This is a genomic window from Methylotenera sp. (assembly GCF_013141425.1).
In the GTDB taxonomy this organism is placed as follows: domain Bacteria; phylum Pseudomonadota; class Gammaproteobacteria; order Burkholderiales; family Methylophilaceae; genus Methylotenera.
In genome coordinates, this window is record NZ_JABFRA010000077.1 from 1 (window position 1) to 83,689 (window position 83,689).

The 83,689-nt window shown below is 42.8% G+C and carries 79 protein-coding genes and 1 tRNA gene; 20 read left to right on the forward strand and 60 right to left on the reverse strand.

The genetic code is table 11. The annotated features are described in order from the left end of the window. From HOO90_RS06595 to epsL, 20 genes are all read right to left on the reverse strand, one after another. The coding region (locus HOO90_RS06595) for a glycosyltransferase family 2 protein (protein WP_292841147.1) at nt 1-1,018 on the reverse strand (1,018 nt) is incomplete at its 3' end. After that, the gene (locus HOO90_RS06600; protein WP_292841150.1) at nt 1,018-2,268 is read right to left on the reverse strand and encodes a glycosyltransferase; all 1,251 of its coding nucleotides are present in this window, start codon (nt 2,266-2,268) and stop codon (nt 1,018-1,020) included. The genes HOO90_RS06595 and HOO90_RS06600, both read right to left, overlap by 1 nt. 36 nt (nt 2,269-2,304) lie before the next feature. Further along, nucleotides 2,305-3,171: a beta-1,6-N-acetylglucosaminyltransferase gene (locus tag HOO90_RS06605; protein WP_292841153.1), complete on the reverse strand. Its 867-nt coding sequence runs from the start codon at nt 3,169-3,171 to the stop codon at nt 2,305-2,307. Between the two features lie 120 nt (nt 3,172-3,291). Further along, nucleotides 3,292-4,260 carry a DUF4124 domain-containing protein gene (locus HOO90_RS06610; protein ID WP_292841156.1) on the reverse strand — a complete coding sequence of 323 codons (969 nt, stop codon included), beginning with the start codon at nt 4,258-4,260 and terminating at the stop codon, nt 3,292-3,294. 38 nt (nt 4,261-4,298) lie between these two features. Next, nucleotides 4,299-5,282 (reverse strand): acyltransferase, encoded by a 984-nt coding sequence (locus tag HOO90_RS06615; protein ID WP_292841159.1) that lies wholly within the window; start codon nt 5,280-5,282, stop codon nt 4,299-4,301. A gap of 111 nt (nt 5,283-5,393) precedes the next feature. After that, nucleotides 5,394-5,903, reverse strand: coding sequence for a serine O-acetyltransferase (locus HOO90_RS06620; protein WP_292841162.1), 510 nt, complete (start codon nt 5,901-5,903; stop codon nt 5,394-5,396). Between the two features lie 39 nt (nt 5,904-5,942). Beyond that, nucleotides 5,943-7,043 carry an O-antigen ligase gene (locus HOO90_RS06625; RefSeq protein WP_292841165.1) on the reverse strand — a complete coding sequence of 367 codons (1,101 nt, stop codon included), beginning with the start codon at nt 7,041-7,043 and terminating at the stop codon, nt 5,943-5,945. A gap of 343 nt (nt 7,044-7,386) precedes the next feature. Then, entirely contained in the window at nt 7,387-8,562 is a 1,176-nt protein-coding gene (locus tag HOO90_RS06630) for a nucleotide sugar dehydrogenase (protein WP_292841168.1), read from the reverse strand. A 70-nt stretch (nt 8,563-8,632) separates the two neighbouring features. After that, nucleotides 8,633-9,481 (reverse strand): glycosyltransferase, encoded by an 849-nt coding sequence (locus HOO90_RS06635; RefSeq protein WP_292841171.1) that lies wholly within the window; start codon nt 9,479-9,481, stop codon nt 8,633-8,635. A 53-nt stretch (nt 9,482-9,534) separates the two neighbouring features. Next, complete coding sequence (locus HOO90_RS06640; protein WP_292841174.1) at nt 9,535-10,521, reverse strand: glycosyltransferase family 2 protein; 987 nt, start codon at nt 10,519-10,521, stop codon at nt 9,535-9,537. 30 nt (nt 10,522-10,551) lie between these two features. Next, on the reverse strand, nt 10,552-12,099 hold the full coding sequence (locus HOO90_RS06645) for a lipopolysaccharide biosynthesis protein (RefSeq protein WP_292841177.1): 1,548 nt from the start codon (nt 12,097-12,099) through the stop codon (nt 10,552-10,554). Nucleotides 12,100-12,108: 9 nt separating this feature from the next. Beyond that, nucleotides 12,109-13,008, reverse strand: a complete 900-nt coding sequence (locus HOO90_RS06650; protein ID WP_292841179.1) for a polysaccharide pyruvyl transferase family protein — start codon at nt 13,006-13,008, stop codon at nt 12,109-12,111. Between the two features lie 48 nt (nt 13,009-13,056). Continuing rightward, on the reverse strand, nt 13,057-13,770 hold the full coding sequence (epsI, locus tag HOO90_RS06655) for an exosortase-associated protein EpsI, B-type (RefSeq protein WP_292841182.1): 714 nt from the start codon (nt 13,768-13,770) through the stop codon (nt 13,057-13,059). Further along, the gene (xrtB, locus tag HOO90_RS06660) at nt 13,760-14,656 is read right to left on the reverse strand and encodes an exosortase B (protein WP_366928750.1); all 897 of its coding nucleotides are present in this window, start codon (nt 14,654-14,656) and stop codon (nt 13,760-13,762) included. Before xrtB ends, epsI begins: the two co-directional genes overlap by 11 nt. 112 nt (nt 14,657-14,768) lie before the next feature. Continuing rightward, a complete protein-coding gene (epsG, locus tag HOO90_RS06665; protein ID WP_292841185.1) occupies nt 14,769-15,650 on the reverse strand; it encodes a chain length determinant protein tyrosine kinase EpsG in 882 nt (293 codons plus the stop codon). 12 nt (nt 15,651-15,662) lie between these two features. After that, nucleotides 15,663-17,066 (reverse strand): chain length determinant protein EpsF, encoded by a 1,404-nt coding sequence (gene epsF, locus HOO90_RS06670; RefSeq protein WP_292841187.1) that lies wholly within the window; start codon nt 17,064-17,066, stop codon nt 15,663-15,665. Nucleotides 17,067-17,074: 8 nt separating this feature from the next. Further along, a complete protein-coding gene (locus tag HOO90_RS06675) occupies nt 17,075-18,109 on the reverse strand; it encodes an SLBB domain-containing protein (protein WP_292841189.1) in 1,035 nt (344 codons plus the stop codon). A 71-nt stretch (nt 18,110-18,180) separates the two neighbouring features. Further along, nucleotides 18,181-19,116, reverse strand: a complete 936-nt coding sequence (locus HOO90_RS06680) for an EpsD family peptidyl-prolyl cis-trans isomerase (protein ID WP_292841191.1) — start codon at nt 19,114-19,116, stop codon at nt 18,181-18,183. Nucleotides 19,117-19,396: 280 nt separating this feature from the next. Next, nucleotides 19,397-20,038 carry a PEP-CTERM sorting domain-containing protein gene (locus HOO90_RS06685; RefSeq protein ID WP_292841193.1) on the reverse strand — a complete coding sequence of 214 codons (642 nt, stop codon included), beginning with the start codon at nt 20,036-20,038 and terminating at the stop codon, nt 19,397-19,399. A gap of 82 nt (nt 20,039-20,120) precedes the next feature. Next, complete coding sequence (gene epsL, locus HOO90_RS06690) at nt 20,121-21,323, reverse strand: XrtB/PEP-CTERM-associated polysaccharide biosynthesis outer membrane protein EpsL (protein ID WP_292841195.1); 1,203 nt, start codon at nt 21,321-21,323, stop codon at nt 20,121-20,123. Nucleotides 21,324-22,017: 694 nt separating this feature from the next. Between epsL and HOO90_RS06695 the strand changes: the two genes are divergently transcribed. Then, on the forward strand, nt 22,018-23,355 hold the full coding sequence (locus HOO90_RS06695; protein WP_292841351.1) for an undecaprenyl-phosphate glucose phosphotransferase: 1,338 nt from the start codon (nt 22,018-22,020) through the stop codon (nt 23,353-23,355). Further along, complete coding sequence (locus HOO90_RS06700) at nt 23,342-23,710, forward strand: VanZ family protein (protein ID WP_292841198.1); 369 nt, start codon at nt 23,342-23,344, stop codon at nt 23,708-23,710. The genes HOO90_RS06695 and HOO90_RS06700 overlap by 14 nt, the downstream gene beginning before the upstream one ends. A gap of 114 nt (nt 23,711-23,824) precedes the next feature. On the opposite strand, the gene HOO90_RS06705 is transcribed toward HOO90_RS06700, so the two are convergent. From HOO90_RS06705 to tpiA, 4 genes are all read right to left on the reverse strand, one after another. Then, entirely contained in the window at nt 23,825-24,304 is a 480-nt protein-coding gene (locus HOO90_RS06705; protein WP_292841200.1) for an FxDxF family PEP-CTERM protein, read from the reverse strand. Nucleotides 24,305-24,790: 486 nt separating this feature from the next. Beyond that, nucleotides 24,791-24,876 (reverse strand) — tRNA-Leu (locus HOO90_RS06710). 29 nt (nt 24,877-24,905) lie between these two features. Then, nucleotides 24,906-25,274: a preprotein translocase subunit SecG gene (gene secG / locus HOO90_RS06715; RefSeq protein WP_292841202.1), complete on the reverse strand. Its 369-nt coding sequence runs from the start codon at nt 25,272-25,274 to the stop codon at nt 24,906-24,908. A gap of 80 nt (nt 25,275-25,354) precedes the next feature. Further along, nucleotides 25,355-26,107 carry a triose-phosphate isomerase gene (tpiA, locus tag HOO90_RS06720; RefSeq protein ID WP_292841204.1) on the reverse strand — a complete coding sequence of 251 codons (753 nt, stop codon included), beginning with the start codon at nt 26,105-26,107 and terminating at the stop codon, nt 25,355-25,357. 203 nt (nt 26,108-26,310) lie between these two features. On the opposite strand from tpiA, the gene HOO90_RS06725 reads away from it, so the two are divergent. Further along, the gene (locus tag HOO90_RS06725) at nt 26,311-28,614 is read left to right on the forward strand and encodes an EAL domain-containing protein (RefSeq protein ID WP_292841206.1); all 2,304 of its coding nucleotides are present in this window, start codon (nt 26,311-26,313) and stop codon (nt 28,612-28,614) included. A gap of 7 nt (nt 28,615-28,621) precedes the next feature. Here the strand turns inward: HOO90_RS06725 and HOO90_RS06730 are convergent, their stop codons facing one another. The 4 genes from HOO90_RS06730 to HOO90_RS06745 all read right to left on the reverse strand — a co-directional run bounded on the left by HOO90_RS06730 (nt 28,622) and on the right by HOO90_RS06745 (nt 33,026). Continuing rightward, nucleotides 28,622-29,485, reverse strand: a complete 864-nt coding sequence (locus HOO90_RS06730) for an NAD(P)H-hydrate dehydratase (RefSeq protein ID WP_292841208.1) — start codon at nt 29,483-29,485, stop codon at nt 28,622-28,624. 27 nt (nt 29,486-29,512) lie between these two features. Further along, nucleotides 29,513-31,207, reverse strand: coding sequence for a single-stranded-DNA-specific exonuclease RecJ (gene recJ / locus HOO90_RS06735; RefSeq protein WP_292841210.1), 1,695 nt, complete (start codon nt 31,205-31,207; stop codon nt 29,513-29,515). Between the two features lie 38 nt (nt 31,208-31,245). Beyond that, entirely contained in the window at nt 31,246-32,202 is a 957-nt protein-coding gene (locus HOO90_RS06740) for a hypothetical protein (RefSeq protein WP_292841212.1), read from the reverse strand. 152 nt (nt 32,203-32,354) lie between these two features. Further along, on the reverse strand, nt 32,355-33,026 hold the full coding sequence (locus HOO90_RS06745; protein WP_292841215.1) for a glycine zipper 2TM domain-containing protein: 672 nt from the start codon (nt 33,024-33,026) through the stop codon (nt 32,355-32,357). Between the two features lie 510 nt (nt 33,027-33,536). Here HOO90_RS06745 and HOO90_RS06750 point away from each other — a divergent pair. Further along, on the forward strand, nt 33,537-34,244 hold the full coding sequence (locus HOO90_RS06750; protein ID WP_292841218.1) for a prepilin-type N-terminal cleavage/methylation domain-containing protein: 708 nt from the start codon (nt 33,537-33,539) through the stop codon (nt 34,242-34,244). 25 nt (nt 34,245-34,269) lie between these two features. Here HOO90_RS06750 and HOO90_RS06755 read toward each other — a convergent pair whose 3' ends face one another. The 3 genes from HOO90_RS06755 to HOO90_RS06765 form a co-directional block, all read right to left on the reverse strand. After that, nucleotides 34,270-35,502, reverse strand: coding sequence for a DNA polymerase (locus tag HOO90_RS06755; RefSeq protein WP_292841221.1), 1,233 nt, complete (start codon nt 35,500-35,502; stop codon nt 34,270-34,272). A gap of 129 nt (nt 35,503-35,631) precedes the next feature. Beyond that, nucleotides 35,632-36,636, reverse strand: a complete 1,005-nt coding sequence (locus tag HOO90_RS06760) for an FHA domain-containing protein (RefSeq protein WP_292841224.1) — start codon at nt 36,634-36,636, stop codon at nt 35,632-35,634. Continuing rightward, nucleotides 36,633-38,033: a serine protease gene (locus HOO90_RS06765; RefSeq protein WP_292841227.1), complete on the reverse strand. Its 1,401-nt coding sequence runs from the start codon at nt 38,031-38,033 to the stop codon at nt 36,633-36,635. The genes HOO90_RS06760 and HOO90_RS06765 overlap by 4 nt, the downstream gene beginning before the upstream one ends. Nucleotides 38,034-38,202: 169 nt before the next feature. Between HOO90_RS06765 and msrA the strand changes: the two genes are divergently transcribed. Further along, nucleotides 38,203-38,739, forward strand: a complete 537-nt coding sequence (msrA, locus tag HOO90_RS06770) for a peptide-methionine (S)-S-oxide reductase MsrA (protein WP_292841230.1) — start codon at nt 38,203-38,205, stop codon at nt 38,737-38,739. 62 nt (nt 38,740-38,801) lie between these two features. Here the strand turns inward: msrA and corA are convergent, their stop codons facing one another. From corA to HOO90_RS06815, 9 genes are all read right to left on the reverse strand, one after another. Next, nucleotides 38,802-39,887: a magnesium/cobalt transporter CorA gene (gene corA, locus HOO90_RS06775; protein ID WP_292841232.1), complete on the reverse strand. Its 1,086-nt coding sequence runs from the start codon at nt 39,885-39,887 to the stop codon at nt 38,802-38,804. 14 nt (nt 39,888-39,901) lie between these two features. Next, on the reverse strand, nt 39,902-41,104 hold the full coding sequence (locus HOO90_RS06780; protein ID WP_292841235.1) for an ABC transporter permease: 1,203 nt from the start codon (nt 41,102-41,104) through the stop codon (nt 39,902-39,904). 2 nt (nt 41,105-41,106) lie between these two features. Next, nucleotides 41,107-42,315 (reverse strand): ABC transporter permease, encoded by a 1,209-nt coding sequence (locus HOO90_RS06785; RefSeq protein ID WP_292841238.1) that lies wholly within the window; start codon nt 42,313-42,315, stop codon nt 41,107-41,109. A gap of 18 nt (nt 42,316-42,333) precedes the next feature. Further along, nucleotides 42,334-43,065: an ABC transporter ATP-binding protein gene (locus HOO90_RS06790; protein WP_292841241.1), complete on the reverse strand. Its 732-nt coding sequence runs from the start codon at nt 43,063-43,065 to the stop codon at nt 42,334-42,336. 6 nt (nt 43,066-43,071) lie between these two features. Then, on the reverse strand, nt 43,072-44,238 hold the full coding sequence (locus tag HOO90_RS06795; protein WP_292841243.1) for an efflux RND transporter periplasmic adaptor subunit: 1,167 nt from the start codon (nt 44,236-44,238) through the stop codon (nt 43,072-43,074). A gap of 148 nt (nt 44,239-44,386) precedes the next feature. After that, nucleotides 44,387-44,956, reverse strand: coding sequence for a flavin reductase family protein (locus HOO90_RS06800; RefSeq protein ID WP_292841246.1), 570 nt, complete (start codon nt 44,954-44,956; stop codon nt 44,387-44,389). A 355-nt stretch (nt 44,957-45,311) separates the two neighbouring features. Next, nucleotides 45,312-45,488, reverse strand: a complete 177-nt coding sequence (locus tag HOO90_RS06805) for a hypothetical protein (RefSeq protein ID WP_292841248.1) — start codon at nt 45,486-45,488, stop codon at nt 45,312-45,314. Continuing rightward, on the reverse strand, nt 45,488-46,003 hold the full coding sequence (locus HOO90_RS06810; RefSeq protein WP_292841250.1) for a zeta toxin family protein: 516 nt from the start codon (nt 46,001-46,003) through the stop codon (nt 45,488-45,490). The genes HOO90_RS06805 and HOO90_RS06810 overlap by 1 nt, the downstream gene beginning before the upstream one ends. Further along, nucleotides 46,003-47,787, reverse strand: a complete 1,785-nt coding sequence (locus HOO90_RS06815) for a glutamine--tRNA ligase/YqeY domain fusion protein (RefSeq protein WP_292841253.1) — start codon at nt 47,785-47,787, stop codon at nt 46,003-46,005. The genes HOO90_RS06810 and HOO90_RS06815 overlap by 1 nt, the downstream gene beginning before the upstream one ends. A 343-nt stretch (nt 47,788-48,130) precedes the next feature. Here HOO90_RS06815 and birA point away from each other — a divergent pair, with 343 nt between their 5' ends. Then, nucleotides 48,131-49,105, forward strand: coding sequence for a bifunctional biotin--[acetyl-CoA-carboxylase] ligase/biotin operon repressor BirA (gene birA / locus HOO90_RS06820; protein WP_292841256.1), 975 nt, complete (start codon nt 48,131-48,133; stop codon nt 49,103-49,105). A 52-nt stretch (nt 49,106-49,157) separates the two neighbouring features. Here the strand turns inward: birA and HOO90_RS06825 are convergent, their stop codons facing one another. Then, nucleotides 49,158-51,227 carry a TonB-dependent siderophore receptor gene (locus tag HOO90_RS06825; protein WP_292841259.1) on the reverse strand — a complete coding sequence of 690 codons (2,070 nt, stop codon included), beginning with the start codon at nt 51,225-51,227 and terminating at the stop codon, nt 49,158-49,160. 185 nt (nt 51,228-51,412) lie between these two features. Between HOO90_RS06825 and HOO90_RS06830 the strand changes: the two genes are divergently transcribed. The 6 genes from HOO90_RS06830 to HOO90_RS06855 all read left to right on the forward strand — a co-directional run bounded on the left by HOO90_RS06830 (nt 51,413) and on the right by HOO90_RS06855 (nt 55,943). After that, entirely contained in the window at nt 51,413-52,219 is an 807-nt protein-coding gene (locus HOO90_RS06830; protein WP_292841262.1) for a type III pantothenate kinase, read from the forward strand. After that, nucleotides 52,216-52,944, forward strand: coding sequence for a sporulation protein (locus HOO90_RS06835; protein WP_292841265.1), 729 nt, complete (start codon nt 52,216-52,218; stop codon nt 52,942-52,944). The genes HOO90_RS06830 and HOO90_RS06835 overlap by 4 nt, the downstream gene beginning before the upstream one ends. A 105-nt stretch (nt 52,945-53,049) precedes the next feature. Next, nucleotides 53,050-53,832, forward strand: a complete 783-nt coding sequence (gene surE / locus HOO90_RS06840) for a 5'/3'-nucleotidase SurE (protein WP_292841268.1) — start codon at nt 53,050-53,052, stop codon at nt 53,830-53,832. 38 nt (nt 53,833-53,870) lie between these two features. After that, nucleotides 53,871-54,503, forward strand: coding sequence for a protein-L-isoaspartate(D-aspartate) O-methyltransferase (locus HOO90_RS06845; RefSeq protein ID WP_292841354.1), 633 nt, complete (start codon nt 53,871-53,873; stop codon nt 54,501-54,503). Between the two features lie 2 nt (nt 54,504-54,505). Then, nucleotides 54,506-55,534 (forward strand): peptidoglycan DD-metalloendopeptidase family protein, encoded by a 1,029-nt coding sequence (locus HOO90_RS06850; RefSeq protein ID WP_292841271.1) that lies wholly within the window; start codon nt 54,506-54,508, stop codon nt 55,532-55,534. Nucleotides 55,535-55,568: 34 nt separating this feature from the next. Next, nucleotides 55,569-55,943, forward strand: coding sequence for a hypothetical protein (locus tag HOO90_RS06855; RefSeq protein WP_292841274.1), 375 nt, complete (start codon nt 55,569-55,571; stop codon nt 55,941-55,943). Nucleotides 55,944-56,014: 71 nt separating this feature from the next. Here the strand turns inward: HOO90_RS06855 and HOO90_RS06860 are convergent, their stop codons facing one another. From HOO90_RS06860 to HOO90_RS06880, 5 genes are all read right to left on the reverse strand, one after another. Continuing rightward, nucleotides 56,015-56,386: a thioredoxin family protein gene (locus tag HOO90_RS06860; RefSeq protein ID WP_292841277.1), complete on the reverse strand. Its 372-nt coding sequence runs from the start codon at nt 56,384-56,386 to the stop codon at nt 56,015-56,017. Nucleotides 56,387-56,521: 135 nt separating this feature from the next. Next, the gene (locus HOO90_RS06865; protein WP_292841280.1) at nt 56,522-57,121 is read right to left on the reverse strand and encodes a nitroreductase family protein; all 600 of its coding nucleotides are present in this window, start codon (nt 57,119-57,121) and stop codon (nt 56,522-56,524) included. Between the two features lie 18 nt (nt 57,122-57,139). Further along, complete coding sequence (locus tag HOO90_RS06870; protein ID WP_292841283.1) at nt 57,140-58,219, reverse strand: alkene reductase; 1,080 nt, start codon at nt 58,217-58,219, stop codon at nt 57,140-57,142. Between the two features lie 127 nt (nt 58,220-58,346). Beyond that, complete coding sequence (locus HOO90_RS06875) at nt 58,347-58,952, reverse strand: YceI family protein (RefSeq protein WP_292841286.1); 606 nt, start codon at nt 58,950-58,952, stop codon at nt 58,347-58,349. Between the two features lie 107 nt (nt 58,953-59,059). After that, on the reverse strand, nt 59,060-59,785 hold the full coding sequence (locus tag HOO90_RS06880) for a pirin family protein (RefSeq protein ID WP_292841357.1): 726 nt from the start codon (nt 59,783-59,785) through the stop codon (nt 59,060-59,062). 297 nt (nt 59,786-60,082) lie between these two features. Here HOO90_RS06880 and HOO90_RS06885 point away from each other — a divergent pair, with 297 nt between their 5' ends. From HOO90_RS06885 to tadA, 5 genes are all read left to right on the forward strand, one after another. Then, a complete protein-coding gene (locus HOO90_RS06885; RefSeq protein WP_292841289.1) occupies nt 60,083-60,985 on the forward strand; it encodes a LysR substrate-binding domain-containing protein in 903 nt (300 codons plus the stop codon). Between the two features lie 301 nt (nt 60,986-61,286). Beyond that, nucleotides 61,287-62,195, forward strand: a complete 909-nt coding sequence (locus tag HOO90_RS06890; protein WP_292841292.1) for an AAA family ATPase — start codon at nt 61,287-61,289, stop codon at nt 62,193-62,195. A gap of 41 nt (nt 62,196-62,236) precedes the next feature. Further along, on the forward strand, nt 62,237-63,202 hold the full coding sequence (locus HOO90_RS06895; RefSeq protein WP_292841294.1) for a DUF58 domain-containing protein: 966 nt from the start codon (nt 62,237-62,239) through the stop codon (nt 63,200-63,202). Continuing rightward, a complete protein-coding gene (locus tag HOO90_RS06900; RefSeq protein WP_292841296.1) occupies nt 63,202-65,223 on the forward strand; it encodes a DUF3488 and transglutaminase-like domain-containing protein in 2,022 nt (673 codons plus the stop codon). Before HOO90_RS06895 ends, HOO90_RS06900 begins: the two co-directional genes overlap by 1 nt. After that, nucleotides 65,220-65,729: a tRNA adenosine(34) deaminase TadA gene (tadA, locus tag HOO90_RS06905; protein ID WP_292841298.1), complete on the forward strand. Its 510-nt coding sequence runs from the start codon at nt 65,220-65,222 to the stop codon at nt 65,727-65,729. Before HOO90_RS06900 ends, tadA begins: the two co-directional genes overlap by 4 nt. A gap of 51 nt (nt 65,730-65,780) precedes the next feature. Here tadA and HOO90_RS06910 read toward each other — a convergent pair whose 3' ends face one another. From HOO90_RS06910 to HOO90_RS06975, 14 genes are all read right to left on the reverse strand, one after another. Next, complete coding sequence (locus HOO90_RS06910; protein WP_292841300.1) at nt 65,781-66,473, reverse strand: Bax inhibitor-1 family protein; 693 nt, start codon at nt 66,471-66,473, stop codon at nt 65,781-65,783. 101 nt (nt 66,474-66,574) lie between these two features. Then, nucleotides 66,575-67,981, reverse strand: coding sequence for a hypothetical protein (locus HOO90_RS06915; RefSeq protein ID WP_292841303.1), 1,407 nt, complete (start codon nt 67,979-67,981; stop codon nt 66,575-66,577). 27 nt (nt 67,982-68,008) lie between these two features. Next, nucleotides 68,009-69,055 (reverse strand): beta-N-acetylhexosaminidase, encoded by a 1,047-nt coding sequence (nagZ, locus tag HOO90_RS06920; protein WP_292841306.1) that lies wholly within the window; start codon nt 69,053-69,055, stop codon nt 68,009-68,011. Nucleotides 69,056-69,103: 48 nt separating this feature from the next. Beyond that, nucleotides 69,104-69,895, reverse strand: coding sequence for an ABC transporter permease (locus HOO90_RS06925; protein ID WP_292841309.1), 792 nt, complete (start codon nt 69,893-69,895; stop codon nt 69,104-69,106). 2 nt (nt 69,896-69,897) lie between these two features. Further along, nucleotides 69,898-70,812, reverse strand: a complete 915-nt coding sequence (nikB, locus tag HOO90_RS06930; protein WP_292841312.1) for a nickel ABC transporter permease — start codon at nt 70,810-70,812, stop codon at nt 69,898-69,900. Between the two features lie 17 nt (nt 70,813-70,829). Then, a complete protein-coding gene (locus HOO90_RS06935; protein WP_292841360.1) occupies nt 70,830-71,309 on the reverse strand; it encodes a L,D-transpeptidase in 480 nt (159 codons plus the stop codon). Further along, nucleotides 71,299-72,765, reverse strand: a complete 1,467-nt coding sequence (locus HOO90_RS06940) for an ABC transporter substrate-binding protein (RefSeq protein ID WP_292841315.1) — start codon at nt 72,763-72,765, stop codon at nt 71,299-71,301. The genes HOO90_RS06935 and HOO90_RS06940 overlap by 11 nt, the downstream gene beginning before the upstream one ends. A 237-nt stretch (nt 72,766-73,002) precedes the next feature. Next, nucleotides 73,003-73,644: a tetratricopeptide repeat protein gene (locus tag HOO90_RS06945; RefSeq protein ID WP_292841318.1), complete on the reverse strand. Its 642-nt coding sequence runs from the start codon at nt 73,642-73,644 to the stop codon at nt 73,003-73,005. Nucleotides 73,645-73,694: 50 nt separating this feature from the next. Further along, the gene (locus HOO90_RS06950; protein ID WP_292841321.1) at nt 73,695-74,528 is read right to left on the reverse strand and encodes an SDR family oxidoreductase; all 834 of its coding nucleotides are present in this window, start codon (nt 74,526-74,528) and stop codon (nt 73,695-73,697) included. Further along, nucleotides 74,525-75,220 carry an iron-containing redox enzyme family protein gene (locus tag HOO90_RS06955; RefSeq protein WP_292841324.1) on the reverse strand — a complete coding sequence of 232 codons (696 nt, stop codon included), beginning with the start codon at nt 75,218-75,220 and terminating at the stop codon, nt 74,525-74,527. The genes HOO90_RS06950 and HOO90_RS06955 overlap by 4 nt, the downstream gene beginning before the upstream one ends. After that, entirely contained in the window at nt 75,192-76,745 is a 1,554-nt protein-coding gene (locus tag HOO90_RS06960; RefSeq protein WP_292841327.1) for an AMP-binding protein, read from the reverse strand. The genes HOO90_RS06955 and HOO90_RS06960 overlap by 29 nt, the downstream gene beginning before the upstream one ends. Nucleotides 76,746-76,759: 14 nt before the next feature. Beyond that, nucleotides 76,760-77,413, reverse strand: coding sequence for a thermostable hemolysin (locus HOO90_RS06965; protein ID WP_292841330.1), 654 nt, complete (start codon nt 77,411-77,413; stop codon nt 76,760-76,762). Nucleotides 77,414-77,659: 246 nt separating this feature from the next. Then, on the reverse strand, nt 77,660-78,088 hold the full coding sequence (locus HOO90_RS06970; RefSeq protein WP_292841333.1) for a hypothetical protein: 429 nt from the start codon (nt 78,086-78,088) through the stop codon (nt 77,660-77,662). A 64-nt stretch (nt 78,089-78,152) separates the two neighbouring features. Next, complete coding sequence (locus HOO90_RS06975) at nt 78,153-79,142, reverse strand: hypothetical protein (protein ID WP_292841336.1); 990 nt, start codon at nt 79,140-79,142, stop codon at nt 78,153-78,155. A gap of 145 nt (nt 79,143-79,287) precedes the next feature. On the opposite strand from HOO90_RS06975, the gene HOO90_RS06980 reads away from it, so the two are divergent. The 3 genes from HOO90_RS06980 to HOO90_RS06990 all read left to right on the forward strand — a co-directional run. Continuing rightward, nucleotides 79,288-80,988 carry a sensor histidine kinase gene (locus HOO90_RS06980; RefSeq protein WP_292841339.1) on the forward strand — a complete coding sequence of 567 codons (1,701 nt, stop codon included), beginning with the start codon at nt 79,288-79,290 and terminating at the stop codon, nt 80,986-80,988. Nucleotides 80,989-81,029: 41 nt separating this feature from the next. Continuing rightward, nucleotides 81,030-82,403 (forward strand): sigma-54 dependent transcriptional regulator, encoded by a 1,374-nt coding sequence (locus HOO90_RS06985; protein WP_292841342.1) that lies wholly within the window; start codon nt 81,030-81,032, stop codon nt 82,401-82,403. A gap of 285 nt (nt 82,404-82,688) precedes the next feature. Further along, nucleotides 82,689-83,689, forward strand: a 1,001-nt coding sequence (locus tag HOO90_RS06990) for a cbb3-type cytochrome c oxidase subunit I (protein WP_292841345.1), incomplete at its 3' end; no start/stop codon positions are given.

Here is an 83,689-nt window from a genome sequence, read left to right on the forward strand (position 1 = left end):
GTAATAAAAAGACAACTGGCAACAACCATGGAAATAGTTGCTGGGTGAATACGCTAAAAGTAACGCCCAAGCCACTCAAGCCCACAATAATTAATATAAGAAGTGCCAGTGGTGGCACACACATATCTAAAGCAATGGCTAACTTTTTTAAATTGAGATGTTTAATACTTTGCCCTATTAAAAAAGGCCCTTCTTTCACTATCATGCCAATATGCCCATGTTCCCAACGTGTACGTTGCGTTTTAATGCCCTCTTCACTCGTTGGAAATTGACTTCTAACTAACGCCTCCGGACAAAATCTAGGGGCGAGATTCAACTTTGCCAGATCAACCCCTAATTTCATATCTTCAACAATATGCCCACTGGCAAGATTCACCTGTTTAATCACATGCCAAGGAAAAGCCATACCCGACCCCATTAACTGACAAGGCAAGCCTAAGCGATGTAGGCCAAGTGGCCTAACCCAATTTTTTACAAGCCACGCAAATTCGGCTATTTTAATTTTAAGCGAAGCATGTGATTGAGATTGCATAAGGTAAAGCGCCTGTATTGGTCGCTGATGGCAAATCGCATCACTCACCAAAATAGATATCGTATCTTTTTCAAGTACGCAATCAGCATCAAGCACAATTAATACGTCTGGTGGATTTTTAGTGAGGTGCTGAATTCCAAAATCCAGTGCATAACCTTTTCCTCGATTTGTAGCATGGGTTCGCTCAATAACTTCCATGCCCTGACTCTTTACAATTTCGGCGGTGTCATCACTACAATTATCTGCCACAACTAACACGCTTGTATTAGCACCCAACTGCTCGTTAATCGACATCAACGTTGGTAAAATACTACTCGATTCATTATGTGCTGGAATCAAAATAGCCACTGAAGGTTGAGCTGTGGCTTTACGTGACTCATGCTTGTAAGGCAACATTGCAAAGCATACCTGCAAACAGAACGTGAAAACTGGAACAGATAAAACAGCAATGGCCACATAAAAAATCACTTCGATAAAACTCAACATCACGCAGTTACCTCTAACTCTTTAGATACTGAGTTTTTTGAGATTTCATCCCTAAATAACTGTGCAAGTTTTCTGGCTTCGACGTCTACAGAATGCCGCTCAATAACTCTAGCATAGGCAGCGTCACCCATCTGTTGCAATTGTTGAATAGGTAATAGTAAAAACTTCTTAAGTGTTTCTGCTAAGGCATCAACATCCCCCGCAGGGAACAAAAAGCCATGCTGTCCATTAACTACTAACTCAGGAATAGCTGCAATGTACGTACTGATAACAGGCCGCCTTAACGCCATGGCCTCCATAATCACCACAGGCAAACCTTCTGCAAAGCTCGGCAACACCAAGGCTTTTGCATTTAGAATCTCTTCACGAACTTGGTCACTCGATATCCAACCCGTAATTCTTACATTTTGTTCTAAGCCATAGCGTTTAATCTGCGACTCAATTTCAGCGCGCATTTCACCATCGCCACCCAGAACCAATTCAAAAGGGATACCTTTTTTGGCTAGAATATTCGCTGCATCGATCAACAAAAGCTGACCTTTTTGCTCACATAAGCGTCCGACACAAACCAACCTTGACCTAGTAGGCATGGAGACTGGCGAAATAGTGTGAAAAGCCTGCTCAATACCACAATGCACTTCTTTCACCTTGGACCACTGTGAATATTTAATCCAACGAAAAATCTGACTACGGCAATAAGATGAAATCGCCACTACGAATGCAGATGCCTCTATCTTCTCAGCCAACTTAATAAACTCAGGCTTATCAAACTCTTCTGGCCCATGCACTGTAAAACTATAAGTTGGCCCACCTAAAGAGCGCGTAAGTAAGGCAACCTCTGTAGCATTAGCACCAAAATGCACATGCATATGCTGTGCCTTGCTATCTTTCAGCCAAAGTAAAACCTGACAAGCCTCGGCCACATAAACCAGATGATAGGGCCACGCCCTATCCGCCCGAATGCCCATTTTGATTGCTATCCAAAGTGTTTTAAAAAACAAGGATGGATGCTCTCTTAACACTTGTACCACTGCAGGCAACAGCCCAGAAACACCCTTTTTTAATACATATCGTGTCTTCTCGCGCTCTTGAATATCGATAGCATCAACCAGTTCGCCATCCCAGCCTCGAACTGAAATGCGCTCTATCGCAAGACCTTCATTTTCTAACGCAAGTATTTCTCTGCGAATAAAGCTATGACTCACCTTAGGATATTGGCTAACAAGGTAGGCTATTTTAATTTTGTTCAAAGTTTTATCCAGTAGATGGTATTAAATACTAAAATATTAAGTCTCGTTATCTAAAATATTCATTAGTGGTATACCTTTTGAAGCATCAATTTTTCTTGCAAACAATTTAATTCTGGATTTACCTCCCCTAATAGAAGGCTCAGAGCCTGCCTTTTTTATTTCATTTGCATCAGAAGCATCTAGATAATCAGGGTGGGGTGACCCAAGAATACTCCAACGAATGTAAATTAAATTTTCATTAATACAAGTTGATTTAAACGGTGAATTCATAACTACTGTTGGAATAAAGATTTCATCTGGAATCCATACATTTTTGAAAAAAGAGACCTCTTTCTGAAATTTATCAACGTAATTTATAACGTACCTAACCACTTCTCTATTCAAACACCAAAACATTGAACCACCATACGGAGTTAAATTTCCCGGAAACTTTCTAGGTACTGGAATGAAAAATCGACGTTTGCAAATTGGTTTATGCCAATATTTTAGACGGTACATACCGCCATCTTTACCCCAAATTTTATGAGGTAGCTCCCAATTTGGGATGAAGGAGGAATCTTTGTATTTAGACAAAAAATCACTAATTTTTGTTGAATTAACAATTGAATAGTCTTCACCGCTGATGACCATAGCATGAGTCCAGTCACAGTCAGTCAACTCCAAGGCACTTCTCAAACCCTCAAGCGATGCCTCTACGATACCCCACGATGCCCATGCAGAACGGAATCGCTTCAGCAATTTCACATTCGATTCATCCGCAAGACAATTTTCAAATTTTTGATAATTACTGGGGCTTACTTTTGAATCAATGTGAACTAGGACTTTGTGAGGTGAAAGCCTCTTTGCAAGCCTAGCAACTTGTTCTGGCTCTTTATGAGCAAGTATGATGAATATGACTGTCATTTTTTCAATATTTTATAAGGAATCGGGATTACGAATTATTTTAGTAAAACTTTAGCACTTACTTTGTTTGTTGAATATTTAATATGGAGATTTATTATAATTTGAAGTTAGTACCTTATTTTAAAATAAATTCAATGGCTTACCATAGTTCATAGGCAAAAATTGCAATCGGTCCCAAGGCATGCCCTTCAAAATCGCATATTGAGGAGTGCCATCAAATAGTTCAACATATGGATTCACTTGCCCCTGTAATGTGTAAGATAGTGGATTTTGCACACGCAAGGTTATGGCACCAGCCTTATCCCAAACAACAAATCCATACTTTTGTGCTGCTTTTGCAATAGTCTTACCCACTGGATGCATTTTCAACGCATCTACATTTACTGACGGATCAAGCCTAAATAGAATACCTTCAGGAATACGATTAGGCAGGTTTTTTGGGTTATGCCCATCTGAACGATGCGCAGGCCATGAATAAATGTTGAACTTTTCAAGGTCCACCAGGGCAATGCCTATCACATGCTTAATCTCACCGCGTTGTAATTCTTCAGCAGTAATCTGCCCGCCAATAAACGGTAAACTAGTTGCAGTTGTCCCAAAATATTCAGGGAAAATCCCGTCACTCTTTGATGCATTTAATAACTTACCACCCCAGCATGCTTGCCACTGTCCATCTATTTTTCGAGCTTTCCAAAACTCCCAAAGAGTATCAGTTGACGCTTGGTAAATTGTCATCTCTTCATCAGTACCTTTAGCCGCTTGGGCATAATCTGGCACAGGCACTGCAGACCATTGTTTGGCTAACTGCTGGTCTTTATAGCCTTTATTTTGGCAGTCCCACTGATTAACTTGTACAGTTGGTGCATTAGCCTCGGCATAATAAACTGGGCTAGAATAGGCGGTAGTGTTGATCCCCACAGTGCCATAATAAGTCGATTTCTGCCTTAAAAATTCGGCTACAAATGCGGCAGAATTTTCATGTAACTTCACATCTACTGGTATGGGCTTATACCAAAAACTATTCGCAGCAAATATATGATCTGTAGCTAATGTTTCTGCATATGCAGGCTTTCCCACAAAATTCATCATTAACATTAGTGTTAAAAAATTCAACGCACATTTCTTCATCATCTCACCTTTGTCAATTTTATTCGTTTAGACAAGCGCTTACCCCAGGCCATAACTTTTTGCTCATAATAAAATGTTGAAACATGTGCGCATGCAAATAACACTAGAAATAACAGTGGTCGTTTACTGTATTTATCGATTAGATCACCACTACCTAACCACGTTGACAATAATAAGGGGTGGATGACATAAAGTGCATAAGAGATTGAGGCTATATAAAAAAGCCACTTATGTTCTAGCAATTTAGCAAAGTTTGTATTTTGGTTAAATAAGGTTGCGCCAACTAAAGTCGCGGCAAAGTACGGTCGCAAATAGTTCATAAACCCTGCGGCTGGATGGCATGATATTAAAAGTAGCACTAAAACGTAAGCATAATTAATCTGGCTCATAAACTGATGAAGCTTATCGCCCAATTTACGATTATAATTCAAAGCCAGTATCCCGCCTGCCAAGATTTCATCGACCCTAAAATGCGTGATAACTGAAACATGTTGATTATTCAGAACCCTCAATGCGGTAATTCCCAGGCATATCAATGGTATTAATAACAATCCATTTTTCTTTAGACTCGCTACTAACAACGCCAAACCAATATAAAAATGCATTTCTACACACAAACTCCATAAGTGGTCCGTCACTGGTATTAAAGGTTTTGGTGGGTAATTTGCGTAAAAGAATAGATGGGCTAACCATGCATCTCTACTTACTGGGTTGAGCAATAGTGCAATTAAAATATAAAGCCAAGCTAAAGGTAAGATTCTAAAAAATCTTCGAATTAAAAAATCAATCACCTGCGGGCGACCCATTAAAAAATGCGTCACTAAAAAGCCAGACAACGTAAAAAATAAGGACATGCCAAGCACGCCAGCCGCAAAATTTAATTGCAATGTCTTTGGACCTAACGGTAACAGGTGACAGGCCAGTACTGACAATATGCTAAGGCCACGCCATCCGTCTAATACACTAAATCTCGCACCTTGCATCACATTCCTTTATGGAATAACAGCAAACTCAGTCTCGTAGCAGTTTAAAAAATAAACTACATCAGTCATAAAATTTAACTTGCTTACATTTTCTACAACAGTAAATTACGGCTAGTGAATGATAATCCGAGCAGGAGCACCAACAGCAGTTGCCCCATCAGGAACATCACACAAAACCACTGACATTGCACCAATTTTGCAATTATTACCAATGCGTATACCTCCAAGCAATTGAGCATAAGCACCAATTTCCACATTGTCACCGATAGTTGGCACAGGGCCACCTTCTACTCGATTGCCAATTGTAACGCCTTGCCTTAAAGTAAAATTTTTGCCAATAACAGCTTGAGGATGTATAAAAATACCTCCAAAGTGCCAAATACGCAGACCTGGGCCAATATCTGCATCTTTTGGCAAACTAATACCAGTAATGGTTTCTACTATTCGAAATAGAAGCCAATACACCGCTGTATAAACTTGTCTAACGGTTCCAAACGGCTTAACATCGACCCGCCTACCGAATCGATATACCCAAACAGCCCAAATCGACTGCTCTTTAAAAAATGGGCGCTTAATTGCATAGCGCTTTAAATCTTCAATCCAAGATGCGTCAGAGTTCATCACTAATTACTACAGTAGTTATTCATTTGTTAAACATCCTTAGTCTGATTTAGCACTATCCAATATTAATTTTTCGTGTTTTGAAAGATTGACGGCATATACCGCCCCCAATACAAACCAAAGATACCAATTAAAACTTAAATAACTCAGCATGTTGTCCGCATATGAATAAAAGGCAAATTCAAGTAAAAACATCCAGCCTGAAAAAATCATCAACTTATTGGTTTTATAGAATGGTATTAATAGCATGGCAACTCTCAAGTGAAGCCATATAAAAGCGGAAAGGCCAAATACTCCTGTTTCAAAAAAGAGCTGCACAAATACGCTATGTGCACCACTTTGGGTTCCGCCTGCCATGGAAAAAAAGTTAACCGAGTAAAGTCTGAATGACTCTAATCCATACCCAAAAAAATAATGGCTGGGTGACATCCAATTTAACCCGTCTTCCCAGATCAATTTCCGCCAGGCATAGGAGTTCAATTTACTATAGTTAACCACCTCGTTACCTTGACTAAGATCTAAAACACGGTCGCGTATTTCTGGAATCATCAGTGCGCCAACAAGCGACAAGCCGATAAATACTAAGTATTTCCGCTCATAAATAATGGCATACACACTAAAAAAGACAAAACAAGCAACCCATGCACTACGAGTTTTGGTCATGAGTAACAAAGAAAACATGATTAAAATATAAATTGGTAATGACTTGCGCAACCATGCTGGAATAAAACTGACCTTAGCCTTATAAAAATAAAACCCGACTGAAATCATGAGTACCAGATAAAATGCCAGTATATTAGGGTGATTGAAAGTACTATTTATTCGAAAACCATTTGAACTGGCGAAACCACCTAAAGCAGCATCATAAAAACCAAAAAAAACAGGTATCAGCGAAGATAAGAATACCGCTGAGATCCAACGTCCGTAGTCCTCCTCATTTCTTATTAATGTTATAGCCAAGGCAAATACAGAGGCATAAGAAAGTAGCGCCAAATAGGTTTTAAGTGCGTTTATAAAACTCGGTGCAATCACTAATGCCACTAGTGAAATCACAAAAAATGGCAGCCACGTTTCGTTAAGTACTTTACGCACTGGGTTAGGTTTATCAAATATCGCAATTAATGCAATAGCAATAACCAAGGCATTTATGACGGCACCTAAACCAAAACTACCGAGTTTAGTCGCATCCAAAATGGGGTCCATAACTGAACGAAACAAAATAATTAAGTAAAAAAGTGTGTTCCGAGCAAAGGCGAATAAAAAAACCAATATAAAAAAGCCAGGCAAAGCCAGTAAAACACCGTATCGTTCACCAACAAGATTTGCAAAATAGACCGCAAAAGCACCCACAATCATTGCCAATATAATGCCAAATATGGCAAGAGGGGATGAGTTCAGAAAAGAGTCATGTACTTGTTTTTTCAATTTAGAAACACTTCACTTAAATTTATATTTGTTGCTGAAAAATAGATCAAAATAATCACTAATCCTTTGCAAATAAATCACGCGTGTAAATTTTATCCAGCACATCGTTCAAATCATCGGTCACACGATTGGCAATAATCACATCCGCGCGACGTTTAAACTCATCAAGATTATTAACCACTGGCGATCTAAAAAAATCACCTTCGGTAATAACAGGCTCATAAACAATCACATCAATACCTTTAGCCTTAATCCGCTTCATAATGCCTTGTATGCTAGAGGCTCTAAAATTATCTGAGCCTGCTTTCATGATTAACCGATAAATACCAACCACCTTCGGGTTGCGTTTTAACACGTCCTGTGCAATAAAATCTTTTCTGGTCGCATTTGCATCCACAATCGCCTGAATAAGCGTTTGCGGCACATTCTGATAATTGGCTAACAATTGCTTGGTATCTTTCGGCAAGCAATAGCCGCCATATCCAAACGAAGGGTTGTTATAGTGCTGCCCAATGCGAGGGTCTAAGCACACACCATCAATAATTTGGCGAGTATCAAGGCCATGCGTAGCTGCATAGGTATCTAGCTCATTAAAGTAAGCAACGCGCATTGCTAGATAAGTATTTGAGAACAATTTAATTGCCTCGGCTTCAGTACTATCTGTAAATAATAAGGGTACGTTCTCTTTTAGTGCGCCCTGCTGCAGTAAACTTGCAAAAACCTCTGCACGCGCTGATTTCTCACCCACCACAATACGAGAAGGGTATAAATTATCGTAAAGTGCTTTACCTTCACGCAAAAATTCGGGGGAGAAAATAATATTTTCGCACTGATATTTTTGTTTAACTTTAGCCACAAAACCAACTGGAATCGTAGACTTAATCACCATTACCGCCTTGGGATTAATGGCAATTACATCCTGAATCACTTGTTCAACAGAACTTGTATTAAATGAATTTGTATCAGAATCGTAATCGGTAGGTGTGGCAATTACCACAAAATCAGCACCTTCATAGGCTTCTTGCTTATTTAGCGTAGCTCTAAAGTTTAAAGTTTTATTTTTTAGATACGCTTCAATTTCATCATCTGCTATTGTCGACTGCTTATTATTAAGCATCGCAACTTTTTCGGGCACAATATCCAGCGCCACAACTTCATGATGTTGCGCCAGTAAAATGGAGATTGAAAGGCCAACATAGCCTGTGCCTGCAATACTTATTTTGTAAGATTTCATACCAATAAACCAATCATCAAAGAACTAAAAGTAACTAAAATTAAAAATAACACACAGCATTACAATCTGTTTACGGTCTAAATGTAGCAAGTGCTAATCTAAGCATGCCTTTTGGCCAAAAGCCCAGTTTGCCGAAAGCAATCCAGTCTGTAACTCCTGGCCGCACCCCATAAAACTTTGAGTACATTTGCAACATTAGGACTTGAGCATTTCTAGGTGAGCCTTCAGCGTGCAATTTAGCAAACTTTTTATATGCATCCCGAACCTTGCTTTCTGCCTTCACCGATATACGGTCTTGCTTTGGAGAATCATCATAAATTTGTGTGGCACAATCCAACAAATGGGCCGTTCCAAACTTTTTCAATATACGCATAAACATTTCCATATCTTGCCAAGCAGGCATGCTCTGATTAAACATACCCGCCTCAACAAAATGGAATTTCGGTGCAAAAACCTGATTTCCAATATAATTAAACTCAAACAAATCATCGGCTTTCACCATACCTTTTTTTTGGCTAATCATATGAACTTCACCATAGCGAGTAAAAATATCTTGAGCGTAAATGCAGGAAGGCTTTAAGCCAAATCGACTCAAAAATTCCCAGAACTCAACAAACGATTGTATTCTTTCTGGTACAAACTCATCATCGTCATCTAAACCTGTTAAAAAATGCCCAGTTGCACTTGATATTGCAAGATTTCTTGCTGCCGGCGCACCTTCTGAAACTGTCTTATTAAAAAACTTGAGGCGGTTATCTTCTTTTGCTTTTTGCTCAAGGTATTCCGCAGTTCCATCCGTAGAGCCATCATTCACCACAATCATTTCAACATTTTCATAGGTTTGATTCAAAACAGAATCAACTGCCCTTGATAGTGCTTCTTTTCTATTTTTTGTTGGTGTATATATTGAAACTTTCACAGTAGACCTTTAGACAAAATTTTGTTAGATGGTTATTGCTTTTTTTTAAAAAGTTAAAGATAGCTTTCCTTAAATTTCTTCCAATAACTAAAGCTACTAGGCATCATAAATTTTATAAACAGCTTCAATTTAAAGGGAGACAACCCATACTTAAAATAAGTAGTTAGAATTTTTAATCTAAGCTTAAGAGGAATATGCCACCCATACACAGGGTTTAATAAATGCAACATATCAAAAAGCAGATTTGTGATTAATTGTTTTAAGGCTATTCTTTCGAGCGTGTCATTTTGAGGAATCATTTTTATTAGCTCATCAATCACAATCAAGTGCCCGTCAATATGGCGCTGCTGTTTGTTTTGCGTCATTGTAGACTGTGGCCGAAACCGACGATGGAAAAGTATATCCGGCAAGCACATTGCAACTGCATCACTATGTTGTAAAAGCAATTGAGTCGTAAACAAATTGTCCTCGTAAATAATTCCCGAATAAAACCTTAATTCCTGAAATCTAACCCGATTAAACATATACATACACGGTTGCACTATATATTTATTAAATCGAAGTTCTTCAGTGAATACATTTTTTGACAACAAAACCTTATTTAACTGAGCTGTTCTTGAATATAATTTACTTGAATTAATTTTATTGTCGGTTTCCCCATCAAAAAAGGCTTGACCACTAAATAAAACCATATCAAGGCTGTGGTTAATAATCGTTTTGAGACACAAAGACACGGTATATTTTTCAAACCAATCATCACTATCTAAAAATAAAACATAATCGCCCACGGCCATTTCAAGCCCTAAATTTCTAGCAGATGACTGCCCTTGATTTTTAGTTTTTACTGACTGAATAAATGGATATTGGCTCTTAAACTCATCAATAATTTTTCCTGACAAATCAGTCGAACCATCATCAATAATAATGATTTCTTTATTGTCGTAATCTTGATTTACAGCCGATTGCAAGCACTGTTCAAGATAATCTTCAACATTAAAAACGGGAATGATGATTGAAACTTTAAAATTAGAATTAATCATTTAATAAAAATTTCTGATTTGAATTATTCATTACTTGTTTCTCTGACGAAAGATACTTACAAGTATTAATAATTTTTTTTTCGATAGAATCGATGCTGATGTAGTGTAGACCAACCCCCCAATAATAATCTCAACAATTAGACGATAACTGGTAGAAGTGTCATGGAGCAAATATCCCAACATTTGAATTACAGCAAGCATTATTAAAGAAGAAAGGAATGGTCCTATAAATTGCTGGAAATAAGTAGTAATCTTAATATTCACAATTTTTGAAATCATTACTAATGTAATTGGCCATAGAATTAATGTCTGGAGTGCTAAGGCTAAAACAATGATGCTTATTCCCTTTTTAAAAAAAATTAGAATAATTCCAATGGTTGTTAGCTGTTTTAACAACTGGTAGTAAAACCACCAATTGCTTTTACCCTGACTTTTAATTAACGAGGACTGTATTACGCCGATACATGTCATTAAACCAATTAAACAAAACCAACGTGTGGGGGTTATTGCCTCTACCCAATGATTGCCAAAAACTAACGGAATTGCGTCACCCACAATAGCGGCCAGCCCAACGAAGGCTGGGAATGAAACTAAGGATGATCCATAAGTAGCTAGAAGAAAGGCTTCGCGTACCTTTTCTTTTTCATTTTGCAGTGAAGATAGGAGCACATGACTTACTGAGTTAAGCGCACCTGCAATAACATCATTTAACATCTGAAATAATCGTCGTGAGAAATTGTAAATGCCTAATGGTGCGGCCCCAATCATTGAACCAATGATGAGTTGGTCAAGATTCATTGCTTGCAAAAATCTATTCCCTGATGCAAATAAGCCATATTCAAATAAATCACGTAATGACTTAACACTGAAGTCAAGGCCTGGTAGCCATTTAGCGCCAAGAAATGCAGCAAGACAACTGACCATTGACACTGTTAATTGTGAAATTGCCAAAGCCCATATTCCATAACCATACATTAGCAAACCAATACAAATTACACTCGAAAAAACTGTTGCAACTATAGTGCGCATTGCAATGAGATGAAATGACATTGCACGGGCAATGAGTGCATTAGGTACTGCTGCAGATAGATCAAATAACAACTTTAAGCCAATGACTGGTAAAAAAACCGATACTGCTTGCTGACCCATTTTTGCAGCAATTAAAGGAGATAGAAAAACCAAAATACCGTAGATTATTAAAGCAAAACTCACACAAACCCAAAACACCGTATCAAGATGACTTCTGCGAATATTCAACTGCTGAATAAGCGCCTCACCTAATGCTGCAGGAGCAAATGCACTCGCTAAAGATACTGCACTTACAGCCAGCGCGATTACACCAAAATCATGCGGCATCAAATAGCGCGAACTCACAATAAAGACAATGCTATTAAGTAATGTTGGTACAAAACTATTGATTGCAGACCATGCTGCACCACGCACAGCGGCAGTAGACCGATTTACTTTTATGTGCGCATACTTTGCATCGCCATCGACTAAGATAGCGCTTTCCTCCTTAATCACCTCTGCTACAAAAAGGCTTTTAGATGTTTGCTGATTTTTATCTTCAATGCTCATATAACAAATTTAATAAACGAGTTTACCCTTTCCTAAATCCAAAACGAGTTCATCAAGCTTAGATAACATCTGACTATGCGAACTTTCTATTGCCGAATCTGAACTGAGTGATGGGTTGAATTTACTAATTTCAATAAGTCTCTTAGCAGCACTTTGAGCAAATATTTCAGGCGCAACATTTAGAAGTAAACGACCTCTGCGCCGAAATTTATCTGCAATTTTGGGGTTGTGAGTATCAAAAAATAGTGTAATCGACTCTAGTAGAGATGAACTTATCATTTGCCTTGGTAATAAATCGATATCAAGCGCTGATGCCCAATCAAACCACTTCATAGCATGAATGCTATTAAGTGGCTGTATTGGTATCCAAGGTACTCTAAGTGCATCAGACACAATTGCACCATGCATAGCCTCTGTAATTACAAGCTCAGAAGACAGGATGTTATCCAAAACTGTTTCTACTGGTGCACATGGATCAATATAGTTAATCGAGGCAAGCTCGCAAGCCAATGCCCAATTTCCTTCAAATGTACTCTTCCAATGAGGCATAAATGAAATTTTGTGACGTTTGCCAACTTTCTGTTTTACGCAGGATCTAAGTAGTATTGCTGCATCACCAACTCCAAGTTTCTCATCAATTCCTAATGCCTTGGCTGTTCTCCTGCCTCGGACAAAATAAAACTTCCAGCTCTCATCAATAATAGGAAGTTTGGTATATCCTCCATAACCAGCACCGAATACAATTTTTTTCTTATCCGATGGAAAAGAATCATAAAGAATTGATCCTATTCCCAAGAAAATTGAATTGTCATTTTCATCCCAAACACCTTCGATCAGCTTTGGCCACATCCAAGTATTTAACTCATCGCCAAAATTTGGACTTACACCTCTATAAAAATATAAATTCATTTAGATATCCACATACGATAGTCAAAAAATTAATAAATATTGACCTAGTCAATTAACTAACAATCTTGGTGCCGACTCTACAACGCCAACTAATAAGTCGGCCAGAAATTGTTCTTGCAACTCATACGCTGCAGGTGCCTCTGACTCATCTTCAATTAAGGTTGAAACCCTGACCAATACACCATCGTCAATTTTGCCTTTTAAGCCTTCACGCAGTATTTTTAGCCGCATCTGAAGCCCAGACATGGGGAAGCTATTACCTAAGCGTATCCAGTAGCTTACCGCTTCAATTTTATTGCCCTTTTTAAAGATCAGTCGTTTACCGTTAATTGGCACTGGGTTGCCTTTAATGTTAAACACGTGATTTTGCATGCTTATTAGTTGAAACCCTTGTGCTGGGTAACAAACTTCTACCTGATGAATTTTAATTTCTTGTCGCTGCTCGCCTGCATAAGCCAGTGCCAGCATCACCTGATTACCTGATGAGTTTTGATAAGTGCGCATTAATACTTGGTCATAGATGGCATCTGAAATGGCTTGCGTATAGGTATTTACCGAAACCTGCGCATATGTACTTGGTTTTTCTTTCCACTCGCCCAACTGCTTGGGGACAACATTTTCTAAAACTGGTGGTTTGGATAAGGCGTTAAATTTTGGTGTGGCTAACACGGATGAAACCGCTGTAAACACCAAAAGTAAACTCACTAAGGTGCAAGCAGGCAGTGATAATGATTTTATTTCAATATTTAGCTTATTTTGCACGTTGCTTGCTCCAACTTGAAGCTATTGTTCTTAGCACTGCATCAACCCCGATGATTAAGAGCAATGCGGTAACAAAAAGCACCATGCCTGAAAATTCATGTAAAAAACCTTGACCTGCCGCCGCACCCCAATAAAAGGTGATAAGGGCAAGCACAACTACACGCGTAACATTGGAGACAAATGAAATTGGTACGATCAAAATTGCGAGTAATGCATTGCGAAATACTGACTCATGCCGCATAACATTCATATACAAAAGGCCGAGTGCTTCTAATGTGAATAATGAATTTAGCCCAGCGCAGGCATCTGCTACCAATAGTTGATAGGGGCCTATACTGATAATGACACCCTCTCTAGCTACTGGGTAGTTCAGTGCATACAAAACATGCTCAGCGGCATACGATACAGCGATTTTCATGGGTTGCGTCACGGCATCAACAATTGAGGCCGGCAAAGGGACCATAAACAGCATAAAAAAGAACGCAAACCAAAAAAACTTTGCCGTTTTAGCACCCCAAAAGATTAACACGATGCCAAGTATGACAAATAATAGTGAGCCCACTTCAAACAGATAGACCGTTTGAGAACGACCAACGATATAGAGCAATGCGCCAATAATTAATACTGGCCAACCAATATAGGGCGATGGTGATATGGCAATATTAGCTTTAGAAAATTGTTTTGCTTGATAATAAAAAAACCAAAGCGAAACGATAAATACAATCGGGCCATGAGCATGGCGATCGTCACGCCATAATCCGTTGAACAAATCAACAAAAGTGGGTAAATAAACGGCTAATAAACCTGCAAGAATTAAAAGCAAAGGCACAATTGCATTTAAGTTTTTTGGGTTAATTAACGATTTGTTTTTTAGAATGGTATTCAAAGTACTTTCTGTGGGTATAAAGATTTTTGTTGGAAAAAAAGAATTGCGGCGTTATTGAACTGGCTAAAGCTTGCTGAGTATTAATTTAATGTGAACTAATAAACATTGGGCTTTAATAATCACTGACCACCGCACCCACAATTGGCACACCTGAACTTGTCAGCTGATCTCGAATGTTCTTTAAATCTGACATGCGCGTTTGATTAAGCCGTGAAATCAGAAGTGCACCGTCACAACGCGAAACGGTTACTTGCGCATCCGCTGTGGTGCTGGCAGGGGCAGTATCGACAATAATGACATCATATTGCGCGCTGGCCTGATTCATAAAAAATGAGAAACTTTGACGGTTAAGTAGCTCTTGAGGGTTAGGCGGCAATGTACCTGCACCTAATACTGAGAGCGAGTCAAAATACTCAACTGGGCAAATCACGTCTAAACCTGCACGACCAGCAATAATATCTGACAGCCCACGACTTTCATGCAAGTTAAATATCTCATGTTGGCGAGGGTCACGCATGTTGGCATCAATCAATAGCGTACGGACGCCTAACTGCGAAAACATGACGGCCAAATTTGCTGAAAGGTAGCTAACACCTTCATCTGCGTTAGCACTAACAATCGCAAGTGATTTGTTGTTTTCGTTAAACCAGCGCATCATCAACTGGCTTCGTAAAGCGCGTAGACTTTCAACCTTTTGACTAAATGGCTGATACGCTGCAACAAGTTCAGCGCTGTATTTACCCTGTCCTTCTTGTAAGTAAGGGTAGTTAAACTGCAAGGCCAGGGCTTGGCTAATATCAGATTCAGTAATTAGCCCAAGCTTAATCGCAGCATCACCAAATAAAATACGCTGCTCTTGTTGAATACGTAGAATTTTGTCAGTGTCTTCAGGGGAAATTTTGCCGAGTTGCAACAGCAAACGGCCAATCTTACCTGCACGCGCCTGATTTGTAGAGATTACGTTATTTAAGGTAGGAACGTTATTATCTTGCATGTAAATTTATCCTCAAGCTGACTTTAGTTGGCGTTGCGAAAAATTCTTTAGCAACCTGCCACTTTTTGGTTCAGCTTCTCCACCATAAATAGCAAACACTGGTACTTCAAGTAAGGCGCTAAGGTCGTCACGACTGCGCACACGTCTATCTGCAAGTTCAGCTAAAAACCCAAAGCCAATACCCAGTATTGCCCCCATAATGATGGCAAGTGCAATGTTAATTAATACTCTTGGACTACTTGGGCTACCTGGTGGAATTGCAGGATTTAATATTGCGATGTCACTTTGGTTTGATTGGCCTTCAATGCTAGTTTGACTGTAACGCTGCGTTACTGCATCCATTGCTTTTTTTGCCGTATCGACATCTTTTTGCAACACGCCCATTTCATCGCGTAAAAGATTGAGGGCTAACACTTTATTCTTTTGCAGGTTTACCTGTGTACGCAACTCTGATTCACGTTGTTGGTTAATATTCGCAGCACTGGAGATGCTATTTGAAGCACGCTGAGTTTCTTCACGCAATTGAATTCTAATTTTATTAAGCTCGGTTTCTGCTGATTGATATTGGGGGTGGTTTTTGCCCATACGTTGCGATATTTCAGCTAATTTAGTTTCTGCACGCGTCGTTTCCAATTTAAGGTTTTGTATTACGGGGCTAATCGCAATATCAGGTGAGTCGCCCGCACTATTTTGTGCATTGTCTTTACGTGACTGTGAATCAATCGCTGCTGCCTGCGCAACACTCAACTGCGCAGACAGCTCGTTTAAACGCATATTCTCTACGTCTAAATTCTGTTCAGGGTTAGTGATGCCATGTTTTTGCTGATATTCAGATAATCGACTTTGCGCCTGTTCCAAATTATCGCGCATGGTTTTAATTTGCTCACTGAAATAGCCAGTGGCTTTTTGCGCTGGCTCCACTTTTAACTGAACGCTGGTTTGAACGTAATTTTCAGCAAAGGAGTTTGCCACGGTTGCCGAAAATTGGGGGTCAACGCTGGTAAAGGTAACATCAATTAAACTACTTTGCTTGGAAGGTGCTACATCTAAGTTACCTAGCAATATGCCAGCTAACCAGTTATTGATATCACCATTGCCTTTTGTGGCTTTTTGAAATTGTGCTTGAGCCTGCTCGGTTTGTGCTAGTTTTAGCTGATCAACTACTTTAAGCGCAATGTTTCTACTATGAATAATGTCAGTTTGTGTTGCCATATAGCCTGGCATCAACTGCGCAGGAAGCATTACCCCAGTTACAGGATCCATGCCTTTGTAATTCAATAGCAGTGAGGTTGTAGCACTGTAATTTTTTGGCAACAGTAAAGTGACAACAACAGCTGTTAACACAGTGATAAAGAATGTAATCAGTATGATTTTATACCGAGCTTTTAGTATTAATAAGACCTGCAATAAATTCATTTGATTTCCTAAAAGAGGCTTTCTTGTACATACAACACATCATCTTGTTGCACTAAATCGGTTAACGCAGGTCGTAATTCTACGGTCTCACCTTTTGCATTTTTGCGGTTTAATTTAATGCCGCGCTGAGTGCCACGTAACGTGGTGCCGCCTCCTTGAACGAGTGCCTGCACCACTGTCATACCACGCGCAATGCGGTATGAGCCTGGGCGTTGCACTTCACCGTAAATATAGAACATGGGGGCATTTGGCACGTAGATGCTATCGCCACTGGCTAATTCAATATTGGTGCTGTTATCGCCTGTGCGAAATAAACTGTCGACGTCGACATCAAAACGGTTGATTTTGCCATCACGCACCGTAGTAACGGTTACCGTGTCAGAGCCTGTTGCAGTAATGCCCCCCGCCACACTTAAAAAATCTGCCACAGTACGCACGCCACCAACTACCGCGTACTTTCCAGGTTTTAGTACTTGCCCCATCACAGAAATATCACGCGAATGTACAAACACAACTTCACCGCCTGAAAATATAATGCTTTTTAAACCATCAGCTTTACCAACAACTTTCTGTAAGTCGTATTCAGTCTTGCCCGCCGCATTAGTCACAGTCACTAAATCAGAGCCATCTGGTGTTACGCCACCTACTAACGCAAGCAAATCAGCAAGATTTGTAGTTCGTTCCAGTGGATATCGGCCTGGTTTATAAACACTGCCTAATACGGACACAAGTTTACTTTGAAATTGCGTTACTAATATGTTGACTTGCGGGCTCTTAATAAATCCACCCTTTTCTAGCATTTCTGCGATTCTCTTTTCGGCAGAAAAGGTTGAAAGACCGCCAATTTTTACTTGGCCTATCAGCGGGAAGCTAATGGAGTCCGCCTCTGAAATTCGCGTTTCTAACGTTAAATCGGCATTACCAAATACACTAATTTTAACCACATCACCTGCACCTAGAATGTAGTTTGCTTCTTGAGCAGAAGCCGCATTTACAAGAGTTCCAGCTATAAATAGCATGATACAAGCTAAAAAATTTCTCATTGATTTTCCTACCTATTTACTATTAATTCAATTTTTTTAAAACGTCATGTATTCGCTACTAAACATTCTTCTTAAAGCCCAGAAAGTCCCTTTTCGATATGATTAGTACTCTTATCTTTCTCAGATGGCTTGGTGGTTTCAGCAGGCTTAAATTTTTGGTTGATATATTCAACTTTGGCTGCACGACGCAAACGTGCAATTTCAGACTCGGCCGTCTGTTGGTGCTTTTGATTCGTCAATATGCGTTCAATAATTGGCGTTGCGTCTGATTTGGCAATTGGCGCAGATGTCACATCTACTAATCTTCCTGCTGCCGTACGCCCATTCGCGTTAATAAAAATAACATCTCCCTCTACCATTTTACTTAATTTTGCAAGCAAATCTGGCGGCAGAGTTTCAGATGCATGTTGCGCCTGAGTGCGATCAAACTTAATCAAACGCTCATCTAGCCATTGCGTAACATCTTCGATGGTCTTAGCCGAATTGCTTAAGACATTTAGCTCTTCCGTATAGCCAGCCTCTATTTTAAATATCAGTTCTTCCAACACAAAAATTTTACGGTTAGCAAAAATTTCTGCATGCTTCACACGGTAGTTTTCAATCTCGGCCTTTGTTGGTTTTGCAATCGCGGATACTTTATTTTCAAGATAGGCTTGTGCTAACAATTGCATCTTGGCATTTTCAATCGCTTGCATCACGCGTGGGTTGCGATCCAGTTTCACTTTTAGCGCTTCTTGCACCAGCATCTGGCGATCCACCAGTTTTTGGGTAATTTGCTTTTCAGCTTCTGCCTGCTGCGCTGCTTGGACATTGGCACGCTTTAACTCATTGTTCAATTGCAACACAGTTATTTCATCACCATTCACGCGAACAATAGACTGACTTGCTTTCGCATCATCGCTTTTCTTTGTGCACGATGGCAACAAGCCAAACACTAGTGATACTAGTAGAACTCTAATTGCATTGTCGAACGACAATGGACGAAAATACTTCACTTCACAAAACATCAAAATTCCTTATTCATCTTTTTAATTGGGATATTTCATTATTGCTCAATAAGCATTCGGCATGAATATCTAGGTTAAAGTCAGACGAATTATGCATATCATATAAAATTGGTTCTGTGCGGTAAGATACATAAGGAAATCCGAATATTAGGAACTTTCCGTTTGTTCACATCCGAAATCGAATTTAGTAACTACAGTAAATTACATAATGCGCTACATTAGTTAATGCAACGCAATGTATTCAGATTCCCCTGTTCATTTCCAAGTAAAAAAATTCTTGTTATAAACCTACACGCCGTCTCGCAATGAAGCCCATAAACACAAGCCCTAACAACAACATGCCGTAAGATTGTGCCTCTGGCACTGGCGTTACTTCAGCCATCTCATACCAGCCTGATTTACCGCTCTTAAGCCCTTGCACACGAAGCGCGCCCTCATCGAAATTTTCCACATCGAACCCTGCAATTCTGAATGGCTTGATTCTGCCATGTTCAGACCCTATGTTACGAGTGTAATCTTCTGAAAACCAACTTACTGTCTCACCTGACGTTAAGCGATTATTCCTACTGCCAAATACAAACCTAAAATCAAAATCATTGGACCCCTTGGTTGAAGTTGTTACTTTAGTAACACCACCACCTTCAACTACATCGGTCACTGCTGGGTAAGGGCCTTTTCCATCATATTGAAAAGCTAATGCACCAACAAATGCACTAGTTGAATGAAATAAAGTGGAAAATTGATCGCTTATTGTCAGCGTAAATTTCCCAATATCATCATCAAACAACATAGTGGCAAAGCTGACTTCTTTGGGGCCAGATCCTGATATTTTTTCTGTAAAATCATAGGTATAAACTTTTGCTGAAGCATTACCTGCAAAAACTAGACCCATTAGTATTAATATTGATTTAAAGTTTTTCATTCTCAATTCCTTTATTCTAAATAAAGCCCGCGCACTTTAATTAATATGTATCTAAATTTAATCAAAAATAACAGTGGATAATTTAAAAATTAAGTGTGCCTGAAATGCCAGTAATCGTATCTGTGTAATCTAGTAAAGATACAGAAGAATTTCGGTTAGTGCGCTGCACATTCGCCCCCAAAGTAACATTGCGGTGTGGCTTCCAATTCACCCCAACACTAAGTAATTGTGTATTGTCTGTTCTATCGCCAGATGGATTTATTCCGCTACCAAGAAAACTCCTTCTTGATAGGCTGGCATTGGCGTTAATATTAATCTTGTCAGTCACAGCGTAGGCTGGTGAAACACTGAGGACATTATTTCGTGTATAACTACTGTCATTGGTTTGATAGCTTGACAAATCACTTGCCAATCGAACATTGACACGTAACTTACCTGCAGGGGTCCAATTATAGTCAACACTTCCTACCGCACCTGAATAGTCACGTTTTGAAAAATGATCATGATCGCGTGAAACGTAAGCCGTACGCAGATTAAGCTGAGATTTTCCAGAAAGTAGCCAACTTAACTTTGCTTCACCTTCCGTTTCGTCGAACCCTGAATCGTAAAGAAAAACTGGGTTAGGAGAACGATTGTCGTAATCACCTTTTCTCTGATGCCCCATCAATGTAATGGCACTTCCAGAGCGATATACATACTTTACCCCTGCATCCAAGGCATTCATTGTGTAGTCATCTTCTTCATTAAAAATACGACTATTTTTTAGTTCAGTTCTTGTAACGCCTCCGAGCAAATGCCAAATGTTATGGGGCGAAAAGTCAGCTTCAAAATGCTGCGTTTGGTTGATACGGATATTTTTACCATTCACCCCAGTTACGTTACGGTAGTCTTGAAAGTCATTTAGTTGCTGCTTACGATCTGCAGAAAGCGTGCCTTTAAGCGATGGTGTCAGCGTCCATAACCATGCGGCTTTGTAATCCTGCGCATTGAAATCCAAATTGTTATTGGACTGGTAATTATAAGAAGTAACCGTGTAATCAAATTTAAATTGCTGCAAGGAATATTTTTTATCCAACTTTATGCCCGCAAAGGCTTTGGTAATATTCTCAGACTGCTCAGATGAAGATCGACGAAACAAGTTGTCATCGTGCTGACGTGAAACGCCAACAATAAAATTTAAAGTGTCATTTTCGTCAGCAAAAGCTGAGGTGCCACCAAAAATTGTAGGAAGCAGAACAATAACAAATGTAAATCTTGTCATCTGGCGCAAATTAAGTGTAGTCATAAATTTATTTCAATAATTGTTCGAATTTTCAGCATTAAGTAGCCACGCCATCTATTAGCGACAGATTGTAGCTTACATTAGCAAACAACCTCACTTTAACAATCATTTAACACATCAACAACCATTTAATTGTTCAAATTTATTCAATAAAAATGAATTTTGTGGAAATATTTCACACAAATTTACATTTTGTTACAATATTTATTAAAATTCAGCTAGTTACAAGATAATATGACAGCCAAAGACAATTTTCAACCATTAATTTTAGTTATTTTAGATCCAATTTTTTACTTCCCAAATATTACCATTCAACAAATTGATGATAATTGGATTTTTAATCTATAAATTTAATTTAAAAATTCAGAATAATTGAATATTAGTTATGGTTTTTAATGATAGTTAATGTAAAATATGAGGTTGAGACTGCAATTAATTATATTAGATAAGTAAATGTATAAATTGCTTTTTTAAAGTATGTTTCTGACAAGCCAATGGTGTCCTTGGAGTGCTTCTTGATTAAAACCACTAAACTCTATGCCATTTAAATATAGATCCTTAGAGTTCAATAATCTTATGCTTACCAACAATAATTATCATCACCAAATGAGAATCAAGCCTAATGATTAGGAACAGAACGTCTACCGCTACCCGTAGAGCATCTGGTATCTCCATTGCGCGCGATAATATTTTGTATATTATCGAGTCATTTTTAGGCCCCTGCGTCGTCGTGTTTACTCTTTGGGGTATAGCCTTCTGGGATGAAGGCAACATTACGCCCTCTTATTTCATATTATCAATAATTTTATTCTCACTTACTTTTCCAAGTGGTTCAAAAATAAGCCACGAACCTTGGCGAATGATTAGAAACACCATGTTTAACTGGGTATTTCTTGCTGGCCTAATTCTGTTGTTTGGTAGAGCCACAGGATTTATCAACTTATTCTCTTACCGAGCGATGGAATTATGGCTTTGGCTTACCCCCGTCAGTTATTTGCTTGCCATTTTTTTACTGCGAACTAGCGCACCGATGATACTCAAGCTACAAGGGCCAGTTAAACGCGCAATCATTGCAGGCTTGAATGATCAGGGCAATGCACTTGCTGAATCATTTTTACGTCATGAATACACAACAACAACTTGCCAGGGTTATTTCGACGATAGAGCTGAAAACCGCTTATCAAATCCCAATAATCTTACGAATTTAGGAAAAATCTCGGAAATTGCGGACTATGTAAAACAACATAAAATCAATGTAATTTACTTATCACTCCCCATGGTAAGCCAACCACGCATTCTTAAACTACTTGAAGAGTTACACGATACGACAGCGTCAGTTTACATTCTTCCTGACATATTCCTGACTGACCTTATTCAAGGGCGGATTGGACAAGTAGATGGGATTCCCGTTATGGCGGTCTGCGAATCACCTTTTACTGGCACCGATAGTTTTATTAAACGAACAACAGACATTCTCCTAGCACTAATAATTTTGATATTAATTTCTCCTATCCTATTTGTGATTAGTTTAGGCGTGAAGTTCAGTTCACCAGGACCAATCATTTTCAAACAACGGCGCTATGGCATTGATGGAAAAGAAATTCTGGTTTATAAATTCAGGTCCATGACCACAACGGATAATGGCAATGAAGTTGCTCAAGCAACAAAAAATGATGCAAGAATCACTCCCCTGGGCGGTTTCCTACGAAAAACATCTTTGGATGAGTTGCCGCAATTCTTTAACGTGCTGCAGGGCCGTATGAGCATTGTGGGGCCACGTCCGCATGCTGTAGCGCATAATGAAATGTACAGAAAAGTTATCAAAGGCTACATGATCCGGCACAAGGTAAAACCCGGCATTACCGGCTGGGCGCAGGTAAATGGCCTGCGTGGTGAAACTGACACACTAGACAAAATGCAGGCGCGGATTGAATACGATATCGATTATCTAAGACACTGGAGCCTAAGACTCGACATCTACATTATTTTGAAAACCATTTGGGTTGTCGTACGAGGGCAAGATGGCGCCTACTAGATTGCGCGCACTTCGAATAACTGCAATAGCCAGCCTAGTCATAATGCTTTCAGCCCTTTTCATTGGCGTCCATCAGCCGAGTGCGGGCAAGCTATTTGTTGAACCGTGGGATAAATTAGCGCACATTATTTTCTACAGTGCACTCACGGTATTCACGGCCATTGGATTTCCAAAAATGCGACTCTTGCTTCTGGCAATCGTGATTCTGTTGATTGGTGTTACCGACGAAGCACACCAGATTTTTGTGCCGGGGCGACATCCTGGCTTTGATGATTTAGCTGCAGATGGAATCGGTTGTGCTGCGGTGCTGTTTCTGCTGAAACATTTACGTAAAAAATACAATTTTCCATTTTGAAAAATTGTATTCGCTAAATGCTATATGAATTTCCGATAGCCTAACTTGATATTTTCAACATAAAAAAGCCCTAGGCAATTAGCCTAGGGCTTTTTTAAAAATCAATTCGCCTAATTAATCAGCGCGACGACGGCGAGCAATAAAGCCAATCAAGCCTAGCCCAAGCAACATCATGGTGTAAGTTTTTGCTTCCGGCACTGGCGTAACATTAATGCCACCAGCATAAAGACCGCCAATGTAACCTGTAGCCACACCAGATACATTTAAGTAATAATTACCAGCAACCAATGACTGCGAAAAATCTAGGCCAGTACTTAATTGAGTATCGCCACTATCAAATAGCGATAAACTTAGATTATTAATATTGAGAAAACTAAATCTTCTAAAATTAAGATTTAGCGTAGTAGCACCGATTGAAGTGTCACTATTATCTAAAAGACTAAATGTGAATGTATCAGTAAAACTTCCACTTACATTATTACCGAAAAAAGTATTGCCTGATGACAAGTCACCCAAATCATATACAGTTGCTTGCGCGCTAAGTGCTGATGAAGCAAGCACTACAGCAAGTAAAAATTGTTTAATTGTTTTCAATTTTTTATCCTTTTGTTAGTTTTAAATTCTCTTTTGAAGAAATAACCAACTGATTTTGTTAATAAACTTCATGTGATTATACCTAAATATTCCGCTTTTGCAACTTCTGAAGCAATTTTACCAGAGCTTATTCACTGAATGTACGTTGGCGCACAGACTAACACTCAAAAGAAAATAAAAATATAGCTTATATAACTTGAGTAGTTGCGAAAGGAAAATAGTGAATAAAGATCTCTCCGCTTCTATGAATAACATTCAACATGTAAGGTATTGCTGTAGGTTTTGCGACCTTAATTGTTAGGTCGTTTAGCGATTCGGCTGTGAGCTTTTTCATAGAAACGTATAAAAATATAACTAGATGTGTTTTTATACGATTTGTAAAGCGACATTATGATACGAAAAAACACGCAATGTTGCGTGTTTTTAAGTTAACTAATTGTATTTATTGGGATTTGATACGATGTGATACGAAGAAAAACTATTACTTGGTGCCGACGGAGAGACTCGAACTCTCACGACTATTAGTCACAACCACCTCAAGGTTGCGTGTCTACCAATTCCACCACGACGGCATTTGCTAAACGTTGGCTTAGCAGAATTATTACTTAGGTATATCTTGCGTTGCGGCTGGCGCTGCGGGCGTTTTTACAGCGTCTGTTTTTGCAGCAGGCGCAGTTGGGGCGCTATTCACCACCGTGCTTTTTGCAGCGATTGCTTTTACAACGCTACCACTTCCTTCTTTGTGACTGGCCATATAAGCCAGTGTTAAGCTGGTAGTAAAGAATACCAATACAAAACCTGCGGTTGCACGGCTCATAAAGTTAGCTGAACCAGACACACCAAATAAGCTACCGGATGCACCACTACCGAATGAAGCACCCATATCGGCGCCCTTGCCGTGCTGTAAAAGCACCAAGGTAATGACACCTAAGGCTGCAATCACATGAATTACCAATACAAATTTTTCCATTTTCTACCTAATACTTTTTAAAAATTACAAACTTAAATATGTGTTATTCCGCCTATCACCAGACTGCATCGTAAAATCTATCAGCATGCAGCGCGGCATATCCCTTCAAATTCTTTTGCATTTAACGAACATTTACCGATTAGACCACCGTCAATATCCTGCATAACGAATAATTGTACCGCATTTTGTGGGTTTACGCTCCCCCCATAGAGGATTTTCATATTCGTTGCAGCGGCTTTATCAAGCGTAGCCACCTTACTACGAATAAACTCATGCATGCTTTGCGCTTGCTCTGGGCTGGCAGCTAAGCCAGTGCCAATTGCCCAAATTGGCTCATATGAAACGACAGCATTGGCAAATACAGCTGCGCCATAGGTATTGAAAATGGTATCGAGTTGTTTACCAACGACCATTTGCATTACACCAGCTTCACGTTCGATTAAGGTTTCACCTACACAAAGAATTGGCGTTAGCCCATGAGCTTGCGCTTGAACAAATTTAGTCGCAATATTTTCATCAGATTCACAATAAGCTGTTGCTCGTTCTGAGTGACCAATAATTACATAACTTGCGCCAAAGTCTTTTAGCATGGTCGCGCTAACTTCACCAGTATAAGCACCTACAGCATCTTTACTTAAGTTTTGTGCACCCCAAGCAATATTGGTATGTTGTAATATTGCCTGGGCTTGAGCGAGATAGGGATAAGGCACGCAAACCACGACATCAGTATTTTTAAGCGTGGGTAGCATGGCGCAATATTCTGCTAACAAGCGCTTATTTTCCACAAGATTGCCATGCATTTTCCAATTGGCAACGACTAATTTATGACGCATGCGGACCTTAAAGTTAATTTTACAGCCGTCATTTTACGCTTTAGTAGCGTAAATCTGTCAACTTAGCGAATTGAAAAATAAAAACTTAATTGTCCGATTAATATCACCTCATATTAATCATACAATTAAGTAAGCCTTTGTTTGATTTAATGGTCGAATAAAGGTACGCTACAAAAAATTTAAAGAACAACATTAAGGTAGCAATGTCTCAGCGTAAGCATTCCGCCAGCGAACATTCCGCGTGGTATTTCTTCTGTGTTTTAGCTGCGTCTATTTTTGCGGCTGAAACGCTTATCATGCTGCTTTTTGTTTACTTACCACCGCTACAAACTTGGAAAGTCGCACTTCTTGACGCCACGCTACTTTTAACCGTCATTTTTCCGATTCTATATTTTTTTGTATTTCGCCCACTCTCGCGCTACATTACTCAACGTCAGGATACGGAGACCGACTTACGAGTTGCAGCGGCGGCATTTGAATCACATGAAAGTATGATGATTACCAATGCGAAAAACGTAATTTTGCGCGTAAATCAGGCTTTTACAAAAAATACAGGTTATTCACCACAAGAAATTATCGGCAAAACTCCGGATATTCTTAAATCCAGCCTGCATGATGCCGCTTTTTATGCTGGCATTTCAGAAAGTTTAAAATTGCAAGGCGTTTGGCAAGGCGAGCAATGGGCTAAAAGAAAAAATGGTGAAATCTACCCGATTCAATTGACGGTTACCGCTGTGCGCGGGAAAAATAATGAAGTAACACATTACGTCAACATGCACTCTGATCTCACTGATTTGCGAAAAGCTAAAGGCGATGTCACGCGCGCGGGGTTGCTCGACCCGTTAACGGGCTTACCAAATCGATTACTCTTTAGCGAGCGCATTCACGATGAGCTGGCAGAAAATGTGCCTTACCGAATATTGGCCGTAGTCATGATTGATCTCGATAACTTCAAGCAAATCAATGATACCTATGGTCACGAGGCGGGTGACAAAGTGCTAATTGAAGTAGCAAAACAACTCAACGAAGCCACACGCGATACCGATGTTGTCGCGCGATTGGGCGGTGATGAATTTGTCATACTGCTCACTGAACTGACTGGCGTGGAGGCCTGTAACCAAACGTTGGAACGTCTTCGAGTTTCACTTTCTAACCCCTACATGATAGAAGGTTTAAAGTTGCATCTGAGTGCCAGCATTGGCGCTACCTTATACCCTTCAGATAAAACCGATGCCGATGGTTTGTTGCGCCATGCGGATGAAGCCATGTACTTAGCCAAGCATGGTGGCAAAAACCGATATGTTATCTACGACACAACGGCGGCAGCCAAACGTAGTAGCTTGCAGCAAAATTTAGCCCGCATTCAAGCGGCCCTCGATAATCAAGAGTTTTATCTCTACTATCAGCCGCAAGTCAACATGCACGAAGGTACAATTGTTGGTATGGAGGCGCTGATACGCTGGAAATTGGCAGGGCAAGAAATTGTAACCTTACCCAGTGAGTTTATGCCTCTGGTAGAAAATTCTGAATTAGCCATCCCGATTGGTTGTTTCGTATTAAAAACCGCCGTCACCCAACTCGCCAAATGGCACAAACTCGGCTTAAACTGGCGCATTGGCATCAACGTATCGCCGCGCCACCTTGAACATCCAAACTTTATTAACGACATTAAAGACGTATTAGAACGCCATCCAGAGATTAATCCGGAGTTAATCGAACTAGAAATCGTCGAATCTGCTGCCTTGGAAGATATTGAAAAAGTCATCGGCATTATGCAGGCCGTGCGAGCGATAGGTGTTCATTTTGCGCTGGATGATTTTGGCACAGGTCACGCGTCATTGACTTATTTAAGAAGCTTGCCAGTGCGCACGCTTAAAATCGACCAGAGCTTTGTACGCGACATGCTGGAAGACTCCAGCGATCTCATCATGGTTGAGGGAATAACCTCATTAGCACACACCTTCGACCATGAAGTGCTGGCCGAAGGCGTAGATAATCTAAAACTCGGCGCGTTGCTCATTCAAATAGGTTGTCAGTTGGCCCAAGGCTTTGCCATAGCCCACCCCATGCCTGCAGATGAAGTGACTATTTGGGCTAAGGATTGGCAACCGTATCAATTTTGGCAACAAATTGGCAAGCGTCGCTGGCGTAGAGACGACCTTCCACTTCTTTACGCCGCCCTCGCAGAGCGCATCTGGGTTAGTCAAATTCAAAAACTGTTGGATGGTGATGACACAGCGATACCTGAACTTGACCCACGTCGGTCACAATTTGGCCGCTGGTATTATGTGCTTGGCAGTGAGCGTTACGGCGTACATCCAGAATTCATTGCCATCCGCCCAATTCATGAAGAAATGCATAAAGCTGGCCAAACTATCGTTAACTTGATTGAAGCGAAGCAACAGACTGACGCGCAAGAACAAATGCACAATCTTTACGACTTAAGAGACAAATTGATCACAAAAATGGACTTACTCTCGCAGCGTATTACCTTGGTTGAAAATTAGTAAATCTTTATTCTGTTTTTTGACTCAGTTGGTTCAAAATATGACGTGTTTCATGTGCTACTTCTGACGCTGTTAAGCCTATCGGGCCGATGCCACGCGCTACCAAGGCATCTGCTGCCGCGCCATGCACAAATACACCCAACTTAGCACTTTCTAACCCACTTAAACCTTGCGCCATTAAGCTGCCAATTATTCCGCTCAGTACATCGCCTGTTCCGCCACTTGCAAGGCCAACATTACCAGTAGTATTCACAAAGTAACTACCATCAAAATGCCCAATAATGCTTCCTGCGCCTTTTAACACGCAAGTTACGTGGAATGCACCTGCTAATTTAAGCGCACGTTCAACGCGGTTTTGCTGAATATCTTCATTACTAACTTCAAGCAACCTTGCAGCTTCGCCAGCATGCGGCGTAATCACTGTTCCCACATGACGTTTTTTGCAAATCGCAACCAATGCTGGATGCCTGGCCAATAAATTAAGTGCATCTGCATCAATCAGCATAGGCATACTTTTCGCCAACCAAAACGCTAACAATTCGATGGCGAGTGGCGATTGCCCAAGCCCTGGGCCGATCACCACACAATCCAGTTGTGTCAGCGTAGTTAAATCCGCAGGCGAACGGAACATAATTTCTGGGTGCAGTGGATCAACGCTCGGGGCATCCGCTGACAACAAAGCCGCATAAACACGGCCAGCACCGCTCAACAACGCGGCACGAGCCGATAGCAAAACCGCACCTACCATACTATTGTCACCACCAATAATCGCCACACTGCCGAACAAGCCTTTATGCGCATCATTTTTACGTGGTGCCAGCGTAGCGATAAACCCATTTCTTTCTAAATAATGCGTATCCTTTTGCTTCATATCTGCGCCTATAGATTATCGAGTAGATTAGCGTGAATTCGCCACAAAACATAGATTCAACTGTACTTTTTGAGATCCATTGTAGCGATTGGTTTGCAACTGATATGCAGCTTTAATCACGTCTGGTAAAAACTCAGCGTGATTAAAATAGATTGCATCTAATACTATCGTGTTTATTTTTAAACTGAGTTTTAGATGTTTTTCACCAAGTACACGCTGATTTACCACTTCAAATTCATTATAAAACAAGGGAGGTACAAAACCTTGCCCCCACACTTGATTCTCTAACATTTCCGCTGTGGCATATGACATGTCCTGCTCACTTAAGCCACCATCCACTTCCAATATCGATTCTAAATCGGCTTCCGTAATCAAACTTTTAACGACCGCTTCAAAACATCGCTTAAATAATTCAAAGTCGGTCTGCAAAATTGTTAGCCCCGCTGCCATGGCGTGCCCGCCAAACTTAATGATTAAATCAGGCTGATGTTTGCTAAGTAAATCAAGCGCATCACGCAAATGCAAACTGGCAATCGAGCGGCCAGAGCCCTTTAACAAGCCCCCGCCTGCCTCTGCAAAGGCGATTACGGGACGATGGTAACGCTCTTTAATACGTGAAGCCAAAATACCAATCACGCCTTGATGCCAATCGGGCTGGAACAGACTGATGGAAAACTGATTGCTTACGTCAATATCATCCAATGTCAAATTGGCGCCGTCCTGCATGTCTGCTTCAATACTGCGGCGCTTTACATTTAAATCATGCAAACGCTGCGCTATTTGCATGGCTTCAACTTCAGTTTCAGCTAACAAACATTGTATACCTAGCGTCATGTCTTCTAGCCGGCCGGCCGCATTCAGGCGCGGACCTACATAAAACCCTAAATCTTGCGCACTACACATTTGCAGTTGCCGACCCCCCACGCGCAACAAGGCCAACAAACCTTGCGAGCATGCCCCAGCGCGGATTCTGCGTAAACCTTGCTCAACTAAGATACGATTATTATCATCCAGCTTCACTAAATCGGCCACCGTACCAAGTGCCACCAAATCTAGCAGTTCGGTTAAATTTGGTTCTACTTTATCACTGTAGTGTCCGCGTGTTCGCAGTTCGGCACGCAAAGCGAGTAAACCATAAAACATCACGCCAACGCCGGCCAGATTTTTACTTAAAAAGTCGCAACCATACTGGTTTGGGTTAATGATACAAGCAGCCTCTGGAGTTGTTTGGCCAGGCAAGTGATGGTCGGTAATTAGCACTTGCATACCTAACGCATTTGCCGCCGCTACGCCATCAACGCTGGCAATGCCATTGTCTACCGTAATAATAATGTCAGGGGCTTGCATAGCCGCCAAGGCCACTATTTCAGCCGTCAGTCCATATCCGTATTCAAAACGATTGGGGACTAAAAAATCAACCTTTGCGCCGAACATACGCAAGCCTTTAACAGCAACTGCTGTGGCGGTTGCGCCATCGGCATCGTAATCACCGATTACCAAAAGTTTTTTATTGGCAGCAATTGCATTGGCCAATAGTTTTGCCATTTGCAGATTGTTTGTTAGTGTTTGTGGTGGTAATAAATCACCCAAATTTGCACTTAGTTGTGCTGATTTGGTAATACCACGTGCAGCCAATAGCCTTGCCATTAAAGGAGTTACGCCAGCCGCCAGCAAATGCTGCTCACTTGCAGGCGGCGAAATACGCTGTACTATTTTGGTCATGTGAGCTTTAGCCTACGGGGTTTTTCATGCGGGTTTACTCATTTCAGATATTCCATTATTGGCTTTGACTTGCGCCAAAATTTGTAACAATCAGTAGGCCTAATCTCAACGGTTATACTTTTTTCATAAAAACCTAAATTCAAAGTTAACTGTTGAATATTTCCATTTTTTAAAGCGTTTAGCATTGGTTTAAACCAATGCTCATCCAAATTATCGTCAAGCGGCAATTGTAAGCGCACATGTTGTGCATTAGTATGTAAAGTATCCGCTAAACTAGCCGGTAACGTCTGGCTTTTAACACGGCTCAGTGAAGCTAAACCTTGGTAAAACACGCTACTTGCCAGAATCAAATCGGCATCCTTTTTCAGGACTTCAACCTGCGGCATACTGCCACCGCCAGAGAGCCAAATGCTGTTAATGGCGACCTCCCCCGCAGATTCTCGTGACAGATTGGCAGGATGCTCATGCAACAACATCTGCACTTCATTTAATACCGCCAACCACTTGGAGGATTCATCACCGGTGGGCAAAAATGAATGAATATTCTTATCCAAAACAAGGCTGGGAAGACACGTTTTAATTTTTGGCGCGTGCTGGCAACGTAAATACCAAGCCCCGGATTCCCCGACAAAAAACATGATCCCATCTTGAGAGAAATGCTGATTTAAACTGGTGATTATTAGCGCTGTATGAGGCCGTTGCACTGGCAATGGCGCGGGTTCAGCCAAGCTAAAACAATCGCGTTGTAAGGCTAAATGAACCGGGTCTGCGCGCAGCCAATAATCTTCGCCAACTTCCAAACCATCCGCAGTTGCGGCAATCGCGGCTATCGGAAAATCTGGATTCGATTGCAAATCATATTGTTTACAAATCAACGCTTCAAGCGGCAAATCAACTTGCCTGACTTGGCCTTTAGCAAGCAAATACGCCAGACTGCTGCCACTAGGCAAATGGGATAATGCTGCACATATATCGCAATCCACAGTAATTTTCACGTATTGCACTTTAGTTAATATCAGAGCCTAGATTTTACTTGCAAGCCTTCAGATTCGGGACATTTTTAAAAATAAAAACCCAGCAGCTTTTCTGGCTACTGGGTTAGCTTGCCTGCTTAGTAATTTTTAGCAGACGATACTAAAACAAAAGATTAAAAACGGCGACCCTCATTGCGGTCATTCCAACCTCCACGGTTTTCCCAATCGCGGCGGTCGTCACGACCATGTTGTCTGCGCTTGCCTTCCCATCCACGATCGTTATATTGCGCTGGCTCAATGTAACTAATTTCAGACACAATGCGACTACGTGGTTCAATCGCAACATTCACATCAATATAGCGGCCAGGTTGCTCATTGCTAACCGTGGTATAAGTTCTGCCATTGTATTCATAAGTCACTAAATAGCCAGTATTGATGGTTTGCCAGTTATCCACTTGGTAGCAAGATTGCACAGGCACCGTACGTGTACCATAATTACGTTGATTATTAGCGATACTATTACCTGCAATCGCACCAACACCAGCGCCCACCGCTGCTGCCGCCACTCGACCATTGCCACGACCAATGGTGTTACCAAGTAAACCACCTGCAATACCGCCTATAATGGCGCCAGCAACATTATTGCCACCATTGTTATAGCTTTGTTGCTGATATTCTGTACGGCATTCTTCGCGCGGCACATTCACACGCTCTAGTTGAGGTGTTGATGAAAGCACGCGGGCAGTATCTGTATAGCGGTCTGTAGCCATGGCAGGCGCTGCAAATACGGCAGTCAATAGAGCCGGCACTAACATTTTTACTCGCATATTTTTTACAAAACTCATTTTAGTTCTCCTTTTTGTCTCACTTACTCTTGTTACTAAATTTTATTCAAAGTTTAAGTAAGTCAGCGCTTTGTTACGCTTAATCAGCGCGATCGGTTGAAATTTAAAAATTAATTTTAACTCTCAATCTCTGCGTTTATTTTGCAGATGATCAGATAACGCGTCTATTTGCATTTAGGATTACTTGCAGTTGTTAAGAATTTGTAACTAATGATTTTCATTAGAAATAGCAGGATGGGTCCTCGCGCAGGATTACATTAAAGGTGATGTTGCAAGAAAATTGCTCAATTTATGAGGCTCATTAACCGAGAATCAAAAAAATTACAGCTGAAAATTCAACACTATCATTTTAAAATTGACATACATTTTAAAAATATCACTAACAAAAAATCGGGAATCTACAAATTTATCTAGCTAAAACAGAGCATTAACTCGATGTTAATCTAAAATAATAAATGGCATACATTTTGCGTCTATGTCAGTATGTTCAAAAAATCCAGCGTAAGTTCAATGCGTCAAGATGATCAATATAAAGATTGTGCAGGGTTCACCCTTATTGAAATGTCTATTGTATTAATTATCCTATCGCTCTTGATGGGCGCCGTCTTGAAAGGCCAACAACTCATCAATATAAGCAAGGTGAAGCAGTTGGAAAGTGACTTCAGAAACATTCCACTGATGATCTATAGCTACCAAGACAAATTTAAAACGCTTCCTGGGGATGATAGTCGCGCAAGCAGCCGCTTTTCAAATGCGGAAACTTCCGTTAAAAATGGGGATGGTGAAGGCATAATTACAGGTAGTTGGTTTGATTTTAACCCAACTAAAGATAATGCCATTATTTGGCAACATTTACGGCTTGCTGGATTAATGAGCGGCGAGACTAACATCGCTTCTACAGACTACATGCCTAAAAATGTCTTAGGTAAAGCCATTGATATTCAGAGTGGCACTGAAAGCAAAACTGCATCCCCCATCTTAGATGCGCAAGGCAACGCGATTAAAGGCAGCTATGTCATTTGCTCACGCGGCATTTTGGGTGAAATGGCTTTATCACTCGACATTCGCTTAGACGATGGTAATCCAAGTAGTGGTAGTGTACTAGCCACAGAAGATAAAGAAACATTCACAAACGCTGCTCCCGCATCTACAATTGGGACAAACACGGCGACTGACATTGCGCCTAATAATCAGTACATCGTCTGTATGGGTGTTTGAAATAAGCTTGTGAACATCTAAAAAATCAGTCGTCACCATCGCCTTCTATTACTAAATCTGGAATATGGTTAAACGCAATCCGCATTGGCGCATCTTTTAAGGCGTCGTGCGCACCGCCAAAATAGATGGTGTTTTTGCCAAATTTTAAGTTCAGATTATCGATGGTTTTATTGAGTTTTTTCTCATTCTCAAGCGGTTCGATTTGAAATAAATCACGGGCGACTTCCTCAGCTGTGACTAAACCAGAGAAAGACACACCCACGGCATAAGGCTCATGCTTAGCTTGCGGAAAATGCTGTAAAAACGCCTCTAGCGCCTCTATCAACCGTAAGGTGTTGTCCGTAGGCGAAATGGCACTTTCCATGCCCCAGCTTGGTTGATTGCGAAACTTCACTTTAACGCTAATTTTTGAAGCGAGTAAATCGTAGCTTCGCATGCGCATGCAGGCTTTTTGCAATAGACGATGCAACACCGCTTTCACGCCCGCCATATTGCGCTGTTCTGGCGGCATCACGTGCGAATGTCCTAAGCTACTGCGTGTATTTTTTACGTAATAGGGCTCTATGCCGCGCAATTTATCATACATGCGCTCACCTTCTACACTCCCCCAAGCAGCCTGTAACTGCTGGCGATTTGCCGCATACAATTGTTCTAGCGTAGTAATTTTATAGCGATTTAAACGTGCTTCCATTTGCTTACCAATGCCATTTAAGGCGCGCAATTTTAGCCCATACAAACGCTGTGGCAGCTCATGTTGTTCGATTAACACGCAACCATCGGGCTTTTGCATATTCGATGCAGTTTTAGCCAAAAACGTATTGGGAGCGATACCAATCGAACAGCGGATATAATCGAACTTTTTAGTAATGGCACGTTTTATTTTAGCCGCCAGCTTTAGTGCATTTTCTGGAATTTGCTGACTACCCGTCAGCTTGCAAACCATTTCATCAATCGACAGTACTTTTTCGACATGCGTACAGCTTTCCACGATTTCGATAAGCTTATGGTGAAAGGTCACATAAACTGATGGCCTTGCTTCGACAAAAATCATCTCAGGGCAAAGCTTGCGAGCCTCTTTGACTAAGGTTCCCGTTTTTACGCCAAAGGCTTTCGCCTCGTAGCTTGCGGCAATACAGCAAGTGGTTTCCGCCATCACGGCCAGCACGCCTACTGGCTTACCACGCAATTCAGGCACAAGTTGCTGCTCTACTGAAGCGAAGTAGGAATTAAAATCAACGTATAACGCATTTAAACTCACGTAAAACTGTACCTTGCAATTTAAAGCTCGCAATCTAAAGTTTGCTAACTAAAGCTTGAGAACTAAAATTTGAGCCTAAACTTAAATTAAAAATCTAAACCCGAAATGAGGTTAATTATCCTCTAAAAACTACTCTTGGCCCAAAAGAGCGACGCCTTTATCAACAGCTTCTAAACGCGCTTTATCTAGCTTACCTTTCAGTGGCTGCGCCGCTTGAATAAATTCATCCGCAGATTGATTTTGACTGTGGCGCAAACTTGGTGGTAATAAGTGCGTCATGTAAAGTTCATCCGCCAAATTACCGCTACGCTGATAATTGCCGAGTAAAATCAGCCCAGAGCCAACAATGGCAAGCGTAGTGCATATGATCAAGAAACGTTTGAAATGCTGGTCGCTAATAATCGTCAGGTGGCAAAATACCATCATCGCGGCAATCGCCATCATGGCATGATTACCGTAGGCTGCAATAAACTCCAGCGAGAATGCATAGGCGATGACCATGCTAAAAACCGACCATAAATCCATCACAATTAAGGCGCTCGACACCACAAACAAATGCTGGCTGAAACGTGTTTGACCACTCACAACGCGATTTGCAAACGCCCAGCAACCGCTCCACAGCATGGCCAACCCAAAGACCAATGCAAGTACTAATAGGTAATTCACCAGAGAGAATTTATCCGTACTTTCTAGCCAAACCGACAGTAAACTGGAGAGTGCCAGCATCAGCAACCCCGCCAGTGCGGGTAACAGGCCGTCCTGCTGAAATAATTTATTTTTTGCAACTTCCTCTTGTCCATTAAACGCAGCACTGCGGACACGAATTTGCGTATGACCTAACTTCACCACACGCTGCCCATCTACCTCGAGTGTTGCAATACGTTTACCTTGATACAGCAAACCTTGCTGGCTACCCGATTCACGAATGCGTAGCACACCTGCATCAGTAGCTTCTACTATCGCATGATAATTTGCAGCGTTCGTGTCATCCAAAATCAAATCATTGGCATAGCCACGGCCGATGCTAACGGGTAACTGCTCAAAACGATGCCGCGTTTTTACTTCACCATGACGTCCGAGAATTTCAATAAAATAAGGTGCTTTTGCTTGTAGTGAAGCTTGATATTGACTCATGGCTTCACCGCCTTGCTCAACGCAACAGAATTAGGATGACGAGCGATGCTATTTAAAAAAGTGCGACTAATGCGTAAACCGTTTTCGTAGCTGACCCCATTCGCATCTAAGCGGCTTTGCAGGTTACTCAAACTGGCATCGGTGGTGGCGGTAAGCAATGCAAAATCATATAAGCCTTCAAACTCTCGATAAGCACGCACGCACAGCACCGCCCTTAATGGCAAGCTGGCATTTTCTACAAACTGCTCCTGACACATCGGACCCGTTCGACTCTTGTCTTTATTATTTCCAAAAGACTCATTTTTAAACGACTGACTAACCAAAGCTGAGAAACGTAAACTACTTAATTTTTCAGTACTTAGATACTCATGCCGAATGGCAATATGCCCAACCTGCAATTGGTCCGAAACATAAATCGCGGATTGCATCGCACAATCCACCGCGTTAAAGTCATAGCTGCTATCTTTGTTATCATTTGAACGACCCCAGCAACGCATTTGATCGGATTCGCGTACTGGCACCTGATAATTGCCTAAACTTTTTAAAGTGAGTGGTTCAGCTAACACATTGGCAATTAAGGCATTTTGGTGTGCAAGCAACTGTTGTCCGACTGTTTTTTTAAAATCTAAATGCGTTGCGGTAGCCGCTGTTTTTAGTAAATCGCGTACATATTCTACTGGCACTAAAAAACTCACCAATTCACCATCCAAGCGTTTTGAAACATTCACGCCTGCCACACGCCCGTCTTCTGTGATATTCGGCCCACCGCTCATGCCCGCGTTAATTGCGCCAGTAAACATTAACTGACCGTAAAAACCACGTTTAATCAGTCCGTTATAAGAACCTTCCGAAATCGCAAAACCTAAATCAAGCGGATTACCCAGCGAATATAAATATTGGCCTTGTGTTAACTTAGGCAGCACATCAGGCACTTGAAAGTAACCTGTACCTTGCCTGCTGACGCTCACCACCGCTAAATCATGCAGCGCATCTACCGCCACCAGTTTCACACTGCCGCTCACGCCATGCGTATCAACAAATTCGCCTACATAACTTTCTGGATTTATAACGATTTGCGAAACGACGTGGTAATTTGTCACTACCAAATTGCTGGTGCCAATTAAAAATCCCGAACCCACGGATGACTGCGTGCGTCCATTTTTAAGCAACACACGAATTTGCAGCAAATCGTCACGCGCTGCTGTGTATAGCGTTTGCGCACGTGAAGAAGGTGGAGGTAACTGCACTTGTAGTGCGGCTTCAGCAGCAAAAGCCTCTGGTTGAAATATACTTAAACTTAGCCCTAAGAGCGTCATGGCTAAACTTGTTAAATAGCGGCGACCTTTCAAATAGGTGTGACTTTTTAAGCAACTGTATTTCATGCGGCAAAATTTCATGCAAATCCTACATTAGTTTCAATATTATCAATTATCTATTATCCAATAAAAATCTTATTTTCTACATAAAACATCTGATGTCATGTAATGTCTCAGCATCTAAGTCGACTAAGGTCTAGTCTAGTAACGACTAGACGTAATTCATCTTTTTCAACTGCGAGGTTTCAAAATGAGTAAAGAACAAACTGCCATTTTCGCCGGTGGCTGCTTTTGGTGTACAGAACCGGTATTTAGCCAATTACGAGGTGTTAACGAGGTTGTGTCAGGCTACATCGGCGGGCAAACGATTAACCCAACTTACAAAACCATTTGCAATGGCGATACTGGCCATGCTGAAGCCATTAAAATCACGTTTGATGCGAATCAAGTAAGCTTTGAGACTTTGCTTGAGGTTTTTCTAGTTTCACACGACCCAACCACGCCCAATCGCCAAGGCAATGATGTTGGAACGCAATATCGCTCTGCAGTATTTTGTCAAAATCAGGCACAACAGAATGCAGTTCAAAAAATGATTGCCGAGTTCAACGAAGCCAAGGTATTTGACTCCCTCATCGTGACGCAAATCAACGGTGCAGAAACTTTTTACCCTGCAGAAGATTACCATCAATACTATTTTGACAAAAATCCAGCAAACCCCTATTGCTTGGCAGTTGCCGCACCTAAGGCGGCCAAGATTCGTGCAAAATATGCGCAGCTGATTAAATAAGAACAAATAAATTCATCAATATCATCCTGCAAAAGTGGCAATGGCATTGACTTTAAAGTTTATTAGGTCTTACTACTCAACCACTGTCGTCGCCAAAAAATTAGAATCATCAGCAAGGCTATTCCCGCCATAATGGATAACGCCCACCAAAATCCATTACGGTCGCTTATCCACGGCATCCAGTGAAAATTCATGCCAAAAATGCCGGCAATTAAGGTGGCAGGCATAAACAGCATGGCAACCACGGTTAAAGCGCGCACTTCTAAATTCACCCGCTGACTGACACTAGCCATGTAAATATCCATCATACCACTTAAGGTATCGCGTATTGATTCAAGCGATTCAATAAAATTCACTGTGTGGTCGTAAACATCGCGCAAATAGGGCATCGTCGCAGGCTTAAAAAAGCCCTTTTCATTTCGCGTCAGGCTGTTAATTACCTCACGCAATGGCCATACAGCCCGACGTAGCTCAATGCTGGCATGTTTTAGCTGATGAATACTGTGCAGTTCTGCGTTGCTTGGGTTATTCAAAAGCGCTTCTTCTAAGCTTTCACTAGCTTCACCCACTTCTTCCAACACACTAAAGTAGCGATCCACGACACTGTCGAGTAAGGCATAAGCCAAATAATCGACACCAAGCTCGCGAATTGGTGCTCGAGTGGCGCGTAGACGCTCCCGTATCGGCTCAAATGCCCCTGTCGAACGCTCTTGAAAGGTCAATAAAAAGTTGCGACCTAGTACCAAACTAATTTGCTCAGAACTGGTTGACATACTTTCTGCATGATAATAAAACAGCCGCGTTTCTAAAAAAACATACTCGTCAAACTCATCCAATTTCGGGCGCTGTTCGGTATTAAGAATGTCTTCTAGCACTAAAGGATGTAAATTGAATAAATCGCCGATCTGTTTAACCAATTTAACATCATGCACTCCATGCACATTTAGCCAGATTTTTTTATTTGGGTCAGGTTTAAAGTTAGCCAACTCTTTCACAGGCAATTCACATTCAACCAGGCCACTCGCATCGTAACTAATTTTGCTGACTCTAGGCGCGTCTAGCTGTTTGGATTCCGCATCACCAACATAGACTAACGAGCCCGGTGGCAAACCGATTTTCTTACTATGATGTCGTTTGTTTTTTCGCATAGCGCTATATTAGCTTATTCTGCACGTAACGCGTCAATTGGGTCTAACCGTGAAGCGCTGATGGCGGGTAAAACTCCTGCAAGTAGGCCTATCACGCCTGAAACCACGACGGCGATCAGCGCAAAACTCCAAGGTGTATGCACGGGAAAATTTGGCATTAATAGATGCAAGAACTGCGCTAAACCAATACCCAACAACAAACCTAAAACTCCACCCAGAACCGCCAAAATTACCGACTCACTCAAAAACAAGCCTAAAATAGTGCGTTGACGTGCGCCCAGTGCAACTAACAAGCCGATTTCATTGGTGCGTTCAGTGACTGAAATCGTCATAATCGTCACAATACCCACGCTACCCACCAACAATGAAATCCCGCCCAAGGCCCCCACTGCCATGGTCAAAATATTCAGAATGTTCGACAAGGTCTTCAGCATGTCTTCTTGAGTGGTAATGGTAAAATCTTCGTGGCCATGACGCAAAGCTAGTCGTTGCTTAACAGCACTCGCGACTGTAGCGGACGAGGTGCCTTCGGTATACAGCACTTGAATCTCCATCAAGCCTTCACGGTTATAAAGCTCCAAAGCTCGTGCGGCAGGAATATACGCCGTATCATCTAAATCAATCCCCAGAAACTGGCCTTTGGGTGCTAAAACGCCAATCACCCGAAAGTGCAAACCGCCAATGCGTACCCGCGCACCAAGTGGGTTTTCTGTGCCAAAGAGCTCTTTACGCAGCTTGCTGCCCAGCACCACAAATGCACGCGAATCGCCTGCGCCTTCCCGTGGTAAGAAACTACCAATTTGTACCTTGGCACTAAATACACGAACAAAATCTGCGTCTACACCGTAAATCGTTGTGCGACGTAAACGCCCGTTATTTTCAACTTCTGAATTTCCCCACACGGTAGGCGTAGAGCCTGTAACGTGCGGCAATTGCTTTAGCGACTCAGCATCTTCCATTGTCAATAAACGTGCAGTGGTTGGAATGCCCGTTGGTGGTTGGCCACCCGTTTTGACCTTGCCTGGTGAAACACCGATAACGTTGGTGCCAAACTGGGTGAATTCTTTTAATACAAACTGGTGTACGCCCTCACCAATCGAGGTAAGCAAAATCACGGCAGCAATACCAACAGCAATGCCTAGCAAGGTTAAAAAGCTGCGCAAACGATGTGAAATAATCGCTTGAAGGGCAAATCGGCCAGCGTCTGCAATCAACATTATTATCGCTTTGATAAGGCCTGAATCGGGTCAAGTTGCGCTGCACGGCGGGCGGGCATTACGCCAAACACCAAGCCAGAAATAAGCGCAGTCGCCAAACCAGCCAATACCGCCCACAGCGGCGGATACGCGGGAAAAGTGGGGTACAATTGCCGCAATACCGCCGCTCCTAAATAGCCCAATCCAACCCCCACCATGGCGCCCGACAAGGACAACAAAACCGCTTCCACCATAAATAACTGACGCACCGCGGCTGAAGTTGCGCCCAATGCTTTCAGCAGGCCAATTTCCCCCGTCCGTTGTGTAACGGAAACGAGCATCACATTCATCACCAATATGCCTGCTACCGCTAGACTTATCCCTGCAATACCAGCAACACCAAGTGTTAATACATTCAAAATTTTATCGAAAGTTTCCAGTATCGCATCTTGAGTAATCACCGTCACGTCTTCTTCCCCGTCATGGCGCTGTGTAATGGTTTTGAGTACACGCGTTTTCACTTCGCCTATTTGCTCGCGGCTACGAGCTTCTACCAAGATGCGAAACAGCGTATTACTGTTCAGCATCGCTTGCGCTGTAGCTACTGGCACAATAACCAGTTCATCGGTCGTCATGCCCATGCCTTGCCCACCCTCCGCCAGCACACCCACCACTCGCAGTCGCCTATCGCCAATGCGCACGGTTTTACCCAGTGGGTTTTCATTGCCAAAAATCTCGTGTCGTATTACCGCCCCCAATACCACTTCGGCCGAGCCATGGCCGACCTCATCTTTAGGCAGAAAACGCCCGATACCTAGCTTGAGCTGGCGTACTTTAATAAAATCGTCGTTAGTGCCCAACAACATGGCTTCGCGCAGTTTGCCTGCTGCATTAATTTCCGTTGTCGCAACCAAAATCGGCGCAATGCGTTTGACTTCTGGCAACCTGAGCAAGGCATTGGCATCTTCCACCGTTAAATCACGAGGCGTACTTGTAACTAAATTGGCAGGGTTAAAACCACGCGTTTCAGAGCGGCCCGGCAACACAATCACTAAATTCGTGCCAATTGCTGAGAATTCATCCACCACGTAACGGCGCGCACCATCGCCCAAAGCGGTTAACATCACCACGGCCGCCACACCAATCGACATGGCGAATATCAGCAAGCCGGTGCGCAAAGGCGCAGCTGTTGCGGCGTCACCCGCGTAGCGAAAGGTATCGGCAATTTTCAAAGATTCGCACCTCTAAAGTCACTTCGCGCTGACAATATCACTCACCACTCCGCCATCTTCCATGCGAATCTGCCGACGCGCCCGTGCGCCAAGCGCTTGGTCATGTGTGACCACAATCAGCGTCATGCCTTGCGCGTTCAGCTTTTCCAGAAGCTTAACGACTTCTTCGCCAGTACTTCGGTCTAAGTTGCCGGTGGGTTCATCTGCCAGCAAAACCGCAGGGCGCAGAATTGTGGCGCGTGCAATCGCCACACGCTGACGTTGCCCGCCAGAAAGCTCGTTGGGGCGATGATGAGCACGATCGGTTAAACCATACTCTTGAAGCGCCTGTGAGACACGTTTAGCGCGGTCCGCTTTTGGGAAACCTGATAACACTAAGGGCAACTCGATATTCGCGGCCGCGGTTAAGCGCGGCACTAAATGAAAACTCTGAAAAATAAAGCCAATGCGTTCACTTCGCACGGCGGCCAGTTCATCGGCATCCAGCGTCGTCACGTCGCGACCTTCTAGTTTATAGGAACCTTCATCGGGGCGATCTAACAAGCCAAGCAGATTCAACAAAGTCGACTTGCCTGAACCCGACGGGCCCATCACTGCAATATATTCGCCAGAAGTGATAGTCAAATTCACATCACGCAAAGCATGCACTTGGCTGTCACCTAAATAGAACGTGCGATTGATTCCGCCCAAAGAAATTAAGGATGAAGTCAAAGGTGAAATATCTGGTGAAATCAGGCGTTCATCCGACATATGCGATTATTTCGCCTTGATTTTATTGGTGTTATCACCCACATTTTCAGGTGTCACTTTTATTCCCGCTGTAACACCTTCACGTTCCAGCGAAGTCACAATACGGTCACCTACTTTTAGCCCTTCCAGCACCTCGGTATATTCCCAATTGGTAATGCCAGTTTTAATAGTACGCTCTTCAATTACTTGGGTTGTTGGCTGATAAATAAGCACCTTACTACCTTCCAGCAAGGTGGTTGTGGGTACCCGCAAAGCGTTATCGTGGCTCTCCAGCACAATTTCCACATCTGCGCTGTAACCTACCAGTAGCTTTTTGCCATCTTCAGCGTTGTCTAATGAAACTTCCACATCCACGGTACGCGCCTGTTTTTCAACTGCTACCACATAAGGCGCAACGCGCTTCACATGGCCTTTTAAAGGTTGATTCGGCAGCGCATCCAAAGAAACACGCGCAACTTGCCCAATATGAATCTTGGGGGCATCCACTTCATCCATCGGCGCCTCAATGTACAAACAAGAATCATCAATCAAATCGATGGCGGGCGGCGTGGCCACCCCGGGAGGAGATGGCGTGGTGTATTCACCCAACTCACCCACAATATCGGCCACAATACCGTCAAACGGCGCAACTAATACTGTGCGATTTTGCTCCACTTGCGTCACTTTCACACGGGCTTGCGCCTGATTCACGTCTGCACGTGCGGCCTCGCACGCGGCACGACGCGACTGCGCCTCATAGCGCGATTTTTCTTCACCACTTTTAGAGATAAAGCCCTTCGCACGCAAATCGGCCATGCGCCCTGCTTCACGTTCGGCGTTTTCAGCCATCGCACAGGCTTCGGCAATGCGCTTTTGACTGCTAGTCACCTGCGTTTGCGCAAGGCTACTTTGCGCCTGCTGGTCGTCGTTCCAAAGTCGCAATAAAACTTGGCCTTTTTTAACGTGGTCGCCTTTTTTAACGCCAAGGTAAGCAATACGGCCGCCGCTTATGGGCGAGAGTCGCGTACGCAAACAAGCTTCCACACTACCTGCACGCGTGTTGGCCACGCTGGCTTCTACCCTGCCATGCCCGACTTCAACTAAGGCAACGGTAATTGGCTTGGGCCGACTAAACCACCAGAATGCGCTCCCCGCGCCAACAATGAGAATAAAAATGATAATAATGCGTCGCATAGAATTCAATTAAATGTGAATGGAATCAGCGTACCACTTTATGCAAGCGAATGGATTGATATAAATCGATATCGGCTTAGTTTTTTGTATATTTGTTAATTTGTAAGTATCGACTTGCAAATCGACAATATTCCCGCGTTTGCATCAACTAGATAGTTGATTTTATTGCTTCGCCTGTCGCGAAAAATGTGCCTCCAGCAACGTGGTGTATGTTACGCAGGTTATCAAAACCTTCAAAATGCCAACGGCCATCTGAAAACACGCGTTCATCTGCTTGCGCCGCAACCACTTCGGCAATGAATAAATCGTAAGTCTTTTGATTCTGCGGCTCGGGGATAAGCTTACATTCCAACCACGCCACGCAACCTTTGAGCAAAGGCGCATCGATTTCAGTCGCTGAAAAAGTTTCTAAACCGTATTGCGCAAATTTATCAGTATCAGCCAAATCACGACCAGAAGTTGTACCCACTTTGCGCACAATATCCACCTGCGCCACACATGGCACGTTAATAGCAAACGTACCAGACGCTTCAATCAACTCGCGTGTATAAGCGCTTTTATCAATCACTACCGTGATTTTTGGAGGGTCAAAATCCAACGCACAAGCCCACGCCGCCGCCATGATATTTTGTTTACTATTGTGGCGGGCTGAAACCAGAATGGTTGGACCGTGGTTTAGGAGGCGGTAAGCTTGGTTAAGTTGAATAGATTTAATCATTTTATGGTGATTAACGTACTTTTAACAAAAATAAAAATTCATTTTAGACTATTTAGTTTTAATCAGTTTTAGAACAAGAAATCTTGGGAACTCCCAAGGACTTGAGTACTTTGACTGAACTTCTATAGACGGCATTGGCTCAATTAAACTTATCAATTCGAACCGCAATCAATTAAGGCTGCAATATACCGAGATAACGGTCTATGGAAATGAGTTGTAAGCCCAATGAAGTCATTACTACTTGAGATGCTAAATGGAGCTTCAATTGCTATCTCTTTCTCGTATGAAAACTAAGGTTCTTTATCATAGCCCCAGCTCGCGTAGGGCGCATTATCGAAGTGTAATGCGCCGTATGTTATTGTTTATTTTCAACTGTCGTATGTTCTTGCAACTGACTAGTCGTTTTTGATTCAGCCACCACATAAGGCGTGCCATTTTGTTCGGCTAATCTTTTTGCTGTTTGCGCAGCACGGCGTAATGCGACATCTGCATCTTGAAGCTCTTTGCTGGCTGGTATTTTTTCGTTATGCATTATTTCACCTCTGTTTCTAGCAAAATGGGTTGTGGATGTGAATTGTCATATAAAGACCAAGAATCTGCTAGCGCTTTGTAAATGCTATGGAAATTGCTGACACCTGCTTTGTATCTTCGGCGTATCGTTGTTTCTGGGATGTTATGTCCACCAGCTGCAACTCTTGCTGCTACACGGTTAACGGCCAAATCTTCATTTGGCAAATACAGAAAAAACAAAGTGATGTGGTAACCAAGCTTTTTCCACTCCACAATATGAGAAGCGTATGTTTTGCCTGAAAGTGTGGTTTCAAAAGCAAAGCTATTGCCTGATTTTACGTTAGCGTCTATTTCTTTTAGCATTAAACGCGCTGCTTTAATTGCTGCGGTTTCTGGTGCAAAAGGAGCCAAGCCTGCGGCAATTAAATCTGCGTTAATAAAGATTGGGCAGTTAGCTTCATTTGGTAGGTATTCACGAGCGAAGGTAGTTTTACCTGCACCGTTTGGCCCTGCAATAATGATGACTTTTTTTGACATTACTTCTGCCAAGCATCTCGCAAAGTCACTGTTCTATTAAACACAGGCTTACCTGCTACGCTGTCTATTTTATCCGCAACAAAGTAACCGTGGCGTTCAAATTGGAAGCTGTCTTCGGCTTTTGCGTCTTTTAAGCTTGGCTCTAGTTGTGCTGTAATCACGGTGACTGAATTTGGGTTGATGTCGGTTAAGAAATCTCTGTCGTGACCATCTTCTGTTTGACCTTGGCCCGGATGCGCTTCTTTAAAAAGTCTGTCGTACAAGCGCACTTCACATTCGTACGCATGTTGCGCTGAAACCCAGTGAATATTGCCTTTGACTTTGACGCTATCTGAACCCGGCGTGCCTGATTTAGTGTCTGGTAGATATTCGCAATGCACCACAGTGACGTTGCCGTTGGCGTCTTTTTCGCAACCTGTACATTTCACCACATAGCCGTAACGCAAGCGCACCATGCCTTCTGGCGTGAGACGGAAATAGCCTTTGCTTGGCACTTCCATAAAGTCTTCGCGTTCTATCCATAGCTCACGAGTCAGCGGCACTATGCGTTTGCCTAGTTCTGGTTTTAGCGGATGGTTAGGCGCAAAGCAGTCTTCTACGCTATTTACAGGATAGTTATCAATCACCAGTTTGATTGGGTCTAACACGGCAATGCGGCGCTCTGCATTGATGTTGAGCACTTCGCGCATGCAGTCTTCAAAGGTTGAATAGTCAATCCATGAATCGGCTTTGCTTACGCCGATGCGGTCAGTAAATAGTTTAAAGCCTTCTGCAACATAGCCTCGGCGGCGGGCGCCTGCAAGCGTTGGCAGGCGTGGGTCATCCCAACCGCTGACGTGTTTTTCTTCTACCAATTGTATGAGTTTGCGTTTTGATAGCACGACATAAGTGAGATTCAAACGCGCAAATTCGTATTGTTTTGGTAGTGGGTGAGCCAGTAAGCCAGCTTCGGCAAGGCGCTCTAATAGCCAATCGTAAAATGGGCGTTGGTCTTCAAATTCTAGCGTGCAAATTGAGTGTGTAATTTGTTCTAACGCATCTTCAATTGGGTGCGCAAAGGTGTACATTGGATAAATGCACCATTTATCGCCAGTGTTGTGGTGATGCGCTCGGCGCACACGGTAAATGGCTGGGTCACGCAGGTTGATATTGGGCGATGCCATGTCGATTTTAGAACGTAAAATCAAGCTACCATCGGCATGTTTGCCATCACGCATTTCACGGAAAAGCGCTAGGTTTTCTGCCACGGTGCGCTCGCGCCACAGTGAGTTTTTACCTGCCTCTGTAAGTGTGCCGCGATTAATGCGCATTTCTTCTGCGCTTTGGCTATCTACGTAAGCATGGCCGTTTTCAATCAGCGCTTCAGCTGCGCGGTACATAAAGTCAAAATAGTTACTTGCGAAATATAGATTACTCTCTCCGCCATTCTGCCAGCCAAACCCTAGCCACTTAACAGAATCGGTAATGCTATCAACGTATTCTTGGCTTTCTTTTTCTGGGTTGGTGTCATCAAAACGCAAATGGCAAACGCCGTTATAATCGCGCGCTAAACCAAAATTTAAAAAGATGCTTTTAGCATGACCAATGTGCAAATAGCCATTTGGTTCGGGAGGAAAGCGTGTACGGATTTTCGCTGGATCTGGCTGACCTGCAGCTTGATGCGTGGCATCGCCCGGTGTGCCTGCCCACTTGCGTGAAGCGTAAACGCCTTGCTCAAGGTCTTTATCTACAATCGCTCGAATAAAATTAGAGCCTAATGGAATGGGGGCTTTTTCTTGTGACATGTTTTTAACTTAATTTTGAAGTCGAAATAATTGCGTTTATTTTACACTGTTATTTTTGTAATTCCCTGTAGCACTAGCATCTAGTTAATTTTTTGTAATGTTAATCTATAGTTATGGATAATAAACTAGCAATCCTGAACTTAATAAACCATTCATCTTGAGCCTAATAAACCTGTCATCCTGAACCTAATAAACATGTCATTCTGAACTTGTTTCAGGATCTTGTGCGTACATTTACAATTTAATATTTGGCAGAAGATTCAGGCCTTCGTCTGAATACCAGTGCATTTCAGAATAACTGAGTATGTTTGGCAAACAAGCCCTGTGATAAACTTCACCTCACATGAACGATCTCACTTTTCCTATATTACGCTTGCTGGCTGATGGCAAATTTCACTCAGGTGAGACCATTGCGCAACAACTAAAGGTCTCGCGCGCGACTGTGTGGAATGCCCTTCAACACGCAGAAAATCTTGGCATTACGTTTTTCTCTGTGCGTGGGCGTGGTTACAAATTACCACAGCCAGTCACTTTACTGGATGAACAAGCCATATTGAACTCAATGGGTGCAAGTAGATTGATGAAACTGGAGATTCATGACCATTTAGAATCAACCAACACCTATTTAATGAAAAAACTAAGCGCAGGGCAAACTCACGCGAGATGTGTAGCTACCAACTTGCAAACCAATGGCCGTGGTAGACGAGGCCGTTCTTGGCAAGCAGGCTTGGGAGCGAGTTTAACTTTCTCAGTTTTGTGGCGTTTTCAATGTGGCGCAGCGGCTTTATCTGGCTTAAGTTTGGCTGTTGGTATTGCATTAATTCGGGCGCTGCATAGTTTTGGGGTAACGCAGGCACAACTGAAATGGCCCAATGACATATTGATTGGTCGCGAAAAATTAGCAGGAATTTTAATTGAATTGCAAGGCGATATGGAAGGCCCAAGCGTAGCGGTAATTGGCGTGGGCATTAATTTAAATCTGCCAGAAAAACTTAAACAACTGATCGACCAACCTGTAACCGACTTAGTCACCGTGACGCAGACGCCAATTGACCCAAACGCACTACTCGGCCGCTTGCTTAAGCATTTAACCGACGTGCTTAGTCACTTTGAACAACAAGGCTTTACCAACTTACGCGAAGAATGGACAGCGCATCACGCTTACCACTTACAACCCGTCCGCATGCTGATGCCTGATGGAAAGGAAATATCGGGCATAGTGCAGAATATTACGGAAGATGGCAACTTGCTAGTGGAAACCAAAGCAGGATTACAGCGATTTACTTCTGGAGAGATTAGCCTGCGTGGAGCAGTTTAGGTGACGTAAACTTTACGCCACCTAACCCTTACAAAGCCATTAATAATAGAGCTTAGTATTTCAGAGTAAAGCCTACATTGACTGAACGACCCAAGCCTGGCAAGGCACCAATCGCCCCCATGCCGCCCGCCGCATTCCAAGTGGCGTAATTCACACCACCCAAAGGCAACTCGTAGTATTTATCAAACAGATTATTCACCGCTGCATCAAACTGCACATGCTTCCATTGGTAACTTGTACGCAAATTAAGCAAGCCATAACCTGCGGTTTTAGGTTCTAAACGCAGTTCATCTACGCGCGTTTTTTTGTTTACCAGTTGAAGTTCAACCGCGTTTGACCAGGCGCCTTTATTTTGCTCAAGCGCTACACGGGTATGCAGTGGCATGATGTGATACAAGTCTTGGCCGTTGCTGACTCGTTCGCCACGCGTCCAGCCCAAGTTACCCGCTAGGCGACCTTGGCCGAAATTACCCCCATCCCATAATGCCGCTTTCCAAGTGGCTTCTAGGCCGTAGATTTGTGCGTCTTGATTGTCGAACTGAAAGAGTGGGAACATACCCATCATCATCGCATCCCCAATTTTATTCACCCCAATGTAATCTTGAATATAACTGTAATGTGGCGTTAAGGTGAAATTCCAAGCCTGTTTATTCGCATCGTGCCAACCAAAAGTCGCACTCAATGTATTAGCTGTTTCGGGTTTCAATTTAATGTCGCCCACATAACCGTTTGTATCACCAAACCAGCCAATCATTGCCATCGACATTTCACCGCGACCCCATGTATAACGCTCGTAAAGATTCGGTGAACGTGTTTTACGCGCATAGCCAAATTCGATGCTATTTGTTTGACTGCCTTCATATTTAGCTGATGCAGTCAGGTCGATGTGATTGTCACTTTCTGATTTACTGCGCGCATTAAATGCCATGGCCGCATCGGTATCCGCCATATTCATCATAGGTCCCATCATTCCAGAACCACCATAAGACTGAACATTACCCGTATCAGTTTTCACATAGTCATCACGAACACCAAGCAAGGTTGTCCATTCTGGTGACCATTTTGACTCAACTTCTGCAAACACCCCAAAACGGTCGCGCGTGCCATTGTTAATATTTTTAAAAGTATCGGGGCTCATCATGTCGCTTCCGGCAACTGGCGGCCAATAATCATTCAACGTATGACGATGATAGTCATTACCTACGCGTAGCAAATGCGCTTGAGAAATAGGCAAATCCAGTTTGAATGAATAGCCGTAATCTTTACCTTCCGTTTTCATTGGCATCATGCCGCGCTTTTCAGATGAAAAGAAACCCATTTCATGCTTAACCTGTTGCCAATAGACGCTGGCATCTAACTTACCCCAATCAAATTGGTGTTTGTAATTGGCATTAACAGAGTCTGAATTGTTATCGGTCATGTCCATGTACTGATTTGGATAACCTTGATACAAAATATCCTGATGTGCGACTTTAACGGTGAGCAACTGCGCATCGCCTTTAAGACCCAAGGTCACGCTTTGATGACGGCGGTCGAACTGCGTTGAGTTAACTTTATCGCCATGACCATCTTCGTAACTTTGTGCACGATCAACACCGCCCGAGAAGCCAATACTAATCTTTTGATTAGCGGCACTGGCTTTAATATCTGCGCTCAAGCCGTTATTGTTACTACGATAAAACGAAGAAGCACTGCCTTCTACCAGTAAATTATCTGCGTCACGCGCAAAATTAAGGCTAGGTGAATTGACATTGATGGTACCAGCGATGCTGTCCCCGCCCAAGCTCACGGGCGTGATGCCAGCAAATATCTCGATGCTGCCGACATTACTAGGTGAAACATAGGAAAGTGCTGGGTTCATGTGGTTACCACAGGCCGAAGTAATGCTTGCACCATCGACAGTAAATTTTATTCGATCATCATTTAAACCACGAATAGAAGGGATGGCCGACACGCCGCCCGCTTGGTATAAATCGACACTTGGGTGAGTTTCTAGCAAAGTAGCCGTATCGCTGGCATTTAGTGAGGCGGCGTTAGTTTCTTGCAACTTCTCAGCACGCACTTCTACATTTTGCAATACCAAGTCTTCCGCATTCGCGCGCAAGGCGGTAGCGCCCAGCAAGCATGGTGTTAGAATACTAGAAATAAAAATATATCTTTTTGAATATTTGAAGGGCATAGACTTACTTTCAAAATGGTTTTAGTAAACATCGCATTTTATAGACTTATTCACCCGTTGAGAATGCGACAAATTGTCGCACCACTGGCATTGTCATTTGCAGTGCTGGCCTATGTGTTGAGCAAAACATGCTACTAGCGATTGATAGCGGTAATACCAGAACCAAGTGGGCCGTGTTTAATGACCAAGGCGAAATCTTGCATCATGGCGTGTGTCTTAATACGGAAATCGAGGCCATCGACTTTTTACCGCTTACTTTAGTTTACGAATGCGCAATTATTTCAAGCGTTGCTGGCGATCAACTGGCCGCAGCATTAGCTAAAAAACTGACCCATTTAGGCGTAGCGATTCATTGGCTAAAATCTACAGCTAAATGCGGCAATGTCTTAAATCGCTACTCAACACCAGAAAATTTGGGCACAGACCGCTGGGCTTCACTTATAGCGGCATGGCACATAAAACAAGCAAGCTGCGTGGTAGTGAATGCAGGCACAGCAGTGACCATAGATGCCCTAAGTGTGAATAATGGGCAAGCCGAATTTATTGGCGGCATGATATTGCCTGGCATTGATTTAATGCTAAAAAGCCTTGGGGCAGCAACGGCACAACTGCCCAACATTGCTTCAAAACAACCTACAACTGCCGGAATAAATCAACAGCATGACATTTTTGCAAAAAACACCATCGAGGCGATGCGTATTGGCGCCTTGAATGCCGCTTGCGGTGCTATCCTGCAAATGCTGGCGGCGCTTAGTGCAAAGTGTGAACACGCCCCTTATATCGTTCTCAGCGGGGGCGACGCCAAGCGTATTCATGACAACCTTTCGGATGACGTGACAAGCCGTGTGTTAATCGTAGATAATCTAGTTTTACACGGCTTGTTTTTAATCGATAAATTTACGTCTACCACTGTTAGACAAAATGGACAGCAATGAAAAAGTTGGTTTGGTTATTATTCTTGGTAAATTTGGTTTTATTAGGCTATTTCAACTTAGATATCCTTTTACCTAGCGTGCCGCATCAGGCAATGGCAGCCATCGAGCCTGAAAAAATCAGTATACTTTCAGCGCAACAAATCGCGGCCTTACCAAGAAAATCAGGCGGCACGGTAGTACAAACAAGCAATGTAGCATCCCCCACACCAACTACCGATGCGTTTGTTGGCAATCCCACCACAACCACTTCACCAAGTTTCTTAGCAAATGCCTGTTACGAATGGGGTGTATTTTCGGCGGCTAACCTCACAAACGCCCAAAGCGAGCTTGCTGGATTATCCATACAGGCCAAAGTAAAGGAACAAAATCCGCTTGAAGCGAAGCGTTTTTGGGTATTTAAAAAACCACTTAGGTCACCTGAGGCTGCTGAGGCAAAAGCCTTAGAATTAAAAGCCTTAGGTATTACAGAGCTTTACATTGTGCAAGAAGCGAAATGGAAAAATGCAATTTCTTTTGGTGTTTTTGAAGATGAGCAACTGGCCACTGGCCTGCTCAACCAATTAAGAGCAAAAGGGGTAAAAGATGTTGTTAAAGCCTTGCGGAATCAGGGTGGCGGTCATGCCAGCTTAATTTTTGGCAAATTGAGCACTACAGAATTAGTGCAAATCAAAAATTTAAAAGCAAAATTTCCCGAGGCGGATATTAAAGAAGCCAGTTGCAGTTAACTTTTGCAAGCGCAACGCACACTACCCGCGTTTATTTAGCCACTTTCAGCGCTTTTTTTAAGCTGGCTTCGCACTAAACATCGTGTCTTCCACTATAATTTGCTTATGAAAATTCTACTCTCAAACGACGATGGGTATTTCGCACCTGGTTTAAATATACTTGCGGAACACATTGCCAAAATCGCGGATATTACCGTTGTTGCGCCAGAACGTAATCGAAGTGGCGCAAGCAACTCACTTACTTTGGACCGTCCTTTAAGTGTTAAAAAGGCTGCCAATGGCTTTTTTTATGTCAACGGCACACCAACGGATTGCGTACACATTGCTTTAACTGGGTTAATGGACAACATGCCCGACATGGTCATTAGCGGCATTAACGATGGCGCGAATATGGGCGACGATACGATTTACTCGGGTACAGTTGCAGCCGCGATGGAAGGCTATCTGCTGGGCATTCCCTCTATCGCAGTATCCATGTCACAACATAATTCTACGCATTTTGAAACGGCCGCCAGAGTTGCCGTTGAATTAATACAGCACTATCAACAAGTTGGCTTCAAAGCAGCAACCTTACTAAATGTCAATGTACCAGATATCCCATACAGCGAGCTGCAAGGCCGCGTAATCACGCGACTAGGCAAACGCCACAAGGCTGAGCCGGTGATTCAACTAAAAACGCCTCGCAATGAAACTGTATACTGGGTAGGCGCTGCTGGGCAACCCAATGATGGTGGCGAGGGTACGGACTTTTATGCAGTTGCAAACAATCAAGTATCTATTTCACCAATACAAGTTGATTTGACCAACCACGCGCAACTGAGCCAAATTAAAGACTGGCTGAGCTTAAATACAAATACATTGAATCCTAATTTGGGAAGTAGCAATTAGTGGCAATCATTAGAACATCCGCCCAATCTGGCATTGGTATGACATCACAGCGCACGCGCGATCGGATGCTCACTCGCTTACGCGAACAGGGGATCAAAGATGAAGTCGTACTTTCTGCCATTGCAGCAATTCCGCGCCATATTTTTGTGGATGAGGCACTGTCTATCCGCGCGTATGAAGATGTTTCACTTCCAATCGGTTTTGGTCAAACCATTTCGCAGCCTTACATTGTGGCTAAGATGTCTGAAATTTTGCGGAATGGCAGTACGTTAAACAAAGTGCTAGAAATCGGCACGGGCTGCGGCTTCCAAACCGCGGTATTATCCAAACTGGCAAAAGAAGTTTTTTCTGTTGAGCGCATCCGCCCTTTGGTGATGAAAGCAAGGGGACATTTGCGTGAATTAAAATGCGTAAATGTAAAACTCGGTCATTCAGATGGCAGCTTGGGATTGCCTGATTTAGCGCCTTTTGATGGCATTATTGTCACAGCTGCGGCAAGCCATATACCGCAAGACTTATTAAACCAAATGGCCATTGGTGGGCGTTTAGTCATTCCCGTTGGTACCGATGAACAAATTCTTTATTTAGTAGAGCGCGTGTCGCAAAGCGAATATCGCCAAACCAAACTTGAGGCCGTTAAATTCGTCCCCTTATTAGGTGGCACCTCCTAACGATGCGCAATACCGCTTTCTTTATCCCTTTATTCTTAGCATTTTGGCTGGTCGCTTGTAGCAGCAATCCACCCGCACCTGTGATTGATCGTTTACCAAGTAGCCAAGCGAATACTCAAAAAGAATCTGTTGGCAGCAAACCCACTAACAAAGCGGGTGATTGGCGACCTGACACCTATACTGTCAAAAAAGGTGATACCTTATACAGCATTGGCCTTGAGCATGGTTACTATTACAAAGAAATCGCGCTTGCTAACAATATTGTTGCACCGTACACCATCCATGTCGGGCAAACACTCAAATTTACCGCTTTAAAAGAAAAACCACTCGCGGCAGAAACTAAACCAATTCAATCCACTGGTGATGAGGTCGTCATTTCACCTGTCGATGCTGGCGGCACATCGACTAGCGTGACAAACAACATTCCGGAGCAAACTCCACCTAAAGTTTTAGCAATTTCCGAACCCAAAGCCCTGCGTGAACCTTATAGTGAAGAAGCACTTAAGAAGCCACTTCCTCAACCTAAACTATTGATTGAGAAGCCGACGACGGCAATTGTGAACAAACCAGCGGTTGTCATTAGTACTAATGCCGGCAGTAAGTCCGCGACTGAGAATAAACCACAAGTTAAAGTCGAGCCTAAATCGAGCGTAGATAATGCTGAAGACATCAATTGGGCATGGCCGACCAAAGGCAAAGTTATTGCTAATTTCAATGATGCTGGCAATAAAGGGATTGATATTGCAGGCACCAGCGGGCAAGCGATTACTGCGGCGGCGGCTGGCAAAGTCATTTACAGCGGCTCAGATCTACGTGGCTATGGTAAATTGGTGATTATTAAGCATAATGCCAACTACTTATCCGTTTATGCGCACAATAGTTTAATTTTGGCCAAAGAGGGCCAGCAAATTAGTAGCGGCCAAAAAATTGCCGAAATGGGCAACACAGATAGCAATGCGGTAAAATTACACTTTGAGATTCGCCGTCAGGGTAAATCGGTAGATCCAAGCAAATATTTACCACCAAATTAAACACTGCACACCTGCAATAAATGAGGATTCCGATATGGCTAAAGCTAAACCGAACAACAAGGTAGACCCCAATAAATATCTGAAAAATAAGGATATTGAGCCAGAAGGAAAACTAGGCGTTGCCGCTGCAGTGGGTCGCATGGGGCTTATGCTGGTTGGCATTGTTGGCATCGCCACAGAATTTTTTCGTGATGATGGCTGGCTTAAAGCCGCGTTAGGAAAATTATTCGAATCAACGTCCAGTATGATGCTGATTCCGGTCATTATCTTTGTGCTTTGGTTACTCAACCGCTGGATGAGTTCTGAAAGTAAATCTGAGACTAAAAAAAGTGGCGATATTCCGATGTATGCCATGATGGCTGTGGGAGCTTATTATTTGTTCAAACTCATCACTACCGGATCGCTCTAACGCTTAAGTTTTAATCACACAAAAAAGCGGCTCTAGGCCGCTTTTCTAATTTTCACTTCACTGCAAAAATATCAATTCGCTTTTTTTGCTTGCTCTTGGTAATACGCACGAACTGGGGACATATCAAAATCACGCGCCCATTTAATAATCTCATCAAAAGCTGGTGCGCCAATTTCGCCCACTTGCGCGTGTATACCAGCTTGCTCACGTATCACTAAAATCCCAGGGATTTGATTTACTTCGAAATATTCGCCGATGCTTGGGTCAGTTTCTGTATTCACCATGCCGAAAACAATGTCTGGGTTGGCAGCAGCAGCCGCTTCAAACGTAGGCGTAAAAGCGACGCATGGATCACACCAAGGCGCCCAGAAATCCACAATGACAAAATTATTTTTTTCGATAATCTCTTTGAAATTCGCTTTTGTAAGTGCAACAACGGCCATAACTGAATCCTAAATTTAACAGGTTAACTTGCTATTTAATAACGAGTGATAGTTTAACAGAGGCCGCTCGTTTAGTTAAGCTAACCAGTGCTTAGTAATTGAGGCTCTAAAACTGATTAGAGTAAGCAATATCAACTATAAAATTGCCCCACCCCAACTGGCAGAAAAAAACAAATCAATCAAGGGCCGGCGTGTGCGAGGGGCAATTTCACGTGTCAGCACCTCCCCCTCTATATTTGCAATATCTGCCGCATAACCAATGCTTACCATCGCCATGGGCGAAAATTGGCTTGGAATATTAAATTTCTCGCGGGCTAAATCGGCATTAAAGCCTCCCATTTGATGTGCCATTAATCCCAAACTCGTCGCCTGCAAACATAAATTTTCGGCAGCCGCGCCTGTGTCATATTGCGCCCAACGATTAGGCTGCTGATTGTGATTGAACAAGCTATCAGCACACACCAGCAACAACAAAGGCGCCTCTTTCACCCATGTTTGATTACTCGGAGCCAGACAATCAAACGCCTGCTGCCAAGCGTTGGCATCCGTGTTTTTATTCCAAACGATAAAGCGCCACGGCTGATCTCCAAAGCACGATGGCGCCCAGCGAGCGGCTTCTAGCAGAGCAATAATCTGCACAGGTGAAACCCCTTTATTAGCCTCATAAGCACGACCACTCCAGCGATTGGCAATGGTTTCATCTATAGCAACTTGGGTAATCGCAGGCTTTTGCATTAGGGTTCTTTCGATAATTTAAGCGTTTAAAAAGGGATAATCGGTATAGCCTTTTTCAGCCCCGCCATAAAAACTACTCGAATCTGCTTCATTCAACGGCGCATCTAGTTTAAACCGTTCGACTAAATCAGGGTTAGCAATAAAGGGCACACCATAGGCAATGGCATCGGCGTGGCCACTGGCAATGGCCGCGTTACCACGATCTTTGTCATAAGCCAGATTTGCTACATAAGCATGTTGGTAATGCTTACGCAGTGCCACAAAATCAAATGGATCGGCCTTTCCACCGCCATGAATACCCCCCTCTACCACATGCAAATAAGCGAGCTTAAATTGATTAAGTGCATCGGCTACATAATTAAACAATGCTTGCGGGTTGCTATCGTGCATATCATTAAAAGGGTTAACTGGTGAAATTCTAATACCGACTTTATCAGCACCGGCTGTATTTACTACAGCCTGTGTCACCTCTAATAACAAACGCGCACGATTTTCAAAGCTGCCGCCATAATTATCGGTACGCTTATTGCTACCATCACGTAGAAATTGATCAAGTAAATAACCGTTTGCTGCATGTATTTCCACGCCGTCAAAACCGGCTGTAAGTGCGCTCTTTGTGGCATGCACGTAATCCGCCACTAGACTAGGTAACTCGCTGATATCTAATGCACGCGGCGTTACATAATCTTGCAAACCTTGATAAGTAAACGCTTGTCCAGCTGGTTTAATGGCAGAGGGTGCAACTGGCAACGCCCCATTGGGTAACAAACTTGGATGTGAAATTCGGCCAACATGCCACAATTGCAATACAATTTTGCCGCCTTTCGCATGCACCGCATCGGTCACATTCTTCCAGCCAGCCACTTGAGCATCGGTATAAATACCCGGTAAAGCTGGGTAACCATGCGCCATCGCCGAAATCGGGGTCGCTTCTGAAATAATCAAACCAGCTGAGGCACGTTGTGCGTAATAACTAGCGTTGAGTGCCTGCGGAACGCCACCTTCACCCGCTCGATTTCGTGTAAGGGGTGCCATAACGATTCTATTTTTGAGGCTAATTGCCCCTAGTTTGACTGGACTAAATAAATCGAGTGCCATGTTTTGACCTTTACTTTTAATTATTAGTAGATTGCGTGATGTAATTTTCATTAAGCTTCGCTTTTAAACGCTTGCTTAATTTATAGGTAACTAATTTTTACTTGTAGAACGTATAACGGAGTTTATTTTACTTTGCTGCTTTTTCAGGAACTAATTTCACACCCTCGATTAACAGCGTAACTTCGATATCATCGCCCACAGGCGAGCCTGCCTTTGCGGCCCAGGTGTACCCGTAGTCGGAAGCCTTAATTAAGGTGTGCGCTTCTACCCCGGTACGATAACCACCCCAAGGATCTGAACCAAAGCCCAACAATTTAAATGGAAAGGATATTTCTTTCGTAACACCATGCAAGGTGAAATTGCCAGTTAACACCCCTTCTGTAGCATTTTTAGCTACGACCTTTGTACTAGTGAAGGTAATTTCACTAAACTTAGCCGCATCTAAATAGTCCGCTTTCTTAATATGTTCATCACGTTTTGCATGACTGCTATTCACGCTTAACACATTGATTTTAGCTTCTACAGACGAATTGGCTAGATCATCCTGATCGATAATGAGCTTGCCGCTTACATCACTGAACGTACCCGAAGCTTTGGCAGCAACATGTCGAATAGTCCAATTAGCAAAACTATGGGCATTATCGATTTTATATGTTTCAGGACTCGCGAAAGCTAGGCTTGATAACATCAGACTTGCGACTAGACTTGCTATTTTAGTGTAAGGTTTTTTCATTAGCATCCTCTCTCAATTAAAAATTACTAAAATCAAGCTATTAAGTAATAGTAACTGAGATGGACAACGGTTTAAACCAGTACGTTCATTATTATTGCCAAATTGTATTATTGTTGAAAGATATCAACAGTGCCTTCTAATGGCAGATCAAACAACAGCAGTTCAGCATTTTGAATACCGAGTAGATTTAAAGATTTTGCGCCATCCACCATCAATGCATCACCTGCAACCAAACGCTGCCCGTTGACCTCCGCCTCGCCAGATGCCACTTGTAAGTAGGCACTGCGGTCTGTCAATAAAGTGTAATTCAAGGCATTGCCATCACTTAACACCGTTGCAAACAGTGAAACATCTTGATGAATTTGCAGGGAATTTTCGCGTCCATCGTGCGAAACAACTAAGCACCAGCGGTCCTGCTTTTGCGCTAGTGTGAAATGATTTTCGCTATAACTAGGTTCTAATAATTTGCGCTCAGGGAAAATCCAAATTTGCAATAAATGCACTTTTTCTGTACTGGAGGCATTAAATTCACTGTGTACAACCCCACTGCCCGCAGTCATGCACTGCACGTCACCCGCTTTAATCACAGAGGTATTACCTAGACTGTCTTCATGGCGCAATTCACCCTGTAACATATAGGTAATAATCTCCATATTCTTATGTGGATGCATACCAAAACCTTGTGTAGGCGCTATCACGTCATCATTTATTACCCGTAAAACTGAGTAACTCATATAAGCTGGATCATAATAACCAGTAAAAGAAAATGTGTGGTAGCTCTCAAGCCAACCATGATTGACATAACCTCGTTCTACGGACTTTCTTAATTTCATATTATTGCGAGTTGGCTTCACAATTTTAATCCCTTAAAATTTCTTTTCTTAAAATTTTATTTGTCGTTCAGTTTATTTAATCCAATACTGATTTGACTGAAATTTCGCAACTACAGTTGACTAAACTAGCATTTAGAGTCCAAAAATACTCCAAAAATAGGGATATTCTCCCTTGCTTGTAGTACTATATGTGAGATGCAAATTGGCTAATAGTGCTCATTTTTGCACATAGTGTTCAAAAAAATTGATTAAGAATTAGCTATTCAACTAATAGATTCAACTATTATAATAAGCGACATGACAATTAAAATTTCTTTGGAATCATTAGAGGTGCTAGACGCCATTGCCAGCAAAGGAAGTTTTGCTGCAGCGGCGGAGTCTTTATTCCGCGTTCCCTCCGCCATCACGTATACCGTGCGCAAGCTGGAACAAGATTTAGGCGTTGCATTATTCAACCGCAGCGGCCACCGTGCCGAGCTAACCGAAGCTGGTGCTGAGTTGCTCCGCGAAGGGCGCTATTTATTAAATGCCGCCCATGAGCTTGAATCTCACGTAAAACTAATTGCCAGTGGCGTTGAAACTGAGCTAACCATTGCGATTAGTGAATTATTCTCCTTGGACGCGCTTTATAAAGTTATTGATGAGTTTTACGCGCAAAGTTTTGGCACCCGCTTAAAGGTTATCCGCGAAGTATATGCTGGCAGTTGGGATGCTTTAATTTCTGGGCGTGCAGCCATTTCGATCGGCGCACCAGATGAAGGCCCTCAGGGCGGTAGCTATTCAACCAAACCGATTGGCACACTTGAATTTCAATACGCTATAGCGGCTAATCACCCTTTGGCTAGTCTCAAAGAGCCACTCCAAAATAGTGACATCAAGCAGTATCGAGCAATTGCAGCGACTGATAGCTCACGCAATAGCGAACCCAAGAACTCTGGCATACTCACGGGTCAAGAGGTACTTGCAGTACCGGACATGCTTGCTAAATTACAAGCACAAATTGCAGGTTTGGGCGTTGGATACCTACCTAAAAATATTGCAGAAAAACATGCAGCCACTGGCGAGTTGGTCATCAAAACGGTGGCTCAGCCAAAAGCTAAAATTACTAGTTACCTTGCCTGGCATAATAAAGGTGGAAAAGCGCAACAATGGCTAATCGAGCGATTAAAACAACTTACTCTCGATGACTTATTAATGTAATCGGGCCTAGTTAATGTAATAAAAACTAGGTCAAGTAATCAAGTCTGTTCAAATTAATCAATTCTAGCAATTTCGCTTTCCCTCCCTGAATTCCCAGAACAGCCATAAATGGTTGTTCTGGCATCACACAATTTCCCTATACCCAAATGATTTCTACTGCTGGCGTGAAGCTTGCACAGCACATTTAAATTAACTCAGTTTAACCTTAATGCGTGCGCACTAGTCTATCCTTTGCAAAAACAGCCAACGGTCTAAATTTTATCTGTATCATCTTAATTTCATTTTAAAAATATACAAGAACATGAAAAATATTACAGATGAAATTATTGCCAAAGCCAATGAAATTATTTTAGGCAAAGAATTACAGATAAAACTCGCACTGGCCTGCCTTTTAGCAAAAGGCCATTTACTGATAGAAGATTTACCTGGCATGGGAAAAACCACGCTAGCGCACACGCTGGCACAGGTGCTGGGGCTACAATTTCAACGCGTACAATTCACAAGCGACCTTCTGCCCGCCGATGTACTGGGTGTTTCTGTTTATGACAGAAACACCGCAAATTTTAAATTTCATCCCGGCCCAGTGTTTACCAACGTTTTACTGGCTGATGAAATTAATCGCGCCACACCCAAAACGCAAAGTGCCTTACTCGAAGTAATGGAAGAAGCACAAGTCACCATTGATGCGTCCACTTACGCGCTCCCTCAGCCATTTTTTGTAATTGCCACACAAAATCCAAGCTCTCAAATCGGAACTTTTGCGCTGCCAGAATCGCAGTTAGATCGCTTTTTAATGCGGATTACTCTAAATTACCCAGATACGGCTTCCGAACGAAAACTACTACAAAGCAATGGCGGACGCGACCAGCTTAAAAAAATTAGTGCGGCTATAGACCACAAACAATTACAAAGCTTACAAACTGCAAGTCAGGAAATATATGTTTCAGACAGCCTGCTTGATTACCTGCAAGGAATATTGCAGTACTCGCGGCAATCTTCACACTTTAACGCTGGGCTATCGCCCCGTGCTGGCTTAGGCTTAAAGCAAAGCGCACAGGCATGGGCTATGTTAGCAGGCCGCGACCATGTGATTCCCGAAGACGTACAAGCCATATTGCCCAGTGTGGCAGGGCATAGACTGGTGAGTAATAGCACCTTTAGCAGTAACTCCGAGCATATTGCTCAGTTACTAAAAGCTGTTGCCGTATAAAGTTTGCGATTGATTTTAGCTCCTGAATTATTAAGTGCACCATGGCAAATAGCTTAAATTTACCCAGCGATTTCAAACTCAGCTCGCCTAAAACCTGGTTTCGGGCCGCCACTGCAGTTAACTCCACGGTGTTATTAGGTCGCAAGCATCTTTACATACTGCCCACACGCTTTGGCTGGCTCTATAGCTTATTACTTGTTGGATTATTAGTCGGCTCCATTAACTACTCGCTCAGCCTCGGTTTTGCCATGACATTTCTACTAGCAGGCTTGGGGACAATTAGCATGTTGCATACTTGGCGAAATTTAGCCTACTTAAAAATCACTTTTCGACGTGCAAAACCAGTATTTGCTGGGGAAATAGCGCAATTTGAACTAGTTGTTGCCAATGAAAACAATTTTGCGCGCTATAACATATTTGCGTCATTTACTGGCGGCGAATCGGATGTGCAAGACATTGCTGCACTTGGAGAAAATTCGTTTAAATTATCGTTAATCAGCCAAAAACGCGGCTGGTTATCGGCGCCAAGAGTCAGGTTTAGTACGGAATTCCCAGTATCACTTTTCCACGTTTGGGCCTATGCTGAAACCAAGAGTCAGTGCCTAATTTACCCGAACCCAGGCTTACCAAGCCAACGACTGCCCAGTGCAGATGCAGACGGTGCATCAGGTCAATTATCCAGCTCACAAGGCGACGAGGACTTTGCTGGGCATCGCCATTACCAATTTGGCGACTCCCCAAAACGTGTTGATTGGAAAGCCTCTTCACGCGAGCAAGGTTTATTAGTCAAACAATTTCAAGGGGAAGCAACTTCAACCTTATGGCTGGATTTTAACGCCACTACTGGCAGTAATCTTGAACAACGCATTAGCCAACTGACGCGCTGGGTTCTAGAAGCCGATAAGCAAGCGCTGAAGTATGGCTTACGCTTGCCTCAGCAAAGCATTCAGCCAAGCACGGGCCGCAACCATTATCATCAGTGCCTAACGGCGCTGGCAATTATGTGATGACTTCTCAGCTCAAACTACAGCCCAATCAATTCACCATTCATTGGTTACTGATATCGCTTGGTATCACCTTTACGCTTTTTCTATTTCATTTAAGTAATTGGGTGCCCGCCAGCTTTGCTGTGTTTGCTCTTTGGCGTTATTTAATTGCAAAAAATAATTGGCCCTACCCTAAGTTATGGTTGCGTTTGCCACTTACCTTTGCTGGTGGAATAACGGTTTTAGTCACCTACGGTTCACTCTTTGGGCGCGATGCCAGTGTGGCTTTGCTGGCGGTGATGATCGCAATGAAGCTTTTAGAAACCAGAACAAAACGTGACTTTATCGTCATGGTGCTATTAAGTTATTTTTTTACTGTAAACATCCTCCTTTTCACACAAGCCATTTGGGTGTGTCTGGCGATATTATTTGCATTATTTGGGCTCACTGCTTGTTTAATCAGTGCAAGCCGCCAAAGCGCCTCATCAAAACACCCAGCAACCTGGAGGGTTGAAGCTAAATTGGCAGGAAAATTATTGATGCAAGCTACCCCCATCATGCTGGTATTGTTTGTACTGTTTCCGCGTATTCCCGGCCCAATTTGGGGAATTCCACAAGACGCCTACAGAGGGATGTCTGGCTTATCTGACAGTATGGAGCCCGGAAGCATTAATCAACTCAGCTTATCCAGCAAAGTGGCGTTTCGTGCAGAGTTTAAATCGACTATTCCAGCAAATAACCAATTATACTGGCGCGGGCCAGTACTCTGGCATCAAGAAGGCCGTCGCTGGACCATGACCAGCGATAAAATCAATCTTCCTACAGAATCCTTAGAAACATTTGGTGAGACTAGCAACTACATCATCACCCTAGAACCACACAACCGCAATTGGCTGTTAATGCTGGATCTACAAGATACAAATCCACCCGATACTCTTCCAGAAGACGCCACAATAAAGCACGATCGGCAGGTCGTTTCCAAACAGCCTGTTCGCACCCGTATACGCTACGAAGGCCGCGCCTATTTGCAATACAAACTCGCCAGTAAATTAGGTGACCATGAACGCAGCCTCGCTTTACAACTGATTGAGGATGAGAATCCTAAAACGCGTCAATTAGCGAATACTTGGGTAAACCAGCAAAAGTCTCACGTAGAAATTATTCAGGCCGCTTTAATAATGTTTAGGGATCAGCCCTTTATCTACACTTTGGCGCCGCCGCTATTAGGCAATCAGCCAGTGGATGATTTTTTATTTAACACCAAACGCGGCTTTTGCGAGCATTATGCCAGTAGTTTCGTTTACCTAATGCGCGCTGCAGGCGTTCCAGCCCGTATCGTTACTGGTTATCAAGGAGGCGAACTCAATCCGAGTGGCAATTATTTAATCATTCGCCAATCCGACGCCCATGCTTGGGCAGAAGTCTGGCTACAAGACCAAGGCTGGGTGCGTGTAGACCCCACGTCAGCTGTTGCGCCTAGCCGCATAGAATCTGGTATTAGCACTGCACTTTCGGATTCTGATTTATTGCCACTGTTATCGCGGCAAGATTACCCTATGCTAAAAAAACTCTATCTCAATTGGGATGCGGTAAATAATGGCTGGAATCAATGGGTATTAGGTTACGACCAACAAAAACAATTAGCGCTACTTAAATCGCTACTGCATCGAGACATCGCATGGGCCGACATCGGCCTCATCTTAATGGCGGTGATTATCGTGCTTATGCTACTAATCAGCTATATTTTATTACGCAATACAGTTGTTATCACTGACCCAGTAAAGAAAGCTTACCTAAAATTTCTAAAAAAACTTTCGCATGTAGGTGTTAACAAATTTCAGCATGAAGGCGTTATTGATTTTGGCAAACGTGCCGCGCAACAACTACCCAAGCATTCAAGCGAAATCGAAGTCATTTCGGCTTTATACTCTTCAATTCAGTATGCGAAACCTACAACAACGAAAACCAAAGAAAACCGTATTGATAATCATGCGGCCTTGCAGTTACTGAAACAATTAATCAAGAAATTAACATTAACATGAATACGCACTCTAGTAATCTCGCCAATGACAATCAGTCCACTGACGAAGCTTATATGCAAGAAGCCCTGCGGCAAGCCGAACTTGCCGCACATGCAGGTGAAGTGCCGGTCGGCGCAATTGTCGTAAAAGATGGAAAAATTATTGGGCGTGGTAGCAACGCCCCAATTAGCAAGCACGATCCCAGCGCCCATGCTGAAATCATCGCCATGCGGCAAGCCGCGCATAATATTAGAAATTACCGCTTAGTCGATTGCACCTTGTACGTAACCTTAGAACCCTGTGCCATGTGTAGTGGCGCTATTTTGCATGCCAGAATTACAAGGTTGGTCTATGGCGCTAACGATCCAAAAACGGGTGCTTGTGGCAGCACAATCAATTTAATGGCAGAGCCTAAGCTAAATCACCATACCAACGTTACGGGTGGCGTACTCTCTGAAACCTGCGGAGAAGTGCTGTCAGATTTTTTTAAACAGCGCAGAAAAAATAAAGCGAATTCCAGCCAATAAAAAAACCCGCCTAAGCGGGTTCTTGTAAAATGACTATGAATCGTTCATGGATTAATCATTACTACCCATTAAAGACATTAACAAGCTCAGCAAGTGAGTAAACATATTGTGCAAACTGATGTAAATACTCATTGTTGCCAGAATGTAGTTAGTTTGACCACCACGCACTACTTGGTTGATTTCGTAAAGAATAAATCCGGCCATTAGCAAAACCACCACCGATGAAATCGTTAATGACAATGCTGGAATCTGGAAGAAGAAGTTAGCTAAAATCGCCAAAATCACTAATACGATACCAATGGTTAAAAACTTACCTAAATAGCTAAAGTCGTGTTTTGTGTTTGAGCCAATTGCAGCAAGCGTCAGAAACGAAATCGCCGTTCCCCCTGCAGCCAAGCCAATGAGCTGCGCGCCATTACTTAAATGCAAAGCATGTTGCAAAATTGGGCCTAACAACAAACCCATAATAAAAGTAAAGCCGAATAGCAACCAAACACCAGCGGCATTATTGGCGTTTTTAGCAATCAGCCAAGTCATACCGTAAACAGCAGCAAAAATACCAAAAAACATCAGTATCGGACTTGTTGCCATCATCCAGGCAAAATTCAAATTAATACCAACCATGGCACCAATCACCGTTGGAATCATGGTTAAGCCTAAAAGTGCGTAAGTATTACGCAATACCTTGTTTTGTGTAGATAAAGCCGTACTTTCACGACCTAATACTTGAATATCATCTGACATTTTTAATTCCTCTTAAAAAATTTGCCTGAAGGCAATGTAACTAAGATAACGGCTAAGCCAATAAGTTTCAAGTAGTAAATTGTAACAGCAATATATTTTCTTCAATGACTTAGTTCAAATTGGTAGGTAAGACTCTTGCCAAAATTAGCCCTAGATACTTGGTGACCCTCAAACACAATTTGATGTTTTTTTCTATCATAACGCATTGCCTTGCCAGTATAAGGATTTGGATATGCGTCAAGTAATGAAGTTATTTGTGACTCAGCATTTTCATCCTTCAGATATTGTCGGCTCATTGCAATTTGCAAAGCAAGCAACTGAATTTGGCCTTCCAAATCATATTGCCGCTCAACATAATTACTATATTCAGGTGTAGCCACCGACACCAATATTTTACCTATTGGATTTTTCAGATAATACGGTGCATAGCCAAAACCTAAAAGTGCTTGCTGCTGTTTGTGTATCTCACGTTTCCCTTCAAGCTGATTCTGCGGACCTGCTTGAAGTAAGTCCAAGTTCACTTGCCACCAATCGTAAAATAAATTCACGGTCGCATTCTGCTTAAAAATCACATACGCTATAAATTTATTAAACCAATTTGATTTTTTGGTCACTTGAAATTTGAGTTGATACATCACTTGTAGCGTCATATTGCGCTCATGCTGAAAGGGCTTTGCAAAACTAAATTCAAATGATGAAATCGTGCTGGTAATCGGTAGCAACTGCGCATTAAAATCTACCGCAATTGCTGGATATTGCGTGATTAGCTCACTTAAAATGCGCATATCTTTTTGCACCATTGCCACGGCAATCATCCTAGCCACTAGGCTATTAGCGTTCATCATCAGCTTACGTGAAAACGTCGCATTTTCAACAAATTCTGCAACGCCCGCATCCATATTGCCGCTTGTAATTAATCTAACAGCCTTCATTCGCGCCAACTCTGAAGCTGCGGTTAAATTGGAGTATTTTGGAATATATCCAGAAATCATCGGCGGCATTGCCTCTGTATAATGTTTACTCTGCTTAATAGTGTTAAATCGAGCTTCGAGCGGTCGCTGGGAAGCATAAAACAAAGCAACTTCTTGGGTGGTTAAAGTGCGATAAAAATCCACACAGCTTTGTTTCTTCTCATAATCACAGTAAAAAATTTTCCACTTTGCATCAGCTAAGTCAATGGGGGAATTTATTTTATCTGCTGACGGCTCCGATGAAATAGTTGGCTCAACATGCGTCTTAAGCAAGGTGCGATAACGTCCAAGTTCTTCTTGATAACGTCGAGTGCCAACTTGCAACGCATCCTCATTGATTGGAGCGTCTAGCCCCAATAAAATTACAAAGCCGTTATCGACAAGCATATTTGCAGGGCTTTGCCAGTTAAGAGCTGCTTGAGCTTCAGGCCTTAAGTCTTCATCAAATGCGTTAATTAGAACCAAACTTACAAATAATGCTAATGAGATGAAAAATATCCATCTAATATATACCCACAATAACGCAGAAAACTTCACTTAATTTCCCATCTAAATACACGCAAATTAGGCAAACAACTCGCCTTCCACCACGCCCACTTGCGCTACTTGATGTACTGCTTTTACAAACTCGGCGGTTTCATGTAGCTTATCCAAGCTTGGTGGGTGTTTTTGCCCATGCATGCGCGCGAGCCTTGCAATGCTTTGCGCTGAAATCGTCCATTTGAGATTCACCAGCAACTCATCGGCCATTTCAGGTTGATTACATAGTAGCACCATGTCGCAACCTGCATTTAAAGCGGTCAAAGCGCGAGTTGTGACATCGCCACCTGCGGTTGCAGCTTCCATACTTAAATCATCACTAAAAATAACACCGTTAAACCCTAAGCGTTCTCTCAGCACTTTTTGCAGCCATTTAGGTGAAAAGCCCGCTGGCTGATCATCCACTTTAGAATAAATCACATGAGCAGGCATAATCGCCTGAATGCCATCATCAATCAGCATTCTAAAAGGCTGCATGTCATTTTGCGCGATTTGGTCAAACTCTCGATCGTCCACGGGCATGCTTACATGCGAATCAGCCACCACAAAGCCGTGGCCTGGAAAATGCTTACCGACTGCCGCCATGCCGCCTTTTTTCAAGCCTTGCATGAGTGCGAAGGCTAAATCATTAATGGCTTGCGGCTTTAAGTGAAACGCCCTATCGCCAATCACCAAACTATCGCCGTAATCCATATCCAATACTGGTGTAAAGCTAAAATCAATGCCGTGCGCACGTAGCTCTGCTGCTAGAATCCATCCCGCTTCGGTAGCGAGCTCTTTGGCTTTTTTCGGATTAACATCCCAAATTTTGCCAAATTCTCGCATCGGCGGAATTTTGGTGAAGCCTTCTCTAAAACGTTGTACGCGCCCGCCTTCATGGTCAACCGCGATTAAAAGGGGTGGCTGGCGAACCGCATGGATACTGGCTGTCAGGGCATCTAATTGTGCGTTATTTTCATAGTTACGCTTAAATAAAATCACGCCACCTACCAATGGATGTTGCAAACGACGTATATCTTCCGATGTTAGCTCAGTACCAACAACATCCAACATAATGGGACCTAGACTCATGCTTTACCTTTAATCCTATGAAACAACTGACAATTTTAACTTAATCACTTACTTTTCCGTTCTTACGTCTAGTTTATCGCGCAAATAATCGCCGCCTAGGTTAATCGCTAATATCAAACTCATCAAGCTTAATCCAACAATTAACACATAATGCGGGGCAATTAGCATGTAACGCACGCCATCGCGCAGCATCGCCCCCCAAGAGGCATTAGGGGCTTGTATGCCCAAACCCAAAAACGAAAGACTCGCCTCGGCAATCATCACACTGGCTAAACTATAAGTCGCTTCTACCACCAAAATTGAGGTGAGTAATGGCAGAATATGCCTAAATATCATGCGCGGTACACTAGCACCTAGCGACTCAGCAGCTAATACATGCTGACGATTGCGCAAGCCAAGCGCCTGTCCCCGCGTAAGCCTTGCATAACTCACCCAACCGGTAATACTTAATGCAATCATCAAATTCACCAGGCCAGGGCCCAAAACGGCAGAAAATGCGATAGCGAGCAAAATGCCAGGAAAGGCTAAAAACACATCGGTAATTTGCATCAGTGCGCGGTCTATTTTTCCGCCATAAAAACCAGCCAATAAACCCACGCAAACGCCAACCAGCATGGTAATTCCAGTAACTATAATCGCTACAACAAACGACACCTCAACTCCACGTAAGAGTCGCGCCAAAATGCTACGCCCTAAATCATCGGCACCTAGAAGATATGAAAAATTGGGCGAACTAAGAATTGCATTCAAATCTATAGAATTCGGGTTCAGTTGCAACGCACGTCCAACAACAACTGCTAGTAGCCAAAATATTAAAATGGAGGAAGCGAATTTTTTCACTTTTAGGCCAATTTCACACGAGGATCGGCAAATCTATATAGCAAATCAGTAATAAGATTCACCAACACATAACTCAAAGCCACAATCAGTACGCAAGCTTGCGTGACAGGGTAATCGCGCTTTTCAATGCTCTCAACCAACAATCGACCGATGCCATCCCACGAAAAAATCGTTTCGGTAATGACCGTGCCAGCTAACAAACTACCCATTTGCAAGCCAACAATAGTGATAATCGGTAGCAAAGCAGCACGTAAAGCATGGCGCAAAATCACGGCGCGTTCTGTTAACCCTTTGGCACGCGCGGTGCGAATATAATCATCATTTAACACCTCAAGCAGACTAGTACGCGTCATGCGCGTGAGAATCGCGCTTAAGCCAAAACCTAAAGTCAAAGCTGGCAAGATAATTGAAGCCTTTGAATCCATACCGCTTACAGGTAACCAGCCGAGCCATACGGCAAATATCAACATCAACATTGGTCCAAGCCAAAAAGCAGGCATGGCTGAGAGACGAACAGATACGAGCGTCACGACAATATCTTGCCAATGATTTGCCTTAAGTGCCGCATAAATACCCATGGGCACGCCGATGCAAATACCAATCAACAAGGCCAACAATGCCAGTTTTACCGTGGCCGGATAGCGCGCTTTAATCGTTTCAATAATCGGCGTTTTAGTGTGTATAGAATTACCCAAATCACCATGTGATAACTTAGCTAAATAACTGCCAAATTGTTGAATAAGTGGTTGGTCTAACCCTAAATCAGTACGCAATTGCGCGCGATCTGCTGTACTTGCAGATTCTCCCAACATCACTTCCACGGGGTCGCCCGGTACAAGATGAATCAGCAAAAATGTGAGTATTAGTACACCGAATATTACGATGGCGAAATTAGATAGTTTTTTTAATAAAAACACAAAACCACCTTAACTTATTATTCCGAAATCAGCACAGGTGTACCGACTTCTACCAAATCAAACAACGCTATCATCTCGCTGTTGCGCATACGCACACAACCATGCGAGCCAATTTTTCCAATCTCAACGCTATCTGGCGTGCCGTGAATATAAATGTAGCGCTGCATAGTATCCAAATTTCCCAAGCGATTTTTGCCTACCTCTTTGCCCGACAACCACAAAATACGCGTCAAAATCCAATCACGCTTTGGAAACTCCGCCATCAACTCAGGTGTACAGATTTCACCTGTCGGCCTGCGCCCAACAAATACGGTATTTGGCTCTGCATCAGCCCCAATCTTAGCGCGAATAATATGCTCACCTAATGGCGTACAACCGCTGTTTTTCTCACATCCGACGCCATTTGCAGCAGTAGATATGATGTATTTAGCCTTTACGCCGCCGAAGTTGTCGAAAAGCGTTAAGGTTTGATTAGTGATTGAGATTTCAATGCGCATAGCTAATTGTACCCAAATCATCCCAATTGCCATCCAATTTTGCGTTGTAATTGCTGATACCTTTGCGCATAGCGGCAAACTGGCCTTCATACCACAGCGGCACATATGGTAATTGCTGGCTTATACGCGCTGTTGCGCCTTGCCAGTTTTCTTCAGTTATAAGTGCATCCAGTTCCGCATCTGCGTATCGACCGCGGTTAAAGCCATTAGGTGGTATGCTTTGTGAGCCAAAAGCTTTTCTGTAAATTTCAGGGGTTTTAATGCCCACCCAGGTGAGGCCATACAATTGAAAGTTACCTTGCTTCACGTCTGCAAAAAACGTACCCCAATCTAAACTGCGAATTTCAAGATCGATACCTGCTTTAGTCATTTGTGCTTGCAATATGGTGGCGAAGCGCACGCGCTGGGCATCTGTCGAGGTTTTATACACGAGCTTAAGCGGTAGCTTAACGCCTGCTTCTTGTAACAATTGTTTTGCTAAAGCAGGGTTGTAGTCATTAGACGGTGATGCTTCATTTTCCTGATTCGTATAATGCTCTGGAGGCAAAATCATGTCCGCTTCACGGCTATGTTCAATCATCGCTTTTGCGATGATTTGCTTGCGGTCTATGGCGTGGGCGATGGCTTGCCTGACTTTAATATTTTGAAGAGCAGGGTCTTTAAAATTTAAGCCAAGATATGAGAAATTAGCACCTATGCTAGTTTTCACTATTACCTCTGGCTTTGTTTGCAGATATTTCACTAGCTCAGGTGGTAATTCACCTTGCAATAAATCCACTTCTCCATGTAGTAGCTTGAGTACTCGGACTGTGGGGTCTTTTACTTCAATTAAACTGATTTTCTGCCCGTCGTTAACACGTTGCAAAGTTAATTTATTCTGCCAAGCCACAAATTTTAACGCGCCGCTGCCTATCGGTGCATGAGAAAAATCATAATTTTCAGCAATCAACTTTGCAGGCAATATGCCAATAATCAATTTGGCTGGAAAGTGCTTGTCTGCTTGATTAAGCTGAAACTCAACCGTGTCATTATCGACAACAGTGATATTTTTAACATTGGCAAATTCTGCTGTGTTAGGCGAATCTTTTAAATTCACAAAAGAATCGTAGGTGGCCTTCACATCATCTGCAGTAAGCGATGCTTGATTGTGAAATGACGCACGATTTTTATTTAAGGTAAATCTATATACTGTTGGGCTGACTTCAACCCAATTTGCCAAACTTGGCGCGGGTTTTGATTGTGCATCATAATCGACCAAACTCTGATAAACCACACGATTTACACGCTCAGATGCGGCATCTGTAGCATAGCGTGGGTCTAAATTCAAAGGCATTTGCCCAATCGCAAAAACGATTTCTTTTGATACTGAGACGGATGGCGTTTGTTGAGTACAAGAACTGATACTCAACCCTAATATAACCAAACAAAATTGCGCTAGAACATTCAATGCCTTCATAGCACTTAAGTTTACTCGATTATGGGCGATTTAGACGTTTAGTCGAAATGAATTTATTTCTAAATCGTATTTAACGGCAAAAAATAAAAGTCACGCTAGAAGGGGGCTAACGTGACTTACACCACAACACTTTTACAACAGTAGTAACTTAAACACTAACGATTAAAGCTTACACCAAGCGATTAAAACTAGAATCAAGAAAATTGTTATATAAAATTACCGTCAGTTTAAAGTTGTTTATTTCACTTTTTTCTCTGCAACTTTCAATCCCTCTTCAGCTTCTTTTCTGCGACCGGCATCGGCATCTTCGCGACCAAGTCTGGCTGGTGCGGTTAAGGCTTTTTTGTAATATTCCACAGCTTTAGCATAATCACCCTGCTCACTTAAAAAGTCTGCGTAAAAGTAATTTGGGTCAATGCCTGTTGGGTTTGCTTGTAATGCTTTTTCTAAATAGGCACGTGCTTTTTTCTTGTCGCCAAAACCAATCGGCCAACCTGGTACTTTGTAATAGAGAGAACCTAAACTGGTGTAGGCTGAACCATGCAGAGCATTTGGGTTGATTTTTTCAGCCGCAAGAAATAAATCGCGGGCTTTTTCCGCAAATTTCAGTGCACCTATGCCGCCTTTGGCTTTGGCGTAACCACTATTCGAAATGCCTTCCCAGATTAATGCCTCTGGCGCATTGGCATTATTTGCGGTTATTTGGTGTGCTTGCTCAATCAACAATTTAAAGGCATCTTCTTGGGCGTCTTTAGGCGTTTGATAATTAGCTTTTGCCCATTCGTGTTGTATCTGTGCAATTTCTGCATCTAATTTATCATCCGCAAATGCGGAGCTTGCTAGTGCAATAAAACTTAACAGCAACATCATATTTTTCATCTAAGTTCTCCTCTTTAATCTAAACGGAATCGTCTAAACTGCCTGCTTGGTTAATTTTTTCCTGAAATCAATTTTCGGGCAATTCTTGCCGGTTTTTTTAAGCCCACACTCACTACCCGTGGTAAAACTCCATTGAACCAAGCAAAGAATGACTCGGGCTGGCCAATGTAATGCTCTTGTTTTTCTGCTTCTATCGCTTTAATTATTTCGTCTACAACTACTTGCGGCTCATCCATTGCAGTTTTCGTTTTAGCAAGCATTTCTGAAGCCAGTTGGTCATTCATGGGCGTATTAATCGCGCGTGGTGCAATGTAAGTTACACCAATATCCGTATCGGCCAGTTCGCGTCTGAGTGCTTGTGAAAAGCCGCGTAAGGCAAACTTACTGGCGCTATACGTGGCGTAATGCGGAAAGCCGATTGAGCCAAAAATGGAACCGATATTGACAATTTGACCACCGTTTTGTACTAACAAACTTGGTAGCAACGCGCGCGTGAGTTGAATCGGCACAATCGCATTAATGTGCATCATTTGCGCAATACGTGCCAAACTTTGATTTTCAAATAAAGTAAAATCAATAATGCCTGCGCCATTAATTAATATATCAACACCACCCAGTAAGCTTATGGCTAAATCCACCACGGTTTGTGCCGGATTAACAACAGCATCGGTCACCTGAAAATCAGAAACCACGGCAACCGCTACACCGCCAGTACCTCCTATGCCACCAATTTTATTAATTTTGTCACACAAGGCTTTGATACGCGGCTGGTCACGGTCAACCAATGCCAACTTAGCACCTTTTTTTGACAAAGCCAACGCCAAAGGCTGTCCAATGCCGCCACCCGCACCCGTTAATAAAATTCGTTTACCATTTAGATTCATACGGCAACCTGCGGTGAATTTGGCACTGAATTCGCAGGGAGATAACGATCGCCCAATTCTCGAAAAATATCACCGTAGAGTTTGTAAAAGTTTTTAGCACTGCGTATCAATAAGGCGCGTTCTTTTTCATTTTCAATCTTATTCACCAAACCTTCATAAAAGTCGGTGTGTCCTACGTCTAGCGCGCCATGTGAAGTTAAATAACTAAAAGCTTTATTTCCCAGGCCAAGATTTGTTTGTAATGAAGCCCCTGCTTGGGTAGCCAGTGCTACACTCGTGCCTTCCAGCACTAATACCATACCAAAAAAACCGAGTGGATTGATACGATTAATCATATCATAAGCATAAGCTACCATTATTTCTGTAGCAAGCCCTGGCTGTCCATGACGCACCGCCTCCGCGTCGGCGCCACAGGCCTGAATATCATTGAGTATCCATTCCTGATGACCTAACTCTTCTTCAATATACTCTGCCACCGCTTCGCGCAGCCATTCATAATGTTCTGGTAATTTTGCACCGCATAGCATCAATAACGGCACGGTATGTTTTACGTGATGATAGGCTTCGGTTAAAAATGCAACGTAAGCAGGCAGGCTGACTTGCCCTGTGGCGCCAGCTTTGATGATGGGTAAATTAAATAATACTTCCCGCTCTTTTGCGGTTTCAGTTAATAAGGTTTGATAAAACGACATAACTTCTTTCCTTATATTTTGCATCAACACTTTGCTGGTATTGTTGCCAGATAGCATCACGGCGCAGGCGGCCGTTAGCCGTTAATTGATTGTTTTGTGGCGTAAATGGTGCCTCAGCCAATATCCATTGTGTGACGCGAGCATAGTCGGGCAGGGTTTTATTTGCTTCGGCAAGGCTTTTTTCAATATCTGTGGGCGTTGCATTTTTTGCAGGTAAGATAACCGCAACATTCCAAGGTCTAGCTTCACCAAATACAGCGGCCTGCGCAATGCTAGGCAGCAAGGTAAGTTCACGCTCCACCCACTCTGGTGCTACATTGCGACCAAATGAGGTGATAAACTGATTCTTTTTACGCGCGGTAATGTACAAATACCCATCCGCGTCCAAATGCCCAATATCGCCCGTTGGAAAGTATTGGTTTGACTGTTCATTATCGTTATCGCCCGCATAGCCAAGTAAGCATGCTCCTTTTACCAAAATCTCACCATCCTCTGCAAATTTAAGCGCCACGTGCGGCAAAGGTTTACCCACACTACCAACTCGATTATTACCTTGCGCATTAAGCGCAACCACAGAAGTACACTCCGACAAGCCATAGCCTTCATACACAGGAAAACCCACGGCAATTGCGCGATTAAGCAATTGTGGTGATACAGAAGCGCCGCCCACTGCAACAAACCTCAAATAAGGTGGCTTTGGATAACCAGCTTCAAACGCACTCACCAAGGCATTTACCAATTCAGGCGTCAGTACTGTTGTTGAGGCTTTTGTTTCATTTAAGCTCAATGCAGCCATCATGGTAGCAACATTTAAGCCCGTAGCGCCAGTCAATCCAACCTGTGCAGATGACATCAAAGTAGTCGTTGCACCAGCTAAAAGCGGCACATATAAACCTGCGACATTTTCCAGTAAGGTTGAAAGCGGCAAAATACTTAAATGCCGATCAGTTGGTTTTGCGCGAGTTGCCGTTAATAAAGACAACGCTACCTGATTTAATGAAGCGGAACTTAGACAAACACCTTTTGGTTTACCTGTGGTGCCAGATGTGTAGGTAATTTTAGCCGTACCAATGGGCAATTCGATTGCTTTTTCGATTGCTAAAGTAAATTCTGTCAGGACTTTTTCACCAATCAGATATTGCTTTTCCAACTCTATTTTTTCGCCTACTGAGGTGAGCAACTGCCTAAATAAAATGGGCTGATCACTTAAAACCACATTCACACCAGCATCATGAATAGCATGCACGGTCTGTTCGGCAGAAAAGAACCCTGGCAAAGGTACCACAGGCATTTTTAACTGCATAGCCGCCAAATCGACGATTGCCCATGCGGGTGAATTTTCCATGGCAATGCCTAGCACGCTAACGTTAGCACGGCTTAATCGATAGCCTACTAATTCTATTGCCGCAGGCAAATCGGCATAGCTTATAGATTCGTGAACACTGCCTTGCAATGCAATTTTATGCGGGGTTTTGCCCGCAAACTGCTTAATCGCAGTCAATATCGAGTTTTTTTCAGGATTCAATGATTATCCTTTTATTATAAAATTGGCTGCATACGACGAATAGCCAATACTTGCGGACGCTCATTGTAATAAGTACCCCAAGCGGCATGCTCATGTTTTGGAATTCGATTAATACTAGCCTCACCCAGAAACTGCAAATTCATATTGAGTTTAGTTAGTGAGTTACGTAATACCGCAATGCCAGTAAATACCGCCCACTCCGCCTGGGTGCTATGCAAATACAGACTAATACTGGCAAGTAAACTTCTTACGTTAATGGGGTCAGCAACGGCTAGATTTCCAACCTCCAAAATCGCATCACGTGAAATATCGCTGGCATTACGTTGCGATAAAAGTTGTTCGATTGGCGCATCGAGGTAGGCCTCTAAAAACAATTTCTCTTGATCCGCATGACGTAGACCGCAAACAGCTAATAAATTTCCACTGGCATCACGCACACTCATTAACTTAGGCATAAAGTGATTAACCTCTGCCTGGTGGGCGCGCCTAAACGTATGGCGAACAAAATCTTCCAGTTCTTGCCTGTCAGGGGCGTTAGTATCTGAAACGGCAGTCGTCAGAGATTGTGGCCCATGCAAATGGATGTCGGCGACTTTATTGACCGCTAAAGGCTTAGCTATGGATGAATCTTGAAGATTCAAATCATTGATTTGCTGCATAAGTTGCATTAAGTCACTCCCGTATGAATACTTAATGCTCTGCAAAGACTATGCCAACAATCAATATGCGCAAGAAGAAGAATATAACCATTAAAAATCATTTGGTTATAAATTTTAGGTGCTTAGGATTCTTAGACTAACACTGTTTAAATATTGAAATGATTGCAATATTTGCAGAATAAATATTGCATTGCCTGCAATTTTTGTAGGATTACTGCTTAAGTGTTTTTTGGGAAGGGGATTATTCTGGTAAGACTAATCAGGACAGTTTAATTCTGGTGCAGCATTCAGTACATTCTGATTTACGGTTATCCACGCAATCGCCTTAACGCGGCCATCAAGTTTACACGCATCAATATAACCAATAGCCCCTGGCGTATCAGCTACAAATCGTAGCATGGCTTCCTGTGAGCTAACCACGTAGGGTGGCGAAACACCGTGGAAATATAAGCCATTCCAATAGTCAGATTGTGTTTCAGGCTCACTCTTTAAAATAGTCAGTGAAAATTGCTGCCTTAACGGGCTACTTGACGAGTAATTCAAGGCTTGAACACGTTTACCATCCGCCCAATAGAGCTTTTTGCGCCAAAATATCAATGCAAGCTCACTGCTACTGATTTGGCGAACAGTATGGCCTTGCGGCACAATCACAGCAACCACTTCCGCATTAACTTCTGCGACCATGCTCAGCCACAGCACAGTCAAACAGTAAATTAAAAATAAGCGTTTTCGCATTATCAGCTAAGTATTAAAACAAGATTGCGAACGAAGCAAGTAAACCTCTAGGCGAGCCCAAGCGCTCTTCATCGCCGTCCACGTACTCTATTTTTAGAACTTTATGGGGGGTCATACGCCAAGCGGTGCCTAACAACCAACGCTCACTCGAGCCTTCTGCTGGTCGCTTAAAACTCTCAGCACGGGCGATTGCAAACCATTGATGGCCTAAAGGTGCAACGGCCTGCAAATAAGCCCCATTTCCGCCATCGCCATATTGATTGGTATAGCGCTGAAAGGCTTCGCCGCTAAATTCCCAGCCATTTTGATGAACCAGAAAATCCAGTCCTAACAGATGAAACTCTGCGTTATTCGGAAGCTTTTCACGAAATTCCAGCAACGAAAGTCCAATATTAAACTTACCTAACCAGGCAAAACGGGCACCTTTTGTATCTCTAAATACAATCTCCCCTTTATCTTCGTGCTGATCTTTTAAAGCTTCAATATAGAGGTTGTACTCTAAGGCATTGTTAGTAAGCGGCACTGCGCCGTAAAACATCAATCCATTGTTGTACATTGGGAATAAACGGCTGGTAGCAAGTGGTCGCGAGGCGGTCCATACCAAAGGAGCCGCATGCAAGGTGTTCCATCGGCCAACGGGATTTAAAAATCGTCCTGCACGCAGGTTTGCCTTTTCTGACAAGTTGTAGTCTACGTACAAACGTTCTAAATCAAAATAAAAGTCTTTCTCTGCTGAGTGACCTTTATTAAAGGTAATCGGTCGCTCTAATTCAAGTTCTGAGAAAAAACGAAAACTGCTATTGTTCTCCCAGCTGAGTATAAGACTAATCTCATCCAATGCACCATCGACGCGCCCGCCAGGATGAACATTAAAGCCTGCACTAGAATATCCACCCAGCTTAAAATCATTCCATATCGACGTGTCGCTTGTCTCAGCCGCCTGCGCACAACCAAATAGCAAAGCAATGGCGACACTGGTAAAAAATAACAGTGATTTGCGCATAACTTCTCCGTATCTAAGAGCTAACATCGGGTTATCATTCCAGTTTACTCAATTCATTAAATTTTCAGCGAATTACTTTAAACTATATTTTACTACAACCTACCATGTCTTCATTCTCGCATTAAATCAGATGTTACGGAAAGCCATGCCAATACGTCATCTTTTGCTCACAGCATTTTTGCTAGTAGGCTTACTGCCCGTCACGTTAGTGACGGGTCTGGCATTTTTTGAAGCGCGTAGCGCCTTAATCACCGAAATTAAACATGATACCCAAACACACGCCACGGCTACCGTAGATGAAATTGACCGTATCCTGTTTGAGCGCTTGCATAATACAGCTTCATGGAGCCAGTTGGAAATCATGCAGGATACGCGAATCGGTGATGTCGATAAGCGGTTGTCAAAATTTTTAAGCGACTTAAAAAATAGCTACCACAATATTTACAATGAACTCTATGTACTCGACAAGCAAGGCTTAGTAATAGCCTCAAGCGATAGTAGCGCGATAGGAAAGCCACGCAATAACAACACGGCATGGCTTACAACAAAAATTCAAAGCAACACCCTTCAACTCGCGCCAGTCGCCAACAATCAATTGCTTATTTCAACCGAAATTAAAGACATGTTTGATGGCAGTAAACTCGGCACACTGGTCGCCGCCTTCAACTGGCAACAAATTAGTAGCATTCTAGAAAGTGCCGTTTCTGGCAGACGCGGTGCAGCGCTATTTGATAGCAATCATGTCATTATTTCAAAAACAAAAAGCTGGCCAGACGTACAGGCATCCGACAATATTTCAACCACCTCGAAATCGAGCGGTTATCAAGGTTTTAATGGATTCACCTGGCAGGTGATAATTAGCCAGCATCGCTCGGATGCATTAGCGCCTATTCGGCGCATGGCCTATATTTTCCTCGGTTTATTGATTGCGACCATAGCACTAGCCAGCTTAATTGCTATTCCCATCGCGAAAACATTGAGCAAACCACTCAGTAATTTAACCATGTTTGCCAACAACTTTATTCGCGACCAAAATAATACAATTGCGTCCAGAAATGGAATAAACGCTAAAACTGATGTGAAAAATTTAATTGAGCCTTTAGAGATCACCGCACTTTCTAACGCGTTTAGCAAAATGATTGAAGACCTTGAGCGCTCAAAAGAAAATCTGACCCGTGCTGCGAAACTTGCCGTCGTCGGTGAAATGGCCGCCGCAATGAGTCACGAAATACGTACACCATTAGGCATACTGCGCTCTTCAGCCCAAGTACTGTTGCGTGAACCTAAAATAAGCGCAGAAGGTCGAGAGGTCTGCGGCTTTATTATTAGTGAAACAGAACGTTTGAATAAATTAGTCTCAGCGCTCATCAATTCTGCTAAACCGCGGCTACCTGAGTTTAAATCAACCAATATCGCAGAACTGGCTCAGCAATGTGTCGCAATGTTGCGCATACAGGCCGATCAAAAACAGATTGAACTGACTTGTGAGGCAAGTGAAAATGCCACTGTACTTTGCGATTCAGAGCAGATTAAGCAAGTGTTACTAAATTTATTGCTGAATGCTATCCAAGTATTACCTGAAGGCGGCAAAATTTTATTGCGCGTGAGCACTGCCAATAATCAGGCATTCATCGTTGTGGCAGACAATGGCCACGGTATTCCTGATGAGCAGCGCAGTGAGGTATTCGAACCGTTTTTTTCAAAACGCAGTGGTGGCATCGGCTTGGGCTTAGCCATCGTCAAACAGATTGTAATGGCACACCATGGTAATATAAGCGTTCACCGAAGCGCTTTGTTGGGTGGTGCAGAGTTTAGACTGCACTTACCCATTTATACTAGCGATTAAAATTAATTAGCAAAGCGCTATAAATTGAAACTTTACTTACAATGAATCAGAAAAAACGCATCCTCGCAGTGGACGATGAACCGCACATGCGCCGTTTGCTCGAAATTAGCTTACGTCAAGCTGGTTACGAGCCGATAGTGGCAGAGAATGGGCGAGATGCGCTTACCCAATTACGCGAAAACAATATCGATTTAGTCGTCAGCGACTTACACATGCCAGTGATGGACGGCTTAAAACTGCTCGAAGCGATGCAAGCAGAAAATATCGGTACGCCCACCATCATCGTCACAGCTCAAGGCGAAATCAGTTCGGCTGTACAAGCGATGAAACTTGGCGCTTCGGATTATATTTTACGACCATTTGATTTAGAGACGCTGGAAATAGCCATTAGCAGAGCGCTGTCTGTTACACGATTAAAAATTGAAAATCAATTTTTACGTGAAGAAATTGATCAAGATAGTAAGCGGCTCATTGGCTCCAGTTCGGCGATTTTGAAAGTGCATGAAGCAATTTCACAAGTGGCTAAAGAAAGAGCCACTGTATTAGTCGCAGGCGAAACTGGCACTGGAAAAGAGCTGGTGGCGAGGGCCATTCATCAACAATCACTGAGAAAGGATGCACTTTTTGTTGCTGTCAATTGCGCTGCGATTCCTTCTGAGATGCTCGAATCTGAATTGTTCGGCCACGAACGTGGCGCTTTTACCGGTGCTGTTAAAGAACGTGTAGGTAAATTTGAGCTCGCGGATGGCGGTACGTTATTTTTGGACGAAATCACAGAAATGCCAATCTCCCTACAAGCCAAGCTGCTGCGGGCGCTGCAAGAAGGTAGCATTGAACGGCTAGGGAGCAACCGCCCACTCAACGTGGATATCCGAATTGTAGCGGCAACCAACCGTGACCCGCTGCAGGCGATTAAAGACGGTAAGTTGCGCGAAGACTTATATTATCGGCTGAATGTATTCCGCATTGATTTGCCACCATTGCGTGAACGATTAAACGATATTGCCATGCTGTCTGGTAATTTTCTAAAAAAACGTAACATCAGCATTGACGATAGTGCGATGCATGTATTGCAAACCTACGCTTGGCCAGGCAATGTACGTGAGCTAGAAAACGTGCTGGAGCGAGCTGCGATTGTTTGTGGCGGACACCTCATTCAAACGCAACATTTACCTGCAGATATGCACGATGCAAATAACATTTCAGCCCGCCAAATAATTAAGACTGTTGACGGGAACGAAATTCCAGAATCACTTTCATTACCAGATGCTGTGCAAACTTTGGAAATAAATCTGATTACCGAAGCCCTTATGCAAGCCAATGACAATAAAAGCCGCGCGGCCAAACTACTGAACATTAGCGAGCGTACGCTATGGTACAAACTCAGCCGCTACCAGCTAACAAATAACGAATAGGCATCTTTTTGCATCGCCTAGAATTCTTTAAGAAAAGATTCTAAATATTTATATAAAAAGACATTGAATTTCAGATGTCAGTCCTAAGTAAATCCTGTAAAATTAGGCGCTTCAAAGCAACCATTTTCGTTTAATGCGCTCCAACCACACTGAATGTTTTAACAGAAAATAATGCGCATTTTGCTTATCGCTTGATATAAATCAATTAAGACATGAGCTAGGTGCGACAGAATGTCGCGTGTGAAACTCACAAAGAATTATCAATAAATGCTATGGGGGAACCAAATGCAAGATCTAAAAACTCAATCAACCACGTATTGCGATGGTGTTATACGGCAATTTTCAATCATGGCCGTGGTTTGGGGCGTGGTAGGCATGTTGGTCGGCGTCATTATTGCCGCACAACTTGTCTGGCCCGAACTAAATCTCGGCTTACCGTGGACAAGTTTTGGCCGTTTACGTCCACTTCATACTAATGCAGTGATTTTTGCATTTGGCGGATGTACTTTATTCGCAACTTCTTACTACATCGTACAGCGTACTTGCCAAACCAGCTTGTTTCTTCCGAAGCTGGCCTCCTTTACTTTTTGGGGTTGGCAACTGGTGATTCTTTCAGCGGCAGTTTCCTTACCTTTAGGCTTCACGCAAGGTAAAGAATACGCTGAATTGGAATGGCCAATCGACTTACTTATTGCGGTAGTTTGGGTTTCATATGCAATTGTGTTCTTCGGTACAATCGCTAAACGTAACATTAAACACATTTATGTAGCCAACTGGTTCTTAGGTGCGTTTATCTTGACAGTTGCTTTATTGCACATTGTGAATAGTGCGGCGATTCCTGCTGGTTTTATGAAGTCTTACTCCGCTTATGCTGGCGTGCAAGATGCGATGGTGCAATGGTGGTATGGTCATAATGCAGTTGGTTTCTTCTTAACTGCTGGTTTCTTGGGCATGATGTACTACTTCGTACCTAAACAAGCGGGTCGCCCTGTTTACTCTTACAGCTTGTCTATTGTGCACTTTTGGGCATTAATTTTTACCTACATGTGGGCGGGTCCGCACCACTTACATTACACAGCGTTGCCTGACTGGACACAATCTTTAGGCATGGTGTTCTCATTGATTCTATTAGGGCCAAGCTGGGGCGGTATGATCAACGGTATCATGACAATGTCTGGCGCATGGCACAAATTACGTACTGACCCAATCTTGCGCTTCTTGATTGTTTCACTGTCTTTCTACGGCATGAGTACATTTGAAGGCCCAATGATGGCAATTAAAACCGT

Excerpts from the sequence above, each read along its gene's own strand:
- tadA (WP_292841298.1), top strand. The coding sequence starts at position 65,220 with ATGAATACGCACTCTAGTAATCTCGCCAATGACAATCAGTCCACTGAC.
- HOO90_RS06640 (WP_292841174.1), bottom strand. The coding sequence starts at position 10,521 with ATGATTAATTCTAATTTTAAAGTTTCAATCATCATTCCCGTTTTTAAT.
- birA (WP_292841256.1), top strand. The coding sequence starts at position 48,131 with ATGAACGATCTCACTTTTCCTATATTACGCTTGCTGGCTGATGGCAAA.
- HOO90_RS06985 (WP_292841342.1), top strand. The coding sequence starts at position 81,030 with ATGAATCAGAAAAAACGCATCCTCGCAGTGGACGATGAACCGCACATG.
- HOO90_RS06760 (WP_292841224.1), bottom strand. The coding sequence starts at position 36,636 with ATGAGTCAATATCAAGCTTCACTACAAGCAAAAGCACCTTATTTTATT.
- HOO90_RS06730 (WP_292841208.1), bottom strand. The coding sequence starts at position 29,485 with ATGAAGCAAAAGGATACGCATTATTTAGAAAGAAATGGGTTTATCGCT.
- HOO90_RS06620 (WP_292841162.1), bottom strand. The coding sequence starts at position 5,903 with ATGAACTCTGACGCATCTTGGATTGAAGATTTAAAGCGCTATGCAATT.
- HOO90_RS06860 (WP_292841277.1), bottom strand. The coding sequence starts at position 56,386 with ATGGCCGTTGTTGCACTTACAAAAGCGAATTTCAAAGAGATTATCGAA.
- HOO90_RS06830 (WP_292841262.1), top strand. The coding sequence starts at position 51,413 with ATGCTACTAGCGATTGATAGCGGTAATACCAGAACCAAGTGGGCCGTG.
- HOO90_RS06630 (WP_292841168.1), bottom strand. The coding sequence starts at position 8,562 with ATGAAATCTTACAAAATAAGTATTGCAGGCACAGGCTATGTTGGCCTT.
- secG (WP_292841202.1), bottom strand. The coding sequence starts at position 25,274 with ATGGAAAAATTTGTATTGGTAATTCATGTGATTGCAGCCTTAGGTGTC.
- HOO90_RS06965 (WP_292841330.1), bottom strand. The coding sequence starts at position 77,413 with ATGCAACTTATGCAGCAAATCAATGATTTGAATCTTCAAGATTCATCC.
- HOO90_RS06950 (WP_292841321.1), bottom strand. The coding sequence starts at position 74,528 with ATGAATCTAAATGGTAAACGAATTTTATTAACGGGTGCGGGTGGCGGC.
- HOO90_RS06790 (WP_292841241.1), bottom strand. The coding sequence starts at position 43,065 with ATGTCGGATGAACGCCTGATTTCACCAGATATTTCACCTTTGACTTCA.
- HOO90_RS06935 (WP_292841360.1), bottom strand. The coding sequence starts at position 71,309 with ATGCGCATTGAAATCTCAATCACTAATCAAACCTTAACGCTTTTCGAC.
- HOO90_RS06955 (WP_292841324.1), bottom strand. The coding sequence starts at position 75,220 with ATGTCGTTTTATCAAACCTTATTAACTGAAACCGCAAAAGAGCGGGAA.
- HOO90_RS06645 (WP_292841177.1), bottom strand. The coding sequence starts at position 12,099 with ATGAGCATTGAAGATAAAAATCAGCAAACATCTAAAAGCCTTTTTGTA.
- tpiA (WP_292841204.1), bottom strand. The coding sequence starts at position 26,107 with ATGCGTCATAAATTAGTCGTTGCCAATTGGAAAATGCATGGCAATCTT.
- HOO90_RS06765 (WP_292841227.1), bottom strand. The coding sequence starts at position 38,033 with ATGAAATTTTGCCGCATGAAATACAGTTGCTTAAAAAGTCACACCTAT.
- HOO90_RS06780 (WP_292841235.1), bottom strand. The coding sequence starts at position 41,104 with ATGTTGATTGCAGACGCTGGCCGATTTGCCCTTCAAGCGATTATTTCA.
- HOO90_RS06750 (WP_292841218.1), top strand. The coding sequence starts at position 33,537 with ATGCGTCAAGATGATCAATATAAAGATTGTGCAGGGTTCACCCTTATT.
- HOO90_RS06980 (WP_292841339.1), top strand. The coding sequence starts at position 79,288 with ATGCCAATACGTCATCTTTTGCTCACAGCATTTTTGCTAGTAGGCTTA.
- HOO90_RS06815 (WP_292841253.1), bottom strand. The coding sequence starts at position 47,787 with ATGTCACAAGAAAAAGCCCCCATTCCATTAGGCTCTAATTTTATTCGA.
- HOO90_RS06870 (WP_292841283.1), bottom strand. The coding sequence starts at position 58,219 with ATGGCACTCGATTTATTTAGTCCAGTCAAACTAGGGGCAATTAGCCTC.
- HOO90_RS06805 (WP_292841248.1), bottom strand. The coding sequence starts at position 45,488 with ATGCATAACGAAAAAATACCAGCCAGCAAAGAGCTTCAAGATGCAGAT.
- epsF (WP_292841187.1), bottom strand. The coding sequence starts at position 17,066 with ATGAATTTATTGCAGGTCTTATTAATACTAAAAGCTCGGTATAAAATC.
- HOO90_RS06680 (WP_292841191.1), bottom strand. The coding sequence starts at position 19,116 with ATGTTTTGTGAAGTGAAGTATTTTCGTCCATTGTCGTTCGACAATGCA.
- HOO90_RS06615 (WP_292841159.1), bottom strand. The coding sequence starts at position 5,282 with ATGCAAGGTGCGAGATTTAGTGTATTAGACGGATGGCGTGGCCTTAGC.
- epsL (WP_292841195.1), bottom strand. The coding sequence starts at position 21,323 with ATGACTACACTTAATTTGCGCCAGATGACAAGATTTACATTTGTTATT.
- HOO90_RS06880 (WP_292841357.1), bottom strand. The coding sequence starts at position 59,785 with ATGAAATTAAGAAAGTCCGTAGAACGAGGTTATGTCAATCATGGTTGG.
- HOO90_RS06895 (WP_292841294.1), top strand. The coding sequence starts at position 62,237 with ATGGCAAATAGCTTAAATTTACCCAGCGATTTCAAACTCAGCTCGCCT.
- HOO90_RS06865 (WP_292841280.1), bottom strand. The coding sequence starts at position 57,121 with ATGCAAAAGCCTGCGATTACCCAAGTTGCTATAGATGAAACCATTGCC.
- HOO90_RS06900 (WP_292841296.1), top strand. The coding sequence starts at position 63,202 with ATGACTTCTCAGCTCAAACTACAGCCCAATCAATTCACCATTCATTGG.
- recJ (WP_292841210.1), bottom strand. The coding sequence starts at position 31,207 with ATGACCAAAATAGTACAGCGTATTTCGCCGCCTGCAAGTGAGCAGCAT.
- HOO90_RS06810 (WP_292841250.1), bottom strand. The coding sequence starts at position 46,003 with ATGTCAAAAAAAGTCATCATTATTGCAGGGCCAAACGGTGCAGGTAAA.
- HOO90_RS06700 (WP_292841198.1), top strand. The coding sequence starts at position 23,342 with ATGGCGCCTACTAGATTGCGCGCACTTCGAATAACTGCAATAGCCAGC.
- corA (WP_292841232.1), bottom strand. The coding sequence starts at position 39,887 with ATGCGAAAAAACAAACGACATCATAGTAAGAAAATCGGTTTGCCACCG.
- HOO90_RS06850 (WP_292841271.1), top strand. The coding sequence starts at position 54,506 with ATGCGCAATACCGCTTTCTTTATCCCTTTATTCTTAGCATTTTGGCTG.
- HOO90_RS06725 (WP_292841206.1), top strand. The coding sequence starts at position 26,311 with ATGTCTCAGCGTAAGCATTCCGCCAGCGAACATTCCGCGTGGTATTTC.
- HOO90_RS06875 (WP_292841286.1), bottom strand. The coding sequence starts at position 58,952 with ATGAAAAAACCTTACACTAAAATAGCAAGTCTAGTCGCAAGTCTGATG.
- HOO90_RS06835 (WP_292841265.1), top strand. The coding sequence starts at position 52,216 with ATGAAAAAGTTGGTTTGGTTATTATTCTTGGTAAATTTGGTTTTATTA.
- HOO90_RS06940 (WP_292841315.1), bottom strand. The coding sequence starts at position 72,765 with ATGAAGGCATTGAATGTTCTAGCGCAATTTTGTTTGGTTATATTAGGG.
- HOO90_RS06910 (WP_292841300.1), bottom strand. The coding sequence starts at position 66,473 with ATGTCAGATGATATTCAAGTATTAGGTCGTGAAAGTACGGCTTTATCT.
- HOO90_RS06675 (WP_292841189.1), bottom strand. The coding sequence starts at position 18,109 with ATGAGAAATTTTTTAGCTTGTATCATGCTATTTATAGCTGGAACTCTT.
- HOO90_RS06745 (WP_292841215.1), bottom strand. The coding sequence starts at position 33,026 with ATGAGTTTTGTAAAAAATATGCGAGTAAAAATGTTAGTGCCGGCTCTA.
- HOO90_RS06855 (WP_292841274.1), top strand. The coding sequence starts at position 55,569 with ATGGCTAAAGCTAAACCGAACAACAAGGTAGACCCCAATAAATATCTG.
- HOO90_RS06845 (WP_292841354.1), top strand. The coding sequence starts at position 53,871 with ATGACATCACAGCGCACGCGCGATCGGATGCTCACTCGCTTACGCGAA.
- epsG (WP_292841185.1), bottom strand. The coding sequence starts at position 15,650 with ATGCAAGATAATAACGTTCCTACCTTAAATAACGTAATCTCTACAAAT.
- HOO90_RS06885 (WP_292841289.1), top strand. The coding sequence starts at position 60,083 with ATGACAATTAAAATTTCTTTGGAATCATTAGAGGTGCTAGACGCCATT.
- HOO90_RS06605 (WP_292841153.1), bottom strand. The coding sequence starts at position 3,171 with ATGACAGTCATATTCATCATACTTGCTCATAAAGAGCCAGAACAAGTT.
- surE (WP_292841268.1), top strand. The coding sequence starts at position 53,050 with ATGAAAATTCTACTCTCAAACGACGATGGGTATTTCGCACCTGGTTTA.
- HOO90_RS06650 (WP_292841179.1), bottom strand. The coding sequence starts at position 13,008 with ATGAATTTATATTTTTATAGAGGTGTAAGTCCAAATTTTGGCGATGAG.
- HOO90_RS06975 (WP_292841336.1), bottom strand. The coding sequence starts at position 79,142 with ATGCGCAAATCACTGTTATTTTTTACCAGTGTCGCCATTGCTTTGCTA.
- HOO90_RS06610 (WP_292841156.1), bottom strand. The coding sequence starts at position 4,260 with ATGATGAATTTTGTGGGAAAGCCTGCATATGCAGAAACATTAGCTACA.
- HOO90_RS06890 (WP_292841292.1), top strand. The coding sequence starts at position 61,287 with ATGAAAAATATTACAGATGAAATTATTGCCAAAGCCAATGAAATTATT.
- HOO90_RS06685 (WP_292841193.1), bottom strand. The coding sequence starts at position 20,038 with ATGAAAAACTTTAAATCAATATTAATACTAATGGGTCTAGTTTTTGCA.
- HOO90_RS06970 (WP_292841333.1), bottom strand. The coding sequence starts at position 78,088 with ATGGTCGCAGAAGTTAATGCGGAAGTGGTTGCTGTGATTGTGCCGCAA.
- HOO90_RS06945 (WP_292841318.1), bottom strand. The coding sequence starts at position 73,644 with ATGAAAAATATGATGTTGCTGTTAAGTTTTATTGCACTAGCAAGCTCC.
- nagZ (WP_292841306.1), bottom strand. The coding sequence starts at position 69,055 with ATGAGTCTAGGTCCCATTATGTTGGATGTTGTTGGTACTGAGCTAACA.
- HOO90_RS06795 (WP_292841243.1), bottom strand. The coding sequence starts at position 44,238 with ATGCGACGCATTATTATCATTTTTATTCTCATTGTTGGCGCGGGGAGC.
- msrA (WP_292841230.1), top strand. The coding sequence starts at position 38,203 with ATGAGTAAAGAACAAACTGCCATTTTCGCCGGTGGCTGCTTTTGGTGT.
- HOO90_RS06800 (WP_292841246.1), bottom strand. The coding sequence starts at position 44,956 with ATGATTAAATCTATTCAACTTAACCAAGCTTACCGCCTCCTAAACCAC.